Annotated in this window: 105 protein-coding genes, 1 other RNA gene and 1 pseudogene (1 of these 107 cut by a window edge); 30 read left to right on the forward strand and 77 right to left on the reverse strand. The window is 66.4% G+C overall.

Annotated features, from left to right (window positions below):
* Nucleotides 1-333 precede the first annotated feature (333 nt).
* Complete coding sequence (locus tag PVZ72_RS21070; protein WP_133862755.1) at nucleotides 334-795, reverse strand: Lrp/AsnC family transcriptional regulator; 462 nt, start codon at nucleotides 793-795, stop codon at nucleotides 334-336.
* Nucleotides 796-926: 131 nt separating this feature from the next.
* Between PVZ72_RS21070 and PVZ72_RS21075 the strand changes: the two genes are divergently transcribed.
* Complete coding sequence (locus tag PVZ72_RS21075; RefSeq protein WP_187980091.1) at nucleotides 927-2075, forward strand: aminotransferase class V-fold PLP-dependent enzyme; 1149 nt, start codon at nucleotides 927-929, stop codon at nucleotides 2073-2075.
* On the opposite strand, the gene PVZ72_RS21080 is transcribed toward PVZ72_RS21075, so the two are convergent.
* From PVZ72_RS21080 to trmJ, 20 genes are all read right to left on the reverse strand, one after another.
* Nucleotides 2076-2867 (reverse strand): amidohydrolase, encoded by a 792-nt coding sequence (locus PVZ72_RS21080; protein WP_273862938.1) that lies wholly within the window; start codon nucleotides 2865-2867, stop codon nucleotides 2076-2078.
* Nucleotides 2855-4003 carry a pyridoxal phosphate-dependent aminotransferase gene (locus PVZ72_RS21085; RefSeq protein WP_273862939.1) on the reverse strand — a complete coding sequence of 383 codons (1149 nt, stop codon included), beginning with the start codon at nucleotides 4001-4003 and terminating at the stop codon, nucleotides 2855-2857. Before PVZ72_RS21085 ends, PVZ72_RS21080 begins: the two co-directional genes overlap by 13 nt.
* 448 nt (nucleotides 4004-4451) lie before the next feature.
* Nucleotides 4452-5939, reverse strand: a complete 1488-nt coding sequence (gene der, locus PVZ72_RS21090; RefSeq protein ID WP_158892845.1) for a ribosome biogenesis GTPase Der — start codon at nucleotides 5937-5939, stop codon at nucleotides 4452-4454.
* A gap of 78 nt (nucleotides 5940-6017) precedes the next feature.
* Nucleotides 6018-7160, reverse strand: a complete 1143-nt coding sequence (gene bamB / locus PVZ72_RS21095) for an outer membrane protein assembly factor BamB (RefSeq protein ID WP_133862759.1) — start codon at nucleotides 7158-7160, stop codon at nucleotides 6018-6020.
* Nucleotides 7160-7801: a tetratricopeptide repeat protein gene (locus PVZ72_RS21100; RefSeq protein WP_133862760.1), complete on the reverse strand. Its 642-nt coding sequence runs from the start codon at nucleotides 7799-7801 to the stop codon at nucleotides 7160-7162. Before PVZ72_RS21100 ends, bamB begins: the two co-directional genes overlap by 1 nt.
* An 11-nt stretch (nucleotides 7802-7812) precedes the next feature.
* Nucleotides 7813-9120, reverse strand: a complete 1308-nt coding sequence (gene hisS / locus PVZ72_RS21105) for a histidine--tRNA ligase (protein WP_208692288.1) — start codon at nucleotides 9118-9120, stop codon at nucleotides 7813-7815.
* A 24-nt stretch (nucleotides 9121-9144) separates the two neighbouring features.
* On the reverse strand, nucleotides 9145-10257 hold the full coding sequence (gene ispG / locus PVZ72_RS21110; protein ID WP_133862762.1) for a flavodoxin-dependent (E)-4-hydroxy-3-methylbut-2-enyl-diphosphate synthase: 1113 nt from the start codon (nucleotides 10255-10257) through the stop codon (nucleotides 9145-9147).
* A gap of 27 nt (nucleotides 10258-10284) precedes the next feature.
* Nucleotides 10285-11262: a RodZ domain-containing protein gene (locus PVZ72_RS21115; protein WP_133862763.1), complete on the reverse strand. Its 978-nt coding sequence runs from the start codon at nucleotides 11260-11262 to the stop codon at nucleotides 10285-10287.
* On the reverse strand, nucleotides 11259-12029 hold the full coding sequence (gene pilW / locus PVZ72_RS21120) for a type IV pilus biogenesis/stability protein PilW (RefSeq protein WP_133862764.1): 771 nt from the start codon (nucleotides 12027-12029) through the stop codon (nucleotides 11259-11261). The genes PVZ72_RS21115 and pilW overlap by 4 nt, the downstream gene beginning before the upstream one ends.
* 10 nt (nucleotides 12030-12039) lie before the next feature.
* Nucleotides 12040-13179 (reverse strand): 23S rRNA (adenine(2503)-C(2))-methyltransferase RlmN, encoded by a 1140-nt coding sequence (gene rlmN / locus PVZ72_RS21125; RefSeq protein WP_273862940.1) that lies wholly within the window; start codon nucleotides 13177-13179, stop codon nucleotides 12040-12042.
* A gap of 93 nt (nucleotides 13180-13272) precedes the next feature.
* Nucleotides 13273-13704 carry a nucleoside-diphosphate kinase gene (ndk, locus tag PVZ72_RS21130; RefSeq protein WP_158892855.1) on the reverse strand — a complete coding sequence of 144 codons (432 nt, stop codon included), beginning with the start codon at nucleotides 13702-13704 and terminating at the stop codon, nucleotides 13273-13275.
* 91 nt (nucleotides 13705-13795) lie between these two features.
* Nucleotides 13796-13996: a Fe-S cluster assembly protein IscX gene (gene iscX / locus PVZ72_RS21135; protein ID WP_133862767.1), complete on the reverse strand. Its 201-nt coding sequence runs from the start codon at nucleotides 13994-13996 to the stop codon at nucleotides 13796-13798.
* 11 nt (nucleotides 13997-14007) lie between these two features.
* On the reverse strand, nucleotides 14008-14346 hold the full coding sequence (gene fdx / locus PVZ72_RS21140) for an ISC system 2Fe-2S type ferredoxin (protein WP_133862768.1): 339 nt from the start codon (nucleotides 14344-14346) through the stop codon (nucleotides 14008-14010).
* A gap of 7 nt (nucleotides 14347-14353) precedes the next feature.
* Nucleotides 14354-16213 carry a Fe-S protein assembly chaperone HscA gene (gene hscA, locus PVZ72_RS21145; protein WP_273862941.1) on the reverse strand — a complete coding sequence of 620 codons (1860 nt, stop codon included), beginning with the start codon at nucleotides 16211-16213 and terminating at the stop codon, nucleotides 14354-14356.
* A gap of 45 nt (nucleotides 16214-16258) precedes the next feature.
* Nucleotides 16259-16780 carry a co-chaperone HscB gene (gene hscB / locus PVZ72_RS21150; RefSeq protein WP_273862942.1) on the reverse strand — a complete coding sequence of 174 codons (522 nt, stop codon included), beginning with the start codon at nucleotides 16778-16780 and terminating at the stop codon, nucleotides 16259-16261.
* Between the two features lie 8 nt (nucleotides 16781-16788).
* Nucleotides 16789-17112 carry an iron-sulfur cluster assembly protein IscA gene (gene iscA, locus PVZ72_RS21155; protein WP_133862771.1) on the reverse strand — a complete coding sequence of 108 codons (324 nt, stop codon included), beginning with the start codon at nucleotides 17110-17112 and terminating at the stop codon, nucleotides 16789-16791.
* A 9-nt stretch (nucleotides 17113-17121) separates the two neighbouring features.
* Nucleotides 17122-17508: a Fe-S cluster assembly scaffold IscU gene (gene iscU, locus PVZ72_RS21160; protein ID WP_007162419.1), complete on the reverse strand. Its 387-nt coding sequence runs from the start codon at nucleotides 17506-17508 to the stop codon at nucleotides 17122-17124.
* Between the two features lie 27 nt (nucleotides 17509-17535).
* A complete protein-coding gene (locus PVZ72_RS21165) occupies nucleotides 17536-18750 on the reverse strand; it encodes an IscS subfamily cysteine desulfurase (RefSeq protein WP_187980097.1) in 1215 nt (404 codons plus the stop codon).
* Between the two features lie 31 nt (nucleotides 18751-18781).
* Nucleotides 18782-19279 (reverse strand): Fe-S cluster assembly transcriptional regulator IscR, encoded by a 498-nt coding sequence (gene iscR, locus PVZ72_RS21170; RefSeq protein ID WP_017639755.1) that lies wholly within the window; start codon nucleotides 19277-19279, stop codon nucleotides 18782-18784.
* Nucleotides 19280-19363: 84 nt separating this feature from the next.
* Nucleotides 19364-20152 carry a tRNA (cytosine(32)/uridine(32)-2'-O)-methyltransferase TrmJ gene (gene trmJ / locus PVZ72_RS21175; RefSeq protein ID WP_187980098.1) on the reverse strand — a complete coding sequence of 263 codons (789 nt, stop codon included), beginning with the start codon at nucleotides 20150-20152 and terminating at the stop codon, nucleotides 19364-19366.
* A gap of 140 nt (nucleotides 20153-20292) precedes the next feature.
* On the opposite strand from trmJ, the gene suhB reads away from it, so the two are divergent.
* Nucleotides 20293-21108: a type III secretion system regulator SuhB gene (gene suhB, locus PVZ72_RS21180; protein WP_133862774.1), complete on the forward strand. Its 816-nt coding sequence runs from the start codon at nucleotides 20293-20295 to the stop codon at nucleotides 21106-21108.
* Between the two features lie 94 nt (nucleotides 21109-21202).
* On the opposite strand, the gene PVZ72_RS21185 is transcribed toward suhB, so the two are convergent.
* The 16 genes from PVZ72_RS21185 to PVZ72_RS21260 form a co-directional block, all read right to left on the reverse strand.
* On the reverse strand, nucleotides 21203-21607 hold the full coding sequence (locus PVZ72_RS21185) for a ClpXP protease specificity-enhancing factor (RefSeq protein WP_133862775.1): 405 nt from the start codon (nucleotides 21605-21607) through the stop codon (nucleotides 21203-21205).
* 11 nt (nucleotides 21608-21618) lie between these two features.
* Entirely contained in the window at nucleotides 21619-22233 is a 615-nt protein-coding gene (locus PVZ72_RS21190) for a glutathione S-transferase N-terminal domain-containing protein (protein ID WP_158892870.1), read from the reverse strand.
* Between the two features lie 232 nt (nucleotides 22234-22465).
* Nucleotides 22466-23131: a cytochrome c1 gene (locus PVZ72_RS21195; protein ID WP_187980099.1), complete on the reverse strand. Its 666-nt coding sequence runs from the start codon at nucleotides 23129-23131 to the stop codon at nucleotides 22466-22468.
* The gene (locus PVZ72_RS21200) at nucleotides 23128-24321 is read right to left on the reverse strand and encodes a cytochrome b (protein ID WP_273862943.1); all 1194 of its coding nucleotides are present in this window, start codon (nucleotides 24319-24321) and stop codon (nucleotides 23128-23130) included. The genes PVZ72_RS21195 and PVZ72_RS21200 overlap by 4 nt, the downstream gene beginning before the upstream one ends.
* Nucleotides 24318-24896 carry a ubiquinol-cytochrome c reductase iron-sulfur subunit gene (gene petA / locus PVZ72_RS21205; RefSeq protein WP_273862944.1) on the reverse strand — a complete coding sequence of 193 codons (579 nt, stop codon included), beginning with the start codon at nucleotides 24894-24896 and terminating at the stop codon, nucleotides 24318-24320. The genes PVZ72_RS21200 and petA overlap by 4 nt, the downstream gene beginning before the upstream one ends.
* The gene (gene murB / locus PVZ72_RS21210) at nucleotides 24893-25915 is read right to left on the reverse strand and encodes a UDP-N-acetylmuramate dehydrogenase (protein ID WP_187980102.1); all 1023 of its coding nucleotides are present in this window, start codon (nucleotides 25913-25915) and stop codon (nucleotides 24893-24895) included. The genes petA and murB overlap by 4 nt, the downstream gene beginning before the upstream one ends.
* The gene (locus PVZ72_RS21215; RefSeq protein WP_187981249.1) at nucleotides 25905-26372 is read right to left on the reverse strand and encodes a low molecular weight protein-tyrosine-phosphatase; all 468 of its coding nucleotides are present in this window, start codon (nucleotides 26370-26372) and stop codon (nucleotides 25905-25907) included. Before PVZ72_RS21215 ends, murB begins: the two co-directional genes overlap by 11 nt.
* Before the next feature lie 6 nt (nucleotides 26373-26378).
* Nucleotides 26379-27143, reverse strand: a complete 765-nt coding sequence (gene kdsB, locus PVZ72_RS21220; RefSeq protein ID WP_273862945.1) for a 3-deoxy-manno-octulosonate cytidylyltransferase — start codon at nucleotides 27141-27143, stop codon at nucleotides 26379-26381.
* Complete coding sequence (locus PVZ72_RS21225) at nucleotides 27140-27325, reverse strand: Trm112 family protein (protein ID WP_007162406.1); 186 nt, start codon at nucleotides 27323-27325, stop codon at nucleotides 27140-27142. The genes kdsB and PVZ72_RS21225 overlap by 4 nt, the downstream gene beginning before the upstream one ends.
* Before the next feature lie 14 nt (nucleotides 27326-27339).
* Nucleotides 27340-28347, reverse strand: a complete 1008-nt coding sequence (gene lpxK, locus PVZ72_RS21230) for a tetraacyldisaccharide 4'-kinase (protein ID WP_273862946.1) — start codon at nucleotides 28345-28347, stop codon at nucleotides 27340-27342.
* Complete coding sequence (locus tag PVZ72_RS21235; RefSeq protein ID WP_133862784.1) at nucleotides 28344-28784, reverse strand: ExbD/TolR family protein; 441 nt, start codon at nucleotides 28782-28784, stop codon at nucleotides 28344-28346. Before PVZ72_RS21235 ends, lpxK begins: the two co-directional genes overlap by 4 nt.
* The gene (locus tag PVZ72_RS21240; protein WP_059315847.1) at nucleotides 28781-29416 is read right to left on the reverse strand and encodes a MotA/TolQ/ExbB proton channel family protein; all 636 of its coding nucleotides are present in this window, start codon (nucleotides 29414-29416) and stop codon (nucleotides 28781-28783) included. The genes PVZ72_RS21235 and PVZ72_RS21240 overlap by 4 nt, the downstream gene beginning before the upstream one ends.
* A 48-nt stretch (nucleotides 29417-29464) precedes the next feature.
* Entirely contained in the window at nucleotides 29465-31705 is a 2241-nt protein-coding gene (locus PVZ72_RS21245; RefSeq protein ID WP_273862947.1) for a DNA internalization-related competence protein ComEC/Rec2, read from the reverse strand.
* A 104-nt stretch (nucleotides 31706-31809) separates the two neighbouring features.
* Nucleotides 31810-33051, reverse strand: a complete 1242-nt coding sequence (locus PVZ72_RS21250; RefSeq protein WP_187980107.1) for a lipoprotein-releasing ABC transporter permease subunit — start codon at nucleotides 33049-33051, stop codon at nucleotides 31810-31812.
* A gap of 7 nt (nucleotides 33052-33058) precedes the next feature.
* Entirely contained in the window at nucleotides 33059-33760 is a 702-nt protein-coding gene (gene lolD, locus PVZ72_RS21255; RefSeq protein WP_026083696.1) for a lipoprotein-releasing ABC transporter ATP-binding protein LolD, read from the reverse strand.
* On the reverse strand, nucleotides 33753-35003 hold the full coding sequence (locus PVZ72_RS21260; RefSeq protein ID WP_273862948.1) for a lipoprotein-releasing ABC transporter permease subunit: 1251 nt from the start codon (nucleotides 35001-35003) through the stop codon (nucleotides 33753-33755). The genes lolD and PVZ72_RS21260 overlap by 8 nt, the downstream gene beginning before the upstream one ends.
* Before the next feature lie 107 nt (nucleotides 35004-35110).
* On the opposite strand from PVZ72_RS21260, the gene PVZ72_RS21265 reads away from it, so the two are divergent.
* From PVZ72_RS21265 to PVZ72_RS21275, 3 genes are read left to right on the forward strand one after another with little or no spacing between them, the layout of a single operon-like run.
* On the forward strand, nucleotides 35111-35662 hold the full coding sequence (locus tag PVZ72_RS21265) for a PilZ domain-containing protein (RefSeq protein ID WP_133862788.1): 552 nt from the start codon (nucleotides 35111-35113) through the stop codon (nucleotides 35660-35662).
* Nucleotides 35659-35949, forward strand: coding sequence for a phosphodiesterase (locus PVZ72_RS21270; protein WP_273862949.1), 291 nt, complete (start codon nucleotides 35659-35661; stop codon nucleotides 35947-35949). The genes PVZ72_RS21265 and PVZ72_RS21270 overlap by 4 nt, the downstream gene beginning before the upstream one ends.
* A gap of 8 nt (nucleotides 35950-35957) precedes the next feature.
* Entirely contained in the window at nucleotides 35958-36674 is a 717-nt protein-coding gene (locus PVZ72_RS21275) for a glycerophosphodiester phosphodiesterase (RefSeq protein WP_187980109.1), read from the forward strand.
* Between the two features lie 305 nt (nucleotides 36675-36979).
* On the opposite strand, the gene sthA is transcribed toward PVZ72_RS21275, so the two are convergent.
* Nucleotides 36980-38374, reverse strand: a complete 1395-nt coding sequence (gene sthA / locus PVZ72_RS21280) for a Si-specific NAD(P)(+) transhydrogenase (protein ID WP_133862791.1) — start codon at nucleotides 38372-38374, stop codon at nucleotides 36980-36982.
* 210 nt (nucleotides 38375-38584) lie between these two features.
* On the reverse strand, nucleotides 38585-40027 hold the full coding sequence (locus tag PVZ72_RS21285) for a glyceraldehyde-3-phosphate dehydrogenase (protein ID WP_273862950.1): 1443 nt from the start codon (nucleotides 40025-40027) through the stop codon (nucleotides 38585-38587).
* A gap of 154 nt (nucleotides 40028-40181) precedes the next feature.
* On the opposite strand from PVZ72_RS21285, the gene mfd reads away from it, so the two are divergent.
* Complete coding sequence (mfd, locus tag PVZ72_RS21290; protein WP_273862951.1) at nucleotides 40182-43628, forward strand: transcription-repair coupling factor; 3447 nt, start codon at nucleotides 40182-40184, stop codon at nucleotides 43626-43628.
* A 46-nt stretch (nucleotides 43629-43674) separates the two neighbouring features.
* On the opposite strand, the gene PVZ72_RS21295 is transcribed toward mfd, so the two are convergent.
* From PVZ72_RS21295 to PVZ72_RS21305, 3 genes are all read right to left on the reverse strand, one after another.
* On the reverse strand, nucleotides 43675-44415 hold the full coding sequence (locus PVZ72_RS21295; protein WP_273862952.1) for an S-methyl-5'-thioinosine phosphorylase: 741 nt from the start codon (nucleotides 44413-44415) through the stop codon (nucleotides 43675-43677).
* Nucleotides 44416-44426: 11 nt separating this feature from the next.
* On the reverse strand, nucleotides 44427-45419 hold the full coding sequence (nagZ, locus tag PVZ72_RS21300) for a beta-N-acetylhexosaminidase (RefSeq protein WP_187980111.1): 993 nt from the start codon (nucleotides 45417-45419) through the stop codon (nucleotides 44427-44429).
* Between the two features lie 80 nt (nucleotides 45420-45499).
* Nucleotides 45500-46210 (reverse strand): TetR/AcrR family transcriptional regulator, encoded by a 711-nt coding sequence (locus PVZ72_RS21305; protein ID WP_133862796.1) that lies wholly within the window; start codon nucleotides 46208-46210, stop codon nucleotides 45500-45502.
* A gap of 236 nt (nucleotides 46211-46446) precedes the next feature.
* On the opposite strand from PVZ72_RS21305, the gene lexA reads away from it, so the two are divergent.
* Nucleotides 46447-47058 (forward strand): transcriptional repressor LexA, encoded by a 612-nt coding sequence (gene lexA / locus PVZ72_RS21310; protein ID WP_133862797.1) that lies wholly within the window; start codon nucleotides 46447-46449, stop codon nucleotides 47056-47058.
* A 181-nt stretch (nucleotides 47059-47239) separates the two neighbouring features.
* Nucleotides 47240-47740 (forward strand): SOS-induced cell division inhibitor SulA, encoded by a 501-nt coding sequence (sulA, locus tag PVZ72_RS21315; protein WP_158894147.1) that lies wholly within the window; start codon nucleotides 47240-47242, stop codon nucleotides 47738-47740.
* Between the two features lie 63 nt (nucleotides 47741-47803).
* On the opposite strand, the gene PVZ72_RS21320 is transcribed toward sulA, so the two are convergent.
* The 6 genes from PVZ72_RS21320 to fadB form a co-directional block, all read right to left on the reverse strand.
* Nucleotides 47804-48040 (reverse strand): hypothetical protein, encoded by a 237-nt coding sequence (locus PVZ72_RS21320; RefSeq protein ID WP_007162387.1) that lies wholly within the window; start codon nucleotides 48038-48040, stop codon nucleotides 47804-47806.
* Nucleotides 48041-48170: 130 nt separating this feature from the next.
* Entirely contained in the window at nucleotides 48171-48689 is a 519-nt protein-coding gene (locus PVZ72_RS21325) for a DUF6586 family protein (protein WP_133862799.1), read from the reverse strand.
* Between the two features lie 58 nt (nucleotides 48690-48747).
* Nucleotides 48748-51354, reverse strand: a complete 2607-nt coding sequence (gene topA, locus PVZ72_RS21330; RefSeq protein WP_273862953.1) for a type I DNA topoisomerase — start codon at nucleotides 51352-51354, stop codon at nucleotides 48748-48750.
* A 150-nt stretch (nucleotides 51355-51504) separates the two neighbouring features.
* Nucleotides 51505-51756, reverse strand: a complete 252-nt coding sequence (locus PVZ72_RS21335; RefSeq protein WP_178083935.1) for a DUF1653 domain-containing protein — start codon at nucleotides 51754-51756, stop codon at nucleotides 51505-51507.
* Between the two features lie 71 nt (nucleotides 51757-51827).
* Nucleotides 51828-53006 (reverse strand): acetyl-CoA C-acyltransferase FadA, encoded by a 1179-nt coding sequence (gene fadA, locus PVZ72_RS21340; protein WP_133862801.1) that lies wholly within the window; start codon nucleotides 53004-53006, stop codon nucleotides 51828-51830.
* Between the two features lie 15 nt (nucleotides 53007-53021).
* Nucleotides 53022-55169: a fatty acid oxidation complex subunit alpha FadB gene (gene fadB, locus PVZ72_RS21345; protein ID WP_187980114.1), complete on the reverse strand. Its 2148-nt coding sequence runs from the start codon at nucleotides 55167-55169 to the stop codon at nucleotides 53022-53024.
* Between the two features lie 415 nt (nucleotides 55170-55584).
* Here fadB and PVZ72_RS21350 point away from each other — a divergent pair, with 415 nt between their 5' ends.
* Nucleotides 55585-56025, forward strand: a complete 441-nt coding sequence (locus PVZ72_RS21350) for a universal stress protein (protein ID WP_007162381.1) — start codon at nucleotides 55585-55587, stop codon at nucleotides 56023-56025.
* Between the two features lie 18 nt (nucleotides 56026-56043).
* On the opposite strand, the gene PVZ72_RS21355 is transcribed toward PVZ72_RS21350, so the two are convergent.
* Entirely contained in the window at nucleotides 56044-57960 is a 1917-nt protein-coding gene (locus PVZ72_RS21355; RefSeq protein WP_273862954.1) for an ATP-binding cassette domain-containing protein, read from the reverse strand.
* 220 nt (nucleotides 57961-58180) lie between these two features.
* On the opposite strand from PVZ72_RS21355, the gene PVZ72_RS21360 reads away from it, so the two are divergent.
* The 5 genes and pseudogenes from PVZ72_RS21360 (at nucleotide 58181) to phnE (ending at nucleotide 63551) form a co-directional block, all read left to right on the forward strand.
* The gene (locus tag PVZ72_RS21360; protein ID WP_187980115.1) at nucleotides 58181-60109 is read left to right on the forward strand and encodes a transglycosylase SLT domain-containing protein; all 1929 of its coding nucleotides are present in this window, start codon (nucleotides 58181-58183) and stop codon (nucleotides 60107-60109) included.
* A 198-nt stretch (nucleotides 60110-60307) separates the two neighbouring features.
* The gene (locus PVZ72_RS21365; protein WP_133862805.1) at nucleotides 60308-61156 is read left to right on the forward strand and encodes a putative selenate ABC transporter substrate-binding protein; all 849 of its coding nucleotides are present in this window, start codon (nucleotides 60308-60310) and stop codon (nucleotides 61154-61156) included.
* Complete coding sequence (locus tag PVZ72_RS21370; RefSeq protein ID WP_273862955.1) at nucleotides 61153-61962, forward strand: phosphonate ABC transporter ATP-binding protein; 810 nt, start codon at nucleotides 61153-61155, stop codon at nucleotides 61960-61962. Before PVZ72_RS21365 ends, PVZ72_RS21370 begins: the two co-directional genes overlap by 4 nt.
* Nucleotides 61956-62768, forward strand: a pseudogene (locus PVZ72_RS21375) (PhnE/PtxC family ABC transporter permease); the annotation flags it as partial. The gene PVZ72_RS21370 and the pseudogene PVZ72_RS21375, both read left to right, overlap by 7 nt.
* Nucleotides 62769-62819: 51 nt before the next feature.
* On the forward strand, nucleotides 62820-63551 hold the full coding sequence (gene phnE, locus PVZ72_RS21380) for a phosphonate ABC transporter, permease protein PhnE (RefSeq protein WP_252977325.1): 732 nt from the start codon (nucleotides 62820-62822) through the stop codon (nucleotides 63549-63551).
* Nucleotides 63552-63736: 185 nt separating this feature from the next.
* Here the strand turns inward: phnE and selA are convergent, their stop codons facing one another.
* Nucleotides 63737-65146, reverse strand: a complete 1410-nt coding sequence (selA, locus tag PVZ72_RS21385; protein ID WP_187980118.1) for an L-seryl-tRNA(Sec) selenium transferase — start codon at nucleotides 65144-65146, stop codon at nucleotides 63737-63739.
* Nucleotides 65147-65422: 276 nt separating this feature from the next.
* On the opposite strand from selA, the gene PVZ72_RS21390 reads away from it, so the two are divergent.
* The 4 genes from PVZ72_RS21390 (at nucleotide 65423) to PVZ72_RS21405 (ending at nucleotide 67955) form a co-directional block, all read left to right on the forward strand.
* Nucleotides 65423-66514: a lipase gene (locus PVZ72_RS21390; protein WP_187980119.1), complete on the forward strand. Its 1092-nt coding sequence runs from the start codon at nucleotides 65423-65425 to the stop codon at nucleotides 66512-66514.
* A 61-nt stretch (nucleotides 66515-66575) separates the two neighbouring features.
* Nucleotides 66576-66650: non-coding RNA, sX9 sRNA (locus PVZ72_RS21395), on the forward strand.
* A gap of 123 nt (nucleotides 66651-66773) precedes the next feature.
* A complete protein-coding gene (locus tag PVZ72_RS21400) occupies nucleotides 66774-67298 on the forward strand; it encodes an ankyrin repeat domain-containing protein (RefSeq protein WP_273862956.1) in 525 nt (174 codons plus the stop codon).
* On the forward strand, nucleotides 67299-67955 hold the full coding sequence (locus tag PVZ72_RS21405) for a nucleotidyltransferase domain-containing protein (protein WP_273862957.1): 657 nt from the start codon (nucleotides 67299-67301) through the stop codon (nucleotides 67953-67955).
* Nucleotides 67956-67970: 15 nt separating this feature from the next.
* Here the strand turns inward: PVZ72_RS21405 and PVZ72_RS21410 are convergent, their stop codons facing one another.
* The 7 genes from PVZ72_RS21410 to fdnG form a co-directional block, all read right to left on the reverse strand.
* The gene (locus tag PVZ72_RS21410; protein WP_273862958.1) at nucleotides 67971-68894 is read right to left on the reverse strand and encodes an SdiA-regulated domain-containing protein; all 924 of its coding nucleotides are present in this window, start codon (nucleotides 68892-68894) and stop codon (nucleotides 67971-67973) included.
* A gap of 67 nt (nucleotides 68895-68961) precedes the next feature.
* Nucleotides 68962-72957: a Pls/PosA family non-ribosomal peptide synthetase gene (locus PVZ72_RS21415; protein WP_273862959.1), complete on the reverse strand. Its 3996-nt coding sequence runs from the start codon at nucleotides 72955-72957 to the stop codon at nucleotides 68962-68964.
* Between the two features lie 230 nt (nucleotides 72958-73187).
* Nucleotides 73188-75449 (reverse strand): catalase/peroxidase HPI, encoded by a 2262-nt coding sequence (gene katG / locus PVZ72_RS21420; RefSeq protein WP_187980123.1) that lies wholly within the window; start codon nucleotides 75447-75449, stop codon nucleotides 73188-73190.
* A 494-nt stretch (nucleotides 75450-75943) separates the two neighbouring features.
* Entirely contained in the window at nucleotides 75944-76861 is a 918-nt protein-coding gene (gene fdhE, locus PVZ72_RS21425) for a formate dehydrogenase accessory protein FdhE (RefSeq protein WP_187980124.1), read from the reverse strand.
* A gap of 174 nt (nucleotides 76862-77035) precedes the next feature.
* Nucleotides 77036-77659 carry a formate dehydrogenase subunit gamma gene (locus PVZ72_RS21430; RefSeq protein WP_133862815.1) on the reverse strand — a complete coding sequence of 208 codons (624 nt, stop codon included), beginning with the start codon at nucleotides 77657-77659 and terminating at the stop codon, nucleotides 77036-77038.
* 46 nt (nucleotides 77660-77705) lie between these two features.
* A complete protein-coding gene (gene fdxH, locus PVZ72_RS21435; RefSeq protein ID WP_133862816.1) occupies nucleotides 77706-78665 on the reverse strand; it encodes a formate dehydrogenase subunit beta in 960 nt (319 codons plus the stop codon).
* Complete coding sequence (fdnG, locus tag PVZ72_RS21440; protein WP_273862960.1) at nucleotides 78665-81745, reverse strand: formate dehydrogenase-N subunit alpha; 3081 nt, start codon at nucleotides 81743-81745, stop codon at nucleotides 78665-78667. The genes fdxH and fdnG overlap by 1 nt, the downstream gene beginning before the upstream one ends.
* Before the next feature lie 493 nt (nucleotides 81746-82238).
* Here fdnG and PVZ72_RS21445 point away from each other — a divergent pair, with 493 nt between their 5' ends.
* Together PVZ72_RS21445 and PVZ72_RS21450 are read left to right on the forward strand one after the other, a co-directional pair.
* Complete coding sequence (locus PVZ72_RS21445; protein ID WP_187980126.1) at nucleotides 82239-83699, forward strand: SulP family inorganic anion transporter; 1461 nt, start codon at nucleotides 82239-82241, stop codon at nucleotides 83697-83699.
* 60 nt (nucleotides 83700-83759) lie between these two features.
* A complete protein-coding gene (locus tag PVZ72_RS21450) occupies nucleotides 83760-84605 on the forward strand; it encodes a universal stress protein (RefSeq protein WP_273862961.1) in 846 nt (281 codons plus the stop codon).
* On the opposite strand, the gene PVZ72_RS21455 is transcribed toward PVZ72_RS21450, so the two are convergent.
* On the reverse strand, nucleotides 84602-85489 hold the full coding sequence (locus PVZ72_RS21455; RefSeq protein WP_273862962.1) for a DMT family transporter: 888 nt from the start codon (nucleotides 85487-85489) through the stop codon (nucleotides 84602-84604). The two genes, PVZ72_RS21450 and PVZ72_RS21455, sit on opposite strands and share 4 nt — an antisense overlap.
* 123 nt (nucleotides 85490-85612) lie before the next feature.
* Between PVZ72_RS21455 and PVZ72_RS21460 the strand changes: the two genes are divergently transcribed.
* Entirely contained in the window at nucleotides 85613-86494 is an 882-nt protein-coding gene (locus tag PVZ72_RS21460) for a LysR substrate-binding domain-containing protein (RefSeq protein ID WP_273862963.1), read from the forward strand.
* A 5-nt stretch (nucleotides 86495-86499) separates the two neighbouring features.
* On the opposite strand, the gene arfB is transcribed toward PVZ72_RS21460, so the two are convergent.
* The 5 genes from arfB to PVZ72_RS21485 form a co-directional block, all read right to left on the reverse strand.
* Nucleotides 86500-86910, reverse strand: a complete 411-nt coding sequence (gene arfB, locus PVZ72_RS21465; protein WP_133862845.1) for an alternative ribosome rescue aminoacyl-tRNA hydrolase ArfB — start codon at nucleotides 86908-86910, stop codon at nucleotides 86500-86502.
* A 2-nt stretch (nucleotides 86911-86912) separates the two neighbouring features.
* Nucleotides 86913-87548 carry a DsbA family protein gene (locus PVZ72_RS21470; protein WP_160923243.1) on the reverse strand — a complete coding sequence of 212 codons (636 nt, stop codon included), beginning with the start codon at nucleotides 87546-87548 and terminating at the stop codon, nucleotides 86913-86915.
* Nucleotide 87549: 1 nt separating this feature from the next.
* A complete protein-coding gene (gene trhO / locus PVZ72_RS21475) occupies nucleotides 87550-88503 on the reverse strand; it encodes an oxygen-dependent tRNA uridine(34) hydroxylase TrhO (RefSeq protein ID WP_273862964.1) in 954 nt (317 codons plus the stop codon).
* A gap of 123 nt (nucleotides 88504-88626) precedes the next feature.
* Nucleotides 88627-88938 carry a BolA family protein gene (locus PVZ72_RS21480; RefSeq protein ID WP_273862965.1) on the reverse strand — a complete coding sequence of 104 codons (312 nt, stop codon included), beginning with the start codon at nucleotides 88936-88938 and terminating at the stop codon, nucleotides 88627-88629.
* A 100-nt stretch (nucleotides 88939-89038) separates the two neighbouring features.
* Nucleotides 89039-89575 carry a DUF2059 domain-containing protein gene (locus tag PVZ72_RS21485; protein ID WP_133862822.1) on the reverse strand — a complete coding sequence of 179 codons (537 nt, stop codon included), beginning with the start codon at nucleotides 89573-89575 and terminating at the stop codon, nucleotides 89039-89041.
* Nucleotides 89576-89746: 171 nt separating this feature from the next.
* Between PVZ72_RS21485 and PVZ72_RS21490 the strand changes: the two genes are divergently transcribed.
* From PVZ72_RS21490 to PVZ72_RS21500, 3 genes are all read left to right on the forward strand, one after another.
* Nucleotides 89747-91141: a class II fumarate hydratase gene (locus tag PVZ72_RS21490; RefSeq protein ID WP_273862966.1), complete on the forward strand. Its 1395-nt coding sequence runs from the start codon at nucleotides 89747-89749 to the stop codon at nucleotides 91139-91141.
* A complete protein-coding gene (locus PVZ72_RS21495; RefSeq protein WP_133862824.1) occupies nucleotides 91128-91748 on the forward strand; it encodes an NAD(P)H-dependent oxidoreductase in 621 nt (206 codons plus the stop codon). Before PVZ72_RS21490 ends, PVZ72_RS21495 begins: the two co-directional genes overlap by 14 nt.
* A gap of 218 nt (nucleotides 91749-91966) precedes the next feature.
* Nucleotides 91967-92527: an RBBP9/YdeN family alpha/beta hydrolase gene (locus PVZ72_RS21500; protein ID WP_273862967.1), complete on the forward strand. Its 561-nt coding sequence runs from the start codon at nucleotides 91967-91969 to the stop codon at nucleotides 92525-92527.
* A 171-nt stretch (nucleotides 92528-92698) separates the two neighbouring features.
* Here PVZ72_RS21500 and PVZ72_RS21505 read toward each other — a convergent pair whose 3' ends face one another.
* The 7 genes from PVZ72_RS21505 to PVZ72_RS21535 form a co-directional block, all read right to left on the reverse strand.
* The gene (locus PVZ72_RS21505; protein ID WP_010795839.1) at nucleotides 92699-92914 is read right to left on the reverse strand and encodes a TOBE domain-containing protein; all 216 of its coding nucleotides are present in this window, start codon (nucleotides 92912-92914) and stop codon (nucleotides 92699-92701) included.
* A gap of 23 nt (nucleotides 92915-92937) precedes the next feature.
* Nucleotides 92938-93747: an aliphatic sulfonates ABC transporter ATP-binding protein gene (ssuB, locus tag PVZ72_RS21510; RefSeq protein WP_273862968.1), complete on the reverse strand. Its 810-nt coding sequence runs from the start codon at nucleotides 93745-93747 to the stop codon at nucleotides 92938-92940.
* Complete coding sequence (gene ssuC / locus PVZ72_RS21515; RefSeq protein ID WP_133862827.1) at nucleotides 93744-94532, reverse strand: aliphatic sulfonate ABC transporter permease SsuC; 789 nt, start codon at nucleotides 94530-94532, stop codon at nucleotides 93744-93746. Before ssuC ends, ssuB begins: the two co-directional genes overlap by 4 nt.
* Before the next feature lie 11 nt (nucleotides 94533-94543).
* Entirely contained in the window at nucleotides 94544-95692 is a 1149-nt protein-coding gene (gene ssuD / locus PVZ72_RS21520; protein ID WP_273862969.1) for an FMNH2-dependent alkanesulfonate monooxygenase, read from the reverse strand.
* Nucleotides 95693-95715: 23 nt separating this feature from the next.
* Nucleotides 95716-96681, reverse strand: a complete 966-nt coding sequence (locus tag PVZ72_RS21525) for a sulfonate ABC transporter substrate-binding protein (protein WP_273862970.1) — start codon at nucleotides 96679-96681, stop codon at nucleotides 95716-95718.
* 15 nt (nucleotides 96682-96696) lie between these two features.
* A complete protein-coding gene (ssuE, locus tag PVZ72_RS21530) occupies nucleotides 96697-97284 on the reverse strand; it encodes an NADPH-dependent FMN reductase (protein WP_208692342.1) in 588 nt (195 codons plus the stop codon).
* A 164-nt stretch (nucleotides 97285-97448) separates the two neighbouring features.
* Nucleotides 97449-98087: a peroxiredoxin gene (locus PVZ72_RS21535; protein ID WP_059315912.1), complete on the reverse strand. Its 639-nt coding sequence runs from the start codon at nucleotides 98085-98087 to the stop codon at nucleotides 97449-97451.
* 297 nt (nucleotides 98088-98384) lie between these two features.
* Here PVZ72_RS21535 and PVZ72_RS21540 point away from each other — a divergent pair, with 297 nt between their 5' ends.
* A complete protein-coding gene (locus tag PVZ72_RS21540; RefSeq protein WP_133862831.1) occupies nucleotides 98385-98600 on the forward strand; it encodes a DUF6316 family protein in 216 nt (71 codons plus the stop codon).
* A gap of 55 nt (nucleotides 98601-98655) precedes the next feature.
* On the forward strand, nucleotides 98656-100593 hold the full coding sequence (gene mnmC, locus PVZ72_RS21545; protein ID WP_273862971.1) for a bifunctional tRNA (5-methylaminomethyl-2-thiouridine)(34)-methyltransferase MnmD/FAD-dependent 5-carboxymethylaminomethyl-2-thiouridine(34) oxidoreductase MnmC: 1938 nt from the start codon (nucleotides 98656-98658) through the stop codon (nucleotides 100591-100593).
* Here the strand turns inward: mnmC and PVZ72_RS21550 are convergent.
* Nucleotides 100590-101423, reverse strand: coding sequence for an aldo/keto reductase (locus PVZ72_RS21550; protein WP_133862833.1), 834 nt, complete (start codon nucleotides 101421-101423; stop codon nucleotides 100590-100592). The genes mnmC and PVZ72_RS21550 overlap by 4 nt on opposite strands.
* Nucleotides 101424-101590: 167 nt before the next feature.
* Between PVZ72_RS21550 and PVZ72_RS21555 the strand changes: the two genes are divergently transcribed.
* On the forward strand, nucleotides 101591-102574 hold the full coding sequence (locus PVZ72_RS21555; RefSeq protein WP_273862972.1) for a DctP family TRAP transporter solute-binding subunit: 984 nt from the start codon (nucleotides 101591-101593) through the stop codon (nucleotides 102572-102574).
* Here the strand turns inward: PVZ72_RS21555 and PVZ72_RS21560 are convergent.
* Nucleotides 102571-102789 (reverse strand): hypothetical protein, encoded by a 219-nt coding sequence (locus PVZ72_RS21560; RefSeq protein ID WP_187980135.1) that lies wholly within the window; start codon nucleotides 102787-102789, stop codon nucleotides 102571-102573. The genes PVZ72_RS21555 and PVZ72_RS21560 overlap by 4 nt on opposite strands.
* Nucleotides 102790-102880: 91 nt before the next feature.
* Here PVZ72_RS21560 and PVZ72_RS21565 point away from each other — a divergent pair, with 91 nt between their 5' ends.
* Nucleotides 102881-103987 carry an alpha/beta hydrolase gene (locus PVZ72_RS21565; protein ID WP_273862973.1) on the forward strand — a complete coding sequence of 369 codons (1107 nt, stop codon included), beginning with the start codon at nucleotides 102881-102883 and terminating at the stop codon, nucleotides 103985-103987.
* Between the two features lie 51 nt (nucleotides 103988-104038).
* On the opposite strand, the gene PVZ72_RS21570 is transcribed toward PVZ72_RS21565, so the two are convergent.
* From PVZ72_RS21570 to PVZ72_RS21590, 5 genes are all read right to left on the reverse strand, one after another.
* Nucleotides 104039-104476, reverse strand: coding sequence for a DNA methylase (locus tag PVZ72_RS21570; protein WP_273862974.1), 438 nt, complete (start codon nucleotides 104474-104476; stop codon nucleotides 104039-104041).
* Nucleotides 104477-104554: 78 nt separating this feature from the next.
* Nucleotides 104555-104980, reverse strand: a complete 426-nt coding sequence (locus PVZ72_RS21575) for a group I truncated hemoglobin (protein ID WP_273862975.1) — start codon at nucleotides 104978-104980, stop codon at nucleotides 104555-104557.
* Nucleotides 104980-105831, reverse strand: coding sequence for a DUF3034 family protein (locus PVZ72_RS21580; RefSeq protein WP_273862976.1), 852 nt, complete (start codon nucleotides 105829-105831; stop codon nucleotides 104980-104982). The genes PVZ72_RS21575 and PVZ72_RS21580 overlap by 1 nt, the downstream gene beginning before the upstream one ends.
* Nucleotides 105828-108146, reverse strand: coding sequence for a putative bifunctional diguanylate cyclase/phosphodiesterase (locus tag PVZ72_RS21585; protein WP_273862977.1), 2319 nt, complete (start codon nucleotides 108144-108146; stop codon nucleotides 105828-105830). The genes PVZ72_RS21580 and PVZ72_RS21585 overlap by 4 nt, the downstream gene beginning before the upstream one ends.
* Complete coding sequence (locus tag PVZ72_RS21590) at nucleotides 108130-108795, reverse strand: methylamine utilization protein (RefSeq protein WP_252977187.1); 666 nt, start codon at nucleotides 108793-108795, stop codon at nucleotides 108130-108132. The genes PVZ72_RS21585 and PVZ72_RS21590 overlap by 17 nt, the downstream gene beginning before the upstream one ends.
* Before the next feature lie 228 nt (nucleotides 108796-109023).
* Here PVZ72_RS21590 and lon point away from each other — a divergent pair, with 228 nt between their 5' ends.
* Nucleotides 109024-111414, forward strand: coding sequence for an endopeptidase La (lon, locus tag PVZ72_RS21595; protein WP_273862978.1), 2391 nt, complete (start codon nucleotides 109024-109026; stop codon nucleotides 111412-111414).
* Nucleotides 111415-111475: 61 nt separating this feature from the next.
* Nucleotides 111476-111817, forward strand: partial view of a protease inhibitor I42 family protein gene (locus tag PVZ72_RS21600; RefSeq protein WP_273862979.1) — the 5' portion only. 51 nt of this gene lie beyond the right edge of the window; 342 of the gene's 393 nt are visible here — the first part of the coding sequence; its start codon is at nucleotides 111476-111478; its stop codon lies off the right edge, out of view.

A 111817-nucleotide genomic window follows, 5' to 3' on the forward strand; every position in this document is an offset into this window, starting at 1 on the left:
TACGCATCAGTCACTTCTGCAGCCGCTGATGATATACCTGGCCGCCAAAGGCCAGCGCCCGCTCGGACAACCCCCTCTTCCTCCGGGAGAGGGCTGGGGTGAGGGTGATCCCACGCAGCCAATGTCCCTGTGGAAAAGGCTGCGCCGTTTTCCACGCTACGCATCAGTCACTTCTGCAGCCGCTGATGATATACCTGGCCGCCAAAGCCCAGCGCCCGCTCGGACAACCCCCTCTCCCTCCGGGAGAGGGCTGGGGTGAGGGTGATCCCACGCAGCCGATATCAAGAGTGGAAAAGGCTGTGCCGTTTTCCACGCGACGATCTTCATCAGCTCCTACCGCACATAATCCAGCGGCAAGGCCGTGCTGTACTTGATCTGCTCCATGGCGAAGCTGGAGCTGACGTCCAGTAATCCCGGCACCTGGATCAGACGCTTGTAGACGCCATCGTAGGCAGCGATGTCCGGGACCACGATACGCATCAGGTAGTCGGTGTCGCCGGCCATGCGATAGAGCTCGACCACCTCCGGAATGGCCGCCACCGCCTCGTGGAAGCGCTGCAGCCAGTCCATGGCGTGCTGGTTGGTGCGCACCGAGACGAACACCGTCACCCCCACGTTGAGCTGCCGGGGATCGAGCAGCGCCACCCGGGCGCGGATGACCCCCTGCTCCTCCAGCTTCTGGATCCGCCGCCAACAGGCGGTGGTGCCCAGGCCGATGCGCTCGGCGATATCGGCCACCGGTCGGGTGCTGTCCTGCTGCAAGATCTCGAGGATGGCGCGATCGAAGCGATCCATGAAATGGCTTTCTCCAGAAAAGCTATTTAAGAGAATTCTATTCTCCTGAAAACGCCAATAAGAGATAAAAAAGCAAATTTCTTCACGAGCGTGAGCGTTAGCCTAGTTTCACTCAAACGCGCGAGGCCGCCATGGACGCTTATCCCCTGTATTTCGATTACGCCGCCACCACCCCTGTCGACGATGTCGTCATCGAAGCCATGCTGGGTTGCCTGGGTCGGCAGGGCGTCTTCGGCAATCCCGCCTCTCGCGGCCATGCCTTCGGCAACGACGCCCAGCGCGCCGTTGACACCGCTCGCCAGCAGGTGGCCGATCTGGTCGGCGCCCGGCCCGAGCAGCTGGTCTGGACCTCCGGTGCCACCGAGTCCAACAACCTCGCGCTGCTCGGCGTGGCTCGCCGTCGCGGGCGCGGCCATCTGATCACCAGTTGCCTGGAACACCGGGCGGTGCTCGATACCGCGGCCCAACTGGAAGCCGAGGGCTTCACCGTCACCTACCTGACGCCTGATGCGGCAGGTCTGATCACCCCCGCCGCCGTCGAGCAGGCCTGGCGGGCGGACACCTGCCTGGTCTCGCTGATGGTGGTGAACAACGAACTGGGCACCCTGACCGACATCGACGCCATCGGCCGGCTGGTCCGCGCCCGTGGCGCCCTCTTCCACGTGGACGCCGCCCAGGCCACCGGCAAGGTCGCCCTCGACCTGACCGGCCTGGAAGTCGATCTGATGTCCTTTTCCGCGCACAAGACCTATGGGCCCAAGGGCATCGGCGCCCTCTATGTGGGTCCGCGTGCCGAGGGTGCCCTGCAAGCGCAAATCCATGGCGGCGGCCACGAGCGCGGGCTGCGTTCCGGCACCCTGGCCACCCATCAGATCGTCGGCATGGGTACCGCCTTCGCCCTCGCCGGCCAGGCCATGGCGCGGGAGAACGAGCGACTCGGCCAGCTGCGCGAGCGGTTCCTGACCGGGGTGCAGACGCTGCCCGGCATGCAGCTCAATGGCTGTGCCCGTCAGCGCATTCCCCATACCCTGAATCTGACCTTCGCCACGCCGCTGGACACCGCGTCATTGCAGCGCCAGCTGGCCTTCTCGACCACCTCGGCCTGCAGTTCGGCCAAGGCGGCGCCCTCCCATGTACTGCTGGGTCTGGGGCTCACCCCTGAACAGGCCGCACGCAGTTACAGATTCAGCCTGGGCCGCTACACCACCGCGGCGGACGTGGACCGGGCCGTCACCCTGATCCACCAGCACGCCGCCCAGCCAGCGCCCTTCTGGGCCTGATCAGTCCAGGCGGAAGGCATCGGCATCGCGCTGCGCCGGAAAGCGCTGGCGATAGGCTGTGAGGGCGGCAGCCGAGAGCGTCGTGTGGAAGATGCCGGCTTCCGCGCCGGCCTCGATCAGGGGGTCACCCTGGAAGTCCAGCACCTGGCTGTCGCCCGCATAGGGATGGCCATTGCCGTCGCTGCCGAGGCGATTCACCGCGGCGACATAGCAGAGGTTCTCGATGGCCCGCGCCGGCAGCAGGCGATTCCAGTGCCCGCGCCGCGGCGCCGGCCAGTTGGCGACATAGAGCAGCAGGTCGGTATCGTCCTGGGCGCGACTCCACACCGGGAATCTCAGGTCGTAGCAGATCAGCGGGCGGATTCGCCAACCCCTGAGGGTCACCCGCAGCCGCTGCTCGCCCGGGGTATAGTGCTCGTGCTCGCCGGCCATGCGAAACAGATGGCGCTTGTCATAGTGCTGCAACTCGCCATCCGGCGTCGCCCACAGCAGGCGATTGCGGTGCTCCCCGTCCGCGTCCCGCACGATCAGGCTGCCGGTGACCACCGCGCCGAGACGCTGCGCCTGTTCTCGCATCCAGACCGCTGTCGGCCCATCCGCGGGCTCGGCAAGGGCTGCCGATTCCATGGAAAAGCCGGTGGTGAACATCTCCGGCAGGATGATCAGATCGGTCTCGCCGACTTCCGTCAGCAGCGCCTCGAAATGGGCACGGTTGGCGGCCGGGTCGTGCCAGGCCAGTTCGCTCTGCACCAGCGCCAGGCGCAGGTCCCGGGTGGGGGTCAGATCGCACATAGCCGCTCCGCTGCCTGACACAGGGTGTCTTCGCGCTTGGCGAAGCAGAAGCGCACCAGACGCAGGTCCGCAGGCGCCGTCTGGTAGAACACCGACAGCGGAATGGCGGCAACGCCATGCTCGCGGGTCAGCCACTCGGCCATGGCCACGTCGTCCAGATCCGGGCGGATGGCGGAATAGTCGACCACCTGGAAATAGGTTCCGGCGGCGCGCTGGAAGCTGAAGCGCGAGTTACCCAGCAGATCGCAGAAGAGATCGCGCTTGGCCTGATAGAAGGCCGGCAGCTCGCTAAGGTGTTCGGGATGGGCGGCCATGAAATCGGCCAGGGCGCCCTGGATCGGCGTCACCCCGCAGAAGCTCACGTACTGGTGCACCTTGCGCAACTCGGCCGACAGCGCCGGCGGCGCCACCACATAGCCGGTCTTCCAGCCGGTGACGTGATAGGTCTTGCCAAAGGAGCTGATCAAGAAGGCGCGAGCATAGAGTTCGTCGTGGGCGATGACGCTGGCATGGCACTCGCCGTCATAGACCAGGTGCTCATAGACCTCGTCGCTGACCAGGTAGAGATCGCGCCCGCGGATCAGCGCGGCCAGGCGGTCCAGCTCGGCGGCGCTAACCAGGGCGCCACTCGGGTTGTGCGGGGTATTGAGCACGATGGCGCGGGTGCGCGGACTCAGGGCGGCTTCCAGTGCCGTCCAGTCGATAGCGAAGCCCGGCAGCGCCAGGGGCACGTGCACGCAGCGTCCGCCGGCCAGTTGCACCGAGGGTTCGTAGCTGTCGTAGCAGGGATCGAAGACGATCACCTCGTCGCCTGGCCGCACCAGGGTCTGGAGAGCGCAGAACAGGCCCTGGGTAGCCCCGGGCACGATGGTGACCTCGGCCTCGGCATCCACCTCTCGACCATAGAAGCGGGCGACCTTCGCCGCCACCTGCTGGCGCAGCGCCGGCAGTCCGGTCATGGGTGCGTACTGGTTGTGACCAGCCGCGACATGGCGACCGACCGCCGCGAGCAGCTCGGCCGGGCCGTCGAAATCGGGAAAGCCCTGGGACAGATTCAGCGCACCGGTCTGGGCGGCGAGCTGGGACATGCGGGTAAAGATGGTGACGGCGAGGTCGGGAAGCTTGCTCTGGATCATCGCGCGGGCACGGATCTGGCTGGAAGGAGATCGGCAGACTGCGATTTTTTGCGCGCGAGGGCAAGTCTTGCCGGGCCAACGCCTGGGCGCAGCGGTCAATTCAGGCATCCCCTCGCCCTTGGGGAAAGCGCCAGGGTGAGGGCAAGCGCGTGGCCTTTTCCTTGAAGCGCCGGCGCGGGGCAGGCCCTCACCCCAACCCTCTCCCAGGGGGAGAGGGGGTCGGCCAGTGCCCAAGGAGGCCGCCGCGCCAAGCCGGGAGGCTACCCCGTAGCGTGGAAAACGGCGCAGCCTTTTCCACTGATGAATCCGCGGGGACGCCCTCACCCCAACCCTCTCCCAGAGGGAGAGGGGGCAGTTCGGTGCGCGAGGGGCACCTTCACCCCAACCCTCTACCAAAGAAAAAAGGGGGCTCCCCTGAGCCCCCTTCCCTGCGCAACGTCCTGCCGGTCTACCGGCGCTTGTCCTTGCGCTTCTTCTCGGCCTTCTTGTGGTGGCTCATCAACCGGCGCTTCTTGTTGACCTGGCGCTCGGTCAGGGTGTTCTTCTTGCCCTCGAAGGGGTTCTCGCCACCGCGGTACTCGATACGGATCGGCGTACCCACCAGCTTGAGCACCCGGCGATAGGTCTTTTCCAGATAGCGGGTATAGGACTTGGGCACCGCATCGGTCTGGTTGCCGTGGATGACGATCAGCGGCGGGTTGGCACCGCCCAAGTGGGCATAGCGCAACTTGATGCGCCGGCCACTGACCATTGGCGGCTGGTGCTCCTGCACCGCGTCCTCGAGGATCTGGGTCAGGCGGCTGGTCGGCCAGCGGGTGGTGGCCGAGGCGAAGGACTGCTGCACCGACTTGTACAGATGGCCCACGCCGGTGCCATGCAGCGCCGAGATGAAGTGGATGTCGGCGAAGTCGACGAACAGCAGCCGGCGTTCCAGTTCGGTCTTGACGTAGTCGCGCTCGCCGGACTCCATGCCGTCCCATTTGTTGAGGGCGATCACCAGGGCACGCCCGGTCTCCAGCACGAAGCCGAGCAGGTTGAGGTCGTGCTCGACCACGCCTTCGCGGGCGTCCATGACGAAGATCACCACATTGGCGTCCTGGATCGCCTGCAGCGTCTTGACCACCGAGAACTTCTCGACCGCTTCGAAGACCTTGCCACGGCGGCGCACGCCGGCGGTGTCGATCAGGGTGTAGCGTTCTTCGTTGCGCTCGAAGGGGATATAGATGCTGTCGCGCGTGGTGCCGGCCTGGTCATAGACGATCACCCGCTCTTCGCCGAGCATGCGGTTGACCAGCGTCGACTTGCCGACGTTGGGCCGGCCGATCACGGCGATCTTGATGCCGGTGGTCTCGTCGATGCCCTGCACGCGACGGAAGACGTCACCGCCCTCCTCCGCGGCCGCGCGCACCTGCTCCTCGGTGAGCTCCTCGACCTCGACCTCATCCTTGGGAAAGACGCCCAGGGCGTCTTCCAGCAGGTTGTTCACGCCGCGCCCGTGGGCCGCCGCGATGGGATAGGCGTCACCGATGGCCAGCGGGCTGAATTCCGCCCGGGCGATATCCGGGTCGACGGTATCGACCTTGTTGGCCACCAGGAAGGTGCGCTTGTTTCGCTTGCGCAGGTGCTCGGCGATCATCTGATCGGCGACGGTCATGCCTTCGCGGGAGTCCACCAGGAACAGCACCGCATCGGATTCTTCGATGGCCTGCAGCGACTGCTCGGCCATCTTCAGGTCGATACCTTCCTCGTCACCGGAGATACCGCCGGTGTCGACCACGATGTAGGTGCGTCCCTGCCACTTGGCTTCGCCGTACTTGCGATCGCGGGTCAGGCCGGCAAAGTCGGCGACGATGGCGTCCCGGGTCTTGGTCAGGCGGTTGAAAAGCGTGGATTTGCCGACGTTCGGCCGCCCCACCAGGGCAATTACGGGAACCATGCGGCTCTCCCAGAGCAGAAAACACGATGGCCGCTACCGAACTTCACGGTAGCGGCCATCGGTTGAGGATAATAGTTTCTAGCGCAGACGATAGGCGACGAGTTTACCGCCATTGCCGTAAACATAGAGCATGTCGCCGACGACCAGTGGCCGTACCCGGACGCCGTCACCGTCGACCTTGGTGCGACCGACGAAACGCCCATCGACCTGGCTCAGCAGGTGGATGTAGCCGGCGTAGTCGCCCACCACCACGTTGCTCGACCAGACCACCGGGCCGGTGAGCTGGCGACGGGCCAGATCGGCATTGGTCCAGAGCGAAGAAGTCGAGGATTCCTCGACGGCTTCCACGGTGCCGTTGTCCAGGCTCAGGTAGACGTTGCCGAAGCCTTCGGCCACGCCGTCGTAGCTGGAGGCGTCCCGCTGCCAGAGGATCTGGCCGTTGGCCGGATTGAGCGCGGCCACGCGGCCGTTGTAGCTGACCACATAGAGGGTGTCGCCCGACAGCGACAGACCACCGTCCACGTCAACGATCCGCTCCAGTTCGGAACGGCCCTTGGGCACGGCGATCTGCTGTTCCCACAGCGGCAGGCCGCGCTGCACGTCCAGGGCGACCACCTTGCCGCTGGCGAAACCGGCCATGACCACCTGGTTGGTGACCAGGGGCGCACCGGTACCGCGCAGACTCAGCACCGGCTGGGTGTCTTCGTAGATCCAGCGACGGGTACCACTGCCCAGCTCGAAGGCCTGCAGCTTGTCATCCTGGGACTGCACCACCACCACGTCGTTGTTGACCACCGGGGCGGACAGCACTTCGCTGGACGCCTGGGCGCGCCACTTCTCGTCGCCACTGGCACTGTCGAGGGCGATCACCTGGCCACGCAGGGTGCCGACCAGCACCAGGCCGGAGCCGACCCCCACCCCACCGGACACCGGCAGGTCCAGGTCCTTCTTCCACAGCACCTGGCCGGTCTCGCGATTCATCGCCATGACCCGGCCATCGGCATCGGCGGCGAAGATCGTCTGGCCGTCCACAGCCGGTACCAGGCGGTTGTATTCCTTGCCCTGGCCGTCGCCCACCGAGCGACTCCAGACTTCATCCAGCCGGACTTCGGCCTTGATGTCCTTCAGCTCGGCCGGCGGCAATTCCTTCTTGCCGGTGCTGCTGCACCCGACGACCGCAAGGGCGAGACCCAGTACCGCGATAGGCTTCCAGCGCAACATCAGGCGTCTCCTTTGGCGAGATCATCGAGTTTCATCTGCAGCACGCCTTCGGCTGCATCGTTGGGCAGCGCGGCGCGGGCTTTTTCATAGGCGGCGCGGGCCTCGGTCGGCTTCTTCAGCGCCACCAGCAGGTCGCCACGCAATTCTTCACGATTGGCGACATAGGCCTTGGGTGCCTCGCCATCCAGCAGCTTGAGGCCTTCTTCGGCCTTGCCCTGGGCCGCCAGCACCCGGGCCAGACGCTGACGCGCCAGCTCGCCGAGTTCGGCGTCGTGGGGCTTGTCCACCACGGCCTTGAGCTCGGCGGCGGCGTCGTCCAGGCGATTGTTCTCCACCGCCACCTTGGCGACGAAGAGACTGCCGTACTGGGCGTAGGCGGTACCGGAATAATCCTGCTTGAGCTTGCCGTAGGTATCGGTCACCCGTGCGGTGTCGACCTTGCCGCCGGGCGCCAGAGCGGCTTCCACCAGCTGCTGATAGAGCACCGAGGCGCCTTGCGCCTGGTTGTTCTGATAGCGCTGCCAGCCCTGCCAGCCCAGTACCGCCACCAGGGCGATGACGCCACCGGCCAGCAGCGGCTTGCCATTACGCTGCCACCAGGCCTTGGCGACCACCAGATTGTCGTCGTCGATGGAACTCAAATCCGTTCTCCTCAATTCCCGCGACCGGAACCGGCCGGGGGCAAAATCTCGTCCAGACGGGCGGCCAGGGCCGCGAAGTCGACCTTTTCCTGGGGCGCGTCGCCACGCAGCGGCTTGAGTGCCACCTGTTGCGTAGCCAATTCGTCGTCGCCCAGGATCATCGCCCAGAGCGCGCCGCTCTTGTCGGCCTTCTTGAACTGGCTCTTGAAACTGCCGGCGCCGGCGTTGACCAGCAGCCGCAGGTCGGGACGGGCGTCGCGCAGCTGCTCGGCCAGCTTGAGGCCGGCCAGTTCGGCCGCCTCGCCAAAGGCGCAGAGATAGAGATCGGCGGGGCGCTGCAGATCACCGGGCAGCCGCTCCAGGGTTTCCAGCAGCAGCACCAGGCGCTCGACGCCCATGGCGAAGCCGACCCCCGGGGTGGGCTTGCCACCGAACTGGGTGATCAGGCCGTCGTAGCGGCCACCGGCGCAGACGGTGCCCTGGGCACCCAGCTTGTCGGTGACCCACTCGAAGACGGTACGGCCGTAGTAGTCCAGGCCACGTACCAGCTTGGGATTGATCTGGTAGCGGATGCCGGCGGCGTCCAGGCGGGCTTTCAGGCCGTCGAAGTGGGCGCGGGATTCGTCGTCCAGATAATCCGCCAGGGTCGGGGCGTCCTGCAGCAGCGCCTGGGTCTGGGCGTTCTTGCTGTCGAGGATGCGCAGCGGATTGGTGGTCAGGCGGCGCTGGCTGTCTTCGTCGAGCTGCTCGAAGCGGTCCTGCAGATAGGCCACCAGGGCTTCGCGATAGCGCACGCGATCGGCACTGGAACCCAGGCTGTTGAGCTGCAGGGTGACGGCGTCGGTCAGACCCAGGCGCTGCCAGAGGCGCGCAGTGAGCACGATCAGCTCGGCGTCGATGTCCGGACCGGGCAGGTTGAAGACCTCGACGCCGATCTGGTGGAACTGGCGATAGCGGCCCTTCTGCGGCTTCTCGTAGCGGAACATCGGCCCGGCGTACCAGAGCTTCTGCACCTGGCCACCGCCGGTCATGCCGTGTTCGAGCACGGCCCGCACGCAACCCGCGGTGCCTTCCGGCCTCAGGGTCAGGGACTCCTCGTTGCGGTCGAGGAAGGTGTACATCTCCTTGTCGACCACGTCGGTGCCCTCGCCAATGCCGCGGGCGAAGAGTTCGGTGAACTCCATGATGGGCAGACGAATCTCGTGGTAGCCATAGCCGTCGAGCAGCGTCGCGAAGGTACGTTCCAGGTAGCGCCAGGCCGGAGTCTGCTCCGGCAGGATATCGTTCATGCCACGGATGGCTTGCAGGGACTTGCTCACGAAAGGGCCTTATTCCTTGATCTTTCAGCTGCGCGCGATGAGTGCGGCATCCGCTTCGGCCTTTTCGGCCGCCTTGCGGCGGATGAGCCCTTCCAGCTCGTCCACCAGATTGTCGTTGTTCAGCTTGGAAGCCGGCTTGCCGTCGATGTACACCAGGTTGTTCGGCGACCCCCCGGTCAGGCCGACATGCGCCTCCTTGGCTTCGCCGGGGCCGTTGACCACGCAGCCAATCACCGCGACGTCCAGGGGGACCAGCAGGTCCTCCAGGCGCCCTTCCAGCTCGTTCATGGTCTTGACCACATCGAAGTTCTGCCGCGAGCAGCTCGGGCAGGCGATGAAGTTGATGCCCCGCGAACGCAGGCGGAGGGATTTCAGGATGTCGAAACCGACCTTGATCTCCTCGACCGGATCGGCCGCGAGCGAGATGCGGATGGTGTCGCCGATGCCTTCGGCCAAGAGCATGCCCAGACCCACGGCGGACTTCACCGTACCCGAGCGCAGGCCACCGGCTTCGGTGATGCCCAGGTGCAGCGGCTGCTCGATGCGGGTGGCCAGCTGGCGATAGGCGGCCACGGCCATGAAGACGTCACTGGCCTTCACGCTCACCTTGAAGTCCGGATAGTCCAGCTTCTCCAGGTGGTCGACGTGGCGCATGGCCGACTCCACCAGGGCTTCCGGGGTGGGCTCGCCGTACTTCTTCTGCAGGTCCTTTTCCAGCGAACCGGCGTTGACGCCGATGCGGATCGGGATGCCGCGCTCGCGGGCCGCGTCGACCACCGCCCTGACCCGGTCTTCGCGACCGATGTTGCCCGGGTTGATGCGCAGGCAGTCCACACCCAGCTCGGCGACGCGCAGAGCGATCTTGTAGTCGAAGTGGATGTCGGCCACCAGCGGCAGGCTGACCCGCTGCTTGATGCGACCGAAGGCTTCGGCGGCGTCCATGTCGGGCACCGAGATGCGCACGATGTCGGCACCGGCGTCCTGCAGGCGCTGGACCTGGGCCACGGTGGCATCGACGTCGCAGGTTTCGGTGTTGGTCATGCTCTGCACGGCGATGGGGGCATCGCCGCCGACCGGCACCGAGCCGACCCAGATCTTGCGGGACAACCGACGTTTGATGGGCGATTCGCTATGCATGCTGGTTTCCCATGGGGTCGCCGGACGTCATTGTCCGGCCTGACCGAGTTTGATGCGGGCGGTCTCGCCCTTGGTGTAGGGCGCGAGGTCGACGACCTGGCCGTTGTAGGAGATCTGGGCACCGCGGGCGAAACCGAGACGGATGTTCACCGGTGCCTTGATCGAGGCGTAATCCAGGCTCTCGCCGCCCTTCTTCACGCCACTGAAGAGGATCTTGCCGGTACCGTCGCTGACCTGCGTCCAGCAACTGGCGGTGAACCGGATGTTCAGGCTGTCGCTGCCGGCGACGGGCGCCGCGGCAGGCGCGCTGGCCGGCGCGGCAGGGGCCGCAGCGGTGGGCGCCGTGGGAGCAGGCGTGGTCGAACCCGTTACCGGGGCCGGGGTGGGCGCTGCGGTAGGTGCCGTCATGGCGGCGACGGCATTGGCATCCGGCATGGGCGTGCCCACCGGGGAAGGCACGGTGGTCGCCGGCTGCTGGGCGGCGACCGGGGGCTGTTCTTCCGGCTCGTCGATGGGATGGATCTCGGTCTTGCCGTCGGCGCCCTCGACCTCGACATGCTCCATGCTCACGGCACTGGCGCTGGAGGCCTGGCGACTGCGCTCCTGCCACCAGAACAGGCCCATGGCGATGATCAGCACCACCAGGATGAAACTGACGAACCTCAGGACATTGCGCGACAGCCGCACCGGCTCGTCGAGACGCCCCAGGCTGTGCACGGTGCTGCCCTTGGCATCGGTGCCGGTATAGCCGTCGAAGGTACGCACCAGCTCGATCTGGTCCAGGCCGAGCAGCTTGCCATAGGCCTTGGTGTAGCCGCGGGCAAAGGTGTGCCCCGGCATCTGCTGATAGTTGCCGGACTCGAGCTGCTCGATGATGCGCTCGCTGAGATTGAGATTCTGAGCGACCTGGGCCTGGCTCCAGCCAAGCTCCAGCCGCTTCTGACGCAAGATCTCACCGGGATTGCCCCGTCCGGCGTGTACCGCTTCGGATTGCACTGCGGTCATTTCTGCTCCGACTGAAGTTGACGATATTCAGGTGAGTTCGGGTAGAGGCGCTTCAGCTGCAGGGCGTAACTCGCGGCGGTGTTGCGATCATTGAACACCTCGGCAAGACGGATCCCGAGCAGCAGGCTGCGGGCATCCTGGGGGCTTAGCTGGCTGAAGGCCTGGTAATAGCTCCGGGACGGCACGTAATCGCGCGTCTGGTAGGCCAATTGAGCCAATTCGAACAGAGCCCTGGGCTGATTGCGATCCAGCCGCAGGGATTTTTCCAGATTTTCCTTGCCCAAGTCGACCTGATTGAGTCGCAGGGCGGTCAGGCCGAGATTCTCGAACACCCGGGCGCGCTCCGGATAGAGGCTGTCCTCGGCGGCCTGGGTAAAGCGTTCGTAGGCATCCTTGTAGCGCCCCTGCTCATAGAGGAAGCTGCCGTAGTTGTTGAGGATGCGGGCATCGTGGGGCCGCTCGCGCAGGGCCAGGCGGTATTCCTGATCGGCCAGGTCGGTTTCGCCCTGGGCCTGGAACACCAGTCCGAGCGCGGCATGGGCGTCGGCGCTGGACGAATCCAGCTCCAGGGCCTTCTTCAGCGGCACCTTGGCCTGCTCGGTATTGCCCTGTTGGACATAGCCGAGGCCGAGCTGGATATAGGCATCACGGGCCTGCATCCGTCCCTGGCGGGTATCCATGGGGTTGCGATCACCCTCGGTCACGCAGCCGGCGAGGCCACCGACCAGCAGGGCGAGCGCGACAGCCGCAAAGCGCGTGATCGCCATGGTCGCGCCCTCAGCCCTGGAGCGGCGTTACGGTTTCGGCACCGTCGAGCTGGCGAACGGCGATATAGCGCTGGCTGCGGCGGGTGCGGTCCATGACCTGCCCCACCAGCTGGCCGCAGGCGGCATCGATGTCGTCACCGCGGGTGGTCCGCACCGTAACGTTGAAACCGGCCTGCACCAGCAGCTCCTGGAACCGGCGGGTGGCGTTCTTGCTCGGCCGCTCGTACCCGGAGTGCGGGAAGGGATTGAAGGGAATCAGGTTGATCTTGCAGGGCACGTTGCGCAGCAGCTCGATCATCTGCAGCGCGTGCTCGGGCAGGTCGTTGACGTCCTTGAGCAGGGTGTACTCGATGGTCAGGACGCGCTTCTCGCCCAGTTGCCGGATGTATCTCTGGCAGGCGTCGAGCAGCATGGCCAGCGGATACTTGCGGTTGATCGGCACCAGCTCGTTGCGCAACTCGTCGTTGGGCGCGTGCAGCGACAGCGCCAGGGAGACGTCGATGTGCTTGGCCAGCTCTTCGATCATCGGCACCACGCCCGAGGTCGACAGGGTGACCTTGCGCTTGGAGATGCCGTAGCCGAGGTCGTCCATCATGATGCGCATGGCGGCGACGACGTTGTCGAAGTTCAGCAGCGGCTCGCCCATGCCCATCATCACCACGTTGGTGATGGCGCGGTCGATCTTGGCCGGTACGCTGCCAAAGGACTTGTTGGCGATCCACACCTGACCGATCACCTCGGCGGCGGTGAGGTTGCTGTTGAAGCCCTGCTTGCCGGTGGAGCAGAAGCTGCAGTCCAGCGCGCAACCGGCCTGGGACGACACGCACAGGGTGCCGCGGCCATTCTGCGGGATGTAGACGGTCTCGACGCAGCTGCCGGAGGCGACGCGGATCACCCACTTGCGGGTGCCATCGCGGGAGATGTCTTCGCTGACGATCTCGGGGCCACGGATTTCCGCGGCGGCCTTGAGCTTTTCCTTGAGCGCCTTGCCCAGGTTGCTCATGGCGTCGAAATCGTCGATGCCGAAGTGATGGATCCACTTCATGACCTGGCCGGCGCGAAAGCGCTTCTCCCCGATGGACTCGAAGAACGACTCGAGTTGCGGCTGGGTCAGGCCCAGCAGATTGACCTTATCGGTGGCTGTGGTCATGGGATCACCTCGACGAAATCTGTTTGAAACCCGCGCAAGGCGCGGGCGGTGCCAGGAAGGCGGGCTGGCCGCTTCCCTGGCCGGCGCTCATCCTTAGCGGACGCGCTCGCAGACTTCGGTGGCTGCGAAGAAGTAGGAGATCTCGCGAGCGGCGGACGCTTCGGAGTCCGAACCGTGGACGGCGTTCTCGTCGATGGAGACGGCGAAGTCGGCGCGGATGGTACCGGCGTCGGCCTTCTTGGGATCGGTGGCGCCCATCAGCTCACGGTTCTTGGCGATGGCGTTGTCGCCTTCCAGCACCTGGACCACGACCGGACCGGAGGTCATGAAGGAGACCAGATCCTTGAAGAAGGGACGCTCTTTGTGTTCGGCGTAGAAGCCACCGGCTTCGCGCTCGGACAGCTGGACCATCTTGGCAGCGACGACGCGCAGGCCAGCCTTCTCGAAGCGGGTGACGATCTCACCGACGACATTCTTGGATACGGCATCGGGCTTGATGATCGACAGGGTACGTTGAACAGACATGTGAACTCCGAATGTGGGAATAGAGCAAAAACGAAACCCGCGGATTATACGCGGGTCCCGGTGAAAAGCGTAGCGCGGTACGGGCGATGCGTCAGGCGGACTCTTCGATCCAGGCGGCCTGGATGGCCTCCAGCACCTTCTCGCCACCCCGCTGGGGATCGTCGTCGAACTCCGGCAGCTCCACGACCCAGTTGCGCAACTTGACGAAATTCACGTAGCGCGGATCCACGTCGGGATGGGTGTCGTTGAGTTCGATGGCGATATCCAGCACATCGGTCCATTTCAGTGCCATGACAGCTGTCCTCAGTGACCTTCGGAAACCTGGTTGATGGTGTAGCGCGGAATCTCCACCACCAGGTCTTCGCTGCCTACTACCGCCTGGCAGGACAGGCGCGAACGCATCTCCAGACCCCAGGCCTTGTCCAGCATGTCGTCTTCGAGCTCATCCGAGGGCGCGAGGGAATCGAAGCCTTCCTGGACGACCACGTGGCAGGTGGTGCAGGCACAGGACATCTCGCAGGCGTGCTCGATGTCGATGCCGTTGCGCATGGCCGCGGCGATGATGGTTTCGCCTTCGCTGGCTTCGAAGACCGCCCCCTCGGGGCAGTGCTCGGCGTGGGGCAGCAGGGTGATCTGCGGCATGATGGAACTACTCCTCGATATCGTTGAGACGGCGACCCGCCAGGGCCGCCTTGACCGAGGCGTTCATCCGCCGGGCGGCGAAGGCATCGGTTACGTGAGAAAGACGCTTGGTCTGGTCTTCGAGCGCCTGGAGGTCGGTGGCGTCCAGCAGCTCGGTCAACTGACCGATTTCCAGCTTGATCACCTGACGCTCCTCGGCGTCCAGCAGGCGCTCGCCGTCGGCGGCCAGCGCGGCGGTGACCGCCTCGATCAGCCGCCGGGCCTCGACCTGCTGCTCGCGCAGCGCGCGGGCCTGCATGTCGTCTCCGGCATGACGGAAGGAGTCCTGCAGCATGTTGGCGATCTCGCCATCGGTCAGGCCGTAGGACGGCTTGACCTGGACACTGGCTTCCACGCCACTGGACAGCTCGCGGGCGCTGACGCCGAGCAGGCCGTCGGCATCGACCTGGAAGGTGACGCGGATCTTGGCGGCACCGGCGACCATGGGCGGGAAACCGCGCAATTCGAAACGGGCCAGGGAGCGGGCGTCCTTGACCAGTTCGCGCTCGCCCTGCAGCACATGCACCAGCATGGCGGTCTGGCCGTCGCGATAGGTGGTGAAGTCCTGGCCCCGCGCCACCGGAATGGTGGTGTTGCGCGGAATGATCTTCTCCATCAGGCCGCCCATGGTCTCGAGTCCCAGGGACAGCGGGATGACGTCCAGCAGCAGCAATTCTTCGCCAGCGCGGTTGCCGGCCAGGGAATCGGCCTGCAGGGCGGCCCCGATGGCGACCACGCGATCCGGATCGATGTCGGTGAGCGGGGTGCAGTCGAACAGCTCGCCCACGGCTTCACGGACATAGGGCACGCGGGTGGAACCGCCGACCATGACCACGGCGGCGATGTCCGCCGGTTCCACTTCCGCATCGCGCAGGGCGCGGCGACAGGCCTTGAGGCTGCGCGCGACCAGCGGCGCGATGAGTTCCTGGAAGGTGCTGCGTTCCAGCACGCCCGACCAGTCGCCATGACCGACCTCGACGCGCTCGGCAGCGGACAGGGCTTCCTTGGCGGCGCAGGCACTCTGCAGCAGGCGCCGCTGGGTGCCCGGATCCAGATCGCTGGACAGCCCGGCCTGCTGGACGATCCAGCTGGCGATGGCGTGATCGAAGTCGTCACCGCCCAGGGCGCTGTCGCCACCGGTGGCCATGACCTCGAAGACACCGCGGGTCAGGCGCAGGATGGAGATATCGAAGGTACCGCCGCCCAGGTCGTAGATGGCGACCACGCCCTCCTCGCCCCGGTCCAGACCATAGGCCACGGCGGCCGCGGTAGGCTCGTTGAGCAGGCGCAGGACATTCAGGCCGGCAAAGCGGGCGGCGTCCTTGGTGGCCTGGCGCTGGGCATCGTCGAAATAGGCCGGCACGGTGATGACCGCACCGACCAGTTCGCCACCCAGGGTCGCTTCGGCCCGCTCGCGCAGCACCCGCAGGATGTCGGCGGAGACCTCCACCGGACTCTTGCGCCCGGCAGCGGTATCGATGAAGGGCATTTCCGATTCACCGGCGACGAAGCGATAGGGCAGCTGCTCGCCCAGTTGCTTGACGTCGGCGATGCCACGCCCCATGAGGCGCTTGACGGAAAGAATGGTATTGAAGGGATCCTGGGCGGCGGCGGCCTTGGCGCCCGCCCCCACTTCCACACCGTCGGCGGCATAGCGTACCGCGGAGGGCAGGATCACCTCGCCCTGCAGATCGGGCAGGGTCTCGGCCACGCCACTGCGGACGGCGGCCACGAGGGAATTGGTGGTGCCCAGATCGATACCTACCGCCAGCTTGCGCTGGTGCGGCTTGGGCGCCATTCCGGGTTCGGCTATCTGCAATAGAGCCATTGGCTAGTCGGCTTATGGTTGTCGGTGCCTGAGCGACACCTGTGATTAATCGTCCAGACGCTCTTCGAGCTGGCGGATTTCGCTGGCCAGCTTGTCGAGAAACTGCATGCGACGGACCAGGCGCTCGGCAGGCTCGCGCTGGGCGGGGTCCTGCCAGATCGCGGCGAAGGCCTGCTCGATGTCGCGCTGCGCATCCTTGAGCCGCTGGCGAAAGGTGGGAATGCCCGCGCTGTCACCCGCGTCCTGCAGGTCCTCCAGTTCCTCGCGCCATTGCAATTGCTGCATGAGGAAGTCGGTGTCCTGGATGGTCGCTTCGAGCGGCATCTCGTGCCCTTCGAGCTCCAGCAGATAGCGCGCGCGGCGCGACGGGGCGCGCAGCACGTGATAGGCCTCGTTGAGCTCGGCCGAGCGCTCCAGCGCCTGACGCCGCTCACGCTCCGGCGCATCGGCGAACCGATCCGGATGGACCGTGCGCGCCAGATCGCGGTAACGCGAGGCCAGACCCGCCTGGTCGATCTCGAAGGCGGGCCTGATCTCGAACAGCGCGAAGTGACAGGGCTTACCCATGGCCGGCCTCAGATGTTGAAGCTTTCGCCGCAGCCACACTCGCCACGCACGTTGGGATTGTTGAACTTGAAGCCCTCGTTGAGGCCTTCACGCACGAAATCCAGCTCGGTGCCGTCCAGGTAGACCAGGCTCTTGGGGTCGATGATGACCTTGACGCCATGGCTCTCGAACACCTGGTCCTCGTGCGCGAATTCATCGACGAATTCGAGCACGTAGGCCAGTCCCGAGCAGCCCGTGGTACGAACGCCCAGGCGGATGCCCTCCCCCTTGCCGCGCCCCTCAAGGGAACGCTGCACGTGGCGGGCGGCGGACTCGGTCATGCTGATCGCCATGGTTCCTCCTTAGAGCAGGCCTTTCTTCTGCTTGTAGTCGCTGACCGCCGCCTTGATGGCGTCTTCGGCGAGTACCGAGCAGTGGATCTTCACCGGCGGCAGAGCCAGTTCTTCGGCGATCATGCTGTTCTTGATCGACGCCGCTTCCTCGATGCTCTTGCCCTTCATCCACTCGGTGGCCAGGGAGCTGGACGCGATGGCGGAGCCACAGCCGTAGGTCTTGAACTTGGCGTCTTCGATGATGCCCTGCTCGTTGACCTTGATCTGCAGGCGCATCACGTCGCCGCAGGCCGGGGCGCCGACCATGCCAGTGCCGACATCGGGATCGGCCGCGTCGAACTTGCCGACGTTGCGCGGATTTTCGTAGTGGTCGATGACCTTTTCACTGTATGCCATGGTTCAATCCTCGCTTATCAGGGTGGGTCAGTGGGCTTGCCACTCGACCTGACTCAGGTCTACGCCTTCTTTGAACATGTCCCACAGCGGAGACAATTCGCGCAACTTGTTGACGGCTTCGGTGACCTTGCTCGCGGCGTAGTCAACGTCTTCTTCGGTGGTGAAGCGACCAAAGGTGAAGCGAATGGAGCTGTGCGCCAGCTCGTCGTTGCGGCCCAGGGCGCGCAGGACGTAGGACGGCTCCAGGGACGCCGAGGTACAGGCCGAACCGGACGAGACCGCCAGATCCTTGAGCGCCATGATCAGCGACTCGCCTTCGACGTAGTTGAAGCTCAGGTTCAGGTTGTGCGGCACACGATGGATCAGGCTGCCGTTCAGGTAGACCTCTTCCAGGCCTTCGAACTGCCGGTAGAAGCGATCGCTCAGGGCCTTGATGCGGGTATTTTCCTGGACCATCTCTTCCTTGGCGATGCGGAAGGCTTCGCCCATGCCGACGATCTGGTGGGTCGCCAGGGTGCCCGAACGCATGCCACGCTCATGGCCGCCACCGTGGGTCTGGGCCTCGATACGCACGCGCGGCTTGCGACGGACGTAGAGAGCGCCAATGCCCTTGGGACCATAGGTCTTGTGCGCCGAGAAGGACATCATGTCGACCTTGAGCTTTTCCAGATCGATCTCGACCTTGCCGGTGGACTGGGCCGCGTCGACGTGGAAGAGCACGCCACGGGAGCGGGTCAGCTCGCCGATGGCGGCGATGTCGTTGACGGTACCGATCTCGTTGTTGACGTGCATGATGGACACCAGGGTGGTGTCGTTACGCAGGGCCGCCTCGACCATGGCGGGGGTGATCAGGCCGTCTTCGCCCGGCTCGAGATAGGTGACCTCGAAGCCTTCGCGCTCGAGCTGGCGGGTGGTGTCCAACACCGCCTTGTGCTCGATCTTGGAGGTGATCAGGTGCTTGCCCTTGTTCTGGTAGAAGTGCGCGGCGCCCTTGATGGCGAGGTTGTCGGACTCGGTGGCACCGGAGGTCCAGACGATCTCGCGCGGGTCGGCGTTGACCAGTTCGGCCACCTGACGACGGGCGTTTTCCACGGCTTCCTCGGCCTTCCAGCCGAACAGGTGGGAGCGCGATGCGGGGTTGCCAAAGTTGCCGTCCACCAGCAGGCACTCGCTCATCTTCTGAGCGACGCGCGGATCGACGGGCGTGGTGGCGGAATAGTCTAGGTAGATCGGCAATTTCATCGGTTACTCCTAATCAGACGGGCGTCTCTGCTCAGTCGATGGTGGACGCTTCGATTTTTTCGACCGCTAAGGGCGATTGTTTGCTGGCACAGGCCTTGGTGTCCTGACGCTTGGCCACCTGCTGGATCTCGTTGCGGGCGACCAGGTCGGCCAGGGTGATACCACTCAAAAAGGTGTGGATCTGATCGCTCAGGTCGCACCAGAGGTGGTGGGTCAGGCAGGTATCACCCTGGTGACAGCCCCCACCGCCCTGGCAGCGGGTGGCATCCACGGATTCGTTGACGGCATCGATCACCTGGGCCACATGGATACCGCCCATGTCGCGCGCCAGCTGATAGCCGCCGCCGGGGCCGCGTACGCTATTGACCAGCGCACCGCGGCGCAGCCGGGCAAACAGCTGCTCCAGATAGGACAGCGAAATGCCCTGCCGCTCGGAAATGTCGGCCAGCGACACCGGGCCCCGCTGGGCGTGCAGCGCCAGGTCGAGCATGGCGGTTACGGCATAGCGGCCTTTGGTGGTCAGTCTCATGACGAACTCGAGCGGGTTGCATCGGATGACTTCGATTATCGGATTCCCGACAAAAAAGGTCAACTATAAAACCAACCAAATCACTCAGGCATTATCTATCGGCGGGATAGTCCGCGGGTGGGATTCGCCGCGGGCCGCCTTCTGGGTTTCGGTCAGGATGCCACGCAGGATGTTCATCTCCAGCTTGCTGATGCCGGCCCGGCCATAGAGGCGCCGCAAGCGACTCATCAGGTGGCGCGGCTTGGCCGGATCGAGGAAGCCGATCTCCACCAGGGTCTGCTCCAGGTGCTCGTAATAGAGCTCCAGCTCTTCCACCGTCACCGGCTGGGTGTTGAGCATGGCGGTGGCCTCGACCTTGTTCATCTTGGTCGGCTGGTTCTGCGCCGCCAGCCAGGCCATGCGCACCTCGTACACCAGCACCTGGACCGCCGCAGCGAGATTGAGGGAGCCGAACGCCGGATCGGAGGGGATGTGCACGTGGTAGTGGCAGCGCTGCAACTCTTCGTTGGTCAGGCCGGCATACTCGCGCCCGAATACCAGGGCCACCTCGCCGCCCCGCTCCACCTGGGCCAGGGAGGTGGTCGCGCATTCCCGCGGATCGAGCAGCGGCCAGGGGATGCGGCGGTCGCGGGCACTGGTGCCCAGCACCAGGCTGCAGCCGGTCAGGGCTTCTTCCAGGGTGTCGACCACAATGGCGGCGTCGAGCACGTCATTGGCCCCGGAGGCGCGGGCATTGGCCTCTCCACTGGGAAAGTCCTCGGGATCGACCAGATAGAGGCGCGACAGGCCCATGTTCTTCATTGCCCGGGCGGCACCGCCGATGTTGCCGGGATGGCTGGTATTGACCAGAACGACGCGGATGTTATTCAGCACGTGGCTATCCTCGAGCGGACGCGGGAAATCGGCGCCGTATACTACGCCCACACGCGCCCGCTGGCCACGAATACCCCTTCCAGCGCCGCGAAGTCTGCTATCATTGCCGGCTTTCCTTATACAACCCAGGTGATTTATCCATGCAGCCCATGCTGAACATCGCACTGCGCGCGGCCCGCAGCGCCGGTGAACTGATTTTCCGTTCGATTGAGCGCCTGGACGTGATCGCCGTCGATGAAAAAGGCGCCAACGACTTCGTCTCCGAAGTCGACCGAGCCGCCGAGCAGACCATCCTCGCCACCCTGCGCAAGGCCTACCCCACCCATGGTTTCTACGGTGAGGAATCCGGCTACCTGGCGGGCGAAGGCGAAGGCGCCGACTACGTCTGGGTCGTCGATCCGCTGGATGGCACCACCAACTTCCTCCGTGGCGTCCCGCACTTCTCGGTAAGCATCGCCTGCAAGTACAAGGGCCGCCTGGAACACGCCGTGGTGCTGGATCCGGTGCGCCAGGAAGAATTCACCGCCAGCCGTGGCCGCGGCGCCGCCCTGAACGGCCGGCGCATCCGTGTCACCAATCGACGCAGCCTGGAAGGCGCCCTGCTGGGTACCGGCTTCCCCTTCCGCGCCAATGACGTCGACCACCTGGACAACTACCTGGGCATGTTCCGCAGCCTGATCGGCCAGACCGCCGGCATCCGCCGCGCCGGTTCCGCCGCGCTGGACTTGGCCTATGTCGCCGCCGGTCGTTTCGACGCCTTCTGGGAAATGGGACTGTCGGAATGGGACATGGCCGCAGGCGCTCTGCTGGTCCAGGAAGCCGGTGGCCTGATCGGTGACTTCAATGGCGGCCACGACTTCCTCGAGAAGGGCCACATCGTCGCCGGCAACCCCAAGTGCTTCCGTGGCCTGCTGACGCAGATCCAGCCGCACCTGCCGGCCTCGCTCAAGCGCTGAGTTCACCTGGCTTACGAAAAAGCCCCTGCCGGCAGCGCCGACAGGGGCTTTTTCCTGCCTGCCGCAGCGAGACTCCGCGGCAGGCCGTCAGGGCTCACTTGACCACTTTCAGACTCGGCCGCGCCGGTGCCGGCTTGGGTGCCTCGGGCTTGCTGCCGCCGCTGTCGGGACCCTGGTCATCCGGCGGGGTGGGCTCGCTGTCGAAGACCATGCCCTGGCCGTTCTCGCGGGCATAGATGGCCAGGATGGCGCCGATCGGGACATAGAGGTTGTAGGCCACGCCGCCGAAGCGACCGTTGAAGCTCACGGCTTCGTTGTCCATGTGCAGGTCACGCACGGCACTGGGCGAGGCGTTCAGCACGATCTGGCCGTCGTTGGCATAGCCCGGCGGCACGCGCACCTCGGCGTAGTCGGCATTGACCAGCAGATGGGGCGTGCAGTCGTTGTCCACGATCCACTCGTAGAGCGCGCGGACCAGGTAGGGGCGACTGGAATTCATGGGGTTCTCCTCTAGCGCATCTCACGCTCGGTGACCGAAAGACTGGATCGGAAACTGTCGCGCGCGAACATGCGATCCATGTAGTCCTGCAGCGGCTTGGCGGCCCGGGGCAATTCGATGCCCAGGCGCGGCAGTCGCCACAGGAGGGGGAGCAGGCAACAGTCCACCAGGGAAAAGTCGTCGCTCAGGAAAAAGGGTTTTTCCGCGAAGATCGGCGCCACGCCGGTCAGGCTCTCGCGCAATTCCTTGCGCGCGGCTGCGAGGTCGGCGCCCGGCGCCGCCTGCAGGATGGCGTCCACCAGGGTGCACCAGTCGCGCCCGATGCGGTGCATCAGCAGCCGCGACTGACCGCGGGTGACCGGATAGGCCGGCAACAGCGGCGGGTGCGGATAGCGCTCCTCGAGATACTCCATGAGCACCTCGGTGCCATAGAGCACCAGGTCGCGATCCATCAGCGTCGGCACGGTGCCATAGGGATTGTGCTCGGCCAGCTGCCGCGGGCATTCGCCACGGCGTACGGCGATCAGCTCGCACTCGACGTTCTTTTCCGCCAGGATCAGGCGGATCCGGTGGCTGTAGTGATCCTCGGGATCATGGAAACAGGTCAGGCGGGTTATGGCGCCCATGGGTCCCTCCCCCGTTGGGGGCGAAGCTGCAAAGGCGGGATTATCTCGCACCTTGCCGCCCGAGACCTAGGCTTTGTCTAAAAACTGCCTGCACATCGGTGATGCTGCGTTAAAAATCAGCTCGGAATGCTCATTTACCCTTTGCAAACTCGAGCGCGAGCCCGGTCCGCTTCCTCGCTGATTTTTGCCCTGCCTCACCTTCGCTCGGCGACTTTTCAGACAAGCCTCCGTCTCATCGCTCACTGTCGGGCAATCGCCGCCAGAATTCGCGCTTAAGCCAGAAGGCCAGGACGGCGAACAGCAGCAGATAGCCCAGCACCCAGGGCGCGAGGCGCCAGGCCAGACTACGTTCCGGCGCCGCCGAATAGCCAAGGTAGGCAACCAGATCCTCGACGGTGCGGGCGAATTGTTCGGGCGTCTGGGCGCCACTGTCCGGCTCCAGACGCAGCACGCAACGTCCCGCGCTGCAGTCGCGCACCTGGCGGCCGCGCAAGGCGGCCAGAACATCGGGCATGCGGGTGCCGGGCGCCCTGAGGTTGTCGACCCCGAGTGGCCGCCCGGGCGCCACGTAGAACTCCTGCAGGAAGGCGCGCAGCCAGGCCTCGCCGCGCACCGCGGCGATCAGGGTGAGATCCGGCGGCACGCTGCCGAAGGCACGCCGGGCATCCTCGGGCTTGAGCAGGCCGAGCATGGGCGCGCTGGCGGTGCGTCCGGGCGCCCAGCTGGCGAGGTCCAGGTGGAGATCGGCGGCGACCCGGTCGAAGCGCTGGTATTCCTGGCCATGACAGGCCAGGCAATAGCGGCCGAAGCTGATGGCCCCAGCCCGGGGATCACCGTCGGCACCGATGGCCAGACCGCTGCACAGCAGAAGCAGGCCCAGCAGCAGCCCGCGACTCATGACCGGGACTCCACTGGCGCACGCGGACGACCCAGCCGGCTGTACCAGGGCATGCCCAGCAGGCCGATGAAATAGACACCCGCGGCCAGGCGCGCCAGCCACAGGCGCCCATCGGTCAGCGCGACCACGCCCAGTATTCCCAGGGCGACAAAGGCCAGGCAGACCAGGTACAGCCCCAGCCGCCCCGGCCAGGCCTTGTGGCGGATCGAGCGGGCCGCACTGCGATCCAGCCAGGGCAGCACGAACAGCAGGGCGATGGCCAGGGCCGCCAGGCCGAGACCGCCGGCCTTGCTCGGCACCGCCCGCAGCAGCGCATAGTAGGGCGCCAGGTACCAGGGCGGGGCGATGTGCGCAGGGGTCACCAGCGGATCGGCCGGCTGCTGGTTGGCCGTTTCCAGCACCAGCCCGCCCAGGTCCGGCGCCAGCAGTATCACGGCGAGAAACACCAGCAGGAAGACTGCCAGACCACAGAGGTCCTTGAGCGTCAGATAGGGGTGGAAAGCCACCCCGGCTGCACCTCGGACATCGCGCTCGTCACCCTCGGGGTTGTTCGAGCCGGTCTGGCGCAGGGCGACGACGTGCAGGCTCACCAGCGCAAGGATCAACAGCGGCAGCCCGACCACATGCAGGGCCTGGAAGCGCCGCAGGGTGGCGTCGGACAGCACCACCCCGCCGCGCAGCAGATCGGCCAGGCTCGGGCCTACCAGGGGCAGCGCCTCGACCGCGCCCAGGGACACCTGGGCGCCCCAGTAGGAGAGTTGCCCCCAGGGCAGCAGATAGCCAAAGAAGGCCTGGGCCAGCAGGAGCAGGTAGAGCAGCACGCCAAAGCTCCAGACCAGCTCGCGCGGCGCCCGATAGGAGCCATAGAGCAGGCCGCGCAGCATGTGCAGGTAGAGGCAGACGAACAGCGCCGAGGCGCCCACCGCGTGCAGGTAGCGGATCAGCCAGCCGAAGGGCACCTCGCGCATGAACAGCTGGACCGAGGCGAAGGCGCCCTTCACCGTCGGCTCATAGCCGAACAGCAGCCAGAGTCCGGTCAGCACCTGCAGCGCCAGGATGAAGAGCAGCAGCGAGCCGAACAGGTAGAAGACGTTGAGATTGCGCGGCACCCGGTAGTCACTGAAGTGCCGGCGCCAGAAGGCGCCCAGGGGCAGCCGTCGCTCCAGCCAGCCGGGCTCGTCGTTGCTCATGTCGCGCCCTCCCCGTCGCTGCCGATCACCAGCAGATTGTCGCCGCGAAAATGATGGGGCGGCACGGCCAGATTCAGCGGTGCCGGCTGGTCGCGATAGACCCGCCCGGCGAGATCGAAGTGGGAGCCATGGCAGGGACAGAGATAGCCCCCGTCCCGGTCCGCCGCGCCTGGTGCCAGGGAGGGAATGCAGCCCAGATGGGTGCAGATCGCGGTGACGACGAAGATGTCCGGCCGCCGCGATCTCAGGCGCGGATCGACATAGGGTGGCTGGCTGGATTCCCGGGAATCCGGGTCGGCCAGCCCTGCCTCGTCGGCCAGCAGGCGGGCCTGGTCCGCCGCGCTGCGGCGCAGGACGCAGATCGGCTGGCCGCGCCATTGCACCGTGAGTTGCTCGCCTTCGCGCAAGGCCTGGAGATCCACCTCGACCGGCGCCGCCGCCACCTCCGCCGACCGACTGGGCCGCAGGGCGCAGACGAAGGGCACGCTGCCCGCCACCAGGCCCAGACCGCCGACGGCGGAGGTGGTGGCGATCAGCAGGCGACGGCGTTGGGCATCGGGGGCGTCAGCGGTCACGTCAGGCTTCCCGGCTCCATCTCCAGCGTCACGCCGAAGCGCTCGCGCACCGAGGCGCGGATGCGCTCGGCCAGGGCCAGGACGTCGCGACTGCGGGCGCCACCGAAGTTGACCAGCACCAGCGCCTGGGCGGCATGCACCCCCACGGCGCCGTCGCGATGGCCGCGCCAGCCGGCCTGATCGATCAGCCAGCCAGCGGCCAGCTTGACGCTGCCATCGGCCTGCGGATAGGTCGGCAGGCTCGGATAGCGCTCATGCAGAGCTGCGGCCTCGCCAGCGGTCACCACCGGATTCTTGAAGAAGCTGCCGGCATTGCCCAGCACCGCCGGGTCGGGCAGCTTGCTCTGGCGAATGCTGCAGATGGCCGCGCTGACGGCTTCGGGCGTTGGCTGCGTGACGCCCGCCGCGGTGAGCGCCTGGCGTACCGGACCATAGTCCAGCACCAGCTGCGGCTTGCGACTGAGCCGGAAGCGTACCCGCAGCACGATCCAGCGCCCGGCCTCGGCCTTGAAGCGACTCTCGCGATAGGCGAAGGCGCAATCGGCCGGGCCGAGGTCATGGAGCTCGCCGCTGTGGCGATCGAGTGCCGTGACCCCGGCGCATCTGTCCTTCAATTCGACGCCATAGGCGCCGATGTTCTGGATCGGTGAGGCGCCCACGGTGCCTGGGATCAGGCTGAGATTTTCCAGCCCGTACCAGCCATTGGCCAGGGTGGCCATGACGAAGGGATGCCAGGGCTCGCCGGCTTCGGCTTCCACCAGCAGGGCATCGCCCTCCTCCGCCAGCAGACGGATGCCGCGGGACGTCAACCGCAGCACCAGACCCTCGACCCGTTCGGGCAGGACCAGGTTGCTGCCACCGCCCAGCACCCGCAGGGGCACGTCCAGTTGCCGGGCCAACGCCAGGGCCGCGCGGACCTCGGCGTCGCTGGCGGCTTCCAGATAGCGATCGGCTTGCGCCACCAGGCCGAAGGTGTTGAGGCCTTGCAGGGGGACCTGCTGTTGCAGCTCAGCGACCATGACGGGCAGCCACCTCGGCGACCAGGCCATCGCAGGCGCTTTCCAGCAGGTCGAGGACCCGCTCGAAGCCGGCTGCACCGCCGTAATAGGGATCCGGCACCTCGTCCACCGCCAGGCCCTGGCGCGCCAGGAAGAGTTCGGGCACGGCGCCCTCATCCGGGCGCAGCTGTTCCAGCCAGGCGAGGTTGTCCTGGTCCATGGCCAGGATCAGGTCGAAACGCTGGAAATCATCCTCGGCGACCTGACGCGCGCGCAGGTCACCGATGGCATAGCCGCGACCCGCCGCGGCCTGGATGGCACGGGGATCCGGGGCCTTGCCGACATGCCAGTCGCCGGTGCCGGCCGAATCCAGCTCCACCACCTCGGTCAAGCCGGCGGCGTCCAGCTTGGCCCTGAGGATGCCTTCGGCGGTGGGCGAACGGCAGATGTTGCCCATGCAGACGAACAGGATGCGCAGGGTCATCTAGGCTCCCAGCAGGCGTCTGACGCGCTCGAGATCTTCTCGGGTATCCACGCCGGCCTGGGGCGCTTCCAGGGCATCGGCGACATGGATACGCACGCCGTGCCAGAGGGCGCGCAATTGCTCCAGGGCTTCGGTCTCTTCCAGGGCGCAGGGACCCCAGCTGACGAAATCGGCGAGGAAGCCGGCGCGATAGGCGTAGATGCCGATGTGGCGACGGTAGGAAAAGCCCTGGGGCAGCCGCGCGCGATCAGCGGCGAAGGCATTGCGCGCCCAGGGCAGCGGCGCCCGGCTGAAGGTCAGCGCCAGGCCGTTCAGGTCGGTGCTCACCTTGACCACATTGGGATTGAACAGGCTGTCGACGTCCGCGATCGGCTCGGCCAGGGTGGCCACGCCGGCTTCGGGATGGGCAGCGAGATTATTGGCCACCTGGTCGATCACCGCCGGTGGTATCAGCGGCTCGTCGCCCTGGACGTTGACCACCAGGGCGTCAGCGGCCAGGCCGAGCAGCTCGGCCACCTCGGCCAGGCGATCGGTGCCCGAAGCATGATCGGCACGGGTCAGCAGGACACGCGCGCCAAAGCCTTCGCAGGCACGCAGGATGTCGTCGTGGTCGGTCGCCACCACCACCTGCTCGGCGCCACTGCGCCGGGCCTGCTCCCAGACGTGCTGGATCATCGGCTTGCCGGCGATGTCGAGCAGCGGCTTGTTGGGCAGTCGGGTGCTGGCGAGCCGCGCCGGGATGACGACGGTGAACGCGGTGCTCATTTGTCCAGACGCTCATCCGTGGTGATGATGCGCGCCTCGCTTTCCAGCATCACCGGGATGCCGTCGCGAATCGGGAAGGCCAGGCCGGCGGCCTTGCTGATGAGCTCGGTCTTGTCGTCGCTCAAGATCAGCGGGCTCTTGGTCAGGGGGCAGGCGAGGATGTCCAGCAGCTTGAGATCCATGGGCGAAGATTCCGTCAGTGAGAGTGTTCGGGCAGGAGCCGGTCGAGACGCCCATCCAGCCAGGCGACGAAAGCGGCCGAGGGCTGGGCGTCCACCGCCAGGTACCACCAGTCGGCGGCGGCGAAGGACCGGCACTTGACCGCGTCCTTCTCGGTCATCACCAGCGGCAGCGCCGGGGTGAAGGCCAGCTCTGCCGCGCTGTAGGTGGCGTGATCGGCGAAGGCATGGGGCAACGGCTGCCAGTGTAGTCCTTCGAGGGTGGCGAAGAAACGGCCGGGGTTGCCGATGCCGGCCAGGGCGTGCAGGCGCTGCCCCGGGGGAAAGAAATCCAGCGATCGCGTCTCGCCGCTGCGCAGATTGACCAGGGCGCTGGGCTGCAGGGTCAGGCCGTAGCCGTCGGCAGGATCGACAGTGGCGCCGTTGTGGATCACGGCGTCCACCTCGGCCAGCCGCTCCAGGGGTTCGCGCAGCGGCCCGGCCGGCAGGCAGCGGCCATTGCCGAAGCCGCGCGCCGCATCGACCATCACCAGTTCCAGGTCGCGGGCCAGGCGATAGTGCTGCAGGCCGTCGTCGCTGAGAATGATATCGAGCCGCTCCTCGGCGAGCAGGCGTTCGACGGCGCGCCCACGATCGGGATCCGTGACCAGGGCCACCCCGGTGCGCTGCACGATCAGCAGCGGCTCGTCGCCGGCGACGGCGGCGGTGTCGGTGGCCCGCACCCGCCAGGGTAGACTCGGCGGCGTGGCGCCATAGCCCCGGCTGATCACCCCGACCCTCAGCCCGCGCGCGCGCAGGTGGCCGATCAGCCAGAGGATCATGGGCGTCTTGCCGGTACCGCCGACGGTGAGATTGCCCACCACGATGACCGGCACCGGCGCGCGATGGATGCTGCCCTGCCCCGCCAGGAACCGCCGGCGCTTGCGCCGGGCGACCTGCCGATAGAGGGCTTCGAGCGGCGCCAGCAGGCTCAGGGCCGGATGCCCCTGGTACCAGGCGCGGACCAGGCGCTCACCCAGGCTCACGGACGCTTCGCCTGGGCCTCGAGGGTGGTGATGCGCAACTGGCTGAAACCCAGCTTGCCGGCAGCGTCCATGGCCATGACCACCGACTGGTGGGTGGCGCGGCCATCGGCGGTGATCACCAGCGGCAGGCTGTTGTCGCCGCCGGATTCACGCTGCAGCGCGGTGGTCAGGCCGGTCAGGTCGTTGCGCGCCAGGGTCTGGCCGTTGAGCGCCATCTGGCCTTCGGCGGTGATGCTGATTTCCAGGGTCTTGGCCTGGTTGGCGGCCGCTGCGGCGCTGTCGGCCTCGGGCAGTTCGATCTTCAGCTGGCTGGGCTTGCTGAAGGTCGCGGTCACCACGAAGAACAGCAGCAGGACGAAGATGACGTCGATGAAGGAGGCCAGGTTGATATAGACCTCTTCGCGGGCGGCGCCCCCGGCGCGGCGACGGAATTTCACGCCGGGGCTCCTTCGCGGACGTCCACCTCGCGATCGCCGTGGAGGATGTCCACCAGCTTGACCGCTTCCTGCTCCATCCCGACCACCAGCTCATCGACCCGGCGCAGCAGGTAGCGATGGAAGAACACCGCGGGAATCGCCACCAGCAGGCCTGTGGCGGTGGTGACCAGGGCCTTGGAGATGCCGCCGGCGAGGATGGGCGCATTGGCCATGCCGTCGTTCATGAAGGCGCTGAAGATGTCGATCATGCCGAACACCGTGCCGAGCAGGCCCATCAGGGGTGCCAGGGCGGCGATGCTGCCGAGGGTGTTGAGATAGCGTTCGAGGTCGTGCACCACGCGGCTGCCGGCTTCCTCGATGGCTTCCTTCATGATGTCGCGGCCATGACGGGAGTTGGTCAGGCCCGCGGCGAGGATGTCGCCCAGGGGCGATCCGGCGCGCAATTCGCGCAGCCGCTCGGCATTGAGCTGCTTGTCCTGGATCCAGCGCCAGACCTGGGCGAGCAGCGTCGGCGGTGCCACCCGGCTGCGTCTCAGGGTCCACAGCCGCTCGGCGATGATGGCCGTGGCCAGGATGGAACTGAGGATGATCGGCAGCATCATCCAGCCGCCAGCTTTGACCATTTCGAACACGAGAGCGTTACCCCTGCCGCAAAATGCGGCCACTCTAGCACGAACGCCTCAGGGTGTCGGCGGGCCTATCCGCCACCAATGCCGCACCTGGCGCTGCCCGTGCGGTACCTCCCAGCGACCCAGGGTCCAGCTCAGGGCGCCCAGCGCGGCGGTGTCGTAGGGCAGCACGCCGCGCTCGCGATAGCGCGCCAGCACCTGGGGATGGGGATGGCCATAGCGATTGTTCAGCCCCCGGGAGATCAGTACGCCACGCGGCTGGACGGCGTCGATGAAGGAGGCGCTGGAACCGCTGCGACTGCCATGGTGCGGAGCGACCAGCCACTCGGCTGCCAGCGGCACCCCGCTGGCCACCAGCTCGGCTTCACGGCGGGCATCGATGTCGCCGGTCAGCAGCAGGCGCTCGCCCCTCGCGGCGACGCTGAGCACGCAGGAGGAGGCGTTGGAATCCGCCGCGGGGTGCCACCAGGTGGTGAAGACGACCTCGTTCCAGCGCCACTCGGCCCCATCCGTGCAATCCCGCGCGTGCAATTCCGGCTGGAGCCGACCCGCCTCGCCGCTGAGTACCTGTCCTGGCGGCAGTCCTCTGGCCACGGCCGGCGCACCGCCGGCGTGGTCGGCATCGGCATGACTGAGCAGCATGACGTCCAGGGTGTCGATGCCAAGGGCCTGCAGGTTGGGCAGGACGACCCGGGCGCCGCTGTCATAGCTGCCCTGGCGCGGCCCGGCGTCGTAGAGCAGCGCATGGTCGCGGGTGCGCACCAGCACCGCCAGGCCCTGCCCCACGTCCAGCACGGTGATCCGCGCCAGCCCCGCCGCGGGTACCGGCGACGGGGGAAACAGCCCCGGCAGCATCAGCAGCGCGCCGAAGCCTCGTAGCGGCACACCCGCGGGCAGTAGCGCCAGCAGCGCCCCCAGCCCCGCCAGCCACAGCGCCCAGGCGGGCGCGAGGACCGGCTGCCAGGCTGCAGCCAGGTGCGCCAAGCCGCTCAGCAGCCAGAGCAGCCCCTGCAGCAGGCCACCCACCAGCAGCAAGGCCGGCGTCCCCAGCGGCGACCAGAGCAGGGACAGCAGGGTCCCCGCCAGCGCCAGGGGCACGATGGCCAGGTCCATCAGCGGCACGGCCAGGGCATTGGCCAGCGGGCCGCTCGGACTCAGGGGCAGGCCCAGCGCCAGGAGCAGCGGCGCCAGGCCCACGGCCATGCACCACTGAGCGCGCCCGAGGGTGAGCCACCAGGGCAGTCGGCCCAGGCGGCCGGCAAAGCTCCACAGCAGCAACAGCACGGCGCCAAAGGACAGCCAGAATCCGGGCAGCAGACTGACCAGCGGATTGGCGGCCAGCACCAGTGCCAGGGCCAGCAGGACCGCGTCCGCCAGCCGCACCTGCTGGCGCCCGAGTTGCCAGAGCAGGCCCAGGGTGACCATGACGCAGGCCCGCTGCACCGGCACCTCGAAGCCGGCCAGCAGTCCGTAGCCCAGTGCGGTGGCGATCGTCAGCACCGCCGCGGACAGACGCCAGGGCAGTTGACGCGGCCAGAGGCCACGGCGTGCCAGAAGGACCACCCCGGCATAAACGCCTAGGGCGATCAGGCCGATGTGCTGCCCGGAGATCACCATCAGGTGCACGGTGCCGGTGTCCTGGAACAGCTGCCACTGGGCAGTGGTGATACCCGAGCCGTCGCCCACCACCAGGGCGGCGAGCAGCCCACCCTGCCCCGCCGGATCCCGCGTCTGCAGGTATTGCCGGATGCCGTCGCGCCAGGTCGCCAGGCCACTGGCGGCGGCCAGGCGCTGGCCATCCTTGACGCTGCCGGTGGCGCCTATGCCCTGGGCCAGCAGCCAGGCTTCGCGATCCTGCCCGAGGGGGTTGACCAGACCCGCGGGGCCGCGCAGCTCCGCGGCCAGGCGCCAGCGTTCGCCGGCCAGTGGGCGCGGCCCGCCGTGCCAGCTCAGGCGGATCCGCGCCGGCAGCTTCAGCGCGCGGCGGCTGGTTGCCCCGGCGAGCACGAAACCCACCGAGTCGGCCTCCACCGTGGGCAGGCCGCTGATCTCGCCGTCGATCCACAGCACCCGCTGCTCCAGCGTCGGATCCAGGCGATCGTCCAGCGCCCAGTGACCATTGAGCAGCGCCCAGGCCAGGCCCAGCCCGAAGGCACCGAGCGCCAGGAAGCGGGTGAACAGGAGCACCAGGGCCACCGCCGCGAGGGCCGCCAGCAGGGATAGCGACGGCAGTGTGGCGAAGGCGCGCAGGAGCAGCACGCCCAGGGCGAAGGACAGCAGGGCGGCGCGCATCAGGACTCCATCCTTGGAGAGCCAAAAGAGCTTCGGAAGCGCGGATTAGAGCAGCTTGGACGCCGTAGGGCCAGGGGCGTAGCGCCGCCTGGCCCGGCAGGAGATCAGTCGTAGCGCAGGGCTTCGGCCGGTGAGGTGCGCGAGGCGCGCCAGGCGGGATAGAGGGTCGCCAGGAAACTCATGCTCAGGGCGGCCACGGCGATCAGCACCACGTCTTCCAGCTCCAGCCGCGACGGCAGGTTGCTGATGAAGTACATGTCACCACCAAACAGCTTGTGGCCGACCAGACGCTCCAGGGCGGCGATCCAGCTGCTGACGTTGAGTGCCGCGATGACGCCCAGCACGCCGCCGATCAGGGTACCGACCAGGCCGATCACCGTGCCCTGCACCATGAACACCGCCATGATCTGCCCGGGCGTGGCGCCCAGGGTGCGCAGGATGGCGATATCGGCCTTCTTGTCGGCCACCACCATGATGAGGGTGGCGATGATGTTGAAGGCGGCCACGGCGACGATCAGCAGGAGCAGCAGACCGATCATGGTCTTTTCCATCTGCATGGCCTGGAACAGACTGCCCTGGGAGATCGTCCAGTCACGCGCCTGGTAGCCGTCGCCGAGGGCCTTGGCCACGTCGCGGGAGATGCGCGGCGCCTGGAACAGATCGTCCAGCGCCAGGCGGATGCTCTCCACCTGGCCCGGCTGCCAGCCCTTGAGCGGGGCAGCATCGGCGACGTTGATCAGGGCCAGGGAGGCATCCAGCTCGGCGCCGACCTTGAAGGTTCCGACCACGGTGAAGCGCCGCAGCCGCGGCGTGATGCTGCCGGTGGCGCCGACCTCGGGGATGATCACCGTGACCTGGCTGCCCAGCTCCAGCTGGAAGCGTCGCGCGGCGATCTCGCCCAGCACGATGCCGAATTCGCCGGGCTTGAGGGCGTCGAGACTGCCCTGGGTCATTCGCTCACCGACGATGGAGACGCGCTTTTCCTGGGCCGGATCGATGCCGTCCACCAGCAGCGGCTGCATGCGACCCCGTACCGAAAGCATGCCCTGCAACTGGGTATAGGGCACCGCCGCCAGCACATGGGGCTGCTGCTCGGCCTTGGCCGCCAGCGGGCGCCAGTCGTCCAGCGGCTGGGCACCACTGATGAAGGCATGGGGCACCATGCCGAGGATGCGGCCGCGCATTTCTTCCTGGAAGCCGTTCATCACCGACAGCACCAGGATCATGGCCAGCACGCCCAGCGCCAGGCCGAACATGGAAACCAGCGAGAAGAAGGAGATGAACGACTTGCGCCGCTTGGCGCGGGTGTATCTCAGGCCGATGAACAGCGAAAGCGGTCTGAACATGGCGACCTCAGACCTGCCGGGCCGGCGTGGCGTCGACCAGATGGCCTTCGTCCAGGCGCAGCATCCGGTCCATCTGGCCAGCCAGCACCTGGTCGTGGGTCACCACCAGGAAGGCGGTGCGCAGCGAGGTGGACAGCTCCAGCATCAGGTCCTGGATGCCGTGGGCGGTGTGCTGGTCGAGGTTGCCGGTGGGTTCGTCGAGCAGTACCAGCTTGGGCTGGTTGACCAGCGCCCGGGCGATGGCCACGCGCTGGCGCTCGCCACCGGACAGCTCGGCCGGCTTGTGGCCCAGGCGATGACCGAGACCGACCCGCTCCAGCAACTTGGCAGCGCGCTCGCGGGCTTCGCCGATGGAGGCCTTGCCGATCAGCAGCGGCATGCAGACGTTTTCCAGGGCGCTGAATTCGGGCAGCAGGTGGTGGAACTGGTAGACGAAGCCCATGGCGCGATTGCGCAAGAGGCCGCGGGCCTTCTCGTTCAGCGCCGACAGCTCCTCGCCATCGAGCCAGACACTGCCGCTGCTGGGGGTGTCGAGGCCGCCGAGCAGATTCAGCAGGGTGGTCTTGCCCGACCCCGAACTGCCGACGATGGACACCCGCTCGCCCGGTTGCAGGGTCAGCTGGACATTGCTCAGCACCTCGACGGTCTGGGGGCCTTCCTCGTAGCGCTTGCCCAGGTCCTGGCAACGCAAAACGGCTCGATCATTCATAACGCAGGGCCTCGGCGGGTTGGGTACGGGCGGCGCTCCAGGAGGGATAGAGCGTGGCCAGGAAGCTCAGGGCGAAGGACGCGCCGCAGACCAGCAGGACGTCGTGCAGCTGCAGCTGCGCCGGCAGGTAGTCGATGAAATACACCTCGGCGTTGAGGAACTGGTGCCCGGTGATCCGTTGCACCCAGGCCAGGGCGGCACTGACGTTGAGCGCGGCGAGCACGCCCAGCAGGCAGCCGATGGCGGTGCCGATGACGCCGATGAAGGTCCCCTGGACCATGAACACCGCCATGATCTGCCGGGGCGTGGCGCCCAGGGTACGCAGGATGGCGATGTCGGATTTCTTGTCGGTCACCACCATCACCAGGGTGGAGACGATGTTGAAGGCGGCCACGGCGACGATCAGCAGCAGCAGCAGGCCGATCATGGTCTTTTCCATGCCGATGGCCTGATAGAGATTGCCGTGGGTGCGGGTCCAGTCGCGGGCGTACCAGTCCTTGCCCGGCAGCTGACGAGCGATGTTCCAGGACACGTCCGGCGCCTGGAACAGGTCGTGCAGCTTGAGGCGCACGCCCTGTACCGCGTTCGCCGGCCAGCGCTGCAGCCGCGCGGCGTCTTCGATGTCGATCAGGCCCAACGAGCCGTCCAGCTCGCCGGCGCCGACGCTGAAGATGCCCACCACGGTGAATCTCTTCATGCGCGGAAACATGCCGGCGGGGGTCACGGCCACTTCCGGGGCGATGTAGGTGAGCTTGTCGCCAACCTTCACACCCAGTTTCTCGGCGGCCAGGGAACCGATGATGATGCCGAATTCACCCGGCTTGAGGTCGTCGAGCCGGCCCTCGCGCATGAAGCTGGGGATGATCGAGACCTTGGGTTCCTCGGCCGGATCGATGGCGTTGAGCAACACCGTCTGCACCGCCTTGTCGTGGGCCAGCATGCCCTGCAACTGGGTGAAGGGCGCCACCGCGGCCACCTGGCTGTTCTGCAGCGCCAGCTCGCGCACGCTGCGCCAGTCAGGCACCGGCTGGTAGGACTCCACCGTGGCATGGGGAATCATGCCGAGGACGCGATCGCGCATCTCGCGATCGAAGCCGTTCATGACCGACAGCACCACGATCATGACGACCACGCCGAGGGCCAGGCCGATCATGGAGGTGAGCGAGATGAAGGAGACGAAATGGTTGCGGCGCTTGGCGCGGACGTAACGCAGGCCAAGGTAGATCGGCAGGGGTCTGAACATAGGCTCGCTTGCACGGCGGAAAGACGTAGGCGCCCTGCGGGTTGGACGGCGACACCGTGCCGGCTCGCCGGCTACACTCGGGGCCATCACCCACGGAGCGGCCCGACATGACCACCCCAGACGCGCGTGAACGGCGGGAATACTATCGCATCACCGACCGTATCGCACTGCAAATCAGCCCTGCCGACGGGGTCCCCGGCGAGACCGCGCCCTTGTTCGCACTCCTGAGCGAACTGCATCAGCTGGAATTCGAATCCCGTCACCTGCTGCGCAATCTGGACGAGCGCGACCGCGCCGTTACCGCCTGCCTGCGCCTGGTGAACAAGCGCCTGGACCTGCTCGGCCAGGCCTTTACCTGGAATCTGCTGCACGACAGCGGCGCCACCCGCGACGTGGTGCTGTCCGAGGGCGGCCTGGCCTTCGTCGATGCCGAGCCCTACACCCTGGGCACCCGACTCGACCTGCGCATGGCATTGCCGCCCCAGGGCCTAGGCCTGCAGGTGCTGGCGGAGGTGACCGGTTGCCAGGCCGTGGCCGGCGGGTACGAGATCGGCACCAGCTTCATCGACCTGGAAGACGCCCAGCGCCAGTTGCTGGCGCGCCATGTCCTGCGTCAGCAGGCCCGGGTACGCCGCGCCGACCGTGGAGACGAGGCGTGAAACGCCCCTGGCTGGCGGCCCTGCTGCTCGGTACCGCCCTGCCCGGCTGGGCCGAGACCCTGCAGATCCCGCTGGGCCAGCAGGGCGATGGCAGTACCCCGCTGCCCCTGCGCGGCGACAGTCGCAGCCAGGTTCTGGAGCGCTTCGGCCTGCCCGACCAGGAGCATCCTCCGGTCGGACGCCCGGCGATTCGCCGCTGGGACTACAGAGATTTCAGCGTCTATTTCGAAAACGATCGGGTGCTGGACGCGGTCCGTGAACCGCGGCGCCCGGTCCCGTCACCCTAGGAGCCCCCATGACCCTCATTTACGGACACCGCGGTGCCCGCGGCGAAGCCCCGGAAAATACCCTGGCCGGTTTCGAGCTGTGCCTGGAGCTGGGCGTCCGGCGCTGCGAACTGGATCTGCACCTCTCCCGGGACGGCGAGCTGGTGGTGATTCATGACCCGACCCTGAAACGTACCACCGGGCGAGGCGGCAAGGTCAGCGAAAAGGCCGTCGCCGATCTGGTCGCCCTGGATGCCCGCCAGGGCGGCCCGGTCTGGCCACGCCCCTGCCCAATTCCGACCCTGCGCGAACTGTTCGAGAAGTGCGCCTTCGACCACTGGCAGCTGGAGGTGAAGAGCGCCTCGCGGGTGCGGGCGGCGCAGACCGTCAGGGCCATCGCCCAGCTGGTCGAGGAATTCGGCCTGCAGGACAGGATCACCGTGACCAGCGCCTCGCGCGAGGTCCTGCGCGCCCTGCAGCGCGATACGCCGCATCTGGCGCGTGGGCTGGTGGCAGAGTACGCCTGGCTGGATCCGCTCAAGGTGGCCGCTCACTACGACTGCCACCTGCTGGCGCTGAACTGGACGCTGTGCACCCCGGAGCGGCTGCTCAAGGCCCAGCGCCAGGGCTTGCATGTCTCGGTCTGGACGGTGAACGACGCCAGCCTGATGCGCCGCCTGGCCGACTTCGGCGCGGACAGCCTGATCACCGACTTCCCGAGCCTGGCGCGACGGACGTTGGGGTAGGCGCTGGCGCAGGTCGAAGCCCGGGACGTGTTGGGCTTCGCTGCGCTCAACCCAACCTACAAAAGCCAAATCTGGCCATCGCGGCCATGGGCCGCTCTTACAGGCACGAACGTTACCGTAGGAGCGGCCGCATCGGCAGACCGCCGTGGCCGCGATATAAGCCGACGCAGAACCGTAGCGTGGAAAACGGCGCAGCCTTTTCCACTGGAGGCTGCTACGGGGGTACCCTCACCCCAGCCCTCTCCCGAGGGGAGAGGGGGCTAGCCGAGCGGACATTTGCCTCCGTCCGCCCAACCTAGGCCGACTCAGAACAGCCGATTCAACCCATCGAAGGCCGCCACCCGGTAGGCCTCGGCCATGGTCGGGTAGTTGAAGGTGGTGTTGACGAAATAGCGGATGCTGTTCGCCGCACCTTCCTGGTTCATGATCGCCTGGCCGATGTGTAGGATTTCCGACGCCTGGTCGCCGAAGCAGTGCACGCCCAGCACCTGCAGGGTCTCGCGGTGGAAAAGGATCTTCAGCATGCCCACCGGTTCGCCGGAGATCTGCGCCCGCGCCATGCTCTTGAAGAAGGCCTTGCCAACCTCGTAGGGCACCTTTTCCTGGGTCAGCTCGCGCTCGGTCTTGCCCAGCGAACTGATCTCGGGAATGGTGTAGATGCCGGTGGGGATGTCGTTGACCACCCGCCCATTGTTGTCGTGCAGGATGTTGTCCGACGCCGAACGCCCCTGGTCGTAGGCGGCACTGGCCAGGCTTGGCCAGCCGATGACGTCGCCCGCCGCATAGATGTTGGCGACCGAGGTCCGGTAGTTCTCGTCGACGGTGACCTGGCCCCGGCTGTTGACCGAGATGCCCACGTTCTGCAGGCCCAGCTGGTCGGTATTGCCGGTCCGGCCGTTACACCACAGCAGGGCATCGGCGCGCAGCTTCTTGCCGGACTTCAGATGCAGGACGACGCCGTTTTCCTGGCCTTCGATGCGCTCGTACTCCTCGTTGTGGCGAATGAGCACATTGTTGTTCTGCAGGTGATAACTCAGGGCGTCGGAGATTTCGTCGTCGAGGAAGCTGAGTAGCTGGTCGCGGTTGTCGATCAGGTCCACCAGCACGCCGAGGCCGCTGAAGATGGAGGCGTATTCGCTGCCGATCACCCCGGCACCGTAGATGATCAGCCGGCGCGGGGTATGGGTCAGCGACAGGATGGTGTCGCTGTCGTAGATGCGCGGATGGCTGAAGTCCACGTCCACCGGGCGATAGGGACGCGAACCGGTGGCGATGACGACCTGCTTGGCCACCAGGCGCTCCAGGTCACCGCGCAGGTTGACGATCTCGATGGTGTTGTCGTCGGCGAAGCTGGCGGTGCCGAAGAACAGGTCGACCCGGTTGCGCGCGTAGTAGCCGGTACGAGACGACACCTGCCGGGCGATCACCCGCTCGGCGCTGCGCAGCACGTCGGGAAAGGAGAACCAGCGCGGCTCGCCGATGGAGCGGAACATCTCGTTGGTGTTGAACTGGATGATCTGCTTGACCGAATGGCGCAGGGCCTTGGAGGGAATGGTGCCCAGGTGGGTGCAGTTGCCGCCGACCACCTGGCGATTGTCCACCACCGCCACGCGGCGGCCATTCTTGGCGGCGTTCATCGCCGCGCCCTCGCCGGCCGGTCCCGAACCCAGTACCACCACGTCGTAGCTATAGACCGCCATGCTTTCTCCTCAGAAGGTTAGCCGTCCGCAGGCGACGGCTGGAGCCGGACCACCTCATGCGAGGCCGGATCCGACGCGAGATCGCCCCCAGGGGGCTGCGACCTCTTGTCACGGGCCGCTATTGTGGCGCAAAACCCGATCAAAACGAAAACGGGAGCCACCAGGGCTCCCGTTTTTTCTTGCAAGTCAGCCTTGCCTAGCGCGCAAGACTCAGGCCGGGAAGGCCGGCGGATTGACCCCCGCCATCTCTTCCAGCACCCGCACGACCTGGCAGCTGTAACCGAACTCGTTGTCGTACCAGACATAGAGGACGACACGGTTGTCGCTGACGATGGTGGCACCGGCATCGACCACGCCCGCATGACGGGAGCCGACGAAGTCGCTGGAGACCACTTCCGGCGAGTTCACGAAATCGATCTGCTTGTGCAGCGGCGAGTGCAGCGCCATTTCGCGCAGGTACTCGTTGATCTCTTCCTTGCTGGTGCCGTTTTCCAGGTTCAGGTTGAGGATCGCCATGGAAACGTTGGGCGTCGGCACGCGGATGGCGTTGCCGGTCAGCTTGCCAGCCAGTTCCGGCAGGGCCTTGGCCACGGCCTTGGCGGCGCCGGTCTCGGTGATCACCATGTTCAGCGCGGCGCTGCGGCCACGGCGATCGCCCTTGTGGAAGTTGTCGATCAGGTTCTGGTCGTTGGTGTACGAGTGCACGGTCTCGACGTGACCGTTGACGATGCCGTACTTGTCGTTGACCGCCTTGAGGATCGGCACGATGGCGTTGGTGGTGCAGGAGGCCGCGGTGACGATGGTGTCTTCGGCGGTGATGGTGTCATGGTTGATACCATGCACGATGTTCTTCAGGCTGCCCTTGCCGGGTGCGGTCAGCACCACGCGGGAGACGCCCTTGCATTTGAGGTGCTGGCCCAGGCCTTCGGCATCGCGCCATCTGCCGGTGTTGTCGACCACGATGGCATCCTGGATGCCGTACGCGGTGTAGTCGACGGTGGTGGGATCGTTGGAGTAGATCACCTTGATCAGGGTGCCGTTGGCGCACAGGGTGCTGTTGGCTTCGTCGACGGTGATGGTGCCGTCGAAGGAACCGTGCACGGAATCGCGACGCAGCAGGCTGGCACGCTTGACCAGGTCGTTGTCGGCGCCCTTGCGCACGACGATGGCGCGCAGGCGCAGGCCGTCGCCGCTACCCTGGTGCTCGATGAGGATGCGCGCCAGCAGCCGGCCGATACGACCGAAGCCGTAGAGCACGACGTCCTTGCCCTTGCGCTGCTCGACGCCCTGCTTGCCGACCACGGCGGACAGCTCGCTGCGCAGGAAGTCCTTGAGGTCGCGCCCGGCGGCTTCGGCCTTGAACTTCAGGCTCAGGCGGGCCAGGTCGATGGAGGCGGCGCCCAGTTCCAGCTCGCTCAGGGCCTTCACCAGCGGGTAGGTGTCCTGCACGGACAGCTCGACGTTGTCGATCTGGCGGGCGAACCGGTGGGCCTTGAGAATGGAGATCACCGAACGGTTGACCAAACCGCGACCGTAAATCGAGGTCACAACATTGTTGTTACGGTACAGCTGACCAATCAGGGGAATCATGGCCTCGGCGAGCGCTTCGCGATCGATCCATTCTTCAAGGCACTGCTCAGGCTTCTGACTCACGACAAATCCTTCCCTATGTAGGAGCTGAAAAAAGGAACTACATTATGACCGCGCTGCCTCTCCCAGGCAATCGACGCGCGTCGCTGCACTGACAGCGCGAAAGGCCGGTCGTTACAATCCCAACCCTCCCGAAATCCACCGGAGTTCCGCCCGCGTGTCAGTTTTGCGTACCCCGTCAATTCCTGAAACCGCCGGCCGCCAGCAGTGGGGCAATCTGCCCGGCGCCGCGCTAGCCCTCGCCATCGCTGAAGCCGCCAAGGCCGCGACTCGCCGCTTCACCCTGCTGATCACCCAGGACAGCCAGACCGCCGATCGCCTGGAGCAGGAACTCCGCTTCTTCGCCCCCGAGTTGCCGGTGCTGAATTTTCCCGATTGGGAGACGCTGCCCTACGATGTCTTCTCGCCGCATCAGGACATCATCTCCCAGCGCGTCGCGACTCTTTATAGGCTGCCGGAGCTCTCCCACGGTATTTTGGTAGTCCCTCTGGCGACCGCCCTACACCGCCTGGCACCCACCCGTTTCCTGCTCGGCAGCAGCCTGGTGCTGGACGTCGGCCAGCGGCTGGACGTGGAAGCCACCCGCGGACGGCTGGAAGCAGCCGGCTATAGATATGTGGATACGGTGTACGAACATGGCGAGTTCGCCGTGCGTGGCGCCCTGATCGATCTCTTCCCCATGGGCAGCAACCTGCCCTACCGCATCGACCTGTTCGACGACGAGATCGAGACGCTGCGCACCTTCGATCCGGAAACGCAGCGATCCATCGACAAGGTCGACAGCATCCGCCTGCTGCCGGCGCGGGAATTTCCGCTGCATAAAGAAGCCGTGACCGGCTTTCGCGCGCGATTCCGCGAGCGCTTCGACGTGGACTATCGCCGCTGTCCCATCTATCAGGACCTGGCGAGCGGCATCACGCCGGCGGGCATCGAGTACTACCTGCCGCTGTTCTTCGATGAAACCTCGACCCTCTTCGACTATCTGCCGGCCAACACCCAGGTGTTTTCCCTGCCCGGAATCGAGCAGGCCGCCGAGCAATTCTGGACCGATGTCCGCAATCGCTACGAAGACCGCCGGGTCGATCCGGAGCGGCCGCTGCTGCCGCCGGCCGATGTCTTCCTGCCGGTGGAAGACTGCTTCGCCCGCCTGAAGAACTGGCCGCGGGTGGTCATTGGCGCGGACGACCTGGAATCCGGCGTGGGCCGTGAGCGCTTCGCCGCCCGCGCCCTGCCGGACCTGGCCATCGACGCCAAGGCCAGCCAGCCGCTGGCGGCCCTGGAGCACTTCATCACCGACTTCCCCGGCCGGGTGCTGTTCACCGCGGAAAGCGCCGGCCGCCGCGAAGTGCTGCTGGAGTTGCTGGCCCGCCTGAATCTGCGCCCCGGCCAGGTCGAGGGCTGGGCGGCCTTCCAGGCCAGCGCCGAGCGCATCGCCATCGCCCTGGCGCCACTGGACGAGGGCCTGGTGCTGGATGACGCCGGCGTCGCCCTGATTCCGGAAAATCCGCTGTTCGGCCAGCGCATCATGCAGCGCCGCCGCCGCGAGAAGGGTCGCGATGCCGGCGAGAACGTCATCAAGAATCTCACCGAGTTGCGCGAAGGCGCGCCGGTAGTGCACATCGACCATGGCGTTGGCCGCTACATGGGCCTGATCACCCTGGAGCTGGACGACCAGCCCCAGGAATTCCTCCTGCTCGAATACGCCGACGACGCCAAGCTCTATGTGCCGGTGGCCAGCCTGCACCTGATCGCCCGCTATTCAGGCACCGACGATGCCCTCGCGCCGCTGCACAAGCTCGGTTCCGAGACCTGGCAGAAGGCCAAGCGCAAGGCCGCCGAACAGGTGCGCGACGTGGCCGCCGAACTGCTCGACATCTATGCCCGCCGCGCCGCGCGCAAGGGCTATGCCTTCAGGGACCCGGCCGTCGACTACGCCACCTTCTCCGCCGGCTTCCCCTTCGAGGAGACGCCGGACCAGCAGGCCGCCATCGAGGCGGTGCACAAGGACATGCTGGCGGGCACGCCCATGGATCGCCTGGTCTGCGGCGACGTGGGCTTCGGCAAGACCGAGGTGGCCATGCGCGCAGCCTTCATCGCCGTGCACGGCGGTCGCCAGGTGGCGGTGCTGGTCCCCACCACCCTCCTCGCCCAGCAGCACTACAACAGCTTCCGCGACCGCTTCGCCGACTGGCCGGTACGGGTCGAGGTGATGAGCCGCTTCAAGTCGGCCCAGGAAGTCGCCGCCGCCGCGCGGGAGCTGGCCGATGGCAAGATCGACATCATCATCGGCACCCACAAGCTGTTGCAGGGCGATGTGAAGTTCAAGGACCTGGGCCTGGCCATCATCGACGAGGAGCACCGCTTCGGGGTGCGTCAGAAGGAACAGCTGAAGTCGCTGCGCAGCGAGGTGGACATCCTCACCCTCACCGCCACGCCGATTCCGCGCACCCTGAACATGGCGGTGGCCGGCATGCGTGATCTGTCCATCATCGCCACGCCCCCGGCCCGCCGACTTTCGGTGCGCACCTTCGTCATGGAAGAGCAGAACGCGGTGATCAAGGAAGCCCTGCTGCGCGAGCTCCTGCGCGGCGGCCAGGTGTACTTCCTGCACAACGAGGTCAAGACCATCGAGAAGCGCGCCCGCGAACTGGCCGAGCTGGTGCCCGAGGCCCGCGTCGGCATCGGCCACGGGCAGATGCGCGAACGCGATCTCGAACAGGTGATGAGCGACTTCTACCACAAGAGATTCAACGTGCTGGTGGCCTCGACCATCATCGAGACCGGCATCGACGTGCCCAATGCCAACACCATCATCATCGAGCGCGCCGACAAGTTCGGCCTGGCCCAGCTGCACCAGCTGCGCGGCCGGGTCGGGCGCAGTCACCACCAGGCCTACGCCTACCTGCTCACGCCGCCCCGCAAGGGCATGACGCCGGATGCCGAAAAGCGCCTGGAAGCCATTGCCGGCGCCCAGGACCTGGGGGCCGGCTTCATCCTGGCGACCCACGACCTGGAAATCCGTGGCGCCGGCGAGCTGCTCGGCGAAGGCCAGAGCGGACAGATCCAGGCGGTGGGTTTCACCCTCTACATGGAAATGCTGGAGCGCGCGGTCAAGGCCATCCGTAAAGGCGAGCAGCCCAACCTAGAAAAGCCCCTGGGGGGCGGTCCGGACATCAACATGCGCGTCCCCGCGCTGATCCCGGAAGACTACCTGCCCGATGTCCATGCGCGGCTGATCCTCTACAAGCGCATCGCCTCGGCAGCGGACGAAGACGCTCTCAAGGAATTGCAGGTGGAGATGATCGATCGCTTCGGACTGCTGCCGGAACCGACCAAGAATCTGGTGCGCCTGACGCTGCTCAAGCTGCGCGCGGAAGGCCTGGGCATCGTCAAGGTGGATGCGGGCCCCCAGGGCGGGCGGCTGGAATTCGCCGCCGATACCCAGGTGGATCCACTGGTGCTGGTGAAGATGATCCAGGCGCAGCCGAAGAAGTATCGGCTGGAGGGCGCGACCCTGTTCAAGTTCCAGGTACCGATGGAGCGGCCGGAAGAGCGCTTCAACGTCCTGGAAGCCCTGTTCGATCGCCTGACGCCAGCCAGCTGATCGAAGAGCCGCTCGCCGGGTATCCCCGGGAGCGGCTCGGTCGCTATCAGCCCGTCAGCACCTCGGCCAGCACCTGCCGCACCTCGTCGATGCCGCTGGCCAGGACCGCTTCGATCTCGGCCATGGTGATTTCCCGCTGCACCTTGCCGGCCGCCGGATTCACCACCAGCGCCAGGCAGGCATAGGGCAGGCCCAGTTCGCGCGACAGGGCCGCTTCCGGCATCCCGGTCATGCCGACGATGTCGCAGCCGTCGCGTTCCAGCCGGACGATTTCTCCTGCCGTTTCTAGGCGTGGCCCCTGGGTGGCGGCATAGACGCCATGGTCGCTGTGCGGCAGCTGCAGCTTGCGCAGCGCATTCAGCAGCCGCAGGCGCAAGGACTCGTCGTAGGGAAAGCTGAAGTCGATGTGGGTGACATGCGCAAGGTCCGCGCCTTCGAAGAAGGTATGGCCGCGCCCCCAGGTGTAGTCCACCAGCTGGTGGGGCACGCACAGATGGCCACTGCCCATGGCGGCATGGATGCCACCCACGGCATTCACCGCGACGATGGCCTCGGCGCCGGCTTCCTTGAGTGCCCAGAGATTGGCGCGGTAGTTGACCTGGTGCGGCGGAATGCGGTGCGGATGGCCATGGCGGGCCAGGAACAGCACCGGTAGGCCGGCATAGTGGCCGCGCTGCACGGGCGCCGAGGGCGCACCCCAGGGCGTCTCGAAGGTCTGGGCCTGGTCCAGCTCCAGGCCGGCGAGCGCAGTAAGACCGGTGCCGCCGATGATGGCGTAGGTAGTCATGGAAACGTCCTTTAGATGAGTTCAGCCTGGCGCAACCGCCGCAGGGCAAGACTCCACTGCGGTTGCTGGCGGTAATCGAGATCGACGAGGCGGCGGGCTCTCATGCTGGCCAGTCGTGGCGCGGGCGAGACGCCCAGCTGCTGCACCCGGGTCAGGGCCAGCTCGGCCGCTGCGCGGTCATTGCACACCAGCCCCATGTCGCAGCCGGCGGTGAGCGCCGCCTCGACGCGCTGGCCGGCATCGCCTGCGACGTGGGCACCCGCCATCGACAGGTCGTCGCTGAAGATCACGCCCCGGTAATCCAGCTCGCCGCGCAGGATGTCCTGCAGCCAACGGCGGGAAAAGCCGGCCGGCTGGGGATCCACCGCTGGATAGATGACGTGAGCGGGCATCACCGCTCCCAAGGTCGGCAAGAGAGCCTGGAACGGGCGCAGATCGGTGCGCAACAGGGTGTCCAGATCGCGCTCGTCGGTGGGAATGGCATAGTGGGAGTCGGCTTCGGCCCAGCCGTGGCCGGGGAAGTGCTTGCCGGTGGCGGCCATACCGGCGTCGCCCATGCCCGCGATGAAGGCACTGCCCAGCTCGATCACCTGGTCGGCACTGCCAAAGGAACGGGCGCCGATGACCTGGCTGCGCCCATGGTCGACGTCCAGCACCGGGGCGAAACTGAAGTCCAGCCCTACCGCCAGGATCTCGGTCGCCATCAGCCAGCCGCAGAGGCGGGCGAGTTCCGCGCTGTCCGCGCGCCCGCCCAGCTGCCCCATGGCCGGCAACCGCACCACGTCGCGGCGCAGGCGCTGCACGCGACCGCCTTCCTGGTCCACGGCCAGCAGCAATTCTGGTCGCACCGCGCGAATGGCACGGCACAGTTCCCGTACCTGCCCCGGGGTTTCGATGTTGCGGGCGAACAGGATCAGCCCGCCCACCTCCGGCTGGCGCAGCAGCTGTCGATCCTCGGCGGTGAGCCAGGTGCCAGCGATATCGACCATCAGAGAGCCTTGCATGGGTACCTCGTCCGAATGCTCCGGCGCACGGCGCCGTGAAAGGGACGCAAGCTTACCCCAGGCACCGCCGGCCTCGCAGCCTAGTAGCTCTCGGCCGTCTCCGCGACCACCGGCCGCCGTGGCCGATACTGCGCCTGAGCCAGCTCCGGCGCGTGCATCGCCGTGGGGGCGCGCATTCCGCTGGCGAGGAAGGGCACCATGAGTCGCAGTACCTGATCGGTATGGGTATCGACGCCGAAATCGTTTTCGCCGATCGCCCGCAGCGCCTTGATGCCGGACATGCTGAACACCGCCGCGCCCAGCATGAAGTGGGCGCGCCAGAACAGCTCCAGCGGCGGGATCTCGGGCACGGCTCGATTCACCAGCAGCAGGAAGCGGCGGAAGGCGCGGCCGTAGGTCTGTTCCAGGTACTTGCGCAGGTGGCCCTGGCTCTGGCTGAAGGCCAGGCCCAGCAGACGCATGAACACCGAGAGGTCATTGCCATGCCGCGGCTTTATGGCCAGGGAGTGATCCACCAGCAGATTCAACAGCGCCTCCAGGCTCACGTCCTCGCCATGCTTCGGCTGCCACTGATCGAGGTCCCGCTCCAGGTTGAAGCAGAAGGGATCGAGGAAGCGCGAGAACACCGCCTGGATCAGGGCCTTCTTCGAGCCGAAGTGATAGTTGACCGCGGCCAGGTTGACCCCAGCTCGCGTGGTGATGAGTCGCAACGAGGTTTCGGCAAAGCCGCGCTCGGCGAACAGCTGCTCGGCCGCATCCAGAATGCGTTCAACGGTATCCGACTGCGCCATGACCTTCCCCGATAGATGAATTTCCGTTTGAAACATATGTTTCAAACGCTACCGAAGTCAATCGCGGGCTGGTCTGCGAACAGCCATGCGAAGCCCTGGAAGGTACGTCATTCCGTCATCTGAACGCTATCTACAGTGAATTCGGCCTGTCGTCCGAAGCCAGGGGCAGCGGCCTTGCCTAGCACCCGGAGTTACTGTATATAATCACAGCATCATTAGACGACGCGACGTGCATCATGCTGAAACTGACACCGCGACAAGCCGAGATCCTGGCCTTCATCAAGCGTTGCCTCGAAGCCAATGGCTTTCCGCCTACCCGCGCGGAGATCGCGCAGGAGCTTGGTTTCAAATCGCCGAACGCGGCCGAGGAACACCTCAAGGCCCTGGCACGCAAGGGCGCCATCGAGATGACGCCGGGCGCCTCTCGGGGTATCCGCATTCCGGGTCTGGATGCCACGCGCAAAGCCGACGAGAGCCTGCCGGTCATCGGTCGGGTTGCTGCGGGCGCGCCCATCCTGGCCGAACAGAACGTCGAAGAGAACTGCGCCATCAATCCGGCTTTCTTCCAGCCCCGTGCCGACTACCTGCTCAAGGTCAAGGGCATGAGCATGAGAGACGTCGGCATCCTCGATGGCGACCTCCTGGCCGTCCATGTGACCCGAGAGGTGCACAACGGCCAGATCGTCGTGGCCCGGGTGGGCGACGAGGTTACCGTGAAGAGATTCAAGCGCTCGGGCAACCAGGTCACTCTGCTGGCAGAGAATCCCGAGTTCGCCCCTATCGAAGTCGATCTTTCCACCCAGGAATTCGCCATCGAAGGGTTAAGCGTTGGCGTCATCCGCCGCTAAAGTCTAAGGCTGGCCCTCGGGCCAGCTTTAATCACGCCTTTTGCCTTACGCCGAAGTCTTGATCGGGGATATCTGTTCGCGCTCCGGAAAGCGTTCAAGACCAGGCTGAGCACAGTGACGTCATGTATCCGTGGTACATGACCTCAAGTGGATTTGATCGAGTCGCCTCCAGGAGGTCGCCATGCAATTTCCCCTGATGTTCGATGCACCGCGCTCGTCCGTTCAAGAGCTGGATCTGGCACCCGAGCTCCTGCTGCAGGAGCTGACCGCCTTTCTGCCCAAGCCTGGCAGGCCGGCACGAGAGCTGCCGGCCGCCCCACTGCCGGACACTTTCAGCGAGATGTCCCTGCACGGTAGCCAGGAGCAATGCCTGCAATTGCTGGCTCCCATCCTGCGCCAGCTGAGCGACAAGGACGATGCCCGCTGGCTGACCCTGGTCACGCCACCGTCGCTGCTCAGCAACGCCTGGCTGCGCAGTACCCATCTGAATCCGGAGCGCGTGCTGCTGCTGCAGACGCCGAGCGCGGCCAAGACCCTGCAACTGGCCTGCGAGGTGTTGCGCAAGGGACAGAGTCATACGGTGATCAGTTGGCTGCACGACCTAAGCGATGCGGGCAAGCAGCAACTGGCACGCGCCGCGGCCCAGGGCAACAGCCAGAGTCTGAACGTCAGATTCGCGTAGGTAGCAGGCAGAAAGGGATGTAGCGGCGGCATTCCCGCGAGGAATGCCGGATCAGGCGGAGAGTCAGTGCAGGACGCGGGGTTGATCGTCACGCTGAAGACTGTCGCCTTCCGCCAGGCGACCCGCCATCTGCACGCCCAGGTTGAACATGGCCTTGGCCACCTCTATCTGCTGTCCATGCAGGAAATCCTTGGCATCGCTGGAAAACTCAAGGGTAACGAGGGCTTCCTCGTCGTCCGCACGGCGCAACACGATGCGACCATCAGAGAGTTCAACGATTTCCAGGTAGGCAGTAGTCATTCAGTATCTCCACAGCTAAGCGGATAGTGTAACAGCGTGGGGTCTGAGAGGCCGACTTGCCTGAGCCTTTTTCGACGGTCTGCAAGGCCAGCATCCTGACGGCCTTGGATGAGTTGCCAATGGAACGGGTCTACCACTCGGTCATGGCACCGCGGAATCTGAGCGCCGTCTGCTTGAGGCATTCGCGCCAGGCTTCCACTTCTTCAAGACCCAGCTCCGGCTCGGCCGGTTCAAGGCTGACCGCCTCGATCAGGGCCAGCGTCGGGTCCTGCTTGGGCCGTCTTGGCGCCTGGGGCGGCTGCAGCAGCCGCTGGTATTCGGCGATCAGCCGTGCCAGCCAGGTCTCCGAATTGCCAGCCAGCTCCACCAGCTCACCCATTTCCGGACTGGGTGCTTCGTTCAAGGCTTCGGGTGAGAGCAGGATGGCGAGCGATGTGGCCTCCATGGTGGGATGACGGTAGAAACCCGCCACTTCCTGACAGAGGCCCAGCAGGGCGCCATGCAGATGAAACAGGCAGGCCTCGCGCTCGGCCATGATGCGGCCCTGGCTTTGCGCGGAAGGTGCCGCCTGAGCCGAGCGCCAGCTGTCCAGCGCCAGACCGGCGAAATAGAGCTTCTGGTTGGTGCGGGTGTAACGCTCGTTGGCCATGCCCTTCTCCTCGGGCCGGCTCACGCCGACCGCCTGTCTCGCGCCGAAGCCAGAGGCCCTAGCGCTTCTCTTCGACCTGCCACTTCTTGCCGTCGTAGAAGGCCTTCCAGCCGGTGGGCTTGCCCTCGACCTCGGTCTGCACGTACTGCTCCTTGGTCTTGCGGCTGAAGCGGATCACCGCCGGGCGACCCTCGCCATCCTTCACCGGAGCACTGAGCAGATAATGGTACTTGGGATCGATCTCGTCGCGATGGGGCAGCAATTCGCTGACCAACGGCGCACGGGTTTCGCGATTCTTCGGGAAGCCGCTGGCCGCCAGGAACAGACCCGAAGCGCCATCACGCAACACATAGGTGTCGTCGACCCTTTCGCAACGCAGCTCCGGCATGGGTACGGCGTCCATCTTCGGCGGAGCCGGCTCACCGTTCTTGAGCAGCTTGCGGGTGTTCTTGCAGGCCGGGTTGGTACAGCCGAAGAACTTGCCGAAGCGGCCGGTCTTGAGCTGCATCTCGCTGCCACACTTGTCGCATTCCAGCGACGGGCCTTCGTAGCCCTTGATGCGATAGCTGCCTTCCTCGATCTCGTAGCCCGGGCAATCCGGGTTGTTGCCGCAGACGTGCAGCTTGCGATGCTCGTCGATCAGATAGGCATCCATCGCGGTGCTGCAGATGGGGCAGCGATGCTTGCCACGCAGGACCAGAGATTCGGATTCGCCCTCGTCGTCTTCGGCTATCTCGTCGCCGGGCACCAGGTTGATGGTGGCCTTGCAGCGTTCCTTGGGCGGCAGGGCGTAACCGGAGCAGCCCAGGAAGACGCCAGTGGAGGCGGTACGGATCATCATTGGCCGGCCGCAGAGCTGGCAGGGAATGTCCGTCAGGGTCGGCTGATTGGCGCGCATGCCCTTCTCGCCCGCTTCGGCGTATTCCAGCTTCTGCTTGAAATCCCCATAGAATTCGTCGAGCAGATTCTTCCAGTCCCGTTCGCCTTGGGCGACGTTGTCCAGATTGCCTTCCATGTTGGCGGTGAAGCTGAAATCCATCAGGTTGGCGAAGCTTTCGTTCAACCGGTCGGTAACGATGTCGCCCATCTTCTCGGCATAGAAACGGCGATTGTGCACCGTCACGTAGCCGCGATCCTGGATGGTGGAAATGATGGCGGCATAGGTCGAGGGCCGGCCGATGCCGCGCTTCTCCAGCTCCTTGACCAGGCTGGCTTCGGAGAAGCGGGCCGGCGGCTTGGTGAAGTGCTGGCTCGGATCGAGCTTGACCAGGCCGAGGTCCTCGCCCTGCTTCATCTCGGGCAGGACGTCATCGTCGCCCGGCTTGCTCTGCTGCGGCAGGACCCGGGTATAGCCGTCGAACTTGAGGATGCGGCCACGGGTACGCAGCTCGAAGTCACCCGCCGCGGCAGTCACGGTGGTGGACAGGTATTCGGCTGGGGGCATCTGGCAGGCCAGGAACTGGCGCCAGATCAGTTCGTACAGACGCTCGGCATCACGCTCCATGCCCGACAGGCTGTTGGGCTTGACGTTAATGTCGGATGGGCGGATGGCCTCGTGCGCTTCCTGGGCGCCTTCGCGGCTGCCGTAGACATTGGCTTTTTCCGGCAGGTACTGCTTGCCGAATTCGCTCTCGATGTAACCGCGGGCCATGGCGATGGCATCGCCCGACAGGTTGGTCGAGTCGGTACGCATGTAGGTGATGTAGCCGGCCTCATAGAGACGCTGGGCCATCATCATGGTCTTCTTCACCCCGAAGCCCAGGCGATTGCTCGCGGCCTGCTGCAGGGTGGAGGTGATGAAGGGTGCCGAGGGCCGGCTGCTGGTCGGCTTGTCTTCGCGCTTGACGATGCGATAGGCAGCCTTCTCCAGCTTGGTCAGGGCGGCCCTGGCCTGGGCTTCGTTCAGCGGCTTGAAGGCTTCACCCTTCTCGCGCACCACTTCGAAGCGCACCTGAGCCTTTTTCGGCGTGGCCAGGTCGGCGTGGATTTCCCAGTATTCCTCGGGGACGAAGGCGCGGATCTCGCGCTCACGCTCCACCACCAGCTTGACCGCGACGGACTGCACCCGACCGGCGGACAGGCCGCGGGCAATCTTCGACCACAGCAGCGGCGAGACCATATAGCCGACCACGCGGTCAAGGAAGCGGCGCGCCTGCTGGGCGTTGACGCGATTGATGTCCAGTTCGCCGGGCCGGGAGAAGGCCTCCTGGATGGCCTTCTTGGTAATTTCGTTGAAGACCACGCGCTTGTAGCGCGAGTCGTCGCCGCCGATGGCTTCCCGCAGGTGCCAGGCGATGGCCTCCCCTTCGCGGTCCAAGTCGGTTGCGAGATAGACGGTGTCAGCGTCCTTGGCCAGGCGGCGCAGTTCCTCGATCACCTTTTCCTTGCCGGGCAGGATCTCGTAGTGCGCCTTCCAGCCGTGTTCGGGGTCGACGCCCATGCGGGTGAAGAGCTGGCGCCGGGCCTTTTCCTTGGGTGACAGCGCGGGCGCCTCGGCGGCGGTCTTGCGCGTCTTGGCGGCGGGCTCCTTGGCGGTGCCGGCGCCGCTGGTGGGAAGGTCGCGGATATGGCCGATGCTCGACTTCACCACGTACTGGTTACCCAGGTACTTGTTGATGGTCTTGGCCTTGGCCGGGGATTCCACGATGACCAGCGATTTACCCATGGGAGAGTCAGATTCCTGCTTGAAGGCGGTAAGCGAGCGAAAGGCGAGCGCCGGAACGGCGGATGGAGGACCAGACCGATTTCAGTCTGGTGCGCCGGGGGGCGGTCGGCCAACGCGGCACCGCTATATATAGTGGCGATGTCGGCAAGGTCAAGGCTGCGGCGTGGCATCCAGACCCAAGGGATCGGCTTCGACGCTGATCAGCGCGAAGCGCGGCACCTGCTCGCCATCCACCTGGACGCTCTGGCGAAACATGCTCAGGGGACGCGCCCAGAGACCATATTCACCATACAACGCCTGATAGATGACCAGCTCTTCTTCGGTCTCGGAATGCCGGGCCAGACCCAGCACCCGATACTGCTGACCCTTGTAGTGCCGGTAGAGTCCCGTCTGCAATGCCATGTTCCACCTCGAAAAAAGAAAACCGGGGCAGCCCTGGGGCGCCCCGGTCGGATGACGCACGCTGCGGCGGATCAGCGCAGGCGTTCGAACACCGTGGTGATGCCCTGGCCGAGACCCACACACATGGTGGCCAGGCCGAAGGTGCCGTCATTCTGTTTCATGACATTTAACAGCGTGCCTGAAATTCTGGCGCCAGAGCAACCGAAGGGATGACCCAGGGCGATGGCGCCCCCGTGCAGATTGACCTTTTCCTCCATCTTGTCGAGCACCTTGAGGTCCTTCAGTACCGGCAGGGCCTGGGCGGCGAAGGCTTCGTTGAGCTCGATGAAATCAATGTCGGCGATGGTCAGGCCGGCGCGTTTGAGAGCCTTCTGGGAAGCCGGGACCGGACCGTAGCCCATGATCGCCGGATCCACGCCGGCGACGGCCATGGAACGGATCCTGGCCAGCGGCTGCAGGCCCAGGTCCTGGGCGCGTTGGGCCGACATGACCAGCATGCAGGAAGCACCGTCGGTGATCTGCGAGGAAGTGCCGGCGGTCACGGTACCACCCTTGGGGTTGAACGCCGGCTTCAGGGCCGCCAGGCCTTCGAGGGTGGTTTCCGGACGGATGGTCTCGTCCTGGCTGAAGACCTTGAGGAAGCCGTTCTCATCATGACCTTCCAGGGGAATGATCTCGTCCTTGAACTTGCCTTCCTGGGTGGCCTTCCAGGCCAGCTGGTGCGAGCGGTAGCCGAACTGGTCCTGGGCCTCGCGGGTGATGCCGTGCATCTTGCCCAGCATTTCGGCGGTCAGGCCCATCATGCCGGAGGCCTTGGCGGCGTGCAGCGACAGCTGGGGGTTCGGGTCGACGCCGTGCATCATGCCGACATGGCCCATGTGCTCCACGCCGCCGACGACGAAGACGTCGCCGTTGCCGGTCTGGATCGCCTGGGCGGCGGTGTGCAGGGCGCTCATGGAAGAGCCGCACAGGCGGCTTACCGTCTGGGCGCCGCTGGTGTGGGGAATGCGGGTCAGCAACGACGCCATGCGGGCGATGTTCCAGCCCTGCTCCAGGGTCTGGTTGACGCAGCCCCAGATCACGTCTTCCACCTCGGCCGGATTGACCTGGGGATTGCGGTCGAGGACCGCGTCGATCAGCCGCGCGGACAGGGTCTCGGCGCGGGTGTTGCGGTGCATGCCGCCCTTGGAACGGCCCATGGGCGTGCGGGCGAAGTCGACGATGACGACGTCTCTCGGATTCAGACTCATTTCTTTACTCCAGGCTCAACCGAAGAAGCGTTGGCCAGCGGCGGCCATTTCGCGGAGTTTGGGGGTCGGGTGGTACAGCGGCCCGAGGTCGGCGTACTGGTCGGCCATGGCGACGAATTCGGCCACGCCCAGGCTGTCGATGTAGCGCAGCGCACCGCCCCGGAAGGGCGGGAAGCCGATGCCGTAGATCAGCCCCATGTCGGCTTCGGCGGCGCTGTCGACGATACCGTCTTCCAGGCAGCGCACGGCTTCCAGGCACAGCGGCACCATCATCCGCTCGACGATCTGCTCGTCGGTGAATTCACGCTGTTCGTAGGTGACCGGTGCCAGTACCTCGGCCACGGCCGGATCGGCGACCTTCTTCGGCTTGCCCTTCTTGTCGGTCTCGTAGACATAGAAGCCCTTGCCGTTCTTCTGGCCGAAGCGCTGGGCTTCGTAGAGGGCGTCCACCGCGGTCTTGCGGCTTTCCTTCATGCGCTCGGGGAAGCCCTCGGCCATGACGTCGCGGGCGTGGTGGGCGGTGTCCATGCCGACCACGTCCATCAGGTAGGCCGGACCCATGGGCCAGCCGAATTTTTCCATCAGCCGATCGACGCGCTGGAAGTCGGCGCCCTGGGCCAGCAGCGCGGCGAAGCCGCCGAAGTACGGAAAGAGGATGCGGTTGACCAGGAAGCCGGGGCAATCGTTGACCACGATGGGGTTCTTGCCCATCTGGCGGGCGTAGGCCACAGTGGTGGCGATGGCCCTTTCACTGGTTTTCTCGCCGCGGATCACCTCGACCAGGGGCATCATGTGCACCGGGTTGAAGAAGTGCATGCCGCAGAAGTTTTCCGGACGCTTGAGCGCCTGGGCCAGCAGGCTGATGGAGATGGTAGAGGTATTGGAGGTGAGGATGGCGTCTTCGCGCACCTGGCCCTCCACTTCCGCCAGCACGGCCTGCTTGACCTTGGGATTCTCGACCACGGCCTCGACCACCAGGTCGACACTCTTGAAATCCCCATAGGACAGGGTCGGCCGGATGCGATTGAGCGCCTCGGCCATCTTCGCCGGCTCCAGTCGGCCCTTCTCGACGCGCTTGTTGAGCAGCTTGCTGGCTTCGCTCAGCCCCAGCTCCAGGGCTTCGTCGCGAATATCCTTCATCAGGATCGGGGTGCCCTTGAGCGCGGACTGGTAGGCGATGCCGCCACCCATGATGCCGGCGCCCAGCACGCTGGTCAGCCTGACCGGCGCAGCCTGTTTCTCCAGCACCTTGGCCTTGCGCTTGAGCGCCTGGTCATTGAGGAACAGGCCGACCAGGCTGGCGGAGACCGAGGTCTGGGCCATCTTGGCAAAACCGGCGCCTTCGACTTCCAGAGCCTTGTCGCGGCCGTAGTTGGCGGACTTCTGGATGGCCTTGATGGCTTCCAGCGGCGCCGGATAGTGCGGACCGGCCTGGCTCGCGACGAAGCCCTTGGCCGATTCGAAGGCCATCATGGCCTCGATGGCATTGAGCTGCAGCTTTTCCAGCTTGGGCTTGCGCTTGGCACGGTAGTCCAGCTCGCCGGCGGCGGCGCGGCGAACCAGGTCCAGGGCGGCATCGAACAGGTGCTCGGGGGCGACCACGGCATCGGCCACGCCGACCTTGAGAGCGGTGGCGGCGTCGTTTTCCTTGCCGGAAGCGATCCACTCGATGGCGTTGTCGCTGCCGATCAGGCGTGGCAGGCGGACGGTGCCGCCCCAGCCCGGATAGATGCCCAGCTTGACTTCCGGCAGGCCGATGCGCGCCGCGGTGCTCAGCACCCGGTAGTCGGCGGCCAGGGTCATCTCGCAACCGCCACCCAGGGCGATGCCGCCCACGGCGGCCACGGTGGGCACCGGCAGGTCTTCGAAGTCGTTGAAGATGCGGTTGATCTCGGCGATGCCGGCCTGCAACTCTTCGGTCGGCCGGCCGAACATCTCGACGAATTCGGTGATGTCGGCGCCGACGATGAAGACGTCCTTGCCGCTGGTGACGATGACGCCGCGCAGGCCGGCGTGGGCTTTCAGGGCATCCACGGCCTGGCGAAATTCACGCAGGGTGATGGCGCTGAACTTGTTGACCGATTCGCCTTGGAGGTCGAAGCGAAGTTCGGCGATGCCGTCCTCCACGTCGCGCACCGAAAGGGCTTTGCCTTCGAAAATCATCAGCGGGTCTCCCTTGAGTCCTGGTCGCAAGGCGGGCGGCAGCTTCGGGTGGAAGCCGAAAATCGCCAGCCCCGATATTGTTCTGTGGAGGGCACCGGCCGGGCCGGGGCGAAAATTCATACAACCGTTTGAACGGTTCGCACAACCTTCTGGCAAAAGCGGGCGCTTGTCAATTGGGACGCACGGGGAAAGCGTGGTCGGGGGTTCGAGTGGTGAGAGCTTGAGCTTGGCGCGCTTCTGTGCAAGATAGCCGTGGAGCTATCCCCGACTCCTGGAGTCGAAACTACAAGTGGGCAAGCGTCTGCCTGAACAGTTGCCGAGCGACAGCCGGTTCTGTCCGGGCAGCACCTGAAGCCTGCGAATCGAGCGCCAGCCACGGTACGGTCTGGCGCCCCATCATGAAGGAGAGATGTGTATGGCCTACCAACACATATTGGTTGCCGTCGACCTGACCGAAGATTGCCAACCGGTGATCCGTCGCGCCGTGGCCCTGGGTCAGTGCTGTGGCAGCAAGGTGTCGCTGGTGCACGTGGTCGAACCCATGGCCATGGCCTTTGGCGGTGACGTGCCCATGGATCTGTCGTCGCTGCAGCAGCAGCAGATCGAGCAGGCGCGCGAGCGGCTGGATGGCTTCACCACCCAGTACGCCGAGTTGGCTGGCAATTGCGTGCTGGCCTATGGGCAGCCGCGCCAGGAGATCCACCGCATGGCCAAGGAGCAGGGCTGCGACCTGATCGTGGTCGGCAGCCATGGTCGTCACGGCCTGGCGCTGCTGCTGGGCTCGACGTCCAACGACCTGCTGCACGGCGCGCCCTGCGATACCCTGGCGGTGGCTTTGAAGAAAGACAAGGCCTGATCCCGCGGCCGGGCTGGATTACTCCAGTTCGGCCCAGCGCTCGATGAGCCGATCCAGCTCGGCCTGCAGCGCGTCCATGCGGGCGAGCTTGGCCTGGGTGACTTCGCCCGGCAGCTGGTAGAAGCCGGGATCGGCGATGGCGGTCTGCAGGGCTTCCAGCTCGATTTCCGCGGTTTCTATGGCGCCTGGCAGGGCGTCCAGCTCGCGCTGCTCCTTGTAGCTGAGCTTGCGCTTGGCCGGTGCGGCTGCAGCAGCGACCGGGGCCGCCGCGGGTGCGGGCTCGGTCTTGGCAGCCGCTGGCGCAGCCTTGCCGTCCTCGCGGGTCTGCACGCCGAGCAGGCGCGGCGAGCCGCCCTGGCGTAACCAGTCCTGGTAGCCACCGACGTATTCCCGTACCCGCCCTTCTCCTTCGAACACCAGGGTGCTGGTCACCACGTTGTCGAGGAAGGCCCGGTCGTGGCTGACCATCAGCACGGTGCCCTCGAAACTCAGCAGCACCTCTTCCAGCAGCTCCAGGGTCTCGACGTCGAGGTCGTTGGTGGGTTCGTCCAGCACCAGCAGGTTGGCCGGCTTGCTGAACAGCTTGGCCAGCAGCAGGCGCGCGCGCTCGCCACCGGACAGCGCCTTGACCGGGGTACGGGCCCGCTGGGGGCTGAACAGGAAGTCGCCCAGGTAGCTCAGCACATGGCGATCCTGGCCGTTGATGGTGATGAATTCACGACCTTCGGCGAGGTTGTCGATCACCGTCTTTTCCGGCTCCAGTTGCAGGCGCAGCTGGTCGAAGTAGGCGATCTCCAGCTTGGTGCCGTACTGGATCTTGCCGGTGGTCGGCTGCAGGTCACCCAGCAGCAGCTTGAGCAGGGTGGTCTTGCCGGAGCCGTTGGGACCGAGCAGACCGATGCGATCGCCGCGCTGGATCAGCAGGGTCAGGTCACGGATCAGGGGTTCGCCACCGGGATGGGCATAGCTCATGTGCTCGGCGAGGATGACCTGCTTGCCGGACTTGTCGGCCGTCTCCAGCAGGAGGTTGGCCTTGCCCTGGCGCTCACGGCGCTCGCTGCGCTCGTTGCGCATGGCCTTGAGGGCGCGGACACGGCCTTCGTTGCGGGTACGGCGGGCCTTGATGCCCTGACGGATCCACACCTCTTCCTGGGCCAGGCGCTTGTCGAACAGGGCATTGGCGGTCTCTTCCGCCGCCAGTTGCTGCTCCTTGTGCACCAGAAAGCTGGCGTAGTCGCCCTGCCAGTCGATCAGGTTGCCGCGATCCAGTTCGAGGATGCGGGTGGCCAGGGCCTGGAGGAAGGCGCGGTCGTGGGTGATGAACAGCACGGCGCCGGGATAGCCGCGCAAGGCGTCTTCCAGCCAGGCGATGGCGCCGATGTCCAGGTGGTTGGTGGGTTCGTCGAGCAGCAGCAGATCCGGCTCGGCCACCAGTGCCTGGGCCAGCAGCACGCGCCGCCGCCAGCCGCCGGAGAGTTCGGCGAGGGTCTTTTCCGCCGGCAGCTGCAGCCGGCTCAGGGTGCTGTCCACCAGTTGCTGCAGGCGCCAGCCATCGCGGGCCTCCAGCTCCTGCTGGACGTGCATGAGCCGCTCCATGTCCAGTTCACCGCTGGTGTCCTGGGTGAGGTGGTGATACTCGGCGAGCAATTCGCCGACACCGGCCAGGCCGGCGGCCACCACGTCGAACACCGAGCGGTCGTCGGCGCGGGGCAATTCCTGCGGCAATTCGCCGATCTTGATCGCCGGGGCGCGCCAGACCTCGCCGTCGTCGGCCTGCTGCTCGCCCTTGACGATGCGCAGCAGGCTGGATTTGCCGGTGCCGTTGCGGCCGATGATGCATACCCGCTCGCCCCGTTCGATCTGCCAGGACACCCCGTCCAGCAAGGGGGTGACGCCAAAGGCCAGGGATACGTTGGTGAACTTGAGCAGCGCCATGGGTTTCTCCGCGAAAAAGGCCAGCCAGTCTAGCAGAGACGCCTGCCCCGGCGCCGGTCGGTGCGAGCCGGCGAAACGCCCGGACCGCCCGACGGCAGGCCATGGCCGACGCTTTCGCCACCTGCCGCCGGCACGTAAGCTAGACTGCCCCGTGACGGTCGGCCGCCTGCCCTGAGCCTGGCGCGCCGCCCCCTCCGCATCCAGCTTTTACGGAATTCCCATGCGCGGTCGCCTGTTCGTCATCCTGCCCCTGCTCCTCGCTCCCCTGATCGGCTCCACCACCTCGCAAGCCGCTCCCCTGGAGCAGCAGCGGCAACTCTACGACCAGGCCAAGGCGGCGCTGGACCGCGGTGATGCCAGCGTCTACCTGGCCAATCGCGGCGAATTGCGGACCTATCCGCTGGAGCCCTATCTGGCCTACGACGAGCTGATCAAGCGCGTCCCCGGTGCCAGCGATGCCGAGATCGAGGGCTTTCTCGCCGAGCACGGCGATCTGCCGCAGTCCAACTGGCTGCGCCTGCGCTGGCTGCGCAGCCTGGCCGATCGCGGCGACTGGAATCGCTTCGAGAAATACTATTCGCCGGACTTCAACTTCACCGAACTGGACTGCCTGCACGGCCAGTACCTGATCGCCCAGGGCAATGCCAGCGAGGGCTTCAAGCTGGCGGAGAAGTACTGGCTGGTGGGCAAGGCCCAGCCGACCACCTGCGATGGCCTGTTCCAGGCCTGGGCGGCGCGCGGCCAGCTCACCGAGGAGCGGGTCTGGGAACGCGCCAAGCTGGCCGCCGACAAGGGCGAGTACGGCCTGGTGCGCACCCTGTCCGCCCAGTTGCCGACGCTGTCCGGCCAGGCCCAGCGGCTGATCGACGTGGCCCAGAAGCCGCAGCAGATCGCCAATGTCCAGGCCTTCGCCCCGGCCAGCGAGAGCCTCGCCGACGTGGTCGGCCTGGGCCTGCGCAAGCTGGCGCGCCAGGACCCGGAACAGGCCATGAGCCTGCTTGAGGTCTACAGCCAGCGCATGCCCTTCACTCGCGATGAAAAGGTCGCCATCGCCCGCCAGATCGGCCTGACCCTGGCGAAGAATTTCGATCCGCGCGCCCTGCCACTGATGGAGCGCTATGACCCCGAACTGCGGGACGACGACGTCAGCGAATGGCGTGCCCGGCTGCTCCTGCGCCTGGGTCGCTGGAGCGATGCCCACGCCCTGATCGAACGCTTTCCGCCGAGTCTGGCCAAGGCCAATCGCTGGGAATACTGGCGGGCCCGCACCCTGGAGCTGATGCAGCCGCAGAGCCCGGCGGTGCTGCGCGAATACGCCGAGGTCAGTCGCGAACGTGACTACTACGGCTTCCTTGCCGCCGACCGCAGCAAGGCGCCCTATCAGCTCAACAACAAGCCGCTGATGCTCAGCGACGCCCTCAAGCGCAAGGTGCGCAATACCCCTGGCGTGCAGCGCGCCCTGGAATTCATCGCCCGCGGCGAACCGATCAACGCCCGCCGCGAGTGGTTCTATGTCAGCCGCCACTTCAACCGCGACGAACTCGTGGCCCAGGCGCGCATGGCCTATGACATGCAATGGTATTTCCCGGCGATCCGCACCATCAGCCTGGCCAAGTACTGGGACGACCTGGATATTCGTTTCCCCATCGCCTATCGCGAGAGCTTCGTGCGCGAGGCCCAGACCCGCGGTCTGCACAGCAGCTGGGTGTTCGCCATCACCCGCCAGGAAAGCGGCTTCATGGCCGATGCGCGCTCCGGCGTGGGCGCCATGGGCCTGATGCAGCTGATGCCGGCCACCGCCAGTCATACCGCCAGCAAGTTCGCCATTCCCCTGGCCTCGCCGCAGCAGGCGCTGACCCCGGAAAAGAACATCCAGCTGGGGACCGCCTATCTGTCGATGGTCCATGCCCAGTTCAACGGCAACCGGGTATTGGCCTCGGCGGCCTACAACGCCGGCCCGGGGCGGGTGAAGCGCTGGCTGACGGGCGCTCGCCACCTGGCCTTCGACGTCTGGGTGGAAACCATTCCCTTCGATGAGACGCGGCAATACGTGCAGAACGTGCTGGCCTACGCAGTGATCTACGGCCAGAAGCTCAATGCGCCGCAACCCCTGGTCGACTGGAACGAGCGCTTCTTCGACGAGACCTGAGCGCTCGCCGGCCCGCCCTGATACCACCGCAGCGGACTCGGACGCCTGTTCGTGTCCGCTGCACAGTGACCGCCTAGAGCCCCTGCGTCATCCGACGGCAGCATCCTGCCAGGCCTTAGGCCCCGTGACAGCTGCGCAAAACAGCGCCACCCCCTATACTGCAGCCCCTTTTTTTCCGCTATTGAACCGGAGAAACCCATGCTCAAGCGTTCGCTGGCCCTGGCAGCAGGCCTGGCCCTGTCCCTGACGTCCCTGCTCTCCCACGCCGCCGCCGAACTGCGCGTCTCGGCCATTCCCGACGAGGCGCCCACCGAGCTGATCCGCAAGTTCAAGCCGCTGGGTGAATACCTGGAGCAGCGCCTGGGCATGCCGGTGAAATTCGTCCCGGTGTCCGACTATGCCGGCGTGGTGGAAGCCATGGCCTCGGATCGGCTGGACCTGGCCTGGTTCGGCGGCTTCACCTTTGTCCAGGCGCAGCGCAAGGCGCCGATGACCCCCCTGGTGCAGCGTGAGGAAGATCAGAAGTTCACCAGCAAATTCATCACCGCCGACCCGGCCGTGAAGACCCTGCAGGACCTCAAGGGCAAGACCTTCGCCTTCGGTTCGGTCTCTTCCACCTCGGGCAGCCTGATGCCACGCTACTTCATGCAGCAGGAAGGCATCGTCCCCGAGCAGTTCTTCTCGCGGGTGGCCTATTCCGGCGCCCATGACGCCACCGTCGCCTGGGTCGCCGCGGGCAAGGCCGATGCCGGTGTGCTCAACGCCTCGGTGTGGAAGAAGCTGGTCGACGCCGGCAAGGTCGATACCAGCAAGGTCCGGGTGATATCCACCACCCCGCCCTACTACGACTACAACTGGACGGTGCGCGGCAGTCTGGATCCGCAACTGGCGGCCAAGATCAAGCAGGCCTTCCTCGACCTGGATCCGGCCAAGCCGGCCGACAAGGCGATCCTCGACCTGCAGGCGGCCAGCCGCTTCGTGCCGACCTCGCCGGACAACTACAAGAGCATCGAGGCTTCCGCCCTGGCAGCCGGCCTGCTCAAGTGAGTCTCGCCCTCAGGGGCGTGACGCTGGTACACGCCGACGGCTCGCCCGCCCTGGCCGATCTCGACCTCAGCCTGCAACAGGGTGAGCAGGTCGCGCTGATCGGCCCGTCCGGGGCGGGCAAGACCAGCCTGTTGCGCCTGCTGGCCACCGGGCTGCGACCGGTCGCAGGTGAGCTGGAGCTGCTCGGCCAGGAGCCCTGGAGCCTGGGCAACCGGGAGCGGCGCCAGTTGCGTGCCCGCATCGGCCTCATCCATCAGGCGCCGCCCTTGCCGGCGCGCCAGCGCGTGATCACCGCGGTACTGGCCGGACGCCTCGGCCAGTGGTCGCTGGCGCGCAGCCTGGTCAGCCTGGTGCATCCCCTGGATCGTGACGGCGCCGCCGCCGCCCTGGCGCCGCTGGATCTCGCCGATCGCCTCTATTCCTCCTGCGATCAGCTGTCCGGTGGCCAGCTGCAGCGCGTCGGCATCGCCCGGGCGCTCTATCAGCAGCCGCAGCTGCTGCTCGCCGACGAACCCGTGTCGGCCATGGACCCGGTGCTGGCCGGCCATACCCTGGAGGTGCTGAGCGACGCTGCGGCGCGCCAGGGCACCACCCTGGTAACCAGCCTGCACAATGTGGAGCTGGCGTTGCAGCGCTTTCCACGCATTCTCGGCCTGCGGGCCGGCCGCTTGCTGTGGGACAAAGCCGCGAGCGCCGTCACCCCGGCCGATCTCGCCGCGCTCTATGCCAACGAGGGGCTGAGCGCCACACTGGCGCCCGCCGCACCGGCCCCGGCCGAGACGCCGCTCGACCTGCCGCGATGCTGACCTCGCCCCGCCAGGACCCGGCCGCCCGGCCCCGTCTGCTGCTCACCCTGCTGGCCCTGCTGCTGGCCTGGCCGACGCTGCGCCTGGCGGAATTCGATCTCTTCGGACTCTTCACCGGCGACAACGCCCGCACCATGGGCAACTTTCTCGCCGGCTTCTGGCCACCCGCCCATGACGCCGACTTTCTCGCCGTGCTCGGGCGCGCCACCCTGGAAACCCTGGCCATCGCCACCCTGGGCATGGCCCTGGCGGCGCTGATCGCCCTGCCCGCCGCTCTGCTCGCCACTCGCGTGCTGTCGATCTCCGCCCTGCCCCGCGGCGGACGTCCAGGCCGCTTGCCGCGCCTGCTCCGCGGACTGGTCCGCGGGGTGCTGATCGTCCTGCGCAGCGTGCCGGAGATCGTCTGGGCGCTGCTGTTCGTCCGCGCCGTGGGCCTGGGTCCCACCGCCGGGGTGCTGGCCATCGCCATCACCTACGGCGGCATGCTGGGCAAGGTCTATGCGGAGATCTTCGAATCGGTCGATCCCCGCCCGGCGCGGGCTCTGCTGCTGCAGGGCGCCGGTCGCCTGCAGGCCTTCGTCTATGGCGTGCTGCCCAATGCCGCGGGCGAGATGATTTCCTACAGCGTCTACCGCTGGGAATGCGCCATCCGCGCCTCGGTGGTGATGGGCTTCGTCGGTGCCGGCGGTCTCGGTCAGCAGGTGGACCTGTCGCTGCGCATGTTCGCCGGTGGCGAGGTGGCCAGCCTGCTGCTGACCTTCCTGGTGCTGGTGCTGCTGGCCGATGTGCTCAGTCGCCTGCTGCGCCAGGTGGAGCGCAGTCAGGGCGGCGGCCGCGGCGCTCTGACGGTGCTGGCCATGGGCGCCGCCCTGGTGGCGTCCGCCAGCTACCTGGGTACAGCCTTCGGCGAATTGCTGAGCGTTCGCGCCCTGGCGCAGATGGGCAGCTTCCTGGCCGATTTTCTCAAGCCGGACTTCTCGGTTACCCAGCTATTGGCCGTGGCCCACGGCGCGGTGGAGACCCTGGCCATGTCGGCCCTGGGCACCCTGCTCGCCGGGCTGCTCGGCATCCTGCTGGCGCTGCCGGCGGCCGGTCGCCTGGGCCTGGGCGCCCTGGCGCTGGCGCGGCTGCTGCTCAATGCCCTGCGCGCCGTGCCGGAACTGGTCTGGGCGGCGCTGATGGTGCTGGCCGCCGGCCTGGGACCCAACGCCGGGACCCTGGCCCTGGCCCTGCACACCGCCGGGGTACTCGGCCGGCTGTTCGCCGACGCCCTGGAAAACACCCCCAAGGCGCCCGCCGAGGCCATTCGCCTGGCCGGCGGTGGCGCGCTGGCGGCCTTTCTCTACGGCACCCTGCCGGCGGTCTGGCCACAGTTGCTGGCCTACCTGCTCTATCGCTGGGAAAACAACATCCGCATGGCCAGCATCCTCGGCTTCGTCGGCGCCGGCGGCCTGGGGCAGCAGCTGTACTTCAGCCTGAGCCTGTTCCAGCAGGCCCAGGCCGCCACCGTGATCCTCGGCATGCTGGTGCTGGTGCTGGGCGTGGATCTGCTGAGTAACTGGGCCCGGCAGCGCTGGGTCGTTCGTTAGAGCCTATTCAAAGGCTGCTGCGCGTCGGCCAAACGGCATTGAAAAGACCCTGGGTCGCCAGCCCGGCCGGAATGCTCATTTACTACTCGTAAACTCGTTCGCGAGCCCGGTCCGCTTCCTCAGGTCTTTTCGCGGGGCCGCCGAGGCCTTGTTTGGCTCTAGCTCGCGAGCCTTTGAACAGGCTCTTAGCGAATCTCCGGCAGCAGCAGCGCTGGCAACTGCGCCAGAAAGGCGGCTTCGTCGTCGAGCTGGCGCAAATCCAGCCAGAGCGCATCGGCGTCGATGCGCCCCACCACCGGAATGGGTAGCTGGCGCAGGCCCTCTTCCAACTGCCGCAGGGCGCGCCCACGCAGGCGCTTGCTGACCTGGGGACGACAGCACAGCGCCGCCCCGGGCAGCCGTGCCACCGGCTGGGCGCCACTGCCGATCATGCCCAGCGCCGGCTCCACGCTGACCGCATAGGTCGCGCCCAGCACGGCGGCGAAGGCCGGCAGCAGCCGCTCGGCCTGGGTGGTGATGGCCTCGGCCGGGCGGGATAGCAGGCGCAGGCTGGGCAAACGTTCGGCCAGTCGATCCGGATCGCGATAGAGCGCCAGGGTCGCTTCCAGGGCGGCCAGGGTCAGCTTGTCGACCCGCAACGCCCGCTTGAGCGGATTCTTCTTGATCCGCTCGATGAGGTCACGGCGACCGACGATGAGGCCGCACTGCGGGCCGCCGAGCAGCTTGTCGCCACTGAAGGTCACCAGGTCCGCGCCATCGCGCAGCGCCTGTTGCACCGTGGGCTCGGCGGGCAGCCCCCAACGGGTCAGGTCAACCAGGGTGCCGCTGCCGAGGTCTTCCAGCAGGGGGACGTTATGGGCGCGGGCAATGGCGGCCAGCTCCGTCGTGGCCACGCTGGCGGTAAAGCCCTGGACGCTGTAGTTGCTGGTGTGCACCCGCATCAGCAGCGCGGTACGCGGGCCGATGGCGGCTTCGTAGTCGCGGGCATGGGTGCGGTTGGTGGTGCCCACCTCCACCAGCTTGACCCCGGCGCGGGCCATGATGTCGGGGATGCGAAAGGCACCGCCGATCTCGATCAGCTCGCCGCGGGACAGCACCCCTTCCTTGCGTGCGCCTATGGCATGCAGGGCCAGCAGAACGGCCGCGGCGTTGTTGTTGACCACGGTCACCGCCTCGGCGCCGGTGAGTTCGCGCACCAGGTCGGCGACCAGGTCGTCGCGATCGCCGCGCTTGCCGGTGGTTAGATCGAATTCCAGATTCATCGGCTGACGCGCGGCCTCGGTCACCGCGGCGATCGCCTCTTCCGCCAGCAGCGCCCGTCCCAGGTTGGTGTGCAGCACCGTGCCGGTGAGATTGAACACCCGCCGCACCCGCGGCTGGCTATGCAACGCCAGGCGCTCGCCCAGGCGACCGGCCAGCACGCCCTCCTCCACCTCCACGGCGGTCAGGGTGCCGGCTCTCAGGGCGTCGCGCAGATCGTCCAGCAGCGAACGATAGCCGCCAAGGACCAGCTCGCGACCGTGGCGCTCCTCCAGCGGACGCGAAGCGGGATGGCGCAGCAGGCGGTCGATGGACGGCAGGCGAATGGCGGTCATGGGAGCCTCTTGATCGATTCGACCCCCAGTGTAGCCCGAACTCGCGGCGGGTCGACCAGGGCGCGCCGCGCTGCCGCAGGCCTGGCCCGTCCCGGCGTGGGGTGGCCGAACCCGGACCCGGGGCGTCCGGAAATGACCCCCGGGTTCCCGGTTTGCCGCGTGCCAGAGCCCGTCCTAGGATGGTTTTCGCGGGCTTTTCCCAGGCGCCTAGCGTGGTCCTGGCGTGGAAGGCCCTGGCCACCGCGTCCACCTCACGACAATAACAAAGGTGCCGTCATGTCCAAGAAAACCTCCCCCTGGGCCAGCGATGGCCTGCTCGACAACAGCGACATCGTCAGCCTCGGCAACTTCACCTACCTGCACACGCTGAAGAGCGCCGCGGTCACGCCGCTGGCGCAGACCAGTTCGGCCAGCACCCCAACCGTCAGCGAATTCCTCAACGGCGCCATCAGCGAGTACGTGCTGGGTGGCACGCCCGACGGCATGCGGCCCTTCCTGGTCGATGGCCAGCAGCTGACGCTGCACAACTCGCTCAATGGCGCGACGGCCCACACCTGGATCACCGCCGAGAACCAGGTGCTCATCAGCTATGCCGGCACTACCAGAGGCGAGAATCTGCTGATCGATCCCCTGTCCACCGCCGGTGGTCTGCTGAGCGATCTGCAGATCCTCGGCCAGCAGGTCTCCAGCGCCCAGCGCCAGTCGCTGGACTTCGCCCACCAGGTGATCGAGGCGGCGGCCAAGCAGGGCTATGGCACCCAGGACATCTTCGTCACCGGCCACTCCCTGGGCGGCATCTCGGCGGCCTACGTCGCCCAGCAGACCGGTCTCGGCGGCATCAGCTTCGAGGCCTCGGGCATTCCCCGCGATGCGCACGCGGCGGGTCACGGAGGCAACTTCGTCAATGTGGTCACCCTCGGCGATCCGGTGGCCAACTACAGCTCCGACATCCGCGGCGAGCAGCCCTTCGCGCCCAGCTTCGTCAGCCAGGCCGAGGGCGGCGGCAGCCTGCCGCACTATGGTTCGCTGTTCCTGATCGGCGCCCAGGCCGACCAGCACGACCTGACCCAGGCGGCAGCCAAGGTCGGCCACCTGTTCAGCGGCGACAACGGTGGCCAAGTCAATCCGCTAGGGGCCGCCCTGCATCCAGTCAGCGTGGCCGCCGGCATCGCCGAAGCGGCGCGCCTGATCGCCGAATTCCATCTGCCGGCCGCCGAATACACCAACCTCGGGGTGACCCCTACCGGTGGTTTTCTCGACACCCTGCCCGCGCAGATTGGTACGGCCCATGGCCCGGTGCTGATGGTCGGCAACTACAGCGTGGCGGAATTGCAGGCCTTCGCCGAGACCCACGCAACCTTCGGCTGAGAGCCGCTTATAAAACTACTGCGCGTCCGCCATACAGGCACGTGCGGTGCTCGGAATCCTCATGTACTACTCGTACACTCCGGTTCCTGCGCGCCGCACACACCTGTCTGACAACCGCTCGCGACGTTTTATAACCGACTCGCGCTTTTGCGGCGGCCTTGTTTCGCCGCCGCGACAGAACTCCCCCCTGCCATTCGGGTCTGCCCTCCTATCGTCCGGGATCCCGAGGGTCCCGCCCGCCTTAGTCCAGGAGAGCACCATGACCGCAGACGGTCCCCAGCGCATGACCGATGAAGAAGCCCAGGAATTCGCCACCGAGGTGTTCAACCTCGCGCGCACCGGCAATGCCGAGGTGCTGGCCCTGGTGCTGGAGAAGGGGCTGACCCCCAATCTGCGCAATCACAAGGGCGACAGCCTGCTGATGCTGGCCAGCTACCACGGCCACCTGGAGGCCAGCCGTGTCCTGCTGGAGCACCGGGCCGATTCGAATCTGGCCAACGACATGGGCCAGTCGCCCCTGGCCGGCGCGGCCTTCAAGAACAACCTGCCGATGGCCGAACTGCTGCTGGAGCACGGCGCCGCCGTGGAGGGCGCCATGCCCGACGGCAAGACCGCGCTGATGATGGCGGCCATGTTCAACCACGTGCAGATGGTGGAACTGCTGGTCGCCCGCGGTGCCGATCCCAAGGCCCGGGACGCCGCCGGCAACACGGCGCTGAGCGTGGCCCGCGCCATGGGGGCCCAGGACACCCCCGCCGTGCTGGAGCGACTGGGCGGCATCTGAATGGCTCGTTGTTCAGCGGCGGACAACGCCACGCTGGTGGCAGCCCTTGCCGAAGTGCTGCGCCACGACTACGGCTGTCATACCGCTATCCTCTACGGCTCGCGCGCTCGTGGCGACTGGGAGCCTGACAGTGATCTGGATGTACTAGGGTTCCGGGATACGGACGCCCCGATCCGCTTGCCCACGGACTGGCAGGGCCTATATGTGGATGGCTGGATCGATGCGACCGCTGCACGACCCAATGCCAGTTGGGTTCGGCTAAAGGGCGGCCGAGTCTTGTTCCAGCGCGAACGGTTTGGCGAGCAGGTGCTTGCCCAGGTGGAAGAGCTAGTAGCAGAACAGACCGTAGCGCTGTCAACCAATGAACGTCTCCACCGGCAACAGTGGGCGCGGCGCATGTTGCGCCGGGCAGCACGCGACGATGCCGAAGGTCACTATCGGCTTCACTGGCTGCTGTTCTCCCTGCTGGAAGACTATTTCGCGGTGCGGGGACTCTATTATCCGGGTCCGAAAGCGGCTTTTGCCTTGTTGCGCCAAGGTGCGCCTGAGCACTTTCATGGCTTTGATCGAGCGATGGCGATGAGGGGCTCGCTAACCGAGTTGGCCGATCTGGTTAGCTTGATCTACGACCCCTCCACCGGTATCGAGCAGTCTTGAATCCAAGCACCTGTTTCAGCGCTTCTGGTAGCGATAGAACAGGTTAGGCTCGCTGACCACATAGAGGTTGCCGGCGGTATCCAGGGTGACGCCTTCGGGCTGGCGGATCCGCCGTGACAGGCCACCAAAGGGCGCCACCAGGGAACGGGTATCCAGGGTATGGCCCTGGTCGTCGAGTTCGATCAGCACCCGCGATTCGTCGCTGAGCAGCAGCAGGTGGCCGGTGCGGCGATCGACATGGACCGCGGACAGGTCACCGGTGCTGGGCGCCTGGTCCAGCCAGGCCTGGCGATCAATGATGCGCAGGGCGAAGTCGCCGTCGAAGCTCCTGAGCAGGCCACGGATTTCATAGAGCTTGCGCGGCGAGTGCTCCTTGACCACGAACAGGCGATCGCGGGCGGCATCGTAGTCCAGCCCCTCGAAGCCCTGGTTGGCGCGGGGGAAGAGATCCAGGGTCAGGCTGCGATAGTCCTTGCGGCGGAGCACGTCGTCGCCCTCGGGGATGCCTACCAGGGTCAGGGCGTTGGCGCCCTCTTCCGCCAGCAGCAGGCGGTCGCCTCCCAGATAGGTCACGCCTTCGACGTCGTCGAAGCCCTCCAGGCGATGGCGTTGCAGCAGCTCGCCGTCCCGGCTCAGGGCCAGCAACTCCGGCGGATTGTTGACCACCGCCCAGAGGCGATCCCGCTCCGGGTCATAGCTGAGGTCGGACAGATTCTCGCTGACGCCGGCCACCGGCTTGGCTTCCACCGCCACCCGGTAGCGAACGAGCTCCAGGGAGGTTCGGGGTTCGCTCTGCCACTGCTGGCCGAGCCAGAACAGCAATTGACTATCCAGATGGCTGCTGCGCATACCCTGGGTCACTCCCAGTGCCAGCAGCAGCGCCAGGGCCAGCAGCCAGCCGGTCCGCCCAATCCTGATCCGTCGTACCCACGCCGTCATCGCCTTGCCCCGTCATTGTTGTACGGGGCGGAGTATCCGGGGCTGTCTTTATGGTTGTGTGACAGTCCTAGCGCCGGGGCTGAACGGGGTTACCCTCCCAGCGCGAGCGACCCGGCAAGGTTTCGCCCTTCATCACCAGCGACAGCGGACCCAGTTCCACGTCGTCGCCGACGCGGGCGCCATAGAGCACCACGCTGCGCGGCCCCAGGTTGACCCCGGCTCCCAGCTCGACTTCGCCCACCTTCATCACCCGGTCTTCGAACAGGTGGGTCTGGGGCCCGGCCAATGCATTGAGTTCGCCATGGTCACCGAGGCGCACGCAGTCGAATTCGGTGAGGTCGGTGGTATCCAGGTAGGTGCCGCGCCCCAGGCGGGCGCCGAGCAGGCGCAGCGCCAGCGGCAGCCAGGGCGTACCGCGCAGGGTGCCGAGCAGATTGGGCACCGCCAGGGTTTCGTAGAGGCTGGTGATGGCTTCGCTGCGCCAGACGAAGAAGGTCCACATGGGCGCCGAGCGCGGGCGATAACGACCGACCACCAGCCACTTGAGTCCCAGCACCACCAGGAAGCTGGCCAGGGCGAAGGCGCTGCCGGCCAGCAGGGTCTCGCCGAGCAGTGGCAGCCAGGCGCCGGCCTGCCACAGCGGCACCAGGGCTTCGGCGATGGCGCAGCCGGCGGCGACGGTGAAGCCGGTGGGCAGCACGATGCGCAGGGCCTCGATCAGGCCACGCGCCACCCGGCGCCAAGGTGCCGGGCGGAAGGTCAGGCTTTCCGGGTAGCCGGTCAGGGTCTCCCGCGCCGGCAGCCGGACCGCCGGCGAGCCGAGCCAGGTTTCGCCCTGGCGCAGGGGCACGCCTTCGTCGAGCCGCCCCAGGACACCGATCAGGGCGTCTTCGGGGAGGTGGCAGCCGTCGGCGACATAGGCGCCGTTGCCGACGAAACTGCGGCGGGCGATGGAGGTGCGTCTGAGGGTCATCCAGCCCTGGGCCACCTGTTCGTCACCGAGCATCACGGCATCGGCGATAAAGGTCTCGGCGCCCAGTTCCAGCAGCGAGGAGACCGGGCCCTGGGCGGTGGAGATCTCGGCATCACGGCCGACCCGGGCACCCAGCAGGCGATACCAGAGCGCCGAATAAACGGTGGCATAGAGGCCCTGCAGACTCTGCAGCGCCGACTCCTGGATCAGGTTGGCCAGCCACTTGCGCCAGTAGAAGAGGCTGTCGATCGACCACTGGCCTTCTTCCAGCCGCGGCAGGATCAACCGCCGTGCCAGGGCGCAGCCAAGCAGGGTCAGGGCGACGCTGACCATGCCCAGCGGCAGGGCCAGTACGCCGTATTGCAGGGCATCGAGCAGCAGCGAAGAGGTGTGCCACCAGGGCAGCCCACCGAAGCTTTCCAGTTCGTCGATCAGCAGCGCCAGGGGAAACAGCGGCATGAAGAACAGCACCGAGACCACCAGGCCACTGAGGGCATAGAGCCCTTTCAGCACGGCACGCTGGGCGCGGGATACCGGAGCCGGCGGCAGGACGCGGGCACCGGCGGCGCCCTGGTCATGGGCCGGGGCGCCGCCCCAGTTGCGTCCGGCCGGGATGCGCTGGCCGCTGCGCAGGGCGGATTGGGCCTGCAGGCGCGCACCGTCACCGAGGGCGGTGTCGCCTTCGAGGATGGCATAGGAGCCGACCTGGGCTTCGCGACCCAGGGTCACGGCGCCGAGCAGCAGTTCGCCGCGCAGCACCCGGGCGTTTTCGAAGTTGACGCCGTTGCCCAGGCTGGCGCCCTGCCCCAGGGTCAGCAACTCGGGGACGCGCAGGGTCAGGGTGCCGACGAAGGCCTCGGCGCCGACCTGGGCGCCCAGCAGCCGTAGCCAGCCACGGGCCAGGGGCGAACCGCTGAGCAGGTAGGCCGGCGCCAGGGCGAGGAAGCGCTCACCCAGCCACCAGCGATAATAGGTCAGGCCCCACAGCGGATAGCGACCGGGCTGCAGGCGACCGGTCAGACGCTTGCCCAGCAGGGCCACGGCGAATTCCAGGCCGATGGCCAGAACGAACAGACTCAGGGCGGTCAGCATGGCCAAGGGCAGCGCGGTACCGGAATGGATCAGCAGCGGAAAGGCCAGGAAGGGTGCCAGCCAGCGGCCCAGGCGCAGGGTCAGGAGCGGCGGCAGGGCCACCGCCTGGGCCAGGCCACAGCGCCAGCGTCGCCAGCGGCTGGGCGGCGCCCAGGCCTCGGTGGCCGTCGCCGTGCCCGCCTCGGCGGCATCCGCCTCCAGGGCGTCGGCAATGGCGCCCAGGGTGCGGCCGGCATAGACCGCCTTGACCGTGGCGCTGGCATAGCGCGGGTCCTGGCGCAGGCGCGAGACCAGGCGGGCGGCGAACAGCGAGTGCCCGCCCAAGTCGTCGAAGAAATCCATCTCGGCGTGCAGGGGCTGACCGGGAAACAGCTCGGCGGTGGCCGCCAGCAGCGCACCCAGGGCGCCACTGGCCGGAGTGACCGGCGCCACTACGGCAATGGCCAGGGGCCGAGCTCGCAGTTGCTTGCGGTCGATCTTGCCGGAGTTCAGCCGCGGCATCTCGCCGAGCCACTCGAAGCGACTGGGCACCATGTACAGCGGCAGGCAGCCGGCCAGCTCGGTCCGCAGCAGGTCGCTGCGCGGCAGCGGACCGCCATCGCCGACCAGGAAGGCCACCAGCTGCTCCACGCCGCCTTCTTCGCGCAGCACCACGGCCACGGTCCCGACGCCGGGTTGCCGCGCCAGGGTGGCTTCGATCTCGCCCAGCTCGACGCGATAGCCGCGGATCTTCACCTGGTCGTCGACCCGGCCCAGGCAATGCACCTGGCCGTGTTTGTCGACCCGTGCCAGGTCACCGGTGCGATAGAGCTTGAGGTCGTGGCTGCCGGTGCTCCAGGGATTGGGCAGGAATTTCTCGGCGGTCAGTTCGGGACGCCCCAGGTAGCCATCGGCCACGCCGGGACCGGTGATGCAGAGTTCACCCACCTGATCGCGTGGCAGCAGCGCCAGCGGCAGGCTGGCATCGGCGTGCACCACCAGCAGGCTGTAGTTGGGCAGCGGCCGGCCAATGGTCACCGGCTCGCCCGGTTGCAGTTGCGCCAGACTCGCCGAGACAGTGGCCTCACTCGGGCCATAGGTGTTGAACAGCCGCCGCTGCGGCCGACTCCAGCGCGCCACCAGGGGCTCGGGGCACATCTCGCCGCCGAGGTTGATCAGGCGCAGGCTGGGGACGTCTTCCGGCAACAGCGCCAGCAGGGTCGGCACCACGTGCAGCACGCTGATGCGATTGGCGCTCAGGGCGCGGGCCAGGGCCTCGGGGTCGGCGGTGATCTCCCGCGGCGCCAGCCAGAGAGTGGCGCCCACCAGGTAGCTGATCCAGATCTCTTCGAAGGACATGTCGAAGGCCACCGAGAAACCCTGGTAGACCCGATCGCCGGCCTCGATGCCGAGCAGCGAATTCTCGCTGCGCAGGAAGTGACAGATGCTGTCCTGGCGGATGCCGATGCCCTTGGGCTTGCCGGTGGAGCCGGAGGTGTAGATCAGGTAGGCCAGGTGGTCCGGAGAGACCTGGCCACGCCGGCGCAGGGTCTCGCCCTGGGCCAGGCCGACGCTCAGCTCGTCGGGGGTCCAGCAGCCGAGCCCGGGCCGCGCCAGCAGATCGGCGAAGGGCGCCCCGGTGATCACGCCCACCGCCTGGGCATCTTCCAGGCAGAGGGCCACGCGATCGGCCGGGGTTTCGGCGTCGCAGGGCAGCCAGGCGGCGCCGGTCTTGGCGATGGCCAGCTGCATCACCAGCAGCTCGATACCGCGTGGTAGCCAGAGGCCGACCACGCGGCCAGGCCCGGCACCGGCGGCCAGCAGCCGCGACGCGGCGCGGTCGGCCCAGGCGTTGAGTTCGCCATAGCTCAGGCTGCGCTCGCCTTCGAGCAGGGCGGGCCGCTCCGGCGCCCGCGCCGCGGTGGCCTCGAACAGATCGGCGAGGACTTCATCGCGGCACAGATCGGGGCGGATGGGGCCTTCGACCAGACTGAGGGAGAGTTCGGCAAGCGCTTCCATGGGGACAGCCTCTGGGTGTTTGGCGCAGTGTGTATCTCCCGGGTTACGCGCTCCTTAAGGGGCGCTTAGGGTTTGCTTAAGGCCGGACCAGCCCTGCGTCGCGGGCGCCAGAACGGCTCTGAAACGCGCCTTCCACTCGATCCGCCATTGATCGGCGATGGACGGCGGTGCGCTGGCGAGGCCAAAAAAAACGCCTCCCGAAGGAGGCGTTTTCAGCTACCGCTCGGCGATCAGCGCAGATCGAAACGATCCAGCTCCATCACCTTGGTCCAGACCTTGACGAAGTCCTTGACGAACTTCTCCTGGGCATCGGCACTGCCATAGACCTCGCTCAGGGCGCGCAGCTGGGCGTGGGAACCGAACACCAGATCGACCCGGGTACCGGTCCACTTCACCGCACCGGTCTGGCGATCGCGACCTTCGAAGGTGGCCTTGTCCGGACCGGTGGCCTTCCATTCGGTGGCCATGTCCAGCAGGTTGACGAAGAAGTCGTTGGTCAGGGTCTGCGGCCGCTGGGTGAAGACGCCATGCTTGGCGCCGCCCACGTTGATGTCCAGCACGCGCAGGCCGCCCAGCAGCACCGTCAGCTCGGGCGCGGTCAGGTTCAGCAGGTGCGCCTTGTCCACCAGCAGGAATTCCGGCTTGACCTTGAATTCCCCGCCGACGTAGTTGCGGAAGCCGTCGGCCCAGGGCTCCAGGTGCCCGAAGGAGTGGACGTCGGTCTGCTCCTGGGAGGCATCCACGCGCCCCGGGGTGAAGGGCACGCTGACCGAATGGCCCGCCGCCTGGGCGGCCTTTTCCACCCCGACGCTGCCGGCCAGCACGATCAGGTCGGCGATGGAGACCTGCTTGCCCTGGCTATTGAAGTCACGCTGGATGCCTTCCAGCACGCCCAGCACCTTGGCCAGTTGCGCCGGCTGGTTGACCTCCCAGTCCTTTTGCGGCGCCAGGCGCAGACGGCCGCCATTGGCCCCGCCGCGCTTGTCGGAACCGCGGAAGGTGGAAGCAGCCGCCCAGGCGGTGCCGACCAGTTCGGACACGCTCAGGCCGGACGCGGCCAGCTTGTCCTTGAGTGCCTTGACCTCGGCCTCGCCCAGGGGCGCGCCTGCAGCCTTGGGCAGCGGGTCCTGCCACAGCAGTTCTTCGGTGGGGGTTTCCGGGCCCAGGTAGCGAGCCAGGGGACCCATGTCCCTGTGGGTCAGCTTGAACCAGGCACGGGCGAAGGCGTCGGCCAGCTGGTCCGGATTTTCCAGGAAGCGGCGGGAGATCTTCTCGTAGGCCGGATCGAAGCGCAGTGCCAGGTCGGAGGTCAGCATGGTCGGCTGATGACGCTTGCTGGGATCGTGGGCATCGGGCACGGCATTGGCGCCGGCGCCGTCTTTCGGCCGCCACTGGTGGGCGCCGGCCGGACTCTTGAACAGCTCCCACTCGAACTTGAACATGTTCTCGAAGTATTCGTTGCTCCAGCGGGTGGGCGTGGAGGTCCAGGTCACTTCGAGGCCGCTGGTGATGGTGTCGGCGCCCTTGCCGGTGCCGTAGCTGTTGTGCCAGCCGAAGCCCTGCTGTTCCAGGTCGGCCGCTTCCGGCTCAGCGCCGACGTTGGTCGCCGGGCCTGCGCCGTGGGTCTTGCCGAAGGCGTGGCCGCCGGCGATCAGGGCGACGGTTTCCTCGTCGTTCATGGCCATGCGGCCAAAGGTTTCGCGGATGTCATGGGCCGAGGCCACCGGATCGGGATTGCCGTCCGGACCTTCGGGGTTCACGTAGATCAGGCCCATCTGCACCGCGCCCAGGGGATTTTCCAGGGTGCGCTGCGGATTGTCGTTGCGACTGTGCTCCACCGGATGCTGCTCGGGCTGGGCGGTCAGCACACCGTCACCGGGCTGCTCCATCTGCTTGTGCGCGCCATAGCGCACGTCGCCACCCAGCCAGACGGTTTCCGAACCCCAGAACACCGCATCGTCCGGTTCCCAAACGTCCTGGCGACCGCCGGAGAAGCCGAAGGTCTTGAAGCCCATGGATTCCAGGGCGACGTTGCCGGTGAGGACGATGAGGTCGGCCCAGGATATCTTGCGGCCGTACTTCTGCTTGACCGGCCAGATCAGCCGGCGCGCCTTGTCCAGGCTGACGTTGTCCGGCCAGCTGTTGAGCGGCGCGAAGCGCTGCTGACCCTGACCGGCGCCGCCACGGCCGTCACCGACGCGATAGGTACCGGCGCTGTGCCAGGCCATGCGCACGAACAGCGGGCCGTAGTGGCCGAAGTCGGCCGGCCACCAGTCCTGGGAATCGGTCATCACGGCGCGCAGGTCGGCCTTTACCGCTTCCAGGTCGAGGCTCTTGAATTCGGTGGCGTAGTCGAACTCTTCGCCCATGGGATCGGAGAGTGAGGAATGCTGGTGCAGGAAGTTGAGATTGAGCTGGTTCGGCCACCAATCCTTGTTGGTGGTACCACCGCCGGCGGCGTGATTGAACGGGCACTTGGATTCGGTCGACATCTTCTTGGCTACCTCAGGGTCTTGTTCATCCGGTTGTCAGCCGCGACAGCAGCACGGCCTGCAGAAGGCGTGGTTCCGGTCGCGTCGGCCTAGGGGCTCGACAGGCGTTGAGGCCGGCGTCGAGCCGGCTCCGGGTAGAGCCCCACCATGGGCGAAGCGGACGTTGCGGTCATTGTTATCCCCTCATCAGATGGGCACACCGACGAAGCGGCGCAGTCTCCATACTAGACGGCTTCGCCACCCGGTGTGATAGAAGGTTTTGTGCGCCTCGATAGACTGGCTCTGCAAGATGACCCCCGGGTGACAGGCTGCTGCAAGCCGATTCCTGGCGCGATAAGCAACGTTGGCGACCGCTTTGCAGAGGTTCGCGCGGCCTGGCTTAGTGAAGCGGAATCGAGGGCGCGCGTCGGCACTGGCCAGGGCGAGGCAGTCCGCCATATGCGGAAACAGAAGGAGCGGCGACTACCCTGCCCCGGGCGGTCGCCGTGCCCGGTCTAGCCCGGGGCGAACAGCAGATTGGGCGCGTGGCGCTCGTAGCCTTCTTCCGCCAGGCGCACGTCCAGCGCCAGGCTGGCGAGATCGGCGGACAGGGGTTCGCTGCGGGCGTCGTGGTCGCGATAGAGGTGCTTGAGATAGGTCTTGCAGTGGGCGCAGGTCTCGGCGCGTAGCGGAGCCTTCTGGGCGTTGGCGTCGTCGGTGCTCAGGGAGTAGTAGCCCAGGCCCTTGCCCGTCTCGCAGTGGCTGCACTTGACCCGCACGAAGTGCCACTCGCAGGCGCACAGCGAGCAGGTGAGGTATCTCAGGCCATTGGCCTTGCCCAGGTGATGGATGATGCCGGCCATGGGCGGCGCACCGCAGCAGGGGCAGGACGTCTGACTACCCTGTTCGCGCAGGGCGCTGAAGTCACTGCGCTGCAGCCAGTGGGTCCAGGCCACCTGCAGGGCAGCGCCAAGAAAGGGCACCACGCCAGCGGGCACCAGCTCGTAGCTGCCGGCCAGCAGCGCGATGGCCCAGGCCTTGCGCTGGCCGGCATCGGCCTGGCGCAGTTCGTCCAGGGCGGCCTGTACCGGCGCCTGCGCAAGCTTGAGGGTCTCCAGCAGGGCATCCAGCGCGGGCAACCAGTCCCCCTCGCGAACCAGGGTGTCGTAACCCAGGGGTGGCAGACCATGCTGCAGACTCTGGGCGCTGCGCGCCTCGTCCAGCGGCAGGGGGGCGAGACGGTCGAAGACCCCTTGCTGGGCTTCGCACAGGTCGGCCATCAGCAGCAGGTAGTCACTCAGCGCATTGCCGGCGGCCAGCAGGCGCAGGCGGTCGGCGCGATAGCCGAACAGCTCGCCACCGGGCAGCAGGATGAAATCGGGATTGACGGCCGCGGCTTCGATTTCGCCGGGCTCGAGGATCTGGCCCGCCATGGCAGGGCTCCTTAGCAAAACGGTGGAAGATGGAGGATTCAGGATAGCGGGCGGGTTGGGGTGTCGGGCTCCGCTGCCCTCACCCCAACCCTCTCCCGGAGGGAGGGGGCAAAATGCCGCGCCCCTCAGCCGTAGGTTGGGTCGAGCGTAGCGAAGCCCAACGATAGAGACCGCTCACTTCTTCTCGCGGGTGACCTTCTCGTACCACAGCGAGTGGTGCTTCTTGGCCCAGGCCCGGCTCACCCAGCCGGTCATCATCGCGGTCACCGAGCCCTTGATCCAGATCCCGGCATAGATGTGCACGATGATCGACAGCACCAGCACGAAGGCGGCCACGGCATGGGCCAGGGCGCCCAGGCGGATCACCGGGATGGGGAACAGGTGGGCGAAGTACTGCCGCCAGATGACCACGCCGCTGACCAGCAGGACCAGCATGCAGGCCAGCAGTACCCAGAACAGGATCTTCTGCCCAGGGTTGTACTTGTCGATCGGCGGCAGCTTTTCCTCGCGGTTGTTCAGCACATCGTTGATCTGCTTGAGCCACTGGGCGTCTTCACGACCGATCTTGTTGTGCCGCCAGAAGCGGATCACCAGGAAGGCGAAGAACAGGAACATCGCCACACCCATGAAGGGATGCAGGATGCGCGTCCAGGTGCCGCCACCGAACAGGTTCGACAGCGGGAACAGCGCGGGGTGGAACAGCGCCAGTCCCGATAGCCCGGCCATGAAGAACAGGATCGCCACGATCCAGTGGTTGGTCCGCTCGTTGGCGTTGTAACGCTGGATTTCAGGTTTCATCTCGATCTCCCAGGACGCCCCCGGCCAAACCGGGGGCGTACCCCTGCTAGGGCTGCTTGTCGTGCGGATCGAAGATCTGCACGGACGGACTCAGCTGCTTGACCTCGCCCCTGGGCGCATCGCCCTCGGGACGAGGCGGCGCCTCGACCACCTCGTCGTCGTCATCGGTCCGGTTCGGGCCGACGCGCACGTAGTGGAAGAAACCGGCCAGCACCGCCGCGCCCATGGCAAACAGCGCCAGGGGTTTGGTGAAGCCCTTCCACAGGCCCACGGTGGGGCTGATGGTCGGGTCCTTGGGCAGGTGGTTGTACAGCTGCGGCTGGTCGGCATGGTGCAGCACGTACATGACGTGGGTGCCCCCTACCCCAACCGGGTCGTACAGCCCGGCGTTCTCGTAGCCGCGGCTCTTGAGATCGACGATGCGCTCGGCGGCGTGCTCCTTCATGGCGTCCTTGGTACCGAAGACGATGGCGCCGGTCGGGCAGGTCTTCACGCAGGCCGGCTCCAGGCCGACCCCGACCCGGTCCGAACACAGCGAGCACTTGTAGGCCTTGTTGTCCTTCTTCGAGATCCGCGGGATATCGAAGGGGCAACCGGCGATGCAGTAGCCGCAACCGATGCAGTGGTCCTGGTTGAAGTCGACGATGCCGTTGGCGTACTTGACGATGGCCCCCGGACTCGGACAGGCCTTCAGGCAACCCGGCTCGGCGCAGTGCATGCAGCCGTCCTTGCGGATCAGCCACTCCAGCTTGCCGGCCTCGTCCTCGTGCTCGGTGAAGCGCATCAGCGTCCAGGAGTCCGCGGTGAGGTCCGCCGGGTTGTCGTAGGTGCCGTGGGTGTGGCCCACCTCGTCGCGCAACTCGTTCCATTCCGAACAGGCGACCTGGCAGGCCTTGCAACCGATGCACTTGGACACATCGATCAGCTTGGCCACTTCCGCCTGGGTGCGCACCGACGTATAGGCCGTGGTGGTCGCGGAGCGGGCGTAGATATCCTGGCTTGCCATCACGCTTTCTCCACGTTGACGAGGAACGACTTGAACTCGGGCGTCTGGGTGTTCCCGTCACCCACGAAGGGGGTCAGGGTGTTGGCCAGGTAACCCATCCGCGCCACGCCGGAGAAACCCCAGTGGATGGGGATGCCGACGTGGTGCACCGTCTCGCCGTTGACCTGCAGCGGACGGATCCGCTTGGTCACCACCGCCTTGCAGACGATGTGGCCGCGCTTGGAGGTGACGCGCACGAGATCACCCGCGGCGATGCCCTTCTGCTTGGCCAGCACCTCGCCGATCTCGACGAACTGCTCCGGCTGGATGATGGCGTTGAGGCGGCAGTGCTTGCTCCAGTAGTGGAAGTGCTCGGTCAGGCGGTAGGTGGTGGCCGCATAGGGGAAGTCCTTGCGATCGCCGAAGTCCGCCCAGTCGTCCTTGAGCACCCGCGCCGCCGGGCTGTTGAGCGCCTTGCGGTTGTTGGGGTGCAGCGGGTTGACGCCGATGGGCGTCTCGAACGGCTCGTAATGCTCCGGGAAGGGCCCTTCGGCCATCTTGTCCAGGGCGAAGAACCGCGCCACCCCTTCCGGGTTCATGATGAAGGGACTCATGCCGTCGGCCGGCTTGGCGTCGATCTTGTAGTCGGGCACATCGGTGCCGCCCCACTTCTGCGCCTTGTCGTTCCACCACACCAGCTTCTTGCTCGGGTCCCAGGGCTTGCCGCTGAGGTCCGAGGACGCGCGGTTGTAGAGGATGCGTCTGTTGTTCGGCCACGACCAGGCCCAGCCCAGGGTCTGCCCCATGTGGAACGGATCGCTGTTGTCGCGCCGCGCCATCTGGTTGCCCTGCTCGGTCCAGGCGCCGCAGAAGATCCAGCAACCCGAGGCGGTACTGCCGTCGTCCATCAACTGGCCGAAGCCGGCGAGTTGCTGACCGGCCTTGGCCGAGACCGCGCCCTTGGCATCCAGCACATCGGTGACGGCGTAGCCGTTGAACTCCTTGGCGAGTTCTTCCGGCGCCGGCTCCTCGGGCTTGGCGTAGGGCCAGGACAGCCCCAGGATCGGATCGGGGAAGGCCCCGCCGTCCTTCGCATAGGCCTCGCGCAGCTTGAGGAACAGCTCGGACATGATGGCGATGTCGCTGCGCCCTTCGCCGGGTGCCTCGGCACCCTTGAAGTGCCACTGCAGCCAGCGGCTGGAGTTGACCAGGGAGCCGTCTTCCTCGGCGAAGCAGGTGGTGGGCAGGCGGAACACCTCGGTCTGGATCTCGGCGGTGTTCACATCGTTGTGCTCACCGTGGTTGCGCCAGAACTCGGAGGTCTCGGTGGCCAGCGGGTCCATGATCACCAGCCACTTGAGCTTGGACAGCCCGCGCATCACCTTGGCCTTGTTGGGGAAGGCGGCGATGGGGTTGAAACCCTGGCAGACATAGCCGTTGACCTGGCCCTTGCCCATCATGTCGAAGTAGCGCAGGACGTCGTAGCCGGCGCCGGTGACATCGACCTTGGGCAACCAGTGATAGCACCAGTCGTTGTCCTTGGTGGCCTTGTCGCCGTACCAGGCCTTCATCAGGCTGACGTGGAACTTGCCGTAGTTCTGCCAGTAGCTCATCTGCCCCGGACGCAGCGGTTTGCTGGCGCGGCGGGCGATGAAGGCGTTGTAGTCCTGCTCGCCGTCGCCGCCGATGGTCAGGTAGCCGGGCAGCTGGATCGACAGCAGGCCCAGGTCGGTGAGGCCCTGGATGTTGGAGTGACCGCGCAGGGCGTTCATGCCGCCACCCGGCAGGCCGATGTTGCCCAGCAGCAGCTGAACCATGGCGCCGCAGCGGATGATCTGCGCCCCGATGGAGTGCTGGGTCCAGCCCAGGGCATAGAGGATGGTCATGACGCGACCGGGCGCCGAGGTCTCGGCGATTTCGGCCCAGACCTTCTGGATCGCGTCGGTCGGCGTGCCACAGGTCTGGCTGGCCACTTCCAGGGTGTAGCGGCTGTAGTGCTGCTTCATCAGCTGGAAGACGCAGCGCGGATCCTGCAGGGTCGGATCGATCTTGACGAAGCCGTCGTCGCCGATCTGGTAGCCCCAGTTCACCTTGTCGGTGTAGGTGCGCTTCTCGGCGTCATAGCCGTTGTACAGGCCGTCCTCGAAGGTGAAGCCTTCCTTCACCAGGAAGCCGGCGTCGGTGTAGTTGCGGACGTACTCCTGCTGGATCTTGTCGTGGGTGATCAGGTAATTGATCAGCCCGCCGAGGAAGGCGATGTCGCTGCCGGTGCGGATCGGCGCGTAGTAATCCGCCACCGAGGCGGAACGGGTGAAACGCGGATCGACCACGATCAGCCGGGCGTTGTTGTGCGCCTTGGCCTCGGTGACCCATTTGAAGCCGCACGGATGGGCTTCAGCGGCATTGCCGCCCATGATGAGGACGAGATTGGCGTTCTTGATGTCGCTCCAATGATTCGTCATCGCTCCACGGCCAAACGTCGGGGCAAGACCTGCCACCGTCGGGCCGTGTCAAACGCGCGCCTGGTTGTCGAAGGCCAGCAGGCCCAGACTCCGTGCGATCTTGTGCGTCAGATAACCGGTTTCATTGGAGGACGCCGAGGCGGCCAGGAAGCCTGTGGTCAACCAGCGATTGACCGTCTGGCCCTTGTCGTTGGTGGCGATGAAGTTGGCATCGCGGTCTTCCTTCATCAGGGTAGCGATGCGCCCGAGCGCCTCGTCCCAGCTGATGCGGGTCCACTCGTTGCTGCCGGGCTTGCGGACTTCCGGGTACTTGAGGCGATTGGGGCTGTGGATGAAATCCAGCAGGCCGGCGCCCTTCGGGCAGAGGGTGCCGCGATTGACCGGATGGTCGGCGTCGCCCTCGATGTGAATGATGTTCTGGGCCACGTTCTTGGCCCGGTCGCCCATGCTGTACATGATCAGGCCGCAGCCGACCGAGCAATAGGGACAGGTGTTGCGGGTTTCCACGGTGTGCGCCAGTTTGAAATGGCGCACCTGGTCGGCAAAGGCGGCTGTGGGAGCCATGCCTAACGCCGCCAGGCTGGATCCCGCAAGGCCGACTCCAGCGACCTTGAAGAATTGCCGACGGTTCATATCCACGATTCTTATCCTCGTTCAGGCTGGGTCCGGTGCGTAGCCGAACCCTGCACAGAGAGTAACCCAACAGCCTGGCTTATCGAGCGCTCAGCTGTTGTCGCCGATCAATGGAAGTCGGCCTTCCGTCCCCTGATCCGCCGCGGCCTGACGAATGGCCTGGGATCCCGCACGGCCGGGTACCCTCCGTTGGCAGCGGATCATCGTCGGCCAGCCGCCGCTCACCGAGCGGGTGCGCAAGTCCAGGGCCTGGCGAAAGGTAGCCAGTAGAGCGGTCCGGCGATCCTGGCGACTCGGCAGCTCCGGAAAGTCATGCTAAGCTGGCTAACTTTCCTCGCGATGCCTGCGGACCCCTTCACCATGTCCAAGCACCTGCCGACGCCGCCATAGCGCCACCCCTCCCCTGGTGACGGCCCCTGCGGTCTGTACCCGAGTCCTGCTGCCCTGTCGTCTCTCCGCGATCGCGCCCCGCCGTGCTGTCGCCCGTTCTGGATACGTCATGAAAAGTGTCTCTCCCCGCGCCGACATCCTGGCCGGTCTCACCACGTCCTTCGCGCTGGTGCCCGAGTGCATCGCCTTCGCCCTGGTTGCCCATCTCAATCCGCTGATGGGGCTCTATGGGGCCTTCTTCATCTGTACTCTCACCGCCCTCTTCGGTGGCCGCCCCGGCATGGTCTCCGGCGCCGCCGGCTCCATGGCGGTGGTCATCATCGCCCTGGTGGTGCAGCACGGCGTGCAGTACCTGCTGGCCACGGTGGTGCTCGGCGGCCTGCTGATGATCGCCTTCGGCCTCTTGCGCCTGGGCAAGCTGATCCGCATGGTGCCGCACCCGGTCATGCTGGGGTTCGTCAACGGCCTGGCCATCGTCATCGCCCTGGCCCAGCTGGAGCACTTCAAGCAGGGCGAGACCTGGCTCAGCGGCACGCCGCTGTACCTGATGATCGGTCTGACCGCCGTGACCATGGCCATCATCTGGCTGCTGCCGCGGCTGACCCGCGCCGTGCCGCCGGCCCTGGCCGCCATCCTCGGCGTGGGGCTGGCGGTGCATTTCCTCGACCTGCCCACCCGTACCCTGGGTGACATGGCCCATATCGCCGGCGGCCTGCCGCGCCTGGCGCTGCCCGACATCCCCTGGAGCCTGGAAACGCTGCAGATCATCCTGCCCTATGCGGTGCTGATGGCCCTGGTCGGCCTGCTGGAGACCCTGCTGACCCTGAATCTCACCGACGAGATCACCGAGAGCCGCGGCCTGCCCAATCGCGAGTGCGTGGCCCTGGGCGCGGCCAACATGGCTTCGGGGCTGTTCGGCGGCATGGGCGGTTGCGCCATGATCGGCCAGACCATGATCAACCTGAGCTCGGGTGGCCGTGGCCGGCTGTCGGGGGTGGTCGCCGGCGTGCTGATGCTGCTGTTCGTGCTGTTTCTCTCGCCGCTGATCGAACGCATTCCGCTGGCAGCGCTGGTGGGCACCATGTTCGTGGTCGCCCAGCAGACCTTCGCCTGGGCCTCGCTGCGGGTGCTGCACCGGGTACCGCGCAGCGACATGCTGATGATCATTGCCGTCACCGTGATCACCGTCTTCGCCGACCTCGCCACCGCGGTACTCTGCGGCATCGTCCTGGCCGCGCTCAACTTCGCCTGGCAGCACGCCCGCCGGCTCTATGCCGACAGCCATCTGGAGGCCGACGGCAGCAAGAGGTACCAGGTGCACGGCACCCTGTTCTTCGCCTCCACCGCCACCTTTTTGAACCAGTTCGATCCGGCCGGCGACCCCGCCAGGGTCGTGGTGGACTGCCGCCACCTGAGTTTCGTCGACTACTCCGCCGTGGCCGCGCTGCGCACCCTGCACGAACGCTATGCCAAGGCCGGCAAGCGGGTGCGGGTGCTGCACCTGTCCCAACGCTGCAAGCAGCTGCTGCGCCGCGGCGGCATGACGGACGACCTCGCCCTCGGCGATTGAACCCGCAACGGCGCGCCCGGGTCTCTCCCAGCAATGTCCTGCTCCTGGAGACCTGCGGCCATGTCCAAGATCCTCGCCTGCCTCGACGGCTCGGCCGTCAGCGCCGCCGTCTGCGACTTCGCCGCCTGGGCCGGCACCACCCTGGATGCCCCGCTCACCCTGCTGCACGTGCTGGATCAGCGCCGCTATCCGCGGCCGGGCCAGGCCACGCCGCCCCTGCTGGTCAACCGCGAACACCTGCTGACCGAGCTGGCGGCGCTGGATGCCCAGCGCGGCACCCTGGCGGAAGACCAGGGTCGGCTGCTGCTCGATGCGGCCCAGCTGCGGGTGGAGGAGCAACAGGCGCGCTGCGCCGGGGCCGTGCTCCAGCATGGTGACCTGATAGGTTCGCTGGAAAGTCTGCAGGAGGATTTCGACCTCATCGTGCTGGGCCGTCAGGGCGAGGACAGTCCACCCAAGCGGCTGATCGGCCGCCACCTGGAAAGCGCCATCCGCCTCCTGCATCGCCCGCTGCTGGTGGCCGGCCACCTGTTCGTCAAGCCCAGCGGCGTGCTGCTGGCCTACGACGACAGCAACAGCGCGCGCAAGGCGGTGACCTGGGTGGCCAACTGCCAGCTGTTCGACGACCTGGCCTGCCACCTGGTGACCGTCGGCCGCGACCGCGAAGAACGCCGCGCCGCCCTCGCCCGCGCCGCCGACGAACTCAGGGCCCGGGGCCGCACGGTCACCACCGCCATCACCGACGGCGACGTGGAACTGGGCCTGGAGCGCTATCGCAAGCAGCACGGCCTGGAGCTGGTGGTGATGGGCGCCTTCGGCCACTCCCGCCTGCGCCACTTCTTCATGGGCAGCAACACCCGCAACATGCTGGAAGCCGCCGGCAGTGCGCTGATCGTGGTGCGCTAGCGCATGACGGCACGGCTCCGCCCTCGTTGCATCAGGGTGATCCCCAGCAGGATCACCCCGGCAGCGGACAGCTCGCGCAGGCCCACCGCCTCCCCATGAGCCCAGCCGATGACCAGGGCTACCGCCGGGGTGAGATAGGTCGCCGACGCCGAGGCGACGGCACCCAGGCGCTCGAGCAGGGCGTAATAGAGCAGAAAGGCCATTCCGGTACCCAATACCCCCAGCCCGAGTGTCACTCCGGCCAGTGCCCGCGGGTGCAACAGCAGCTCGCCCATACCCGAGGTATCGGTCACCAGCAGCAGCAAGGCCAGGGCAAGCCCCATTTGCCAGGTCACCAACGCCAGAGCCGGGAGGCCATGGGGTGCAAGGAATCGACAGACATAGACATAGGAGCCGCCGAATAGCGCTGCTGCCCCCAGCATCCAGAACACCCCCCGCTTATCCAACGGGGCCGCTCCGCCCTGCCAAGGCGCGATCAGCACCACCACGCCAACAAAGCCCAGCAACACGCCCCAGAGCATCGCTGCGCTGGTGCGCTGCGAGCGTAGGAACACCAGACTGGCCAGGGTGGTAAACAAGGCGATGGTGCCGCCCAGCACTCCAGCGACGGCAGAAGGCAGCCGTTCGGTACCCTTGGCGATGGCGAAGTAATAGAACGCGGTGGCGAACAGTGCCATCACCAAGAAGTGCGGCAACAAACGCAGCTGCTCTCTTTTGAGTGCGCCTCGCCGCCAGGCCACCAGCACCAGCGGTACGAAGCCACAACAAACCCGCAGCAGCGTCATCTGTGCCGGTGAGATGAAGCTGGCAGCCAGCTTCATGTAGATGAAGTTGGAGCCCCAGAATAGGCCAAGCGCCGCGAACATCATGACGTTAAGACCCATTATTTCCTCCTGGCAACCGGCGCCGAGTCGTGGAATAAAGGTCTCTATCTACCGGATTTCCGCTGATTCCTGGCACGCTATCCTCTGCGCACAGCCAATAGAAAAAACAGGGTCAGGAAGATCATGACGGTCAGCCACCGCCTCCCCCCGTTGAAAGCGCTGCAGGCCTTCGAAGCTGCTGGGCGGCGAGGCAGCTTCCAGGCAGCCGCCCTGGAGCTGTCCGTCACTCAGGCAGCAGTCGCCCAGCAGGTACGCCAGCTAGAGGAGCGCTTGGGTTTCCCGCTGTTCCTGCGTCAGCGCCGAGGCGTTCAACTGAGTGAACGCGGTCGCGCCTACTTCCAGGATGTGCAACGCGCCTTTGCCCTGCTCCGTGAAGCCACCGATACACTGCTGTCGCGCAGGCGGGTGATCACCGTAAGCGTGACGCCTACGTTTGCTGCCAAATGCCTGATTCCACGATTGCCGGCTTTTGCCCAAGCCCACCCCGACCTCGATTTACGGGTGCAGGCCAGTGACGTCCTGGTGGACTTCGCCCAGGATGGCGTGGATCTGGCAATACGCCTTACTCGCCGCCCCGTACAGCGAGGCATGACGGCAGACTTCCTCTTTGCCGAGCTGATCGTGGTGGCCAGCCCTACGCTGATCGGCGCAGGTAAACTGCCGCTGGATGCGGCGGAGCTGGCCCGTTATCCCCTGCTCGACGACGGTCAGGCTAACTGGTTGGCTGTACTGGATGGGCAGCCCGTACTCCAGGCCTTGCATATGAACCAGGCCGCCCTGGCCATAGACGCGGCCCTGGCCGGTCAAGGGGTGGCCATGGTCAATCGGCGCTTCGTGCGCGAGGCCCTCGACAGCGGTCAACTGCTCCAGGTACTGGCCGAGCCCGTCCAGAGCGACTGGAGCTATTACCTGGTCATGCCGACGCGAAGCCGCACGGACGCTGCTCTACTAACGGTTGGCGAGTGGCTGAAGACGCTGGCAAGCGACACCTTGGCGTCGGTCTGATGCGCCTAGAAATCCACCCGCCCGCGACTGGCCTTGAGGCCGCTGCGGCGCGACTTGCCTTCCAGGCGGCGCTGCTTGGAGCCGTAGGTGGGCTTGGTCGGACGCCGCGGCTTTTCCTGGACATTGGCCGTGGCGATCAGCGTGGCCAGGCGTTCCAGGGCGTCGGCGCGATTCTGCTCCTGGGTACGGTATTGCTGGGCCTTGATCACCACCACGCCGTCGCGGCTGATGCGCCCGTCGCGCAGCGCCAGCAGGCGCTCCTTGAGCGCTTCCGGCAGCGAAGACGCCTGGATGTCGAATCTCAGGTGGACGGCGCTGGAAACCTTGTTGACGTTCTGCCCACCCGCACCCTGGGCGCGAACCGCGGTGAGCTGGATTTCCTGCTCGGGCAGCGTCAGACGCTCGTCGATGACCAGACTCACGCCAGGTGCGCGCCGCGGCTGAGCCAGGCGTCCAGCAGCGGTTCCAGTTCCTCCAGCGGCTGGTAGCCGTTGGTGACCAGCGCCAGCTGGCCGTCACGCTCGGCCAGCAGCGTGGGGAAGCCGGCGATACCCAGATTCAGCGCCCAGTCGAAGTCGGCCTGGGTCGCCTGGTGTGCCGGCTCGCCGTCGAACAGCGGCGCGAATTCGATGCGCGGCAGGCCACAGGCTTCGGCCAGTTCCACCAGCAGCGCCGGCTGGGTGACGTCGCGGGCTTCGACATAGAAGGCCCGCTGGATACGCTTGGCCAGTGGCCAGACCGCCTCTTCGTCGAGCTGGCGAGCGGCGACCAGGGCGCGGCAGGCCGGCTCGGTGTCGTACACCAGGCCTTCCGGCGGCCCCTGGTCCAGGGCGAAGGGCTGGCCGGTGGTCTCCTGCACCGCCTGCCAGTAGGCCAGGGTGCGCACCCGGCTGGCGGTGTCCTGGGCCACCCGCTCGCGACGCAGGCCGCCCACCACCAGGCGCAGCGGAATGCCCTGGGCGGCCGCCCGCTCGGCCAGGCGCTCGACCACCGGCGCGAAGCCCCAGCACCAGGAGCACATGGGGTCCATCACATAGAGCAGGCGACCGGGCATCCTAGACCTCCTCGGGGTTGGGCATGGCGTTCAGCCGCGGATCGCGGCCGATGGGATGGGGTTCGTTGCGCAGGCGCGCCAGTTCGATCTGCTTCTGCCGCTCGCGGGCGCCGGCGCGGGTCTTTTCCGACAGCGAATCCCAGCAGTGCGGGCAGCTGATGCCGGGGCTGTAATGCACTGACTGCATGTCTTCCGGCGAGACCGGCGTGCGGCAGGCATGGCACTGGTCGTAGACCCCTTCGGCGAGGTCATGGGTCACGGTCACGCGGTTGTCGAAGACGAAGCACTCGCCTTCCCAGCGCGACTCCGCTGCCGGCACCTCTTCGAGGTACTTGAGGATGCCGCCCTTGAGGTGGAAGACCTCGGGAAAGCCTTCCTGCAGCATGAAGCTCGACGCCTTCTCGCAGCGGATGCCGCCGGTGCAGAACATGGCGACCTTCCTGTGCCGGGCCGGATCGAAGTGCTCGCGGATATAGGCCGGGAAATCGCGAAAGCTCTTGGTATGGGGATCGATGGCACCCTTGAAGCTGCCGATGCCCACCTCGTAGTCGTTGCGGGTGTCGATCACTAGCACCTCGGGATCGTCCACCAGGGCGTTCCAGTCCCGGGGTTCGACATAGGTACCCACGCGGCGGTTGGGATCGACGCCGGGTACGCCCAGGGTGACGATCTCCTTCTTCAGCTTGACCTTGGTGCGATAGAAGGGCTGCTCGGTGCAGTAGGATTCCTTGTGATCGATGTCCACCAGGCGCGCATCGGCGCGCAGCCAGGCGAGCACGGCGTCAATACCTTCGCGGCTGCCGGAGACGGTGCCGTTGATGCCTTCCTCGGCCAGCAGCAGGGTGCCCCTGACGTCATGCGCCAGCAGGGTTTGCAGGAGGGGTTCACGCAATTGGACGTAGTCGTCCAGGGTGACGAACTTGTACAAGGCCGCCACGACAATCTTGTCGGTCATCTTCGGGTTCCCAGGGGTCGCCCTCGCAAAGGGCGGACCGGTTAGACGAAAACGCCGGCAAGGATGCCGGCGCCGATCAAATTTTAACCAATACGGACTGCCGCTGAACAGGGCTCGCCGGGTTCAACCCGCGAGGTCGTGCTTGCTGCCGCCGCGGCAGGTGGGCGAATCCGGTGCCTGGCCCTGCGCCGCCCACTCTTCGGGGGTATAGGTGTGCAGCGCCAGGGCATGGAACTGGCCCATGAGTTCGCCCAGGGTGCCGTAGACCTTCTGGTGGCGCTTCACCGCGTTAAGGCCGGCGAAGTGATCGCTAACCACCACCGCCTTGTAGTGGGTCTCCTGGCCGCGGCTGTGCATGTGGCTTTCGTCCAGCACCTCCAGGTGCTCGGGTTGCAACAGGCCCAGGCTGGACTGGATACGTTCGCGCATGCTCATGGGGATACCTCGACTGTGAGAAGCGTCATTCTAGCGAGCCTGGGCGCCGCCCGGAAACGACAAAGCCCGGAACGGGTCCGGGCCTTGTGGCAAGGCTGAATCAGCGCTTGGCGGGCGGGGGTGCGTTCTCGGCACCGGCCGGCGGCTTCACGCCCAGCTCCTTGTCCATCTCGGCGAGGATGCCGTTGACCTTGGGTACCGCCTGCTCCAGCTTGGCCTGGGTCAGCTGGGCGGACTGCGCCGACAGGCGCGGCAGGGTGGCGATCATCTTCTTGCCCAGATCGGACTGGTAGAACTTGATCAGGCCCTCCAGCTCGTCTTCGGTGAAGTTGTCGGTGTACAGCTTGACCATCTCGGGCTTGATCTTTTCCCAGCCGATGGTGCTGTCCAGCGCCTGGTTGGCGCGGGCGGTGTAGCTTTCCAGCACGGCTTTCTTGGCCGGCGACTTGGCCTGCTCGAAGTGCTGGGCGAAGAGCTGCTGGACCTGGGCGTAGACCGGCGTGGTCAGCTTGTCGGCGTTGGCCAGCTTGAGAAAGCGCTCCGCGTCGGCCGCGTGGCTCTTGGCGTCGGCCAGGGCGAAGCTGCTGGCGCTGGCGAGCACAACGACGGCGCCAAGCGTACGGAGGGTCTTCTTCATGGGCATCCTTCAGGAGACTGAAAATGGACCGCGAGTGTGCCACAGAGCGGCTGAACCTGGCCTGAACTTATCGAGGACTACCGCCAAGTTGAGAACACTTCCCATTTGGGAACCCTGGCGCTAACCTGCTGCCCAAGTTAGCTGGACCCTACCTCATCAACGGAGACCGCCATGAGCCGCACCGAAACCGATAGCATCGGCCCCATCGAAGTAGCCGACGACGTCTACTGGGGCGCCCAGACCCAGAGGTCGCTGGAAAACTTCGCCATCGGCAACCAGCAGATGCCGCTGGCGGTGGTACATGCCCTGGCGACGGTGAAGAAGGCGGCCGCGCGGGTCAATCTGCGCCTTGGCGAACTGCCGGAAGATGTCGCCACCCTGATCGAAAAGGCCAGCAGCGAGATCCTCGACGGCTTCCACGATGACCAGTTTCCCCTGGTGGTCTGGCAGACCGGCAGCGGCACCCAGAGCAACATGAACGTCAACGAGGTCATCGCCGGACGCAGCAACGAACTGGCCGGCAACGGCATGGGCGGCAAAAAGCCGGTCCATCCCAATGACCACGTCAATCGCGGCCAGAGCTCCAACGACTGCTTCCCCACCGCGATGCACATCGCCACCGCCCTGGCGGTACAGAACGACCTGCTGCCGGCCATCGCCGAGCTGTCCGGCGGCCTGGCGCTGCAATCGGCGCGCTACCAGAACCTGGTCAAGACCGGCCGCACCCACATGATGGACGCCACCCCGGTGACCTTCGGCCAGGAGCTGTCGGCCTTCGTCGCCCAGCTGGACCTGGCCGAGCGCGCCATCCGCAATGCCCTGCCGGCGGTCCTGGAACTGGCCCAGGGCGGCACCGCCGTGGGCACCGGCCTCAATGCGCCCAAGGGCTTCGACGAAGCCATCGCAAAGGAAATCGCCGAACTCACCGGCCTGCCCTTCGTCACCGCGCCGAACAAGTTCGCCGCCCTCGCCGGCCATGAACCGCTGGTGGCCCTGCACGGTGGTCTCAAGACCCTGGCCGTGGCGCTGATGAAGATCGCCAACGACCTGCGCCTGCTGGGTTCCGGTCCGCGCGCGGGCTTCGCCGAGGTAAAGCTGCCGGCCAACGAGCCGGGCAGTTCCATCATGCCGGGCAAGGTCAACCCGACCCAGTGCGAGGCGCTGTCGATGCTGGCCTGCCAGGTGATCGGCAATGACGTCACCGTCGGTTTCGCCGCCAGCCAAGGCCATCTGCAGCTCAATGTCTACAAGCCGGTGATTGCCCACAACGTGCTGGAATCCATCCGCCTGCTGGCCGATGGCAGTCGCAACTTCAACACCCATTGCGTCACCGGCATGGAGCCGGACGAGCACAAGATGGCCGAACACCTGGAACAGGGGCTGATGCTGGTGACGGCGCTCAATCCGCACATCGGCTACGACAAGGCCGCCGAGATCGCCAAGAAGGCCTACGGCGAGAACAAGACCCTGCGCGCCGCCGCGCTGGAGCTCGGCTATCTGACCGATGCGCAGTTCGACGAGTGGGTCCGTCCGGAAACCATGCTGGAAGCCGGTGGCCGTGGCTGAGGCCCGCGGCGCCACGCCGCTGGAGGGAGATGGCCGGCGCCTGCTGGTCATCCAGGGCAATCCCAAGCGCACCAGTTTCTGCCAGTCGCTGGCCGACGCCTATGTCCTAGGCGCCCAGGCCAGCGGCCAGGTGGTGCGTCAGCTCAAGCTGGCCGACGCCCAGTTCGATCCGGTACTGCGCGAAGGCTATGACCTCTCCCAGACCCTGGAGCCGGATCTGCTGGAAGCCCAACGGCAGATCCACTGGGCCGAGCACCTGGTGTTCATCTATCCGGTGTGGTGGAACGGCCTGCCGGCGGTACTGGCGGGTTTTCTGGAGCGGGTTCTGCAACCGGGCTTCGCCTTCGCCCAGCGCGACCAGACCTGGGGCGGCGAGCCCCTGCTGACCGGCCGCAGCGCCGAGTTGCTGGTCACCTCCGACACCCCGCCCTCTCCCTGGCAGCGCCTGCGCAACCAGGCGCCCCATCGCCAGGGCATCCAGGAAGGCCTGGAAGCCTGCGGCATCCAGGTGCTGCAGGTCCACGAGTACTCGCCGGTGCGAGCGGCGGACGAGGAACAGCGGCTGCGCTGGTTGCAGGAAGTGGAGCGGTTGGGACGGAACGAATAGTCCACCCAAGGGCCTTGGTAGGTTGGGTTGAGCGCCAGCGAAGCCCAACAGCACTTCGACACTGGCCCTGTTGGGCTTCGACGATGGCGCCGTCTGAGCCCAACCTACGGGTCTACCGCGACCCAAGCTCCAGGCATAACCAAAGCGCCTTTTATTCTTTCTCCTGCGGATCATCCAGCGGCACTATCGGCTTTCCCTTTCGTCTGCGGAGCTCCGCCATGACCCGCTATCTCATCCTTCCTGGCTGGCAAGGTTCCGGCCCTGATCACTGGCAGACCCACTGGCAGCGGCTGCTGCCTGACGCCCATCGCGTCGAGCAGGACGACTGGCAGCGTCCCGATCCGCAGCTCTGGGTCGCCGCGCTCGACAGAGCCATCGCCCAAGCCAATGCGCCGGTGGTGCTGATCGCCCATAGCCTGGGCTGCGTGACCGTCGCGCGTTGGGCGGCCAGTGCCCCGGTGGCCCGTCGGCAGCGGGTGCTGGCGGCCTTGCTGGTGGCGCCGGCCGACGTCGAGCGCCCGGGTTGCCCGGCGGAGCTGGTGGGTTTCGCGCCCTTGCCACAGGAGCCACTGCCCTTTCGTTCGCGGATAGTGACTTCGGACAACGATCAAGCCATCAGTCTCGCGCGGGCCGAAGCCCTGGCACGCGACTGGGATAGCGACCTGGACATCCTCCCGGGTGCCGGCCATATCAATACCCGCTCCGGGCATCGGCAGTGGGAAGAAGGCCTGATCCACCTGGCGAAGCTGGGGTCGAGCCAGGGCCTGCACGTCGCCTGATCCCCGCTCTTCCGAATCTTTCATAACGCCCCGGTCCCAGGCGCTTCCCTGGCTCAGCCGGGGCGCTGGCGTGTCTGCCACGGGGAGCGGCTTGCCTTCTCGAGCCCAACATCTCAAGGCCAAAACAAAAAACCCGCCACCAGGGCGGGTTTCCTCACCACCAGGGCCGCATCACAGCTTGGCGATTGACACCTCGGTGGATTTGACGAAGGCGATCACCTCGCTGCCCACCACCAGTTCCAGCTCCTTGACCGAGCGGGTGGTGATGACGGAGGTGACGATGCCGGCGGCGGTCTGGACGTCGATCTCGGAGAGCACCGAGCCTTCGATGATTTCCTTGATGGTGCCCTTGAACTGGTTGCGAACGTTGATGGCCTTGATGGTCATGGCAGAACTCCTCGGATGAGCGATCAGTAGGCCCAACGCAGTTGCGTGGGCAGGGGTTGCACGATTTCGGGTAGATCGGGATTGAGCGGTTGCTGCAGCACCCGGGCCAGTACCTCGGCTTCCAGGCGCGCCAGTTGGGCATCGCCGGCGGCCCGGGGGCGCGCCAGGTTGACGTCGAGATCCAGACCGACATGGCCGTCTTCGATGAGCACCACGCGGTCGGCCAGGGCTACCGCCTCGCCTACGTCATGGGTCACCAGCAGCACGGTGAAGCCGTGGCGCTGCCAGAGGCCTTCGATGAGCTGCTGCATCTCGATCCGGGTCAGGGCATCCAGGGCGCCCAGCGGTTCGTCCAGCAGCAGCAGGCGCGGCTGGTGGATCAGGGCGCGGGCCAGGGCCACGCGCTGCTTCTGGCCGCCGGATAGTGCCGAGGGCCACTCCTGGGCGCGATCGGCCAGGCCGACCGCCGCCAGGGCTTCCAGGGCGCGCGGTTTCCAGTCGCCCCTGAGGCCCAGGCCGACGTTGTCGATGATGCGTTTCCAGGGCAGCAGGCGCGCATCCTGGAACATCAGCCGGGTGTCCTCGCGGTGCTCCGCCAGGGGTTCGTCCTGCCCCAGCAGGGTGCCGCCACTGGCGCGGTCAAGACCGGCCACCAGGCGCAGCAGGGTGCTCTTGCCGCAGCCACTGCGGCCCACCACGGCAACGAACTGGCTAGCCGGGATCTGCAGATCGATCCCGTGGAGCACGGTGCGCTCGCCAAAGGTCTTCACCACCTGTTGCAGCTTCAGGGCGATGCCCCGCGAGAGCGGCGGAACGGCTTGCAGACTGGTCATGCGTGGGCTCCCTTCTGATAGGCCGGGTGCCAGCGCAGCCAGGCACGCTCCAGGCCGCGGGCGGCGAGATCCGCCAGCTTGCCGAGGATGGCGTAGAGCAGGATGGCCAGCACCACGATGTCGGTTTGCAGGAATTCCCGGGCGTTCATCGCCAGGTAGCCGATGCCGGAGCTGGCGGAAATGGTCTCGGCGACGATCAGCGTCAGCCACATCAGGCCGAGGGCGAAGCGCACCCCCACCAGGATGGCCGGCAAGGCGCCCGGCAGCACCACGTGCCAGAACAGCCGCGCCCCGGAGAGGCCGTAGCTGCGGGCCATCTCCACCAGCGCCGGATCGACGTTGCGGATGCCGTGGTAGGTGTTGAGGTAGATGGGAAAGAACACCCCGAGGGCCACCAGGAACAACTTGGCCGACTCGTCGATGCCGAACCAGAGGATCACCAGCGGGATCAGCGCCAGGTGCGGCACGTTGCGCACCATCTGCAGGGTGCTGTCGAGCAGGCGCTCGCCCCATTTCGACAGCCCGGTGATGAAGCCCAGCGCCAGGCCGATGCTGCCGCCGATGGCGAAGCCGATGCCGGCGCGCCAGCCGCTGATGGCCAGGTGTTGCCAGAGCTCGCCGCTCTTGACCAGACTCCAGCCCGCTGCCAGCACCGCCGCCGGCGACGGCAGGATGCGACTGGACAGCAGGCCGCTGCTGACCGCCAGCTGCCAGGCGACGATCAGGGCCACCGGCACCACCCAGGGCGCCAGGCGCTGCAGTTGACGTTCGATCGTGCTGTTCATGCCTGCCTCCCTCAGCTCTGCGCCGCTTTCTGCGGCAGGATGTCGTTGGCCACCATCTCGCCGAAGGGACTCACGTAATTGGCGCCTTCGACCTGGGTCGGCCGCTTGACCGGCAGGTGCGGGAACAGCAGTTCGGCCACCCGATAGGATTCTTCGAGGTGCGGATAGCCGGAGAAGATGAAGGTGTCGATGCCGAGGGCGGCATATTCCTTGACCCGCGCGGCCACGGTGGGACCGTCGCCGACCAGCGCGGTCCCGGCACCGCCACGCACCAGGCCGACACCGGCCCAGAGGTTGGGCGCGATCTCCAGCTTGTCGCGACGGCCCCCGTGCAGGGCCGCCATGCGCTGCTGGCCGACGGAATCGAAGCGGGCGAAGGCGGCCTGGGCCTTTTCGATGGTGGCGTCGTCCAGATTGGCGATCAGCCGGTCGGCGGCCCGCCAGGCCTCTTCATTGGTCTCGCGGACGATCACGTGCAGGCGGATGCCGAAGCGCACCGTGCGGCCCTGGGCCGCGGCCTTGGCCCTGACCGCCTCGATCTTCTCGCGCACCGCGTCCAGGGGCTCGCCCCAGGTCAGGTAGAGCTCCACCTGCTCGGCGGCGAGGTCCTGGGCGGCATCGGAGGAGCCGCCGAAGTACAGCGGCGGGCGCGGTTGCTGCAGCGGCGGATAGAGCAGCTTGGCGCCCTTCACCTGGATGTGCTTGCCGTCGTAGTCCACCGTCTCGCCTTCCAGCACGCGACGCCAGATGCGGGTGAATTCCACCGAGGCTTCGTATCTTTCGCTGTGGGACAGGTGCAGGCCGTCACCGGCCAGTTCGTCCGGATCGCCGCCGGTGACCAGGTTGAACAGCGCCCGGCCGCCGGAGAGGCGATCCAGGGTGGCCGCCTGCCGCGCTGCCACGGTGGGCGAGATGATCCCGGGGCGCAGGGCTACCAGGAACTTGAGTTTCTGGGTGACCGGGATCAGCGAGGCGGCCACCAGCCAGGAATCCTCGCAACTGCGGCCGGTGGGGATCAGCACCCCGCCGAAGCCCAGGCGGTCGGCAGCCTGGGCGACCTGGCTCAGGTAGCCGTGGTCGACGGCGCGGGCGCCTTCGGCGGTACCCAGGTAGCGGCCATCGCCGTGGGTCGGCAGGAACCAGAAGATATCGAGACTCATGGGGCTTTCTCCAGCAGGCGAAATCAGGGTTTGGCGGCAGCGGTCTGCAGACTGGCGGGCGGGGTCCACACCACGTCACGGATGACCAGCGGCTTGGGAATCAACTTGAGGGCGGTGAAGGCGTCGGCGATCTTCTGCTGCTGCGCGGCGACCTCGGGACTGATGAAGCGGGCGCCATAGCCCTGGCGCCTGACCACCCGCTCGGCGGTGTCCAGCGGCAGGTTCAGCAGCGGCGCCACCTGGGCGGCGACCTGGTCCGGGTGGGCCTTGGCCCACTCGCCCACCGAGCGCACCTCGTCGACGATGGCGCCGACCTGCTCGGGATGAGCCTTGGCGAAGCTGCGGGTAGCCAGATAGAACTGGTGGTTGTCGGCCAGGCCGGTGGCATCGGTCAGGGTGCGCGCCTGCAGTTGCGTCTCGGCAGCGGCCTGGTAGGGATCCCAGATCACCCAGGCGTCCACCGCGCCGCGCTCGAAGGCGGCCCGGGCATCGGCGGGCGGCAGATAGACCGGCTGGATGTCGCGATAGGGAATGCCGGCCTTGGCCAGCGCCTGAACCAGCAGGTAATGGACGTTGGAGCCCTTGTTCAGGGCGATCTTCTTGCCCTTGAGATCGGCCAGCGACCGGATCGGCGAATCCTTGGGCACCAGGATGGCTTCGCTGGTGGGCGCCGGCGGCTCGTGGGCCACATAGACCAGATCGGCGCCGGCGGCCTGGGCGAACACCGGTGGCGTCTCCCCCGTCACGCCAAAGTCGATGCTGCCGACGTTGAGGCCTTCCAGCAGCTGCGGGCCACCGGGGAATTCGGTCCATTGCACCTTGACGCCGTCCTTGGCCAGGCGCTGCTCCAGGGTGCCGCGGGCCTTGAGGGTGATCAGGGTGCCGTACTTCTGGTAGCCGATGCGCACCGTCTCTTCCGCCTGGGCCAGGCCGGCGGCCAGGGTCAGCAGGGAAACGGCGAGCAGCGAGCGCGAGAAGGAGAACTGCATGACTAAGGCTCCTGGTCAGATGCCCCAGCGCGCCTGGCCGATGCGATCGGCCAGCAGCTCGGGGGTCAGGGGTTGGGGACGCCGCACCAGGGCCGCGTGAAATTGTTCGAGGGATTCGTGCAGGCGCTGCTCCAGCGCCGGGGTCAGGGCGACCCCGGTCTCGGTGTAGCTGACCTGGCTGTCGTCGGCGAAGACGCCGTTGAGGATTTCCTGGGCCTTGAGCGCCGAGAGCACCGGCTTCAGCGCGTAGTCGATGGCCAGGAGATGACCGCTGGAGCCGGCGGTGGCCAGGGGCAGCACCACCTTGAGTGCCAAGGCGCGTTCGGGCAGCAGGTCCAGCAGCGTCTTGAGGGCGCCGGCCAGGGAGGCCTTGTAGACCGGGGTGGCGATCACCAGGCCATCGGCGGCCTGCAGCTGGGCGATCAGTTCCACCACTGGCGGGCTGTCGAAACGGGCGCCGATGAGGTCGGCGGCGGGAAAGTCCTGGATGCGCCAGCGGGACAGTTCCACGCCGCGCCCCTGCAGCCAGTTCGCTGCCAGATCCAGCACGCCGCTGGAGCGCGAGCGCGCTGCCGGACTGCCTGCCAAAGTCACCACCTGCATCGCCGTCTCCTGGAGAAAAAAGAGCGGTATCGCGCCGCTCGAAAAAGGAATGAGCGGACCTTAGCAGCGGGTGTTTATTCCCTAAAAATACCCTTTCGGCACTTGGTTATAACCAGAAAAACAAAACCCCGGCTTGAGCCGGGGTCGGGTTGTCGCAGGAAATTTCAGCGATTGGGCTGGGGCGTCAGGCGCAGATAGGGTTTCACCGCGGTGTAGCCCTTGGGGAAACGCCGCTTGAGTTCTTCCTCGTCCTTGAGCGACGGCACGATGACCACGTCGTCGCCATCCTTCCAGTTGCCCGGGGTCGCCACCTTGTGGTTGTCGGTGAGCTGCAGGGAATCGATCACCCGCAGGATCTCGTCGAAGTTGCGCCCGGTGCTGGCCGGATAGGTGATCGACAGCCGCACCTTCTTCTGCGGATCGATGATGAACAGTGAACGCACGGTGAGGGTGTCGTTGGCGTTGGGGTGAATCATGTCGTAGAGGGTCGAGACGCTGCGATCGGCGTCGGCCAGGATCGGAAAGCCCACGGCGGTGGCCTGGGTTTCCTCGATGTCCTTGATCCAGCCCTGGTGCGATTCCAGACCGTCCACCGAGAGGGCGATCACCTTGACGTCGCGCTTGGCGAATTCGTCCTTGAGCTTGGCGGTGAGGCCCAGTTCGGTGGTGCAGACCGGGGTGAAGTCGGCCGGATGGGAGAACAGTACGCCCCAGCTGTCGCCCAGCCACTCGTGGAAGCGGATGCGACCCAGGCTGGAATCCTGTTCGAAATCGGGGGCGATGTCGCCCAGACGGATGGTCATTGGCAGTTCTCCTGATGCAGGTAGGGATAGCGGCACTATGCCGCCCACCAGAGCGGGCGGGAAAGATCGGATCACGCTGTGGTTATAACGCGAAAGCCGACCCCTCTTGGGCCATCCCCCGGTCGCGACGCCACGTGCCGCGTGATCATCCTCACAATTCCGTCGCGCTTTTTCCACCCGGGCGCAGCGCCCGCTAGGGTGCTACACCTAAGGAAGATCGACGGACCGCAATTCGGCCGAGCGGGGCAACCCGCAGCGCTCGCCATGGTCTGTTGGCAAGACGAGGAGGAGATTCTCATGTTCGGCAAACGCAATGACGACCCTGGTGCCACCACCCATTTCCGTAGCGAGCGCGTCAGCGTGGTCAACGGCCAGTTCTTCTTCACCACCCGCGAAGGCACCCTGGAAGGCCCCTTCTTCAGCCGCGAGGAAGCCCTCAACCAGATCGATCGCTATGTCGAACGGCTGCAAACCTCTCAGGGCCTGATGCGCCAATCCGTCAGCAACGTCTGACCGCCTGCGCTCGATCCTTTAGACTGCGCGCCCTGAATGCCAGGCCGCGCCGCTCATGACCGACTTCCAGCACGCCCAGCTCGACTGGGACGCCTCCGGGCAACCGCTCTCCCGCACCTATGGCGATGTCTACTTTTCCCGTGCCAGCGGCCTGGAAGAGACGCGCTACGTCTTCCTGCAGCAGAATCGCCTGTCCGAACGCTTCACCGCGCTGGCCGCGGGAGAGGTCTTCACTATAGGCGAGACGGGCTTCGGCACCGGCCTCAACTTCCTCTGTGCCTGGCAACTCTTCGCCGCCTTGGCTCCAAAGGAAGCACGCCTGCATTTCGTCAGCGTCGAGCGCTTTCCACTGACCGCCGCCGATCTCGCCCAGGCACTGACCCTCTGGCCGGAACTCGCCCCCTACAGCGCGGCGCTGCAGCGGCAGTACCAGGCCATCCATCCGGGCTTCCAGCGCCTGATCCTGGACGACGGGCGCGTCACCCTGACCCTGCTGGTCGGCGATGTGCTGGAGCGCCTGCCCGAACTGGATGCCCGGTGCGACGCCTGGTTCCTGGACGGCTTCGCCCCGGCCAAGAATCCCGAGATGTGGACGCCCGCGCTGTTCGCCGAACTGGCGCGGCTGTCCCACGCCGGCACCACCCTGGCGACCTTCACCTGTGCCGGCTTCGTCCGCCGTGGCCTCAACGAGGCCGGTTTCGCCATGGCCAAGGTGCCCGGCTTCGGCCACAAGCGGGAAATGCTGGCCGGCGCGCTGGAACGCCCGGTCACTCCTGCCGCCGTACCCTGGTATGCCCGCCCACCGCGCCCCCGGGGCCCGCGCACGGCGCTGGTCATAGGCGCCGGCCTGGCCGGTTGCGCCACCGCCGCCAGTCTCGCGCGCCGCGGCTGGCAGGTCCGGGTCGTCGAGCGCCACGGGGCGCCCGCCCAGGAAGCCTCCGGCAATCCCCAGGGGGTGCTCTATCTCAAGCTGTCGGCCCATGACACCCCGCTCAGTCGGCTGATCCTCGACGGCTTCGGCCTGACCCTGCGCGAGCTCCAGGCACTGCCTCCGGGTGCCGCCTGGTCACCCTGTGGAGTGCTGCAACTGGCGCTGACGGACAAGGACGCCCAGCGGCAGGCGCAATTGGCGGCGCACTTCCCCGCCGATCTGCTGCAACCGCTGGATAGGGAAGCCGCCAGCAACAGGGCCGGCATCGCTCTGACAGCGGGTGGCCTGTTTTTTCCGGAAGGGGGCTGGGTGCATCCGCCCGCCCTGTGCGCGCACTGGCTGACCCATCCGAACATCGAGCTGGTCACCCATACCGAGGTGACCGCTCTGCAACAAACCGAGCATGGCTGGCAGGCCCGCACCCAGGGTGAGTCACTGGTGGCGACGGTGGTCGTGGTGGCCAGCGCCGCCCAGGCCAGGACGCTGCTGCCTGAGCTGCCGCTCAAGGCGATTCGTGGACAGTTGTCCGCGCTGCCGGAAACCCCGGACAGCCAGGCGCTGGCGACCGTGGTCTGCGGCGAAGGCTATCTTGCTCCGGCGCGGGAGAGTCGGCATTGCCTGGGCGCCAGCTTCGTCTTCGACCGGGACGACACCGAACCCAGCCAGGCGGAACACCAGAGCAATCTGCAGCTGCTCGCCGAGCTGTCGCCCGAGCTGGCCGCCAGCTACCAGGCCGAGGCACTGGACGGTCGGGTGGCCTTTCGCTGCACCTCGCCGGACTATCTGCCCCTGGTCGGGCCGGTCGCGGATGAAGTCGCCTTCGCCCAGCAGTATCAGGCGCTAGCCTACGACGCCCGCCAGGTACCCGAGCAGGCGGCGCCCTGGCGTACGGGACTCTATGTGAATCTGGCGCACGGCTCGCGTGGCCTGGGCACCACCCCGCTGGCCGCCGAACTGCTGGCGGCCTGGCTGGAAGACGAACCCCTGCCGGTGGCCCGACGGGTGGCCGAAGCCTGCCACCCCACTCGCTTTCCCCTGCGCCGGCTGATCCGCGGCGGCTAGATGATCGCCAGCGGCGTCTTGCTTTGCGGCGGCGGAAAGGCACCGTCGAGCAGCGCGAAGTCTTCTTCGCTCAGGCGCAGATCCAAGGCCCGCGCATTCTCTTCGAGATGTCCGGCATCGCCCGCCTTGGGAATGGCGATCACGCCCGGCTGACGCAGCACCCAGGCCAGGGCGATCTGCGCCGGGGTGGCCTGATGCCGCTCGGCCAGGGTTGCCAAGGTGGGGTGCCGCAAGAGATCGCCGCCCTGCCCCAGCGGACAATAGGCCATCACCGGCATCTGCTGACGCTGGCTCCAGGGCAGCAGGTCATGCTCGATGCCGCGCTGTTCCAGATTGTAGAGCACCTGGTTGGCGCTGCAGCGATCATCGTTCAATTCGAGCATGTCGCTGGTGTCGAGATTGGACACGCCCCAGTGGCGGATCTTGCCTTCGTCGCGCAGCTTCTCCAGCGCCATGACCGTCTCGATCAGCGGCACCTGGCCGCGCCAGTGCAGCAGATAGAGGTCGATGACATCGGTGCCCAGGCGCTTCAGGCTGCGTTCGCAGGCCAAAGGTACCCCGGCTTCGGTGGCATTCTTCGGATAGAACTTGCTCACCAGGAACACCTCGTCCCGCCGCCCGGCGATGGCTTCGCCAACCAGTTCCTCGGCGCGGCCTTCGCCATACATCTCGGCGGTGTCGATCAGGGTGAGCCCCAGGTCCAGGCCCTGACGCAGGGCGCTGACCTCCTGGCGATGCAGGTCGGCGTTCTCGCCCATGCGCCAGGTTCCCTGGCCCAGCGCCGGAACGGTAGTGCCATCGGGCAAACGAACGGTTTGAGCGGTATTCATGGACGCATCCTTCTCTTGGGGTGTGGACGTTGGAACGCCAGCGCGACGCCGATTCTCCCGGTCATCCGCCAAACGGCAGCCAACGCCTCCCCACAGGCCCTGCGACCTGACGTCGCACTGGTAAAGTACGCCTATAAGGATTCCAAGAATAACCACCAGGACCTGCCATGAAACCGTCGATCCTGGGCCTTTGCGCCCTGCTCTCTGCTGCCCTGCCCATGACCTCCAGCTACGCTGATGTCATTACTCTGAGGTTTTCCCATGTGGTGGCACCGGAGACCCCCAAGGGCAAGGGTGCTCAGCTGTTCCAGCAACTGGTGGCGCAGCGCCTCGCCGGGCAGGTCCAGCTGGAGGTGATGCCCAGCGGCACGGCCTTCACCGACGCCAACGAACTCCAGGCGCTGCAGGACGGCAAGGTCGACATCCTGGCGCCGGCGATCAGCAAGCTCACCGAACTCAGTCCCAAGCTCAAGCTGTTCGACCTGCCCTTCCTGTTCGAGAGTCGCGCGGCCCTCGATCACTTCCAGGCCCGCCCCAGTGGTCGCCAGCTGCTGCACAGTCTGGAGCCGGCCGGCATCATCGGCCTGGCCTACTGGCCCAACGGCCTCAAGCAGCTGGCGGCGCGCAAACCCTTGCGCGAACCCGGCGATGCCAGGGGGCTGGTATTCCGCATCCAGAATTCCGACGTCCTGCAGAGCCAATTCGAGGCCCTCGGCGCCACGGCGGTCAGGCTGCCCTTCAACCAGACCCTGCAGGCGCTCACCACGGGCACCGTCAATGCCACCGAGAACACCTGGTCCAACTACTGGAGTCAGCGCCTCGATCAGCAGCAGCGCTATTTCACCGAAAGCAATCACGGCGCCCTGGACTACATGCTGATCGTCAAGGCGGATCGCTGGCGCACCCTGCCCTTCGCCGTACGCAGCACCCTGGAGGAAATCATCGACCAGGTGACCTTCGAGGTGAAGAAGCAATCCGAGGCGGAAAATCAGCGCGATCGCGCGCGCATCGCCGCCGCGGGCGGCAGCGAGATCATCACCCTCACCCCCGAGCAGCGGACCCGCTGGCGCGAGGCCATGCGCCCGGTGTGGCAACGCTACGAAGGCGAGCTCGGCGCCTCCCTGCTCAAGGCTGCCGAGACCTCGAACTAGAAGCGCTGTTGCGGCGGTACGGCCCAGCGGCGCAATGGCAGATTGCCCGGCTCGCGACACTGCAGATCGCGAAAGGGCCCCGCGACCCTGACCCAGCCCGCGCCCGGCGGCGTCTGGGTACAGAACTCCTGGCCATCCGTGTTGCTGCGCCAGCGCCAGTAGGCCGCCGGCTCGGCGAAGGCGTGGGTACCCACCAGTCCCAGCAGGAAGATCACCAGGGTCCTGCCGGCGGTTCGCTGGAACCTCTCGCGCGATAAGCATGTCGGTTTAAGGGTAGTCCCCTCGAATTCGCACAGGATCTTCGCCATGCCGCTGTCCGTCTTGCGTAGCAAACCCACCCTCCTCGCCCTGGCCCTGGTTGGCGCCGGCCTCGCCCTGACCGGCTGCGCCCGCGATCCGGAAAAACGTTCGCTGGGTGCCGAAGCGGTCAGCAATGCCAAGAGCATGGCGCGTACCGATGCCGACATGCAGAAGGTGCTCGACAAGTACGCCAGCTTCGATCCCAAGGCCGTGGAAAAACTCACCGCCCAGCAGGCCCGCAAGCAGCCTACCATCGCCGATGCGGTCAAGGGCGTCCTGCAGGACGAAGGTCGTCCCACCCAGCCCGAAGCCCTGGTGCCGGGCGTTACCAGTGTCGACCGCGCCGTCGACGGCGCCGCCGGTGTGCTGCCGGCCCGTATCTACACCCCCGAAGGCCAGGGTCCCTTCCCGGTCATCCTATATTTCCATGGCGGCGGCTGGGTGTTCGCCGATCGCAACGTCTACGACGCTGGCGCCCGCGGTCTGGCCAAGCAGGCCAATGCCATCGTGGTGTCGGTGGACTATCGCCAGGCGCCCGAATACAAGTTTCCCGCCGCCCATGACGACGCCCTGGCGGCCTATCGCTGGGTGACTACCCATGCCGCCTCGCTGAATGGCGATCCGCAGCGCCTGGCCCTGGCCGGCGAAAGCGCCGGGGGCAACCTGGCGGTGGCGACCGCCGTGGCGGCGCGCAAGGCTGGTCTCACCGCGCCCAAGCACGTGCTGTCGGTCTATCCGGTGGCCCAGACCAACACCCATACCCAGTCCTATGAACAGTATGACGACGCCAAGCCGCTCAACCGGCCGATGATGCTGTGGTTTGTCGAGCAGGTGACCCGTACGCCCGCCGACCTCAAGGATCCACGCCTGGATCTGACCCGGGCCGACCTCGCCGGCCTGCCGCCGGTAACCATCGTCAATGCCGAGATCGATCCCCTGCGGGATGACGGTGGCTTCCTGGAAACCGCCCTGCGCCAGGCCGGCGTGCAGGTGCAGCGCAAGGTCTATCCGGGTGTTACCCACGAGTTCTTTGGCACCGCTGCCGTGGTGCAAAAGGCCAAGGACGCCCAGGCCTATGCCGGCAGCCGGCTCAAGGCCGACCTGGGCAAGTAACGGCGGCTCGCTCGTCCTAGACACCGCCGGCCCCGTGCCGGCGGTGTGCATTCAGTCAGGAAATAATAGCGGCCCTGCTTCGCGCATGAAGATCTCACAGGTCTTGGGCCCGACCCCCTTCAGCCGCTGTAGACGCGCCTCGAAATCCGCATGGTCCGTACTGGCGTCACGCAATCTCACGAAGCTGCCGCCATACTCCTCCTGTAGATGGAGACAGACGTCCAGCAGGCGCGTGGCCGTGCTCTCGTCATAACGCCGGTAATGCCCTTCGCCGAGATAGCCGACCAATTGCCGCCAGCTCAGATTGAGCAGCTTGCGCGGCGTGTCGCGACCATAGGTGCGATAGAGCACCGTCCAGGCCTGGGCGGCGATACCCTGGGAGATGCGTTTGCCGAACAGGTAGCTCGCCAGGAACCAGCCAAACAGCGCCGATTCGTCGTCCACCTCCAGCATCAGGCCGAGATCGGCCGCCGAAGTCGTCTTGCTCAAGCCGTATCCCTCGCGTAGGCGTCTTGCCTAGGAAGGCTCTCCACCGCCTGGGGTTCGACATCGGCGACGGCCGGCAGACTACTGGCGTATCACCTGGCCGCGCTGCGGGGCCAGGCGTGCCAGCAGGGCATTCTGCGCCCGCTCCGGAACGTCCTCACGCTGCATGGCCAGTTGCAGGTCTTCCACCAGGGCATTGAAGTCGGCGGGTTGCAGATTCAGACCGCGATGACTTTCCGCCATGCTCGCCCCTTCATAGCGGCAGGGACCGCCCGCATCGACGCAGAATTTCTGGATGAGCAGACTGCGCAGTCGCGCGATATCGACGTTGGCGAAGTAGTGCCGGATCCGCCCGTCATGCGCCACATTGAGCAGCATCCCCTCGACGATCCGGGTGATGCCGGGCTGGCCACCCAGCTCCTGATAGAGCCGATCACCCGTCGGCGGCTGAGGCGTGCACCCCAGCATCAGCAGCAGCGCCGCCAGTACCAGCGTTTTCCCCTGCATCAGTAGCTCCCCTGCAGCGACAGATAGAGACCCTGCTGATCGTCCAGGGTGGCGATCTCGCCCAGCCAGGCATAGGCCAGCACCAGCGACAGGTGCTTGTTGGGGAAGTAACCGACGAAGGTATCCACCCAGTCGCTCTCCCGGGTGAAGGACAGATTCTGCGGCTTCTCGCGATACTCCATGCCTACCGCCCAGCGCGGATTGAAGAACACCGCGGCCGAGCCTTCCTTGAGCCACTGACGGCTGTCGTTGCGGTCACCACCGAAGCCCAGCAGCCCCATCTCGTTGGCGCGGCTGTACCTGAGACCGACGTTGAGCAAGAGGTTGTAGCCGAAGGCACCGCCCAGCAACAGCCGACTGGCGCCCAGGTAGCCCTCGACATCGCTGTCGCGCCGCGCGCCCACGGCAGCGGGAATGCCGAAATCCCGTTGATGCTTGTATTGCACCCCCACGGCTAGCTGCGGCAGCCGGTCGTAAATCAGGTCGCCCGCCAGGCGCACCTTGGCGCCGACGATGTCCTGGCTGAGGCTGTCTTCCTCAAGCTTCATCAAGCGGCGCAGGGTCGGCATGTCCAGGCGCTGGCGGGCATAGGACATTTCCACCCGATTGTCGTAGGCCACCGCCACGCCGGCCGCATCGAGCCGGTAGTCACCGGTCCACACCCGGGTGGCAAAGGCCGTGGCGCCGGGCTGGCCGCTTTCGCCATAGCCACCGATCACCGCCCAGGGCGTGATACCGCCGCCCGCCGCGCCTTCCAGACTGCTGGCGCCGCCGGTGGCCAGCAGCTTGCCGCCGTCGGCCTGGGCAGCGGTTGCCAGCAGCAGGCCAGCCAGCAGCCAGCCGTGCTTCATGACAACGCCTCCAGCACCGGCTGGCTCTGCCGCTCCATCCAGGCCTCGAATTCCGCGGCCGGCACCGGGCGGCTGATGTAGTAACCCTGGATCACATCGCAGCCCCAACTGCGCAACAGCGCCAGGGCCCGGGCTTCCTCGACCCCCTCGGCGACCACTTCCAGGCCCAGGTTGTGGCCCATCTCGATGGTCGAGCGGACGATGACGGCGTCATCGTTGCCCGGCGCCAGTTCCTTCACGAAGGACTGGTCGATCTTCAATTCGTCCACCGGCAGCCGCTTCAGGTGCGCCAGGGAGGCATGCCCGGTACCGTAGTCGTCCACCGACAGCCGGATGCCCAGCACGGACAGCTGCGTCAGCAGCGCGATGGCCGCCTCGGGATCGTCCATGATGGCGCTCTCGGTAATCTCGAAGGTCAGCTGCCGCGCCGAGACGCCGGCGTCATCGAGCCAGCCCATGACGCGCTCGGGCAAGCGGGCATCGGCCAGGTCGACCGCCGAAACGTTCACCGATACCTTTACCTCGCGATCCTGGGTCTGCCAGAGCGCCAGCTGCCGGATAGTCGCCTGGATTACCCAGCGGGTGAGTCCGGCCATGCTGCCACTGTGCTCGGCCAGGGGAATGAATTCACCCGGCGAGACCATGCCCAGCTCGGCATGGCGCCAGCGCAGCAGCACCTCGGCCTGGTGCGGCCCATTGCCCTGCAGGGCCACCTTGGGTTGGAACACCAGCATCAATTCACCCCGTTCGCCCGCCAGCGGCAGGTCGTGGACCAGTTGCAGACGCCGCTGCTGGGCCGCATCCCGACCTTCATCATAGACCCGGAGGCGATCCGGCACCTGGCCGGCATCGAGCATGGCACTGCGCGCGCGCTCGATCAGCAGGGTCGGATCATCGCCATGGCGGGGATACTCGACGACGCCGATCCGGCAACTCAGCCGAAACAGCTGGCCTTCCCATTCGATGGGTTCGGCCAGTGACAGGCGCAGTTGCTCGGCCAGACCCACCGCGCCTTCCAGGCCGACGCGACAGAACTGCACGAGAAATTCGTCGCCTACCGGGCGCGACACGCAGCCGCGCCCGGCCAGCAGCACCTGGGCCCGCTCGGCCACCATCCGGAGGATGCGATCACCCCCGGCGACCCCGGCGCTTTCGTTGATCGCCTGGAAGCCATCCAGCCCCAGGTACAGCAGCGACACCTGGGACTGGGTGGCGATAAAGACCCGCAGTCGCTCCTCGGCCAGGATGCGATTGGGCAGACCGGTCAGGGCGTCATGCAGGGCATTGTGGTTGAGCCGCTGCTCGCGCTCGGCGATCCCCTGGCGCATCTCTTCGAGCACCTGTGCCAGCCGGCCGAATTCGTCACGGCGCTGGACCTCCACCTTGACCCCATAATCTCCCTGACCGATGCGCCATGACATCACCGACAGCTGCCGCAGCGGCTGGGCCAGGTTGCGCGCAAGCCAGAGCGCACCTAGCAAGGCCGCCAGCAGGGCACCGCCGGCGATCAGCGCCAGTTGCCTGAGCAGGGGTTCGAACTCGGCCATGGCCACGTCGAGCGAACGCAGCAGATAGACCTGTACCGGATGATCGGCGGTCCCGAGGGTCAGCCGCTTGACCTGATAGAGCCGGCCGCCCAGGGTCAGCTGCCAGATGTCGCTGCCCTGGGGTGAAGTCGCCAGCTCATGCAGCAGCAGCCGTCCCTCCTGCTCCGGCAGGGTACTGGCCATCAGCGCGGCTTCGCCGAGAAACACCACGTCCAGATTGATCAGCGAGCGAAACTCCTCGGCCATGGTCTGATCCATGGCGAAACTCATCACCACCTGGGCGATGGGCACAGGGGCACGGACCGGCACCGTGACCCGCAACTGCGGCAGGCCGGTACCGGCCAGCACGCAACTGCCGTCATTGCCCGACGCCATGGCAACGGGCAGACGCTCGCCTTCGCTATGCGCCGCCACGGTGCTGGCGATCAGCCGGCCGTCCAGATCCAGCAGGTAGGTATCGCCCGCGCCCACCCGGGCGCCGTGGTTGGCCAGCACCGACCTCAGCGTCGGCACATCGCCACTGGCCACGGCGTCGCGAAAGCCGAAATCGGCGGCGAGCACTCGCACGGCATCGTTCAGCCGGCGGCAGCGGCCGTCCAGCACCTGGCGGAATACCCGCGCCCCGGTGTCGAGCTGGTCATAGGACTGGCGCACGGCACTGGCCTCGGTGGCAGCCTTGACCGTCAGATAGACCAGGGTGATGACCACCAGCATCAGCAGGAAGAGGCTACCGGCGATGCGGGTCTGGAAACTATGGATGAGCTTCATCGTGCGTGGCCTTGTGGAAGGCATCCTCGAAAGCCGAGCTCGCCGGTTCCGCAGGCTGCGGCTTCGGCTGGACCGCCAGCTGGAGTTTCAGGGTCACCGGCTTGCCCGCCACGTCCAGCGCAGGCTGGGCAACCTCCTGCTTGTCGCTGAGGTCGGGATGCCAGAGCGCCAGCTGATAATGACCGTCCGGCGCCTCCAGTCGGGCGCGACCCTGACTGTCGGTCACCGCGGAGCGCCCGGCGGTGGTCACGTAGACGTAACCCACCATCCAGTCATGGATGTTGCAGCCCACCACCACCACGCCGGGCTGGTCGAACACCACCGGTGTGCTGGGAAGCCCGTGGTAGAGCGGCAGCTCGAAGCGCTTGGGACTGGAAAAGGAATACACCTGATGGCGAATGTCATCGGTATTGGGAAAGCTCACCGCCGTCCCGGTGGCCACCGCCAGGACATGGGGGACGAATCGCCGATTCTGCTGATCAATGGCCGCGGGCTGCCGCTCGGGCACCAGGCCCTGGCCCGACAGCATCACCACGGCATCGGCCAGGGGCGCCCCCTGACCATCGACCACCTGCACCGCGACCTCGGCCGCTTGCGCAGCTCCCAGGCCCAAAGCCAACCATCCCGCTACCAACCAATGCTTATTCACCCGCTGCTCTCCACCACGCGCCCTGGGAAACTCTCGCCGACTTCGCGGCGTGACTTCAGCTTTAGCGGCAGTGCCGGAGGAATCTTTATCGTCGCGGTGGCCAGGCTCGGTCCCGGTCGTCGCACTTCGAGCGGTACCCGGCGGTCAAGAAGGACAGGTCTTTGCCTGCGTTGAAAAAGCGCCACCCTCGCCCCATGTTGGCCTCACATCCAAGCCCAAGGTACGCCAATGAGCGATCAGGACAATCAAGCGGATATTCTCAGCGAAGAAGCCGGTCAGACCGGCCTGGTCCTGCCTGGCCAGAATCTTCCCGACAAGCTCTACGTCATTCCCATCCACAACCGGCCCTTCTTCCCGGCCCAGGTCCTGCCCGTCATCGTCAATGAAGAGCCCTGGGCGGAAACCCTGGAACTGGTGGCCAAGACCGACCACCACTGCCTGGCGCTGTTCTACATGGAGCAGCAGCCCGGCGATGCCGAGGGTTTCGATCCCGACCAGCTGCCGCAGCATGGCACCCTGGTGCGCATTCACCATGCCACCCGTCAGGACGGCAAGCTGCAGTTCGTCGCCCAGGGCCTGTCGCGGGTGCGCATCCGCGGCTGGCTGCGCCGGCAGCGCCCGCCCTACCTGGTGGAGGTCGAGCACCTGCGCCCCAACCCCGATCCCAGCGACGAGGTGAAGGCCTACGGCATGGCGCTGATCAACGCCATCAAGGAGCTGCTGCCGCTCAATCCGCTCTACAGCGAAGAGCTGAAGAACTATCTCAATCGCTTCAGCCCCAATGACCCCTCGCCGCTGACCGACTTCGCCGCCGCCCTCACCACCGCGCCGGGCGACGAACTGCAGCAGGTGCTCGATACCGTGCCCATGCTGCAGCGCATGGAAAAGGTCCTGCCGCTGCTGCGCAAGGAGGTCGAGGTCGCCCGCCTGCAGAAGGAGCTGTCCGCCGAGGTCAATCGCAAGATCAACGAGCGCCAGCGCGAATTCTTCCTCAAGGAGCAGCTCAAGCTGATCCAGCAGGAGCTGGGCATCACCAAGGACGATCGCAGCAGCGACATCGAAAGCTTCCGCCAGCGTCTGGAAGGCAAGAGCCTGCCCGAAGCCGCGCAGAAGCGTATCGAGGACGAGCTGAACAAGCTGTCCATCCTCGAGACCGGCTCGCCGGAATACGGTGTCACCCGCAACTACCTGGATTGGGCCACCGATCTGCCCTGGGGCGTCCACGGCCAGGACAAGCTCGACCTCAAGCACGCGCGCAAGGTACTCGACCGCCACCACGCCGGGCTCGATGACATCAAGAATCGCATCCTCGAATTCCTCGCCGTGGGCGCCTTCAAGGGTGAGGTGACCGGCTCCATCGTGCTGCTGGTGGGTCCGCCCGGGGTGGGCAAGACCAGCATCGGCAAATCCATCGCCGAATCCCTCGGCCGCCCCTTCTATCGCTTCAGCGTGGGTGGCATGAGGGACGAAGCCGAGATCAAGGGGCACCGGCGCACCTATATCGGTGCCATGCCCGGCAAGCTCGTCCAGGCGCTGCGCGACGTCAAGGTGATGAATCCGGTCATCATGCTCGACGAGATCGACAAGATGGGCCAGAGCTACCAGGGCGATCCGGCCTCGGCGCTGCTGGAGACCCTGGATCCGGAGCAGAACGTCGACTTCCTCGACCACTACCTGGATCTGCGCCTGGACCTGTCCAAGGTGCTGTTTGTCTGTACCGCCAACACCCTGGATTCCATCCCCGGCCCCCTGCTGGACCGCATGGAGGTCATCCGCCTTTCCGGCTACATCGCCGAGGAGAAGCAGGCCATCGCCAAGCGCCACCTCTGGCCCAAGCAACTGGACAAGGCCGGGGTGCCCAAGGATCGCCTGACGCTTACCGACAGTGCCCTCAAGGCCCTGGTGGAGGGCTATGCCCGCGAAGCCGGCGTGCGCCAGCTGGAGAAGCAGCTGGGCAAGCTGGTGCGCAAGGCGGTGGTCAGGCTCATCGAGGATCCCAAGCTCAAGGTCAAGATAGGTGCCTCGGATCTCGAGGACTACCTCGGCATACCGCCTTTCCGCAAGGAGCAGGTGCTGTCCGGAGTCGGCATCATCACCGGCCTGGCCTGGACCAGCATGGGCGGCGCCACCCTGCCGATCGAGGCGACGCGCATCCATACCCTGAATCGCGGCTTCAAGCTCACCGGCAAGCTGGGTGACGTCATGAAGGAATCCGCCGAGATCGCCTACAGCTACGTCACCGCGCACCTCAAGGACTTCAAGGGCGATCCGAATTTCTTCGACCAGGCCTTCGTCCACCTGCACGTCCCCGAAGGCGCCACGCCCAAGGACGGCCCCAGCGCCGGCGTCACCATGGCCTCCGCCCTGCTGTCGCTGGCCCGCAACCAGGCGCCGAAGAAGAACGTGGCCATGACCGGCGAGCTGACCCTCACCGGTCAGGTACTGCCCATCGGCGGGGTACGGGAAAAGGTCATCGCCGCGCGACGGCAGAAGATCAGCGAACTGATCCTGCCGGAGCCCAATCGTGGTGACTTCGAAGAGCTGCCCGCCTATCTCAGGGAAGGGCTGACCGTCCACTTCGCCAAGCGCTTCGCCGACGTGGCCAAGGTGCTCTTCTAGTCTGACCGGCCAATCTCTTGGGGTATGCTCTGCGTTTTGCCGTCATACCCCGGAGGTTTTCATGTCCAACCGTCTTCTGTTCTGCGGCTGTCTGCTCCTGGCCGGCTGCAGCAGTACCCAGCCGAGTGGCAACCTCATCCTGGGCGACGACAGCGACTGCACTCCGCTGGCCATGCACACGGGCCAGGAACTGACCCTGACCCTGCCCAGCGATCCCACCAGCGGCTATCGCTGGAGCATCCTCCAGCGTAGCGACAACCTCAGGCAGCTCGGCCCGGAAGTCTTTCGCGAACAGCGCCAGGATCAGGGCGGCATTGGCAGCGCCGGTCAGTCCCTCTGGCGCTTCCGCGCCCAGAACGCCGGCAGCGCCCATCTCGAACTCCAGGCCCGCCAGCCCTGGGAT

This window comes from Pseudomonas sp. LA5 (assembly GCF_028640825.1).
Taxonomy (GTDB): domain Bacteria; phylum Pseudomonadota; class Gammaproteobacteria; order Pseudomonadales; family Pseudomonadaceae; genus Chryseomonas; species Chryseomonas aestiva.

Bases quoted from the DNA above. Each gene is read 5' to 3' on its own strand.
- PVZ72_RS21070 (WP_133862755.1), bottom strand. From the start codon at position 795: ATGGATCGCTTCGATCGCGCCATCCTCGAGATCTTGCAGCAGGACAGC.
- PVZ72_RS21075 (WP_187980091.1), top strand. From the start codon at position 927: ATGGACGCTTATCCCCTGTATTTCGATTACGCCGCCACCACCCCTGTC.
- PVZ72_RS21080 (WP_273862938.1), bottom strand. From the start codon at position 2,867: ATGTGCGATCTGACCCCCACCCGGGACCTGCGCCTGGCGCTGGTGCAG.
- PVZ72_RS21085 (WP_273862939.1), bottom strand. From the start codon at position 4,003: ATGATCCAGAGCAAGCTTCCCGACCTCGCCGTCACCATCTTTACCCGC.
- der (WP_158892845.1), bottom strand. From the start codon at position 5,939: ATGGTTCCCGTAATTGCCCTGGTGGGGCGGCCGAACGTCGGCAAATCC.
- bamB (WP_133862759.1), bottom strand. From the start codon at position 7,160: ATGTTGCGCTGGAAGCCTATCGCGGTACTGGGTCTCGCCCTTGCGGTC.
- ispG (WP_133862762.1), bottom strand. From the start codon at position 10,257: ATGCATAGCGAATCGCCCATCAAACGTCGGTTGTCCCGCAAGATCTGG.
- PVZ72_RS21115 (WP_133862763.1), bottom strand. From the start codon at position 11,262: ATGACCGCAGTGCAATCCGAAGCGGTACACGCCGGACGGGGCAATCCC.
- pilW (WP_133862764.1), bottom strand. From the start codon at position 12,029: ATGGCGATCACGCGCTTTGCGGCTGTCGCGCTCGCCCTGCTGGTCGGT.
- rlmN (WP_273862940.1), bottom strand. From the start codon at position 13,179: ATGACCACAGCCACCGATAAGGTCAATCTGCTGGGCCTGACCCAGCCG.
- ndk (WP_158892855.1), bottom strand. From the start codon at position 13,704: ATGTCTGTTCAACGTACCCTGTCGATCATCAAGCCCGATGCCGTATCC.
- iscX (WP_133862767.1), bottom strand. From the start codon at position 13,996: ATGGCACTGAAATGGACCGATGTGCTGGATATCGCCATCGAACTCAAC.
- fdx (WP_133862768.1), bottom strand. From the start codon at position 14,346: ATGCCGCAGATCACCCTGCTGCCCCACGCCGAGCACTGCCCCGAGGGG.
- hscA (WP_273862941.1), bottom strand. From the start codon at position 16,213: ATGGCTCTATTGCAGATAGCCGAACCCGGAATGGCGCCCAAGCCGCAC.
- hscB (WP_273862942.1), bottom strand. From the start codon at position 16,780: ATGGGTAAGCCCTGTCACTTCGCGCTGTTCGAGATCAGGCCCGCCTTC.
- iscA (WP_133862771.1), bottom strand. From the start codon at position 17,112: ATGGCGATCAGCATGACCGAGTCCGCCGCCCGCCACGTGCAGCGTTCC.
- iscU (WP_007162419.1), bottom strand. From the start codon at position 17,508: ATGGCATACAGTGAAAAGGTCATCGACCACTACGAAAATCCGCGCAAC.
- PVZ72_RS21165 (WP_187980097.1), bottom strand. From the start codon at position 18,750: ATGAAATTGCCGATCTACCTAGACTATTCCGCCACCACGCCCGTCGAT.
- iscR (WP_017639755.1), bottom strand. From the start codon at position 19,279: ATGAGACTGACCACCAAAGGCCGCTATGCCGTAACCGCCATGCTCGAC.
- suhB (WP_133862774.1), top strand. From the start codon at position 20,293: ATGCAGCCCATGCTGAACATCGCACTGCGCGCGGCCCGCAGCGCCGGT.
- PVZ72_RS21185 (WP_133862775.1), bottom strand. From the start codon at position 21,607: ATGAATTCCAGTCGCCCCTACCTGGTCCGCGCGCTCTACGAGTGGATC.
- PVZ72_RS21190 (WP_158892870.1), bottom strand. From the start codon at position 22,233: ATGGGCGCCATAACCCGCCTGACCTGTTTCCATGATCCCGAGGATCAC.
- PVZ72_RS21195 (WP_187980099.1), bottom strand. From the start codon at position 23,131: ATGAGTCGCGGGCTGCTGCTGGGCCTGCTTCTGCTGTGCAGCGGTCTG.
- PVZ72_RS21200 (WP_273862943.1), bottom strand. From the start codon at position 24,321: ATGAGCAACGACGAGCCCGGCTGGCTGGAGCGACGGCTGCCCCTGGGC.
- murB (WP_187980102.1), bottom strand. From the start codon at position 25,915: ATGGTCGCTGAGCTGCAACAGCAGGTCCCCCTGCAAGGCCTCAACACC.
- kdsB (WP_273862945.1), bottom strand. From the start codon at position 27,143: ATGAGCACCGCGTTCACCGTCGTCATCCCGGCGCGGCTCGCCAGCACC.
- PVZ72_RS21225 (WP_007162406.1), bottom strand. From the start codon at position 27,325: ATGGATCTCAAGCTGCTGGACATCCTCGCCTGCCCCCTGACCAAGAGC.
- PVZ72_RS21245 (WP_273862947.1), bottom strand. From the start codon at position 31,705: ATGCGCGCCGCCCTGCTGTCCTTCGCCCTGGGCGTGCTGCTCCTGCGC.
- PVZ72_RS21250 (WP_187980107.1), bottom strand. From the start codon at position 33,051: ATGTTCAGACCGCTTTCGCTGTTCATCGGCCTGAGATACACCCGCGCC.
- lolD (WP_026083696.1), bottom strand. From the start codon at position 33,760: ATGAATGATCGAGCCGTTTTGCGTTGCCAGGACCTGGGCAAGCGCTAC.
- PVZ72_RS21260 (WP_273862948.1), bottom strand. From the start codon at position 35,003: ATGTTCAGACCCCTGCCGATCTACCTTGGCCTGCGTTACGTCCGCGCC.
- PVZ72_RS21265 (WP_133862788.1), top strand. From the start codon at position 35,111: ATGACCACCCCAGACGCGCGTGAACGGCGGGAATACTATCGCATCACC.
- PVZ72_RS21275 (WP_187980109.1), top strand. From the start codon at position 35,958: ATGACCCTCATTTACGGACACCGCGGTGCCCGCGGCGAAGCCCCGGAA.
- sthA (WP_133862791.1), bottom strand. From the start codon at position 38,374: ATGGCGGTCTATAGCTACGACGTGGTGGTACTGGGTTCGGGACCGGCC.
- PVZ72_RS21295 (WP_273862952.1), bottom strand. From the start codon at position 44,415: ATGACTACCTACGCCATCATCGGCGGCACCGGTCTTACTGCGCTCGCC.
- nagZ (WP_187980111.1), bottom strand. From the start codon at position 45,419: ATGCAAGGCTCTCTGATGGTCGATATCGCTGGCACCTGGCTCACCGCC.
- PVZ72_RS21305 (WP_133862796.1), bottom strand. From the start codon at position 46,210: ATGGCGCAGTCGGATACCGTTGAACGCATTCTGGATGCGGCCGAGCAG.
- lexA (WP_133862797.1), top strand. From the start codon at position 46,447: ATGCTGAAACTGACACCGCGACAAGCCGAGATCCTGGCCTTCATCAAG.
- sulA (WP_158894147.1), top strand. From the start codon at position 47,240: ATGCAATTTCCCCTGATGTTCGATGCACCGCGCTCGTCCGTTCAAGAG.
- PVZ72_RS21320 (WP_007162387.1), bottom strand. From the start codon at position 48,040: ATGACTACTGCCTACCTGGAAATCGTTGAACTCTCTGATGGTCGCATC.
- PVZ72_RS21325 (WP_133862799.1), bottom strand. From the start codon at position 48,689: ATGGCCAACGAGCGTTACACCCGCACCAACCAGAAGCTCTATTTCGCC.
- topA (WP_273862953.1), bottom strand. From the start codon at position 51,354: ATGGGTAAATCGCTGGTCATCGTGGAATCCCCGGCCAAGGCCAAGACC.
- PVZ72_RS21335 (WP_178083935.1), bottom strand. From the start codon at position 51,756: ATGGCATTGCAGACGGGACTCTACCGGCACTACAAGGGTCAGCAGTAT.
- fadA (WP_133862801.1), bottom strand. From the start codon at position 53,006: ATGAGTCTGAATCCGAGAGACGTCGTCATCGTCGACTTCGCCCGCACG.
- fadB (WP_187980114.1), bottom strand. From the start codon at position 55,169: ATGATTTTCGAAGGCAAAGCCCTTTCGGTGCGCGACGTGGAGGACGGC.
- PVZ72_RS21350 (WP_007162381.1), top strand. From the start codon at position 55,585: ATGGCCTACCAACACATATTGGTTGCCGTCGACCTGACCGAAGATTGC.
- PVZ72_RS21355 (WP_273862954.1), bottom strand. From the start codon at position 57,960: ATGGCGCTGCTCAAGTTCACCAACGTATCCCTGGCCTTTGGCGTCACC.
- PVZ72_RS21360 (WP_187980115.1), top strand. From the start codon at position 58,181: ATGCGCGGTCGCCTGTTCGTCATCCTGCCCCTGCTCCTCGCTCCCCTG.
- PVZ72_RS21365 (WP_133862805.1), top strand. From the start codon at position 60,308: ATGCTCAAGCGTTCGCTGGCCCTGGCAGCAGGCCTGGCCCTGTCCCTG.
- phnE (WP_252977325.1), top strand. From the start codon at position 62,820: ATGGGCGCCGCCCTGGTGGCGTCCGCCAGCTACCTGGGTACAGCCTTC.
- selA (WP_187980118.1), bottom strand. From the start codon at position 65,146: ATGACCGCCATTCGCCTGCCGTCCATCGACCGCCTGCTGCGCCATCCC.
- PVZ72_RS21390 (WP_187980119.1), top strand. From the start codon at position 65,423: ATGTCCAAGAAAACCTCCCCCTGGGCCAGCGATGGCCTGCTCGACAAC.
- PVZ72_RS21400 (WP_273862956.1), top strand. From the start codon at position 66,774: ATGACCGCAGACGGTCCCCAGCGCATGACCGATGAAGAAGCCCAGGAA.
- PVZ72_RS21405 (WP_273862957.1), top strand. From the start codon at position 67,299: ATGGCTCGTTGTTCAGCGGCGGACAACGCCACGCTGGTGGCAGCCCTT.
- PVZ72_RS21410 (WP_273862958.1), bottom strand. From the start codon at position 68,894: ATGACGGCGTGGGTACGACGGATCAGGATTGGGCGGACCGGCTGGCTG.
- PVZ72_RS21415 (WP_273862959.1), bottom strand. From the start codon at position 72,957: ATGGAAGCGCTTGCCGAACTCTCCCTCAGTCTGGTCGAAGGCCCCATC.
- katG (WP_187980123.1), bottom strand. From the start codon at position 75,449: ATGTCGACCGAATCCAAGTGCCCGTTCAATCACGCCGCCGGCGGTGGT.
- fdhE (WP_187980124.1), bottom strand. From the start codon at position 76,861: ATGGCGGGCCAGATCCTCGAGCCCGGCGAAATCGAAGCCGCGGCCGTC.
- PVZ72_RS21430 (WP_133862815.1), bottom strand. From the start codon at position 77,659: ATGAAACCTGAAATCCAGCGTTACAACGCCAACGAGCGGACCAACCAC.
- fdxH (WP_133862816.1), bottom strand. From the start codon at position 78,665: ATGGCAAGCCAGGATATCTACGCCCGCTCCGCGACCACCACGGCCTAT.
- PVZ72_RS21445 (WP_187980126.1), top strand. From the start codon at position 82,239: ATGAAAAGTGTCTCTCCCCGCGCCGACATCCTGGCCGGTCTCACCACG.
- PVZ72_RS21450 (WP_273862961.1), top strand. From the start codon at position 83,760: ATGTCCAAGATCCTCGCCTGCCTCGACGGCTCGGCCGTCAGCGCCGCC.
- PVZ72_RS21455 (WP_273862962.1), bottom strand. From the start codon at position 85,489: ATGGGTCTTAACGTCATGATGTTCGCGGCGCTTGGCCTATTCTGGGGC.
- PVZ72_RS21460 (WP_273862963.1), top strand. From the start codon at position 85,613: ATGACGGTCAGCCACCGCCTCCCCCCGTTGAAAGCGCTGCAGGCCTTC.
- PVZ72_RS21470 (WP_160923243.1), bottom strand. From the start codon at position 87,548: ATGCCCGGTCGCCTGCTCTATGTGATGGACCCCATGTGCTCCTGGTGC.
- trhO (WP_273862964.1), bottom strand. From the start codon at position 88,503: ATGACCGACAAGATTGTCGTGGCGGCCTTGTACAAGTTCGTCACCCTG.
- PVZ72_RS21480 (WP_273862965.1), bottom strand. From the start codon at position 88,938: ATGAGCATGCGCGAACGTATCCAGTCCAGCCTGGGCCTGTTGCAACCC.
- PVZ72_RS21485 (WP_133862822.1), bottom strand. From the start codon at position 89,575: ATGAAGAAGACCCTCCGTACGCTTGGCGCCGTCGTTGTGCTCGCCAGC.
- PVZ72_RS21490 (WP_273862966.1), top strand. From the start codon at position 89,747: ATGAGCCGCACCGAAACCGATAGCATCGGCCCCATCGAAGTAGCCGAC.
- PVZ72_RS21500 (WP_273862967.1), top strand. From the start codon at position 91,967: ATGACCCGCTATCTCATCCTTCCTGGCTGGCAAGGTTCCGGCCCTGAT.
- PVZ72_RS21505 (WP_010795839.1), bottom strand. From the start codon at position 92,914: ATGACCATCAAGGCCATCAACGTTCGCAACCAGTTCAAGGGCACCATC.
- ssuB (WP_273862968.1), bottom strand. From the start codon at position 93,747: ATGACCAGTCTGCAAGCCGTTCCGCCGCTCTCGCGGGGCATCGCCCTG.
- ssuC (WP_133862827.1), bottom strand. From the start codon at position 94,532: ATGAACAGCACGATCGAACGTCAACTGCAGCGCCTGGCGCCCTGGGTG.
- ssuD (WP_273862969.1), bottom strand. From the start codon at position 95,692: ATGAGTCTCGATATCTTCTGGTTCCTGCCGACCCACGGCGATGGCCGC.
- PVZ72_RS21525 (WP_273862970.1), bottom strand. From the start codon at position 96,681: ATGCAGTTCTCCTTCTCGCGCTCGCTGCTCGCCGTTTCCCTGCTGACC.
- ssuE (WP_208692342.1), bottom strand. From the start codon at position 97,284: ATGCAGGTGGTGACTTTGGCAGGCAGTCCGGCAGCGCGCTCGCGCTCC.
- PVZ72_RS21535 (WP_059315912.1), bottom strand. From the start codon at position 98,087: ATGACCATCCGTCTGGGCGACATCGCCCCCGATTTCGAACAGGATTCC.
- PVZ72_RS21540 (WP_133862831.1), top strand. From the start codon at position 98,385: ATGTTCGGCAAACGCAATGACGACCCTGGTGCCACCACCCATTTCCGT.
- mnmC (WP_273862971.1), top strand. From the start codon at position 98,656: ATGACCGACTTCCAGCACGCCCAGCTCGACTGGGACGCCTCCGGGCAA.
- PVZ72_RS21550 (WP_133862833.1), bottom strand. From the start codon at position 101,423: ATGAATACCGCTCAAACCGTTCGTTTGCCCGATGGCACTACCGTTCCG.
- PVZ72_RS21555 (WP_273862972.1), top strand. From the start codon at position 101,591: ATGAAACCGTCGATCCTGGGCCTTTGCGCCCTGCTCTCTGCTGCCCTG.
- PVZ72_RS21565 (WP_273862973.1), top strand. From the start codon at position 102,881: ATGCCGCTGTCCGTCTTGCGTAGCAAACCCACCCTCCTCGCCCTGGCC.
- PVZ72_RS21575 (WP_273862975.1), bottom strand. From the start codon at position 104,980: ATGCAGGGGAAAACGCTGGTACTGGCGGCGCTGCTGCTGATGCTGGGG.
- PVZ72_RS21580 (WP_273862976.1), bottom strand. From the start codon at position 105,831: ATGAAGCACGGCTGGCTGCTGGCTGGCCTGCTGCTGGCAACCGCTGCC.
- PVZ72_RS21585 (WP_273862977.1), bottom strand. From the start codon at position 108,146: ATGAAGCTCATCCATAGTTTCCAGACCCGCATCGCCGGTAGCCTCTTC.
- lon (WP_273862978.1), top strand. From the start codon at position 109,024: ATGAGCGATCAGGACAATCAAGCGGATATTCTCAGCGAAGAAGCCGGT.